80 protein-coding genes, 3 tRNA genes and 3 pseudogenes are annotated in these 81,546 nt (G+C 66.5%); 47 read left to right on the top strand and 39 right to left on the bottom strand.

From position 1 onward, the window contains the following. Positions 1-101 precede the first annotated feature (101 nt). The 6 genes and pseudogenes from ABDZ36_RS12130 (at position 102) to ABDZ36_RS12105 (ending at position 6,588) form a co-directional block, all read left to right on the top strand. A complete protein-coding gene (locus tag ABDZ36_RS12130) occupies positions 102-407 on the top strand; it encodes a hypothetical protein (protein ID WP_211312297.1) in 306 nt (101 codons plus the stop codon). Positions 408-618: 211 nt separating this feature from the next. Continuing rightward, a complete protein-coding gene (locus ABDZ36_RS12125; protein ID WP_211312296.1) occupies positions 619-1,284 on the top strand; it encodes a nucleotide exchange factor GrpE in 666 nt (221 codons plus the stop codon). A gap of 246 nt (positions 1,285-1,530) precedes the next feature. Continuing rightward, positions 1,531-3,396 (top strand): annotated as a pseudogene (gene dnaK, locus ABDZ36_RS12120) (molecular chaperone DnaK); the annotation flags it as partial. A gap of 145 nt (positions 3,397-3,541) precedes the next feature. Next, on the top strand, positions 3,542-4,717 hold the full coding sequence (gene dnaJ / locus ABDZ36_RS12115; protein WP_211312295.1) for a molecular chaperone DnaJ: 1,176 nt from the start codon (positions 3,542-3,544) through the stop codon (positions 4,715-4,717). A gap of 214 nt (positions 4,718-4,931) precedes the next feature. Then, the gene (locus ABDZ36_RS12110) at positions 4,932-6,053 is read left to right on the top strand and encodes a pyridoxal phosphate-dependent aminotransferase (RefSeq protein WP_211312294.1); all 1,122 of its coding nucleotides are present in this window, start codon (positions 4,932-4,934) and stop codon (positions 6,051-6,053) included. 43 nt (positions 6,054-6,096) lie between these two features. Beyond that, positions 6,097-6,588 (top strand): NUDIX hydrolase, encoded by a 492-nt coding sequence (locus tag ABDZ36_RS12105; protein WP_211312293.1) that lies wholly within the window; start codon positions 6,097-6,099, stop codon positions 6,586-6,588. Here ABDZ36_RS12105 and ABDZ36_RS12100 read toward each other — a convergent pair. Next, positions 6,558-7,511 (bottom strand): TIGR03557 family F420-dependent LLM class oxidoreductase, encoded by a 954-nt coding sequence (locus tag ABDZ36_RS12100; protein WP_211312292.1) that lies wholly within the window; start codon positions 7,509-7,511, stop codon positions 6,558-6,560. The two genes, ABDZ36_RS12105 and ABDZ36_RS12100, sit on opposite strands and share 31 nt — an antisense overlap. 92 nt (positions 7,512-7,603) lie before the next feature. Here ABDZ36_RS12100 and ABDZ36_RS12095 point away from each other — a divergent pair, with 92 nt between their 5' ends. Further along, positions 7,604-8,353: a competence/damage-inducible protein A gene (locus tag ABDZ36_RS12095; RefSeq protein ID WP_211312291.1), complete on the top strand. Its 750-nt coding sequence runs from the start codon at positions 7,604-7,606 to the stop codon at positions 8,351-8,353. A 274-nt stretch (positions 8,354-8,627) separates the two neighbouring features. Here ABDZ36_RS12095 and ABDZ36_RS12090 read toward each other — a convergent pair whose 3' ends face one another. From ABDZ36_RS12090 to ABDZ36_RS12080, 3 genes are all read right to left on the bottom strand, one after another. Beyond that, positions 8,628-9,809 carry a redox-regulated ATPase YchF gene (locus tag ABDZ36_RS12090; protein ID WP_211312290.1) on the bottom strand — a complete coding sequence of 394 codons (1,182 nt, stop codon included), beginning with the start codon at positions 9,807-9,809 and terminating at the stop codon, positions 8,628-8,630. A gap of 38 nt (positions 9,810-9,847) precedes the next feature. Beyond that, positions 9,848-10,279, bottom strand: a complete 432-nt coding sequence (locus tag ABDZ36_RS12085; RefSeq protein WP_211312289.1) for a VOC family protein — start codon at positions 10,277-10,279, stop codon at positions 9,848-9,850. A 230-nt stretch (positions 10,280-10,509) separates the two neighbouring features. Then, entirely contained in the window at positions 10,510-11,382 is an 873-nt protein-coding gene (locus ABDZ36_RS12080) for an acyltransferase (RefSeq protein WP_343749328.1), read from the bottom strand. Between the two features lie 63 nt (positions 11,383-11,445). Between ABDZ36_RS12080 and ABDZ36_RS12075 the strand changes: the two genes are divergently transcribed. Then, positions 11,446-11,649: a DUF5800 family protein gene (locus ABDZ36_RS12075; protein ID WP_211312287.1), complete on the top strand. Its 204-nt coding sequence runs from the start codon at positions 11,446-11,448 to the stop codon at positions 11,647-11,649. Between the two features lie 152 nt (positions 11,650-11,801). Here ABDZ36_RS12075 and pan1 read toward each other — a convergent pair whose 3' ends face one another. Beyond that, on the bottom strand, positions 11,802-13,010 hold the full coding sequence (gene pan1, locus ABDZ36_RS12070) for a proteasome-activating nucleotidase Pan1 (RefSeq protein ID WP_211312286.1): 1,209 nt from the start codon (positions 13,008-13,010) through the stop codon (positions 11,802-11,804). A 136-nt stretch (positions 13,011-13,146) separates the two neighbouring features. Here pan1 and ABDZ36_RS12065 point away from each other — a divergent pair, with 136 nt between their 5' ends. From ABDZ36_RS12065 to ABDZ36_RS12050, 4 genes are read left to right on the top strand one after another with little or no spacing between them, the layout of a single operon-like run. Then, positions 13,147-13,401, top strand: a complete 255-nt coding sequence (locus ABDZ36_RS12065) for a MarR family transcriptional regulator (RefSeq protein ID WP_211312285.1) — start codon at positions 13,147-13,149, stop codon at positions 13,399-13,401. A gap of 42 nt (positions 13,402-13,443) precedes the next feature. After that, positions 13,444-14,889: a metallophosphoesterase gene (locus ABDZ36_RS12060; RefSeq protein WP_211312284.1), complete on the top strand. Its 1,446-nt coding sequence runs from the start codon at positions 13,444-13,446 to the stop codon at positions 14,887-14,889. Then, positions 14,886-17,570, top strand: coding sequence for a DNA double-strand break repair ATPase Rad50 (rad50, locus tag ABDZ36_RS12055; RefSeq protein ID WP_211312283.1), 2,685 nt, complete (start codon positions 14,886-14,888; stop codon positions 17,568-17,570). The genes ABDZ36_RS12060 and rad50 overlap by 4 nt, the downstream gene beginning before the upstream one ends. A 54-nt stretch (positions 17,571-17,624) precedes the next feature. Next, entirely contained in the window at positions 17,625-17,963 is a 339-nt protein-coding gene (locus ABDZ36_RS12050; RefSeq protein ID WP_211312282.1) for a hypothetical protein, read from the top strand. On the opposite strand, the gene ABDZ36_RS12045 is transcribed toward ABDZ36_RS12050, so the two are convergent. The 3 genes from ABDZ36_RS12045 to ABDZ36_RS12035 are packed head-to-tail and all read right to left on the bottom strand — an operon-like array spanning position 17,942 to position 19,003. Further along, positions 17,942-18,382: a DUF7346 family protein gene (locus ABDZ36_RS12045; RefSeq protein WP_211312281.1), complete on the bottom strand. Its 441-nt coding sequence runs from the start codon at positions 18,380-18,382 to the stop codon at positions 17,942-17,944. The two genes, ABDZ36_RS12050 and ABDZ36_RS12045, sit on opposite strands and share 22 nt — an antisense overlap. Before the next feature lie 39 nt (positions 18,383-18,421). Then, positions 18,422-18,769, bottom strand: coding sequence for a DUF7322 domain-containing protein (locus ABDZ36_RS12040; protein ID WP_211312280.1), 348 nt, complete (start codon positions 18,767-18,769; stop codon positions 18,422-18,424). A 39-nt stretch (positions 18,770-18,808) separates the two neighbouring features. After that, positions 18,809-19,003: a DUF7331 family protein gene (locus ABDZ36_RS12035; protein ID WP_211312279.1), complete on the bottom strand. Its 195-nt coding sequence runs from the start codon at positions 19,001-19,003 to the stop codon at positions 18,809-18,811. 153 nt (positions 19,004-19,156) lie between these two features. On the opposite strand from ABDZ36_RS12035, the pseudogene ABDZ36_RS12030 reads away from it, so the two are divergent. The 12 genes and pseudogenes from ABDZ36_RS12030 to ABDZ36_RS11980 form a co-directional block, all read left to right on the top strand. After that, a pseudogene (locus tag ABDZ36_RS12030) lies at positions 19,157-23,482 on the top strand (3'-5' exonuclease); the annotation flags it as partial. 384 nt (positions 23,483-23,866) lie between these two features. Beyond that, complete coding sequence (locus ABDZ36_RS14920; protein WP_211312303.1) at positions 23,867-25,606, top strand: DNA polymerase domain-containing protein; 1,740 nt, start codon at positions 23,867-23,869, stop codon at positions 25,604-25,606. Between the two features lie 53 nt (positions 25,607-25,659). Next, a complete protein-coding gene (locus tag ABDZ36_RS12025) occupies positions 25,660-26,229 on the top strand; it encodes a DJ-1/PfpI family protein (RefSeq protein WP_211312302.1) in 570 nt (189 codons plus the stop codon). Between the two features lie 109 nt (positions 26,230-26,338). Continuing rightward, on the top strand, positions 26,339-27,247 hold the full coding sequence (sufC, locus tag ABDZ36_RS12020; RefSeq protein WP_211312278.1) for a Fe-S cluster assembly ATPase SufC: 909 nt from the start codon (positions 26,339-26,341) through the stop codon (positions 27,245-27,247). A 9-nt stretch (positions 27,248-27,256) separates the two neighbouring features. Next, entirely contained in the window at positions 27,257-28,684 is a 1,428-nt protein-coding gene (sufB, locus tag ABDZ36_RS12015; protein ID WP_425545316.1) for a Fe-S cluster assembly protein SufB, read from the top strand. A gap of 1 nt (position 28,685) precedes the next feature. Next, positions 28,686-29,912 (top strand): Fe-S cluster assembly protein SufD, encoded by a 1,227-nt coding sequence (gene sufD / locus ABDZ36_RS12010; protein ID WP_211312277.1) that lies wholly within the window; start codon positions 28,686-28,688, stop codon positions 29,910-29,912. 189 nt (positions 29,913-30,101) lie between these two features. Then, positions 30,102-30,593 carry a ferritin-like domain-containing protein gene (locus ABDZ36_RS12005; protein ID WP_211312276.1) on the top strand — a complete coding sequence of 164 codons (492 nt, stop codon included), beginning with the start codon at positions 30,102-30,104 and terminating at the stop codon, positions 30,591-30,593. A gap of 28 nt (positions 30,594-30,621) precedes the next feature. Next, positions 30,622-31,062, top strand: a complete 441-nt coding sequence (locus ABDZ36_RS12000; protein WP_211312275.1) for a metal-dependent transcriptional regulator — start codon at positions 30,622-30,624, stop codon at positions 31,060-31,062. Positions 31,063-31,111: 49 nt separating this feature from the next. Then, positions 31,112-31,509, top strand: a pseudogene (locus ABDZ36_RS11995) (HNH endonuclease). 34 nt (positions 31,510-31,543) lie between these two features. Beyond that, positions 31,544-31,646: transfer RNA gene (locus tag ABDZ36_RS11990), tRNA-Gln, on the top strand. 125 nt (positions 31,647-31,771) lie between these two features. After that, the gene (locus ABDZ36_RS11985; RefSeq protein ID WP_211312274.1) at positions 31,772-32,098 is read left to right on the top strand and encodes a DUF7964 domain-containing protein; all 327 of its coding nucleotides are present in this window, start codon (positions 31,772-31,774) and stop codon (positions 32,096-32,098) included. A gap of 141 nt (positions 32,099-32,239) precedes the next feature. Then, on the top strand, positions 32,240-32,932 hold the full coding sequence (locus ABDZ36_RS11980; RefSeq protein ID WP_211312273.1) for an HD domain-containing protein: 693 nt from the start codon (positions 32,240-32,242) through the stop codon (positions 32,930-32,932). Here the strand turns inward: ABDZ36_RS11980 and ABDZ36_RS11975 are convergent. The 3 genes from ABDZ36_RS11975 to ABDZ36_RS11965 form a co-directional block, all read right to left on the bottom strand. Beyond that, positions 32,929-33,555 carry a LysE family translocator gene (locus ABDZ36_RS11975; RefSeq protein ID WP_211312272.1) on the bottom strand — a complete coding sequence of 209 codons (627 nt, stop codon included), beginning with the start codon at positions 33,553-33,555 and terminating at the stop codon, positions 32,929-32,931. The two genes, ABDZ36_RS11980 and ABDZ36_RS11975, sit on opposite strands and share 4 nt — an antisense overlap. A gap of 135 nt (positions 33,556-33,690) precedes the next feature. Then, the gene (gene dnaG / locus ABDZ36_RS11970) at positions 33,691-35,064 is read right to left on the bottom strand and encodes a DNA primase DnaG (protein WP_211312271.1); all 1,374 of its coding nucleotides are present in this window, start codon (positions 35,062-35,064) and stop codon (positions 33,691-33,693) included. Positions 35,065-35,131: 67 nt separating this feature from the next. After that, entirely contained in the window at positions 35,132-36,550 is a 1,419-nt protein-coding gene (locus tag ABDZ36_RS11965) for an MFS transporter (RefSeq protein ID WP_211312270.1), read from the bottom strand. A 127-nt stretch (positions 36,551-36,677) separates the two neighbouring features. Between ABDZ36_RS11965 and ABDZ36_RS11960 the strand changes: the two genes are divergently transcribed. Then, on the top strand, positions 36,678-37,571 hold the full coding sequence (locus ABDZ36_RS11960) for an HFX_2341 family transcriptional regulator (RefSeq protein WP_211312269.1): 894 nt from the start codon (positions 36,678-36,680) through the stop codon (positions 37,569-37,571). Between the two features lie 73 nt (positions 37,572-37,644). Here the strand turns inward: ABDZ36_RS11960 and ABDZ36_RS11955 are convergent, their stop codons facing one another. Together ABDZ36_RS11955 and ABDZ36_RS11950 are read right to left on the bottom strand one after the other, a co-directional pair. Next, positions 37,645-38,691, bottom strand: a complete 1,047-nt coding sequence (locus tag ABDZ36_RS11955; RefSeq protein ID WP_211312268.1) for a hypothetical protein — start codon at positions 38,689-38,691, stop codon at positions 37,645-37,647. Positions 38,692-38,726: 35 nt separating this feature from the next. Beyond that, positions 38,727-39,485 carry a DUF1405 domain-containing protein gene (locus ABDZ36_RS11950; protein ID WP_211312267.1) on the bottom strand — a complete coding sequence of 253 codons (759 nt, stop codon included), beginning with the start codon at positions 39,483-39,485 and terminating at the stop codon, positions 38,727-38,729. A gap of 165 nt (positions 39,486-39,650) precedes the next feature. Here ABDZ36_RS11950 and pdxS point away from each other — a divergent pair, with 165 nt between their 5' ends. Beyond that, on the top strand, positions 39,651-40,556 hold the full coding sequence (gene pdxS / locus ABDZ36_RS11945) for a pyridoxal 5'-phosphate synthase lyase subunit PdxS (RefSeq protein ID WP_211312266.1): 906 nt from the start codon (positions 39,651-39,653) through the stop codon (positions 40,554-40,556). Between the two features lie 482 nt (positions 40,557-41,038). Here the strand turns inward: pdxS and ABDZ36_RS11940 are convergent, their stop codons facing one another. The 4 genes from ABDZ36_RS11940 to ABDZ36_RS11925 form a co-directional block, all read right to left on the bottom strand. After that, positions 41,039-41,359, bottom strand: a complete 321-nt coding sequence (locus ABDZ36_RS11940) for a transcription factor S (RefSeq protein ID WP_211312265.1) — start codon at positions 41,357-41,359, stop codon at positions 41,039-41,041. Positions 41,360-41,401: 42 nt separating this feature from the next. Further along, positions 41,402-42,547, bottom strand: coding sequence for a DUF8135 domain-containing protein (locus ABDZ36_RS11935; protein ID WP_211312264.1), 1,146 nt, complete (start codon positions 42,545-42,547; stop codon positions 41,402-41,404). After that, positions 42,544-43,380, bottom strand: coding sequence for an HTR-like protein (locus ABDZ36_RS11930; protein ID WP_211312263.1), 837 nt, complete (start codon positions 43,378-43,380; stop codon positions 42,544-42,546). Before ABDZ36_RS11930 ends, ABDZ36_RS11935 begins: the two co-directional genes overlap by 4 nt. A gap of 87 nt (positions 43,381-43,467) precedes the next feature. Next, a complete protein-coding gene (locus tag ABDZ36_RS11925) occupies positions 43,468-44,406 on the bottom strand; it encodes a glycosyltransferase (protein WP_211312262.1) in 939 nt (312 codons plus the stop codon). A gap of 115 nt (positions 44,407-44,521) precedes the next feature. On the opposite strand from ABDZ36_RS11925, the gene ilvD reads away from it, so the two are divergent. Next, complete coding sequence (gene ilvD, locus ABDZ36_RS11920; RefSeq protein ID WP_343749326.1) at positions 44,522-46,309, top strand: dihydroxy-acid dehydratase; 1,788 nt, start codon at positions 44,522-44,524, stop codon at positions 46,307-46,309. Between the two features lie 1,633 nt (positions 46,310-47,942). Here ilvD and ABDZ36_RS11915 read toward each other — a convergent pair. Continuing rightward, positions 47,943-48,614 carry a metal-dependent transcriptional regulator gene (locus ABDZ36_RS11915; protein WP_211312261.1) on the bottom strand — a complete coding sequence of 224 codons (672 nt, stop codon included), beginning with the start codon at positions 48,612-48,614 and terminating at the stop codon, positions 47,943-47,945. Positions 48,615-48,659: 45 nt separating this feature from the next. Next, complete coding sequence (locus ABDZ36_RS11910) at positions 48,660-49,853, bottom strand: threonine synthase (RefSeq protein ID WP_211312260.1); 1,194 nt, start codon at positions 49,851-49,853, stop codon at positions 48,660-48,662. An 82-nt stretch (positions 49,854-49,935) separates the two neighbouring features. Here ABDZ36_RS11910 and ABDZ36_RS11905 point away from each other — a divergent pair, with 82 nt between their 5' ends. Then, complete coding sequence (locus ABDZ36_RS11905) at positions 49,936-50,718, top strand: DUF7839 domain-containing protein (protein WP_211312259.1); 783 nt, start codon at positions 49,936-49,938, stop codon at positions 50,716-50,718. Between the two features lie 37 nt (positions 50,719-50,755). Here the strand turns inward: ABDZ36_RS11905 and ABDZ36_RS11900 are convergent, their stop codons facing one another. The 5 genes from ABDZ36_RS11900 to ABDZ36_RS11880 are packed head-to-tail and all read right to left on the bottom strand — an operon-like array spanning position 50,756 to position 52,963. Continuing rightward, positions 50,756-51,511 (bottom strand): proteasome assembly chaperone family protein, encoded by a 756-nt coding sequence (locus ABDZ36_RS11900; protein ID WP_211312258.1) that lies wholly within the window; start codon positions 51,509-51,511, stop codon positions 50,756-50,758. A 5-nt stretch (positions 51,512-51,516) separates the two neighbouring features. After that, positions 51,517-51,687: an RNA-protein complex protein Nop10 gene (locus ABDZ36_RS11895; protein WP_211312257.1), complete on the bottom strand. Its 171-nt coding sequence runs from the start codon at positions 51,685-51,687 to the stop codon at positions 51,517-51,519. Positions 51,688-51,696: 9 nt separating this feature from the next. After that, on the bottom strand, positions 51,697-52,506 hold the full coding sequence (locus ABDZ36_RS11890) for a translation initiation factor IF-2 subunit alpha (protein WP_211312256.1): 810 nt from the start codon (positions 52,504-52,506) through the stop codon (positions 51,697-51,699). Further along, entirely contained in the window at positions 52,503-52,676 is a 174-nt protein-coding gene (locus tag ABDZ36_RS11885) for a 30S ribosomal protein S27e (RefSeq protein WP_211312255.1), read from the bottom strand. Before ABDZ36_RS11885 ends, ABDZ36_RS11890 begins: the two co-directional genes overlap by 4 nt. A 2-nt stretch (positions 52,677-52,678) precedes the next feature. Beyond that, complete coding sequence (locus tag ABDZ36_RS11880) at positions 52,679-52,963, bottom strand: 50S ribosomal protein L44e (RefSeq protein WP_211312254.1); 285 nt, start codon at positions 52,961-52,963, stop codon at positions 52,679-52,681. A gap of 110 nt (positions 52,964-53,073) precedes the next feature. Here ABDZ36_RS11880 and ABDZ36_RS11875 point away from each other — a divergent pair, with 110 nt between their 5' ends. Together ABDZ36_RS11875 and ABDZ36_RS11870 are read left to right on the top strand one after the other, a co-directional pair. Then, on the top strand, positions 53,074-54,033 hold the full coding sequence (locus tag ABDZ36_RS11875) for a hypothetical protein (RefSeq protein WP_211312253.1): 960 nt from the start codon (positions 53,074-53,076) through the stop codon (positions 54,031-54,033). Between the two features lie 48 nt (positions 54,034-54,081). Beyond that, entirely contained in the window at positions 54,082-54,354 is a 273-nt protein-coding gene (locus tag ABDZ36_RS11870) for an HAH_0734 family protein (protein WP_211312252.1), read from the top strand. A 221-nt stretch (positions 54,355-54,575) separates the two neighbouring features. Here the strand turns inward: ABDZ36_RS11870 and ABDZ36_RS11865 are convergent. Together ABDZ36_RS11865 and ABDZ36_RS11860 are read right to left on the bottom strand one after the other, a co-directional pair. Further along, positions 54,576-54,650 (bottom strand) — tRNA-Met (locus tag ABDZ36_RS11865). 70 nt (positions 54,651-54,720) lie between these two features. Then, the gene (locus ABDZ36_RS11860; protein ID WP_211312299.1) at positions 54,721-55,401 is read right to left on the bottom strand and encodes a DJ-1/PfpI family protein; all 681 of its coding nucleotides are present in this window, start codon (positions 55,399-55,401) and stop codon (positions 54,721-54,723) included. 189 nt (positions 55,402-55,590) lie between these two features. Here ABDZ36_RS11860 and ABDZ36_RS11855 point away from each other — a divergent pair, with 189 nt between their 5' ends. From ABDZ36_RS11855 to ABDZ36_RS11835, 5 genes are all read left to right on the top strand, one after another. Continuing rightward, a complete protein-coding gene (locus ABDZ36_RS11855) occupies positions 55,591-57,528 on the top strand; it encodes an ABC transporter substrate-binding protein (protein WP_211312251.1) in 1,938 nt (645 codons plus the stop codon). 82 nt (positions 57,529-57,610) lie between these two features. After that, positions 57,611-58,603 (top strand): ABC transporter permease, encoded by a 993-nt coding sequence (locus tag ABDZ36_RS11850; protein ID WP_343749325.1) that lies wholly within the window; start codon positions 57,611-57,613, stop codon positions 58,601-58,603. Continuing rightward, positions 58,600-59,613, top strand: coding sequence for an ABC transporter permease (locus tag ABDZ36_RS11845; RefSeq protein ID WP_211312249.1), 1,014 nt, complete (start codon positions 58,600-58,602; stop codon positions 59,611-59,613). Before ABDZ36_RS11850 ends, ABDZ36_RS11845 begins: the two co-directional genes overlap by 4 nt. Continuing rightward, complete coding sequence (locus tag ABDZ36_RS11840; protein ID WP_211312248.1) at positions 59,613-60,473, top strand: ATP-binding cassette domain-containing protein; 861 nt, start codon at positions 59,613-59,615, stop codon at positions 60,471-60,473. Before ABDZ36_RS11845 ends, ABDZ36_RS11840 begins: the two co-directional genes overlap by 1 nt. Next, positions 60,464-61,762, top strand: a complete 1,299-nt coding sequence (locus tag ABDZ36_RS11835) for an oligopeptide/dipeptide ABC transporter ATP-binding protein (RefSeq protein WP_211312247.1) — start codon at positions 60,464-60,466, stop codon at positions 61,760-61,762. The genes ABDZ36_RS11840 and ABDZ36_RS11835 overlap by 10 nt, the downstream gene beginning before the upstream one ends. Positions 61,763-61,797: 35 nt before the next feature. On the opposite strand, the gene ABDZ36_RS11830 is transcribed toward ABDZ36_RS11835, so the two are convergent. Next, positions 61,798-62,043, bottom strand: a complete 246-nt coding sequence (locus ABDZ36_RS11830; RefSeq protein ID WP_211312246.1) for a hypothetical protein — start codon at positions 62,041-62,043, stop codon at positions 61,798-61,800. A gap of 96 nt (positions 62,044-62,139) precedes the next feature. Further along, the gene (hpt, locus tag ABDZ36_RS11825; protein ID WP_211312245.1) at positions 62,140-62,706 is read right to left on the bottom strand and encodes a hypoxanthine/guanine phosphoribosyltransferase; all 567 of its coding nucleotides are present in this window, start codon (positions 62,704-62,706) and stop codon (positions 62,140-62,142) included. 139 nt (positions 62,707-62,845) lie between these two features. Here hpt and ABDZ36_RS11820 point away from each other — a divergent pair, with 139 nt between their 5' ends. The 3 genes from ABDZ36_RS11820 to ABDZ36_RS11810 all read left to right on the top strand — a co-directional run bounded on the left by ABDZ36_RS11820 (position 62,846) and on the right by ABDZ36_RS11810 (position 64,378). Further along, complete coding sequence (locus ABDZ36_RS11820) at positions 62,846-63,358, top strand: DUF7549 family protein (protein WP_211312244.1); 513 nt, start codon at positions 62,846-62,848, stop codon at positions 63,356-63,358. Between the two features lie 39 nt (positions 63,359-63,397). Then, positions 63,398-63,751: a TRAM domain-containing protein gene (locus ABDZ36_RS11815; RefSeq protein ID WP_211312243.1), complete on the top strand. Its 354-nt coding sequence runs from the start codon at positions 63,398-63,400 to the stop codon at positions 63,749-63,751. Between the two features lie 63 nt (positions 63,752-63,814). Continuing rightward, the gene (locus tag ABDZ36_RS11810) at positions 63,815-64,378 is read left to right on the top strand and encodes a DUF6610 family protein (RefSeq protein ID WP_211312242.1); all 564 of its coding nucleotides are present in this window, start codon (positions 63,815-63,817) and stop codon (positions 64,376-64,378) included. A 431-nt stretch (positions 64,379-64,809) separates the two neighbouring features. Here ABDZ36_RS11810 and ABDZ36_RS11805 read toward each other — a convergent pair whose 3' ends face one another. Then, a complete protein-coding gene (locus ABDZ36_RS11805) occupies positions 64,810-66,069 on the bottom strand; it encodes a DNA cytosine methyltransferase (RefSeq protein ID WP_211312241.1) in 1,260 nt (419 codons plus the stop codon). A 186-nt stretch (positions 66,070-66,255) separates the two neighbouring features. Here ABDZ36_RS11805 and ABDZ36_RS11800 point away from each other — a divergent pair, with 186 nt between their 5' ends. Then, positions 66,256-67,140 carry a helix-turn-helix domain-containing protein gene (locus ABDZ36_RS11800; RefSeq protein ID WP_211312240.1) on the top strand — a complete coding sequence of 295 codons (885 nt, stop codon included), beginning with the start codon at positions 66,256-66,258 and terminating at the stop codon, positions 67,138-67,140. 42 nt (positions 67,141-67,182) lie between these two features. Beyond that, positions 67,183-67,437 carry a DUF8139 family protein gene (locus ABDZ36_RS11795; protein ID WP_211312239.1) on the top strand — a complete coding sequence of 85 codons (255 nt, stop codon included), beginning with the start codon at positions 67,183-67,185 and terminating at the stop codon, positions 67,435-67,437. Positions 67,438-67,713: 276 nt separating this feature from the next. Here ABDZ36_RS11795 and ABDZ36_RS11790 read toward each other — a convergent pair. The 4 genes from ABDZ36_RS11790 to ABDZ36_RS15025 all read right to left on the bottom strand — a co-directional run bounded on the left by ABDZ36_RS11790 (position 67,714) and on the right by ABDZ36_RS15025 (position 69,240). Then, positions 67,714-67,890, bottom strand: a tRNA-Trp gene (locus tag ABDZ36_RS11790). A gap of 46 nt (positions 67,891-67,936) precedes the next feature. Next, positions 67,937-68,164: a DUF5795 family protein gene (locus ABDZ36_RS11785; protein WP_211312238.1), complete on the bottom strand. Its 228-nt coding sequence runs from the start codon at positions 68,162-68,164 to the stop codon at positions 67,937-67,939. A gap of 37 nt (positions 68,165-68,201) precedes the next feature. Next, a complete protein-coding gene (locus tag ABDZ36_RS11780; protein WP_211312237.1) occupies positions 68,202-69,050 on the bottom strand; it encodes a DUF5794 domain-containing protein in 849 nt (282 codons plus the stop codon). Between the two features lies 1 nt (position 69,051). After that, a complete protein-coding gene (locus tag ABDZ36_RS15025) occupies positions 69,052-69,240 on the bottom strand; it encodes a DUF8099 family protein (protein ID WP_486187708.1) in 189 nt (62 codons plus the stop codon). A gap of 284 nt (positions 69,241-69,524) precedes the next feature. Between ABDZ36_RS15025 and guaB the strand changes: the two genes are divergently transcribed. Next, complete coding sequence (gene guaB, locus ABDZ36_RS11775) at positions 69,525-71,021, top strand: IMP dehydrogenase (protein WP_211312236.1); 1,497 nt, start codon at positions 69,525-69,527, stop codon at positions 71,019-71,021. Between the two features lie 104 nt (positions 71,022-71,125). Here guaB and coaBC read toward each other — a convergent pair whose 3' ends face one another. After that, positions 71,126-72,277: a bifunctional phosphopantothenoylcysteine decarboxylase/phosphopantothenate--cysteine ligase CoaBC gene (coaBC, locus tag ABDZ36_RS11770; protein ID WP_211312235.1), complete on the bottom strand. Its 1,152-nt coding sequence runs from the start codon at positions 72,275-72,277 to the stop codon at positions 71,126-71,128. A 345-nt stretch (positions 72,278-72,622) separates the two neighbouring features. Between coaBC and ABDZ36_RS11765 the strand changes: the two genes are divergently transcribed. Continuing rightward, positions 72,623-73,027: a type IV pilin domain-containing protein gene (locus ABDZ36_RS11765; RefSeq protein WP_343749324.1), complete on the top strand. Its 405-nt coding sequence runs from the start codon at positions 72,623-72,625 to the stop codon at positions 73,025-73,027. 50 nt (positions 73,028-73,077) lie between these two features. Next, the gene (locus ABDZ36_RS11760) at positions 73,078-73,890 is read left to right on the top strand and encodes a hypothetical protein (protein WP_211312234.1); all 813 of its coding nucleotides are present in this window, start codon (positions 73,078-73,080) and stop codon (positions 73,888-73,890) included. Positions 73,891-73,927: 37 nt separating this feature from the next. Here the strand turns inward: ABDZ36_RS11760 and ABDZ36_RS11755 are convergent, their stop codons facing one another. Next, the gene (locus tag ABDZ36_RS11755; RefSeq protein WP_211312233.1) at positions 73,928-74,677 is read right to left on the bottom strand and encodes an FAD-binding protein; all 750 of its coding nucleotides are present in this window, start codon (positions 74,675-74,677) and stop codon (positions 73,928-73,930) included. 84 nt (positions 74,678-74,761) lie between these two features. On the opposite strand from ABDZ36_RS11755, the gene ABDZ36_RS11750 reads away from it, so the two are divergent. Beyond that, positions 74,762-75,343, top strand: coding sequence for an SRPBCC family protein (locus ABDZ36_RS11750; protein WP_211312232.1), 582 nt, complete (start codon positions 74,762-74,764; stop codon positions 75,341-75,343). Positions 75,344-75,367: 24 nt separating this feature from the next. Here ABDZ36_RS11750 and ABDZ36_RS11745 read toward each other — a convergent pair whose 3' ends face one another. The 3 genes from ABDZ36_RS11745 to ABDZ36_RS11735 all read right to left on the bottom strand — a co-directional run bounded on the left by ABDZ36_RS11745 (position 75,368) and on the right by ABDZ36_RS11735 (position 78,504). After that, the gene (locus ABDZ36_RS11745) at positions 75,368-76,420 is read right to left on the bottom strand and encodes a M42 family metallopeptidase (protein ID WP_211312231.1); all 1,053 of its coding nucleotides are present in this window, start codon (positions 76,418-76,420) and stop codon (positions 75,368-75,370) included. A gap of 46 nt (positions 76,421-76,466) precedes the next feature. Beyond that, entirely contained in the window at positions 76,467-77,375 is a 909-nt protein-coding gene (locus ABDZ36_RS11740; protein WP_211312230.1) for a sensor histidine kinase, read from the bottom strand. Between the two features lie 64 nt (positions 77,376-77,439). Next, entirely contained in the window at positions 77,440-78,504 is a 1,065-nt protein-coding gene (locus tag ABDZ36_RS11735; RefSeq protein ID WP_211312229.1) for a polyprenyl synthetase family protein, read from the bottom strand. 92 nt (positions 78,505-78,596) lie between these two features. On the opposite strand from ABDZ36_RS11735, the gene ABDZ36_RS11730 reads away from it, so the two are divergent. From ABDZ36_RS11730 to ABDZ36_RS11720, 3 genes are all read left to right on the top strand, one after another. After that, positions 78,597-78,866: an MTH865 family protein gene (locus tag ABDZ36_RS11730; RefSeq protein ID WP_211312228.1), complete on the top strand. Its 270-nt coding sequence runs from the start codon at positions 78,597-78,599 to the stop codon at positions 78,864-78,866. A gap of 74 nt (positions 78,867-78,940) precedes the next feature. After that, positions 78,941-80,242: a M28 family peptidase gene (locus ABDZ36_RS11725; protein WP_211312227.1), complete on the top strand. Its 1,302-nt coding sequence runs from the start codon at positions 78,941-78,943 to the stop codon at positions 80,240-80,242. A gap of 59 nt (positions 80,243-80,301) precedes the next feature. Further along, positions 80,302-81,042, top strand: coding sequence for an NAD(+)/NADH kinase (locus ABDZ36_RS11720; protein ID WP_211312226.1), 741 nt, complete (start codon positions 80,302-80,304; stop codon positions 81,040-81,042). Positions 81,043-81,046: 4 nt separating this feature from the next. On the opposite strand, the gene ABDZ36_RS11715 is transcribed toward ABDZ36_RS11720, so the two are convergent. Continuing rightward, a partial coding sequence (locus ABDZ36_RS11715) for an endonuclease III domain-containing protein (RefSeq protein WP_343749323.1) occupies positions 81,047-81,546 on the bottom strand: 500 nt, incomplete at its 5' end.

Raw genomic sequence — 81,546 nt, 5'->3', positions numbered from 1 at the left:
CGTAGCTATAGGTGGAAAGTTGAGTATCACAATTCCAATACCGACGCTGTCTTGCATTCAACGCTGCAACCTATGGTGATTACAACCGACGGAATGAGGAGATGATCAAGTGGTGCGTGGATGAAGGTGTCTGTGGTACGGCGATGGAGTATAATCGCCTGATATATTCTGATCTCGAAGACGTTCAGATACACGAATGGGATATGACGCCTTCCCAGCTCAACGCGACGACACATCTCGGCTCCGTTCTGAGTATTCCGGTATACGCACCTGGTGATGAGGAGAAAAACCGTCCACTCGGTGTACTGAACATCGACAGCCGAGAGAATCTTGACGAAACCCGGTTCGATGAGATCCGGACCAAAGAGTTAAAGCGATATGCCGGTTATATTGGGACACTAGTATGAGTGGCGCTACAGAAGTTAAACCGGGAATGTACGCCGAAGATCTCCCTGAGGATGAACGCCGGCGGGAATACGCATTCTCAACGCGCGACCTCGCAGAGATTCAGCGGCGGATCGTCGGTACGCTCAGCCGCTGACGTCTTCTCTCAGCCGTTCGTATTCGGCCTAAAGCCGTTTTGAAACCCTTTTCCCGTGTCGGGCGCTTCCTCCGGCTATGACTGACGACGCTGACGGTGTGGAGGTCGACGTGGAGGACGCCGAGGCGACCGACGCTGAGGCGACCGACGCCGAGGCGGACGTGGACGACGCGGCTGACCCCGAGACGGCCGGTGAGCCCCTGGCCGAACGCGTCGCCGAATACGACGAGGAGCTCGCGGCGGCGGTCGCGGACGTCGTGGGCGATCGTAACCGCCTCGCGGAGGACGTCGAGGACTTGGAGGCCGAAGTCGAGGAGTTGGAGGAGCGCCTCCAGCGTGTGCAGGCGGACTTCCAGAACTACAAGAAGCGCGCGAAGCGCAAACAAGAAGAGACGGAGGAGCGCGCGACGGAGGATCTCGTGACGCGCCTGCTCGACGTCCGGGACAACCTGATGCGCGCGCTCACGGAGGAGGCCGGCGACGCCGACTCGCTGCGCGAGGGCGTCGAGATGACCAAGCGCGAACTCGATCGGGTCTTCGAGGACGAGGGCGTCGAGGAGATCGCGCCCGAACCAGGGACAGAAACGGACCCGCATCGCCACGAGGTGATGTTGCAGGTGTCGAGCGACGAACCCGAGGGGACGGTCGCGGAAGTGTACCGGCCGGGGTACGAGATGGGCGGGAAGGTCCTGCGCGCGGCGCAGGTGACCGTGAGCGACGGGTCGGGCGCGGCCGACGAGTGACGCGCGTCGGCAGTGACTGTTAGACGTGCTGCGCACCGGGCGCACCGGATGCACTGGTGGGCGACGGCGAGCGACGGCGAACCGCCGCGACGCCGCACGAATCGCTCGCTTACCGGTTCAACATAAAGCCAGCGCTCTGTGGTGTGTTCGAGCTCCGAGACGCCCGAATTCGCGTTCGCTGGCGGTCGTGTGAGCCGTCCACACTAGCAAGCTTTAAACCGAAACGGCGACTTATCACCTTCCAAGATGGCCAGTCAGAAGATTCTCGGTATCGACCTCGGTACCACGAACAGCGCGTTCGCGGTGATGGAGGGTGGGGAGCCCGAGATCATCGCCAACAGCGAGGGCGACCGGACGACGCCCTCGGTCGTCGCGTACGACGACGGCGAACTGCTCGTCGGGAAGCCCGCGAAGAACCAGGCGGTGCAGAACCCCGATCAGACCGTCGCCTCCATCAAGCGCCACATGGGCGAGGAGGACTACACGGTCGAACTCGGCGATGATGAGTACACGCCCGAGGAGATCAGCGCGCGCATCCTCCAGAAGATCAAGCGCGACGCCGAGGACTACCTCGGTGACGACGTCGAGAAGGCCGTCATCACGGTCCCGGCGTACTTCAACGACAAGCAGCGCCAGGCGACGAAGAACGCCGGCCAGATCGCCGGCTTCGACGTCGAGCGCATCGTCAACGAGCCCACCGCGGCCTCGATGGCGTACGGCCTCGACGAGGAGGGCGAGAACACGGTCCTCGTCTACGACCTCGGCGGCGGGACGTTCGACGTCTCCGTTCTCGAAATCGCGGAGGGTGCCTACGACGTCATCGCGACGAACGGGGACAACGACCTCGGTGGGGACGACTGGGACGAAGCCCTCATCGACTACCTCGCCGACGAGTTCGAGGACGAACACGGGATCGACCTCCGCGAGGACCGCCAGGCCCTCCAGCGTCTGAAGGACGCCGCGGAGGAGGCGAAGATCGAACTGAGTAGTAGAAAGGAGACGACCGTCAACCTCCCGTTCATCACGGCGACGGACGACGGGCCCGTCCACCTCGAACAGGACGTGATACGCGCGACGTTCGAGAAGGTCACGGCCGATCTCATCGAACGCACCGTCGGCCCGACGCAGCAGGCCCTCGACGACGCCGGCTTCGATACGAGCGACATCGACGACGTCGTCCTCGTCGGTGGCTCCACGCGGATGCCACAGGTCCAGGAGAAGGTCGAAGAGGTCGTCGGGCAGGAACCCCGGAAGTCCGTCAACCCTGACGAGGCCGTCGCACTCGGCGCGGCCGTGCAGGGTGGCGTGCTCTCCGGCGACGTCGACGACGTCGTCCTCCTCGACGTCACGCCGCTGAGCCTCGGGATCGAGGTGAAGGGCGGGCTCTTCGAGCGTCTCGTCGAGAAGAACACGACGATCCCGACCGAGGCCTCGAAGGTGTTCACCACGGCGGCGGATAACCAGCAGAGCGTCCAGATCCGCGTCTTCCAGGGCGAACGCGAGATTGCGGAGGAGAACGAACTACTGGGCGCGTTCCAGCTGACCGGTATTCCGCCCGCGCCCGCGGGCACCCCGCAGATCGAGGTTTCCTTCGAGATCGACGCGGACGGCATCGTCCACGTCTCCGCGGAGGACCAGGGGTCGGGCAACTCCGAGGACATCACGATCGAGGGCGGTGCCGGCCTCAGCGACGAAGAAGTCGAGCGGATGCAGGAGGAGGCCGAACAGCACGCCGCCGAGGACGAGGAACGCCGCGAGCGCATCGAGGCCCGTAACGAGGCCGAGACGGCGGTCCAGCGGGCCGAGACGCTTCTCGAGGAGAACGAGGAGATGGTCGACGAGGACACCCGCGAGACCATCGAGGCCGACGTTGACGACATCGAAGCGCTCCTCGAGGACGAGGACGCCGACACCGAGGAGATCCAGGACGCGACCGAGCAGCTCTCCGAGGATCTTCAGGAGATCGGCAAGCAGGCCTACCAGCAGCAGGCCGGGGCCGGCGGTGCCGGCGCGGGCGCTGGGATGGGCGGCATGGGTGACATGGGCGACATGGATCCCGAGGACGTCGATGCCGAGGACTTCGTCGATGCCGACTTCGAGGACGTTGACGAATCGCGTAGCGATTCGTCAGCCAACCAGAACGGTTCGCGTTCTGGTGACGTTGACGACGAATCTGCTGGCGACGAGTCGGACGACACGGACGAGAACTGAAGCGAACGCCTAACCGCCTCCCCACACTACCCCTTCCAACTACCCGATGAGTCAGGACTTCTACGACGCGCTCGGGGTCAGCCGTGACGCCGACGAGAGCGAGATCAAGCAGGCGTACCGCGAGAAGGTCAAGCAGTACCACCCGGACGTGAGCGACGAGCCCGACGCCGAGGAGAAGTTCAAGACGATTCAGAAGGCCAAGGACGTGCTCACGGACGAGGACAAACGCGAGGCCTACGACCGCCTCGGCCACGAGCGCTACGAGGAGGCCGAAAAGCACGGTGCCGACCCCGGCGGCGACGGCGGTATGGGTGGTGCTGGCGGTATGGGCGGCATGGGCGGTATGGGTGGTGCTGGCGGCATGGGCGGCGGTGCCGGCGGGATGAACGACATCTTCGAGCAGTTCTTCGGCGGCGGCCGCTCGCAGGACCCGAACCGCCCCCAGCAGGGCCAGGACCTCCGTACGCGTATGGAGATCGACCTCCAGGAGGCCTACGACGGCGCGACGAAGCAGCTCACCGTCACGCGCCCCGAGACCTGCCCGGAGTGCGACGGCAGCGGCCACCCCGCGGACGCGGATGTCCGCACTTGCCCGGAGTGCGACGGGCAGGGCCAGACGACGCGCGTCCAGCAGACGCCGCTCGGGCGCGTCCAGCAGCGCCAGGAGTGCCGTCGTTGCGGCGGCGAGGGGCAGATTTACAGCGAGAACTGCGGGGAGTGCAGCGGGCAGGGTACCGTTCGGCGTGAGGCGACGCTTACCGTCGAGATTCCGGCGGGGATCGCCGACGGGCAGACGCTCCGCATGGAGCGCGAGGGCGCACCCGGCGAGAACGGCGGGCCGAACGGCGACCTCCTTATCGAGGTGCGCGTCGAGTCGCATCCGGAGTTCGAGCGCGACGGCACCGACCTCGAACACCGCCACCCGATCTCGTTCCCCCAGGCCGTCTTCGGCGCGACGATCCAGGTGCCGACGCTCGACGGCGAAGTCGAGTTCGAGGTCCCAACGGGGACCCAGAGTGGCGAACGCTTCCGCCTCCGCGGGAAGGGAATGCCCCGCCTCCGCGGGCGCGGCCAGGGCGACCTCTACGTCACCGTCCAGGTCGTCACGCCCGACTCGCTCAACGAGGAGCAGCGCGAGGCCTTAGAGGCCTTCGCCGAGGCTGGCGGCGAGGAAGTCGACGTCGAACAGGGCTTCTTCGAGAAGATCAAGAACAGCTTGTAGGGCCTCGGGTCGTTCTCTACGCTTTCCCCCCGCACGTTCATCTACGGAAAGGGGATGAGTGGTCCGTATCACGTAGCCACAGCGGCGCTCGGGACTCACGACGCGACGACGCACCCGGGTACCGAAGGGAGCGCGTCGTCCGTTCGCCACTACATCCCGATCCGCCCCGTCGGAACCCGGACCATTTAATCGGGTCCGCGACGCCCACTCACGCATGAGCGACTTCTCCCGACGCGTGGAGGCCATCGACATCAGCGGCATTCGGAAGGTGTTCGAGGCGGCGAGCGAGGACGCGATCAACCTCGGGCTCGGCCAACCGGACTTCCCGACGCCGGAGCACGCTCGACAGGGCGCGATCGACGCTATCGAGGCCGGGCAGGCGGATGGCTACACCTCGAACAAGGGTACGGCGAGCCTCCGCGCGGCCATCGCGGAGAAACACGCCCGTGACAACGCGTTCACGGCGTCGCCGGAGGACGTCATCGCCACCTCGGGCGGGAGCGAGGCCCTCCACCTCGCCATCGAGGCGCACGTCGACGAGGGCGAGGAAGTGCTCTTCCCCGACCCCGGCTTCGTCTCCTACGACGCGCTGACGAAGCTTGCGGGCGGCACGCCGGTCGGCCTCCCACTGCGCGACGACCTGACGCTCGACCCCGCGACGGTCGAGGAGTACATCACGGACGACACGGCGGCGTTCGTCGTGAACTCACCCGCGAACCCGACGGGCGCGGTGTCGCCGCCCGAGGACATGCGCGAGTTCGCGCGCATCGCCGCGGAACACGACGTGCTCTGCATCAGCGACGAGGTCTACGAGCACATCGTCTTCGAGGGCGAACACCGCTCGCCGATGGCCTACGACGACGCGGGGAACGTCGTCGTCGTGAACGCCTGCTCGAAGACGTACTCGATGACGGGGTGGCGTCTCGGCTGGGTCACCGGCACGTCCGAGCGCGTCGAGCGGATGCTCCGCGTGCACCAGTACGCACAGGCCTGTGCGTCCGCGCCGGCGCAGTACGCCGCGGAGGCGGCGCTCACCGGCCCCCAGGACCCCGTCGACGAGATGGTCGCGGCGTTCGAGGAGCGTCGCGACGTCCTCCTCGACGGGCTCGAAGACATGGGCCTCGACGTGCCGACGCCGAAAGGGGCGTTCTACGCGATGCCCGAAGTCCCCGAGGGGTGGGTCGATGCGGTGCTCGATCGCGGCGTCGTCGTCGTCCCCGGCGGCGCGTTCGGTGAGCGCGGCGCGGGGTCCGCCCGCATCTCCTACGCAACAAGCATGGAGAACATAGAGGCCGCACTCGACGCGATGCGCGAGGCGACCGCCGCGCTTCGGTAGCGCGTCCGCGGGGTTTTAGCCCCACTCGGTTGAACGTTCACGTATGTCGAGTGACCCTCGTCGGATCGAGGAGAAAGCCTACGCGTACGTGACGCGCGACGGGACGGAACTCCTGGTTTTCGAGCCACCGTCCGGCGAGGACCCACAGGTTCCGAAGGGCGGCGTCGAAGCCGGTGAGGATCCGGCTGACGCCGTCCTTCGCGAACTCCGTGAGGAGACCGGCTTGGCGGACGCCACGCTGTACGCACACCTCGGAACGGACGAGTGGCCTCACCCGACGAAACCGAAGGCGTACCGTCGACACTTCTACCACGTTCGCGCCGAGTCCGCGCCGGATCGCTGGACCCACGAAGTCACGGGTGGCGGCGAGGACGACGGGCTCGTCTACACGTGCCGGTGGATCGACGTCGAAACGGCCGCTGACCTGCTCGTCCGCGAGCAGGGCGCGTATCTCGACGCTATCGAGCATGACGCCGGCGAGGCCGACATGAGTGGTTCCGGCGCTCAGAACGCCGACAGGACCTCCTCTTCGTAGAAGTCGAAGAACGCCTCCTGGTTCGACCCGACGTTGTGGACGTAGACGTGGTCGTAGCCCGCATCAACGAACGCCTGTACGGCCTCGATGTGGGCCTTGGGATCCGGGTCGGTGAGCGTGTGTCCCTCGCGGACATCCTCGCGCGTCACGTCCTCGCAGGCGTGTTCGAAGTGCGCCGGTGTCGGCAGCTCCGAACTCACGCCGCCGGGGAGTTCGCCGGTCGGCCACCAGTCGTAGACCGTCTCGACGGCCGCCTCCTCTGTTTCGGCGTAACAGACCGCGAGCTGGCCGTACGTCGGGCCGTCTCCACCGGCATCACGATACGCGTCGACGACGTCCGCCTGTGGGCCGACGCAGACGAGGCCGTCGCCGATTTCCGCGGCTGTCCGCGCGCTGTGATCGCCGTACGCCGAGACGTAGATCGGGGGTATCTCCTCGGGGAGCGTGAACAATTGAGCGTTCTCGACCGTGTAGTGCTTGCCGTCGTGGCTCACCATCTCGCCGCTCCAGAGCTCCCGGATCACCCCGATCGCTTCCTCGAGCATCTCCAGGCGGACGTGGTGGGGCGGCCACTTCTCCCCGGTGACGTGCTCGTTCAGCCGTTCGCCGGTGCCGACGCCGAAGAAGAACCGGCCGTCGAGCATCGACGCCGTCGTCGCCGTCGCCTGCGCGAGGTTCGCCGGGTGCTCGCGGATGATCGGCGCGGTGACGCCGGTCCCGACGTCGAGGTCGTCCGTCGTCTCCGAGACCGCGCCGAGCGTGCTCCACACGTACGGTGCCTCGCCCTGCTGGCGGATCCACGGGTGATAGTGGTCCGAGATCGGCGCGAAGTCGAAGCCCCGGTCTTCCGCTTCGGCGGCCAATGCTGCCAGTTCGCTCCCGCCGTGCTCCTCGCTCGACAGCGCGTAGCCGAACTCGGTCATGGGTGAGGGAACGACCGCCAACGGGTCGTGTCTTTGGGCCGCGATCCGCCGGTGCCACACGGCTTAATCCGCCCGCGGTCGTGTACTCCCGTATGGAAGTCGCGATCCTCACCGTCGGCGACGAACTGCTCGCCGGCGACACGGAGAACACGAACGCGACGTGGCTCGGTCGACAGCTTTCCGCCCGCGGCGCGTCCGTCAGGTGCGTTCTCGTCGTTCCCGACGAGCGCGAGACGATTGCCGACTACGTCTGCGAGTGGCGCGAGGCCTACGACGCCGTCATCGTCACTGGCGGGTTGGGTGGGACGCACGACGACGTGACGATGGACGCCGTCGCGGACGCCGCCGGCGTCAACCTCCACGTCCCCGACGAGGCCCGCGAAGCCGTCGAACGTGCCGCGCGCGCCTATCGGGACGCCAACCCCGAGGAGGCAGAGCGCTTCGAACTCGACCTCGACGTCGAGGCATGGGCGACCGTCCCTGAGGGTGCACGCGTCATCCCGAACGAACCCGGCCTCTCGCCCGGTGCGAAGGTCGGCGACGCTGACGACGGCGGCGCGATCTACGTCTTCCCCGGCGTCCCCGACGAGGTCCACGCGATGTTCGACCTCGTCGCCGAGGACTTCGGCGGGGACGTCGTCTCCGAGATCACGTACACGAGCGCGCCCGAGGGAGCGCTCGGTCCGGACCTCGAGGCGATCCGCGACGGCTACGATGTCGCCGTCGGCAGCTATCCCTCTGGCGAGGGGCCGAACCGCCTGAAAGTCACGGGTGAGGATCCCGACGAGGTCGCCGACGCGCTCGCCGCGCTGGAGGAGCGCGTCGAACAGCCATCGGGCTGACCGGGCGGTACACGCGTCGGTGCGGGTGTTGGTACGGGAAAAGATTGAATATCCTCTACCAGAAAGTATATCACTGGGGATCGCACCATGCCCGTCCCAACGTATCCGAGCGACGAGCCGGATCGTCGCGGTGGTGCCCCCGACCTGGACGACCTCGTCGGGCGCATCATCCGCGGGAACGACGAGCGCGCGGACGCCCCGCCCGACAGCCGGCCCGTAGCGGGACGGGTCGGCCCACACGTTGGAGACAGTCGGGTCGCCCTTTCGTGTGTCGTTATTTCGCGGTGCTGACGATCTTGATGACGTCACCTTCTTCTAGTTCGTAATCCTCCGCGACCTCGCGTGAGGTGCGGGCGTTCACGGCGTGGAGGTAGCCGTCGCCGATGTCCGAGTGGACGGCATACGCGAGGTCCGTCGGCGTCGAGCCCCGCGGGAGCAAGAAGGCGTCGGGGAGGACGTTGCCCGTCCCGTCCGTCCACTTCGCGGCGTCCTGGACGGGGTACGCCGTGAGGTGATCGAGGAGATCGTACACCGCGTCGTTCAGCGCCGTCTGCACGCCCGTACCGCCGTACTCGGCCATCGTGTCGCGCAACTCTGAGAGGAGCGTGGCCTGCTCCTCGGGGAGGTCGCCCGTCACGTCGAAGGACTCGTCACCGGGGTCGTAGTCGATAGCCCCCGCCTCCGCGCCGCGACGGAGCGCAAGTTCGCCCTGCGCGGTCGCGGGAATCACCGGCTTGTCGAGGTCGAGGAGGCGTTCGACGTACTCGTCGGGCGCAACGTCGATCTTGTTCGCGACGACGACGATGGGCTTCGTCCGCTGCCGGATGTCGCGTGCGAGCGCCTCCCGATCGTCGTCCGTCCACTGGATCGGGTCCTCGGGGTAGTCGAGGTCGCGGAGCGCGGCCATCACGTCGTACTCCGTCGCGCCGAACCCCGTCAGCAGGTCCGTGACGGCCTCCTCGATGTCGAAGCCGGGACTGCGTGATTGGCGCTCGACGGACTCCCAGTTGCGGTTCACGATGCTCGCCAGCCAGAGGTCCATCTCTTCCTCCACGAAGTCGATGTCAGTGAGGGGATCGTGCGTCCCGACCTCGACGGGTTCGCCCTCCGCGTTCGTCCCGCCGGAGGCGTCCACGACGTTCAGGATGGCGTCCGCGTTCGTCAGCTCGTCGAGGAACTGGTTGCCGAGCCCGCGTCCCTCGTGCGCGCCCGGGACGAGCCCCGCGACGTCGAGCAGTTCGACGGGGACGTAGCGCGTGCCGTCGCGGCAGTGCTCGTTCCCGCAGCGCTCTTCGAGATCCGTGCAGGGGCACGTCGTTCGGACGTGCGTGACGCCGCGGTTCGCGTCGATCGTCGTGAAGGGGTAGTTCGCCATCTGGACCTCCGCCATCGTCGCCGCCGTGTAGAAGGTGGACTTGCCGGCGTTGGGCTTGCCGGCGAGCGCCAGGGAGAGCATACCCTAGGGTACGCGACGACGCGAAAGGTCGTTTCGCTTCACCCCTCCACGATCTCGATCGGGGTCCCGTCCGGGTCGCGCACGAAGAGAATCGTCGTCCCGCTCTCCGTGGTGCGCGGGCCCGGCGCGATCGTCTCCACGTCGTCCGGGAGCGAGTCGTGGAACGCCTCGATGTCGGGCACGGAGAGCCCGAGGTGCATCGCGCCGGTGTCGTTCACCATTCCGCCACGGACGTCGTCGCCCGCCGGGTCGTACTCGACGAGCTCGACGCGCGCCCCGCCCGCATCGAGATGCGCGAAGTCCGCGCTCGCCCCCTCAACGCCGACGCCCTCCGCGAACGCCTCGCCACCCACCGCGAACTCCGTGAGGACGTCGAGACCGAGGACATCGCGGTAGAAGGCCAGCGAGTCGTCGAGATCCGAGACCGTGATGCCGTAGTGATGCGCCGCGAGGTCGGTGTCGTCGCTCATGTCTCGGGGTCACGCCGCCGCCCGCAAATAGCTACCCCACTCCGCTCGTGCGTCCGTCCGCTCTGGAGGAACGGACTACTTGCGGCTTCGCCGCTCGTTTATCCATCCGCGCCATGGGCGCGGATCACTCACGGGTCGCATCGCTCCCCGCTCGTGTGTCCGTCCGCACCTGCGGTGCGGACTACTCGCGGCTTCGCCGCTCGTTTATCTATCCGCGCCATGGGCGCGGATCACTCCGGATCCCGGCGTGGCTCTCGATCCAGCGTCATCTCGCCGCGCGCCCGGATGCCCCCATCGATGTCCGCGTCCGGGTGGACGATCACGTTCTCCCCGGAGACGTCGCCGAGGATCAGCGCGTCCTCGCGGACGTAGACGTCGCCGCCGCGCGTCGTCACGTCGCCGTGGACCTTCGTCCCGACGCCGACGACGATGTCGCCCTGCGCGCGGAGGCTCCCAAAGAGATTCGAGTCCGCGCCGACCTCGATTTCCGTCGCACGGACGTTGCCGTGGAGGCGGCACTCGGCACCGATCTCGGCGGGTGCCGAGGCGCGCCACGCGTCGTCGCTGACGTGCGCCCCGCGCGGGATCGTGATCGGCGGGGCATCGGCGTCGCTACTGAGTTCGTCGATGAGCTCCTCGGCTTCCGCCTCCTCGCCGAGGCGCAGCAGTTGGGCGAGGTAGGCCATAAAGAAGACGACGGTCGGCATCGGATTGCGGATGACGATCCAGCCGTTGGCCTCGAAGCCCTCCTCGATGTCGACGTCGTCGCCGATGTCGAGGTCGCCCCCGACGACGAGCTGGCCCGCGATATGGACGCGCTCGCCGAGATAGGCGTCGCCGCCCGCGAGGACGTTGCCCTCGACGTCGCTCCACATGTCGAGGCGAACGTCCGCCTCGGCTTCGATGTCGCCGCCGAATCGCGCGCGCTCGCCGGCGATGACGTTCCGCCCTCGGACGCCGAACTCGACGGTGCTCTGCCCGCCGACGAGGACGTCCCCCTCGTTCACGAGATCGTGCTCCTCGACTGTCGTTCCGTCGGGGAGCCGCAACCGGTCGAGTGGGTCCGAACCGAACACGCCCCTACGGAGCCACCCCACTGGCATAAAGGACTCGTCGGACGCCCCGCCGACGCGCCCCTTTTACCCCTCCGGGTCCGAGCGTTCGGTATGACCACGCTCTCCTTCGACGAGGACGGCGTCGACGTCGTCTACGAGGGGACCGAGTTCCGCCTCGAACGCGACCTCGTCGAGCAGGCCACAGAGAAGGATTACTTCGCCGTCACTGACCACGAGATCCTCCGGCTGGTCGAGGACGACCCATCCCTCTCCGGGGAAGCCCGACAGATCGGCGACATCGTCGACGCGCAGTAGGCTCGTCCCTTTTTCGACGCCGCGAGCGGCGAACGCCGCGGAGCGGACGCGCGGTGACTCAACAAAAGACGACGGAAACAACCGAGGAGCGCCGCGAGCGACGTGCGGAGCCGGAAACGGCCGGGAGGAGGCGAAGTCGACGAGAGACGCCTTCAGGCGAACGTCCGCGAGATGTCCGGTTCGTCGTCGTGGTCGAGCTTTTCGAGGGCGTTGCGGAAGTCGCTCATCGTCACCTCGGTGCGGTCGTCGCGGATGGCGTACATGCCGGCCTCGGTGGTGACGGCTTTCACGTCCGCGCCGGAGAGCTCCTCGCTCTCGCGCGCGAGCGTCGCGAAGTCGACGTCGTCGGCGAGATTCATCCCGCGGGTGTGGATCTCGAAGATCTTCGTCCGACCGACCTCGTCGGGTTTGGGCACCTCGATGAGGCGGTCGAAGCGGCCCGGGCGGAGGATGGCGCGATCGAGCATGTCGAAGCGGTTGGTGGCGGCGATGATGCGGATGTCACCGCGCTCGTCGAAGCCGTCCATCTCGGAGAGGAGTTGCATCATCGTCCGCTGGACCTCCGCGTCACCCGACGTCTTCGAGTCCGTGCGCTTCGAGGCGATCGCGTCGATCTCGTCGATGAAGACGACGGCGGGCTCGTGGTCCCGTGCGACCTGGAAGAGGTCACGCACGAGCTTCGCGCCCTCGCCGATGAACTTGTGGACGAGCTCGCTACCGGCCATCTTGATGAAGGTGGCGTCGGTCTGGGCGGCGACGGCCTTCGCCATCATCGTCTTCCCGGTGCCCGGCGGGCCGTAGAGGAGGACGCCGCTTGGCGGCTGGATGCCGACGTTGTCGAAGAGGTCGGGGTTCTCCATCGGGAGCTCGACCGTCTCACGAACCTCGCGGAGCTGGTCTTCGAGGCCGCCGATGTCCTCGTAGCCGACCGAGGGCGACTCCTCGACCTGCATGACCTGCGCGCGGACGTCGGCCTCGTCGTTCAGCCGTTTGACGATCGAGAGGCTGTTGTTGACGGCGACGCGCGCGCCGGGTTCGAGGTCCTCGCGGAGCTCCTCGGTGACCTCGGTAAGCGCCTCCTGGTTGTTCCCGTGCTGTTTGATGATCGCGCCGCGGTCGTTCATCTCCTGGACCGTGGCGACGAACAGCGGGGACTGTTTGAGCTTCTTGTTCTCGTGGGTGAGGCGTTCGAGCTTCTGCTGGTACTTGTTGTTCTCGGCGTTCGCGTCGAGGAGCTCGTCGCGCATCTCCTCGTTTTGCTCCTCGAGGACGTCGAGTCGCTCCCGGAGGGCCTCGATCTTCTCCTGTTGAGGCTCCCCCTCCTCGTACGGGAGTTCGACGTCGTCGACGGTGTCACTCATGGCTCATCGCTAGGGCGTTAGTTCATAAGAGGCTTCGGGTGGGGCCCCCATACCGCCACGTTTGGCCACCGCCTAATGCGTAATAGTAATTAGAAGGAAGAAAAAGTATTATCTCTGTGTATCCCATAGCCCAAGTATGAACGCGATTCGGACGGCCGACGAGGCCGCGATCGAGCAGTTGCAGGACCTCCCGCCGAGCGCGAAACTCGTCGCGAAGGTGCTGGAGTACGAGGAGACCCTCACCCAGAGTGAGCTCGCCGAAGAGACGCTGCTCCCGCCACGAACCGTCCGATACGCGCTGACACGCCTCGAGGAGGCCGACGTCGTCGACTCCCGATTCTCCTTTACGGACGCGCGTAAGCGTCTCTACACGCTCGCTGTCTCGACGTAGGGCGACGCTGCATACTTACGACCGAGCGCGCAACGGTGGGGTATGACGAAGGTCATCCACACGGGGGACACCCATCTCGGGTACCGCCAGTATCACTCCCCCGAACGCCGGCAGGACTTCCTCGATGCCTTCCGGCAGGTCATCGAGGACGCGATCGCGGCCGACGTCGACGCCGTCGTCCACGCCGGTGACCTCTACCACGACCGGACGCCCGGTCTCGAGGACCTCATGGGCACCATCGAAGTCCTCCGCCCGCTCGCCGACGCCGACATCCCCTTCCTCGCCGTCGTCGGCAACCACGAGGGGACCCGCCACGCCCAGTGGCTCGATCTCTTCGAGACGCTCGGGCTCGCCGAACGCCTCGACAGCGAGGGACGACGCGTCGGCGACACCGTCTTCTACGGCCTCGATTACGTCCCCCAATCGAAGCGCGACGCCCTCGACTACGACTTCGCCGAGCGCGACGCCGCGTCTGCCGCGCTCGTCTCGCACGGCCTCTTCCAGCCGTTCCCGCACGGCGACTGGGACTTGGAAACGGTGCTCGACCAATCACCCGTCGCCTTCGACGCCGTCCTCCTCGGTGACGACCACACGGCCGACACCGTCCGCCTCGACGGCACATGGGCGACCTACTGCGGTTCGACGGAACGCGCGAGCGCGAGCGAACGCGACCCGCGCGGGTACAACGTCGTTACCTTCGATGTCGGCGACGGCGAACAGGGCGAACCAGGCGACGACGAACGGAGTGAGACGTCGCCGAACGACGGAGCGGCGACCGACGGGAGCCGCGAACCAGGCGACGACGAACGGAGTGAGACGTCGCCGAACGACGGAGCGGCGACCAACGGGAGCCGCGAACCAGGCGACGACGAACGGAGTGAGACGTCGCCGAACGACGGAGCGGCGACCAACGGGAGCCGCGAACCGGGCGACAGCGTGACGATCAGCCGGCGCGGGCTCGACACTCGTGACTTCGTCTTCGTCGACCTCGAACTCGGCGAGTCTGAGGGCGAGGAGCGCGTCCGCCAGCGCCTTCGGGAGGAAGCGATCGAGGACGCCGTCGTCGTCGTCACCATCGAGGGCGAGGGCGGCGAGGTCACGCCCGCCGACATCGAGCGCTTCGGCGACGACCGCGGTGCACTCATCACGCGCGTCAACGACCGCCGCGAGGTCGACGTCGAGGCCGACTACGAGGTCTCCTTCGCCGACCCCGACGAGGCCGTCCGCGAGCGCGTCCGCGACCTCGGCCTGAGCGAGGCCGCCCACGGTATCGACGAGACCGTCCGCGAGGGCGAGATCGCCGACTCGAACGTTCGCGACGAGGTGAAATCGCGCGTCGACGAGATCGTTTCTGAGGGAGGTCTCGAAGCCTTCGAGGCCGCGGCGCGTGACGCCGATGACGGAACGGACGTCGCTGTGCCGACAACCGACGAGGACGCGGAAACGGCCGACGCGGACGACGCGACGACCATGGAGGACTACCTGTGAGGGTCGATCGCCTCCGCCTCCGCAACTTCAAGTGTTACGAGGACGCGGACGTCTCGCTCGGCGCGGGCGTCACGGTCATCCACGGCCTCAACGGGAGCGGGAAGTCCTCGCTCTTGGAGGCGTGTTTCTTCGCGCTCTACGGCGCGACGCCGCTCGATCGCACGCTCGACGAGGTCGTCACGATTGGCGCGGAGGAGGCCGAAGTCGACCTCTGGTTCACGCACGCGGGGGCGTCGTTCCACGTCCATCGACGCGTTCGGTACACGGGCGAGCGCGCGAGCACGGCGGAGTGCACGATGGAGACGCCCGACGACACGATCGAGGGCGCACGCGACGTCCGCGACTACGTCGTCGACCTCCTACGGATGGACGCCGACGCGTTCGTCAACTGTGCGTACGTCCGGCAGGGCGAGGTGAACAAGCTCATCAACGCCTCGCCGGGCGAGCGACAGGACATGATCGACGACCTGCTGCAACTCGGGAAGTTGGAGTCGTATCGCCAGCGCGCCGAGCAAGCTCGACGGGGCGTGCAGGCGGTCCGTGACGCCCGCGCGGAGCGCCGCGACTCCCTCGCCGAGCAGGTCGCCGAATACGAGGCGCGCGACCTCCACGCCGAACTGAACGCCCTCCAGACCGAACTCTCGGAGGTCGAGGAGTCGCTGGCGACCTACGAGGAGAACCGCGAGCAGGCGGCGGAGACGAAAGCCGAGGCGGAGCGCGTCATCGACGAGTACGCCGACCGGCGCGCCGAACTCGACGGCCTCGAATCGACCATCGACGACCTCAAAGCACAGATCACCGAGACGGAGCGCGAGCGCGAGGAGCTCGCCGACACCGTCGCCGACGCCCGCGAGCGCGTCGAATCGCTCGACCAGCGCGTCGCGAGCCTCCTCGCGGAGACCGACGTTGAGGCGACCCCGGACGAGGTGTCGGTCGAGACGGTGCGCGAGCGCCGCGCCGCGGTCGCCGACGAGCGCGACGACGTGCAGGACGAACACGGTGACTGTCGGACGACGATCCAGACGCACGCGAACGAGGCCGAGGCGAAGCGCGAACGCGCCGCCGAACTCGCCGAGCGCGCCGCAACCGCCCGCGAGGCAGCCGACGCACTCGACGCGGAGGCCCGCGAAGCGGCCGAGAAGGTCGCGGAGGCCGACGAGCGGATCGAGAGGATCGAGGCGAAACGTGCGGAACACCGTGAGACGTTCGCCGACGCGCCCGTCGACGTCGGCGAGGCGGCGACGTACCGCGAGTCGGTCCGCGCGGACCTCGACGATGTCCGCGAGCGCGAGTCGGACCTGAAGGGCGATCTGCAAGCCGCGCGCTCGGCCGTCGAGGAGGCCGAAACGCTCCGCGACGCCGGGAAGTGCCCGGAGTGTGGGCAGCCGGTCGAGGGGTCACCGCACGTCGACGCGCTCGACGAGCGCCGCGCGGCGGTCGAGGCGCTCGAGGCCGACCTGGACGCGGTTCGCGAGGAGAAGGAGGCCCTCGAAACCAACCTCGAACGGGCGAACGCGCTCGTCGACGCCGAAAGCGAGATCGAGACGCTCCGGGAGCGCCGCGCGAACGTCGCCGAACTGCGCGACGGCCACGCCGACGCCGTCGAGGTGAAGCGCGCCGAGGCCGAATCGAAACGCGAGGACGCCGCCGACTACGAGGAGCGCGCCGAGGCCGCCCGCGACGCGGCCGCGGAGGCCGAGGCGGCGGCCGACGACGCCCGCGAGCGCCTCGGCGAGCTCAACGGCCGGATCGCCGATCTGAAGGACGCGATCGGGACGCTCGACGATCTCGCGGACGCGCTCGCCGATCGCGAGAGCGCCGCGAACGACCTCGAAAGCGCCCGTGAGCGACGCGCCGACCGTGAGGCGCTGAACGACGAGCGTCGCGATCGCCTCGCCGACGCGCGCGAACGCAAACGCGACCTCGAAACCGAGTTCGACGAGGAGCGACTCGAACACGCCCGCGAGGAACGCGAGCGCGCGGCGGATTACCTCGAAGAGGTCCGCGACGCGATCGCCGAGCGCGAGGAGCATCGCTCCGAGTTACAAGAGCGTATCGGCGCGCTGAAGGGCGACATCGAGACGCTCGAGGACCTCCGCGGGAAGCGTGACGCCGTCCAGGAACGCGTCGACGCCCTCGATGACCTCGTCGGCGAGACCGAAGAGCTAGAGGCGATGTACGGCGACCTCCGCGGCGAGTTGCGCCAGCGCAACGTCGAGAAGCTCGAACGGCTCCTGAACGAGACGTTCGATCTCGTCTACGGCAACGACTCCTACGCCCGCCTCGAACTCGACGGCAGCTACGAGCTCACCGTCTACCAGAAAGACGGGGAGGCGCTTGAGCCCGACCAGCTCTCCGGGGGCGAGCGCGCGCTGTTCAACCTCTCGCTGCGCTGTGCGGTCTACCGGCTGCTCGCGGAGGGCATCGAGGGAGCCGCGCCGCTCCCGCCGCTCATCCTCGACGAACCGACGGTGTTCCTCGATTCGGGACACGTCTCGCGGCTCGTCGACCTCGTCGAGTCGATGCGCGACCTCGGCGTCGAGCAGATCCTCGTGGTGAGCCACGACGACGAACTCGTCGGCGCGGCGGACGACCTCCTCCACGTCGAGAAGGACGCGACGTCGAATCGCTCGCACGTCACCACGGGCGTCGAAGCCGACGCGGCCGCGACGCTGGACTAGAACGGGAGCGGAGCGGGACAACGCTTTCTTCGTGCTGGCTCGTCACGGCGACGTATGGCCGATCCGTCCTCCCGCGCGTTCACCGCCATCGCCCTCCTCGGGTTCGCCTGCATCGTCGCGGACGCCGCCCTCGACGTTCCGTTCCCGCTCGGCGTCGCCGGCGGCCTCGTGATCCCCGCGGGCATGTTCGCCCTCGCGTGGCGGACGGGAGCGACCGGCGATCGCGGCTACGCGCTCATTGTGATGGGGTCCGCGCTCTGTCTGCTCGGTTCGTACGCGTCCGACCTCCTCGATGGGTGGGCCGAACCGTTCGTCGCCGCCACGCTCGCGCTCCTCGGACTCGGCTGTATCGGTGTCGGTGCTCGCACCAACTACGCGGAGTCAGGCGACTGATCGAGGAGCGCGTCGACGCCTGCTTCGCCGTCGTCGGTGAGTGCGTAGCCGCGTTCGCCGTGGACCGTGGTCTCCGCGACGAGGCCGGCGGCGCGGAACTCGGTGAAGAGCCCGTGGACGTCGCTCTCGCAGAGGTCGTACTCGCCGAGGACGGTCCGCACGGGGAGCGCGCCGCGTTCGCGTAACTCGATGAGGAGGCCGAGCGCGCGCTCGGAGCGGGCGACAGTGAGAACGCGCCGGGTGGGATCGGGGACGGCCGCTGCCGCGGCCTCCAAGGGGTCGACCCCGCCCGCCGGATCCAAATCCTCGTTCGGGACGTGGGTCTCCTCGCCGGTTTCCGGGTCGCGGACGCGACTGCTCTCCGCCGACTCCTTCACGAGCAGATAGGTGTGGCCGTCGGCGTCACGGACGGTGCGCATACGTGTCCCATGGGTCCTCGCCGAGGTAGGCGTGTCGCCTCACTCCGCCGCGTCGTCATCGACATTCTCCGCCGCGTTCGCGTCGCCCTCGTCCGTTGGCGTGTCGTGCTCGCCGGCGTCGATGGCGCGCTGGACGCGCCGATACGTGGCGAAGCCATACGCGAGGCCGGCGATGCCGACGATCGCGAGGCCGCCGCCGAGAACGAGGCGGCCGCGGAAGTAGAGGAACATGAGACCGAGCGCCGCCGCGAGCACGGCGAGGTTGAAGACGACGACGAGATAGACGAACTGGCGCTGAAGCGGGTCGCTAAGGTCGACGTCGGACTCCTCTTCGTCCGCCGTGTCGTCGTCCGCGGTGGGGCTCGCGGGCTTCAGCGAGTCGAACACGAACAGGAAAGCGGCACCGAGGATAAAGAGCGTTGCTAGTTAACGCTGGTCGCCAAGCGGGACCGCGTGCGTCGCCTTCAGCCACGCGAGGGGGTTCTCCGAGTCGTAGAGCACGACCCCGTCGGTAGTGTCGTAGGTCTCGATACCGTCTCGGGGGTCGTTGCCTTCGGGGAGCTGGGGGACGTTGTTCCCGCGCTCGTCGTCCTGCGTGGCGTTGTCGGACACGTCGTTCACCTCTGGCCTATGGTAGGCAGTACCACGGTATATACCTTTCCCCCGTTTGGTGGTCGTTCGATGCGGCCCCGTCCGTCGGTTCTCGCGAGCGACGCGGCGGCGCGGAGCGGCGAAGGCGCGGGCTTTTAGGAACGTAGGCGCAAGCAGAGTGTAATGAGTAACGCGAGTCTCTCCGACTTCTCCTCGGGGACGAACGACGGCGATCGCGACGCCGAGTCGGCGTCCGCCCCGCGCCCCGACGAGGAAGCGCGATACGTCGCCGGCGACGACGATCCCGTCGTCAGCGAGGTGTTTGACGCCGAATCCGGCGCGCTCCCCGACGTTGACGCCACGATCGACCTCATGGTGACACAGGTCGACTACACCGTCGAGGGCTCCGGCGAGCGCGAGCGACCCGTCATCCACGTCTTCGGGCGTACCGACGACAACGCGGTCGAACACGTCCGCGTTCACGGCTTCCGACCGTACTTCTACGCACCGACCGACTCCCTCGACGAGGGCGACCTCGCGAAGGGTGTCATCACCGGCCACGAAGAGGGGTACGAGTCCATCCGCGGCGACGACCTCACGAAGATCTTCGGGCGGACCCCGCGCGACGTCGGGAACATCCGCGACGAGTACGACCACTACGAGGCGGACATCCTCTTCCCGAATCGCTTCCTCATCGACAAGGACGTCAACAGCGGGATTCGCGTGCCGGCGCGCCGCGCGGAGAGCGACGGCGCACTCGTCGTCCGCCACGACGAGGTCGCACCTGTCGAGGCCGAAGCCGACCTCCGCGTCAACACCTTCGACATCGAGGTCGACGACCGCAACGGCTTCCCCGAGGAGGGCGAGGAACCCATCGTCTGTCTCACCAGTCACGACAGTTATCGCGACGAGTACATCTCGTGGCTCCAGACCGACAACGAGGGCGATGCGCCCGCCCCCGACGACCTCGCCGACTACAACCTGCTCGACGACGCCGCCGACGCGACCCTCGACGTCCGCGTCTTCGAGACCGAGGAGGCGATGCTCGAGGCCTTCGTCGACTACGTTCGAGAAACCGACGCGGACATCCTCACCGGCTGGAACTTCGAGGACTTCGACGCGCCATACTTCATCGACCGGATGGACGTCCTCGGCCTCGACTACCGACGGCTCTCGCGCGTGGACGAGGTCTGGACATCCGGGTGGGGCGGCCCGAACGTCAAGGGGCGGGTCGTCTTCGACCTCCTCTACGCCTACCAGCGCACCCAGTTCTCCGAACTCGATTCGTACCGCCTCGACGCCGTCGGCGAGACGGAGCTCGGCGTCGGCAAGGAGCGCTACGCGGGCGACATCGGCGACCTCTGGGAGGACGATCCCGAGCGCCTCTTAGAGTACAACGTCAGGGACGTCGAGCTCTGCGTCGAGATCGACCGCAAGCAGGACGTTATCTCCTTTTGGGAGGAGGTCTCGACGTTCGTCGGCTGCAAGCTCGAGGACGCGACGACGCCCGGCGACGCGGTCGACGTCTACGTCCTCCACAAGGCCCACGGGCGCTTCGTGCTCCCCTCGAAGGGCCAACAGGAATCGGAGGACTACGAGGGCGGCGCGGTCTTCGACCCGATCACGGGCGTCAAGGAGAACGTGACGGTGCTCGACCTGAAGTGCTTCAGCGGTGACACTGACCTGCTCACCCCCGACGGTGTCCGGAATATTACGGACGTCGAGGTGGGGGATCCGGTCTACACGCTCAACCCGGAGACGTTCGAGTGCGAGGTGAAACCGGTCGAGCAAACCCATCACTATCCGAACGAGTACGGTGAGCTCCACCATCTGAGCGGGAACACGCACGACCTCAAAGTCACCGAGAACCATCGCTTCCTCGCGTCGAGTACGCGGGGATGGGACGAGCAGACCCCCCATGATTTCGCGTTCATGGAGTATCGGGACTTAGCCGACGCACAGCGATACGCATTCCCCTCCCACGAACCCATGCGTGGGGAGACGGCCGAGACATTCGATCTCTACGCCGACGTCGACGACGGATACGCCGTCGTCTACTCCGACGACGACCTCCGCGTGTTCCGGGCCGCGATGCCGGACGCCGTCACCATGTCCCTCACGCTCGTTCATGGCTCATCACAGGCCTTACAACTCGAGAAGACGGGGAAGTATCTCGTCCCCATAGACGTGTTCCGCGAGCACGAAACCCGTATTCGGGAGTTCTCCGACCACGTCTTCCTCAAATACGACCGCCAACATCGCGAGACGCCGCTCTCCTTCGAGATGACGGACTGGCTCGAACTCGTCGGCTGGTACGTGACGGAGGGGAGTACGGACCGCGAGAACGGTCGGCTCACGCTCCATCAGAACGACGAGTCCGGGCGGAGAGCGATCCGGGACCTCCTCGATCGGATGGGGATCAACTACAACCTCGACAACCGGGGAATCAACGTCTCGAATCGCTATCTCCTCGAGTGGCTTTCCGAGAACTGCGGGGAGGGGTATGCGAGCAAACGGCTTCCGGACGGAGTGTTCGAATTGGATTCGACACTGCTCGATCGTCTCCTTCGGACGATGATCGCTGGCGACGGAAGCGCTGGCGACGAGGGGACAGTGAGCAAGTTCTGGACGAAGAGCGACTCGCTCAAGGAAGGATTCGTGCAGGTAGCCGTCCGCTGTGGTCACAAGCCCACCGTCACGAAACAGTCCGACGGGACCTGGTATGTCTCGGTCGGGAAACGCGGCTCGTTCAACAAGAGCGTCAACGCGACCGTCGAGGAGCATGACGGTGACGTGCACTGTGTCACTGCCGCCGATAACCACGTCGTTCTCGCCGGACGGAACGGTCACTTCCAGTGGGTCGGCCAGTCGCTCTACCCCATGGCGATGCGGACCATCAACGCCTCCCCGGAGACGAAGGTCGACCCCGAGAGCTACGACGGCGACACCTTCCACGCACCCAATGGGACGCACTTCCGCGAGGAGCCGGACGGCATCATCCGCGAGATCATCGAGGAGACGCTGAACGAGCGCGAGGAGAAGAAGGGTCTGCGCAACGACCACGACCCCGGGTCGAACGAATACGAGCGCTACGACCGCCAGCAATCGGCTGTAAAGGTCATCATGAACTGCTTCACGCCGGACACGGACGTTCTCACGCCCGACGGCGTGCGGAACATCCGCGACCTCGACGTCGGCGACACGGTCTACTCGCTCGACCCGGAGACGCTGGAGATGGAGGAGAAACCGGTCGTCGAGACGCACGACTACCCCGACTACCGGGGCGACCTCGTCGACGTCGAGACGAGCAAGACCGACTTCAGCATCACGCCGAACCACCGGATGCTCGTCCGGAAGGACGACAAGAACGGTGCGTCGTGGGACGATTACCGGTTCGTCGAGGCGGGCGACCTGAACAACTCCTCGCACTACGAGCTGCCCCACGACTGGTCGATGGAGCACGGTGATCCCGTCAACGAGGTCGACCTCACGGAGTACGTCGAGGGCGACTACGAAGTGTGGGTTCGGCCGTCCGTCCACGGTCGAACGTTCACGGCCGAGCTCGGCTGGACGCCGCGCCGCGTCCCGAAGGCCGACATCGGGAAGACCGGTTATGTCTTCAGCGCCGACGAGTTCGAGGAACATCGCGAGTATATCGAGTCCGTCTGCGAGACGAGCTTCGTCCATCGCGAGTCCGGGCGGAAGTGGATCCCTCGCACGTACGCCGGCGACGACTTCCTGGAACTGCTCGCGTGGTACGTTACGGAGGGGAACGTCTACACGCCCGAGTCGAAGCAGTTCGGTGAGAACTTCCGCGGGTCCGCGACGACAGTCAAAATCGCGCAGAACGCGATCACGGACGGCGGTGACGCGGACGACCACGCGCGGATTGGCGCGCTCCTCGACCGGATGGGGTTCGACTACTCCGTTGACGACCGCGCGTATCAGTTCACCTCGAAACTCCTCGGTGACTTCCTCGAAGCGCTCTGTGGCGAGGACAGCTTCGAGAAACAGATTCCCGAGATCGTGTTCGAGGCCGACGAAGCACAAAAACGCCAGTTCCTCGGCACGCTCGTCGCGGGTGACGGGGATCGACAGGTGAACTCGTGGCGCTACACGACGTCGAGCGACCGGCTCCGCGACGACGTCCTCCGGCTCTGTGCGCACCTCGGTGAGACGGCGAGTTACAACCGCAACAGCGGCTCGTGGCGGGTCTACTGTACTGAGGGTACGAAGAACTCGTTCCGGATGCATCGGAGCGGCGGGACGAGTACTGCGACGGACGGCGTCTACTGCGTCACCGTCGAGGACAACCACACGCTCCTCGCCGGGCGGAACGGGAAGTTCCAGTTCGTCGGGCAATCATTATACGGCGTGCTCGGGTGGGAGCGATTCCGTCTCTACGACAAGGAGATGGGCGCAGCCGTCACCGCGACGGGCCGCGACGTCATCGAGTTCACCGCTGACACCGCGAGCGAACTCGACTACGAGATCGCCTACGGGGACAGCGTCACCGGCGGCCGTCCGGTGGTCGTGCGCGACACCGAGGGTCGCGTCCGAATCACGCCTATCGAGGACCTGTTCGAGCGGGCGACACCGTCGGAGAACGTCCTCGTCACCGCCGACGGCGGGCCGGTGGCGAGCGCGTCCGTCGGCAAGGACCGCCGGACGCTCGATGGGTGGGAGGCGCTCTCGCTGAACGATGCCGGCGAGACGGAGTGGAAGCCGATCACGCAGGCGATCCGTCACGAGACGGACGAACCCGTCGTGAAACTCCAGCACAAGCTTGGCGAGTCCACGACGACCCGTGACCACTCGTACGTGGTCGACGGATCGGACGGACTCGAAGAAGCCACTCCCAACGACGTCGACGCACCGCTCCGCGTCCCCGATATGCCTGACGTCGAATCCGTTACCGAGATCGACGTCTACGAGGTGCTTCGCGGGTACGAACGCGAGTACGAGGACGGTCGCGGGACCGGCGGGACGACGGTGAAGACGAAGCGCGTCCACGCTGACGACGAGTTCGTCTGGTTCGGCCACGAGCATTACGGTGACCTCGACTCGACAGTCAAGGTACAGCGCCACGTCGACCTCACCAGCGAGGACGGCGCGGCACTCGTTCGTCTCCTCGGTGCGTACGTCCCGGAGGGGAGCGCCTCGACCGTCGAGACGACGGGCTCCCGGTTCGGTGCGAGCATCGCGGAGTCCCGTCGCGAATGGCTCGAAGGACTCCAGGACGACTACCACCGACTCTTCGAGAACACGACGGCCAGCATCATCGCGGGCGACTCGCGCGACGAGCGAACTATCGAATACGAGACGGACTCCGGTGAGGGCTCCGTAACGTATGACGACCGGACGCTCAAACTCCAAATGATGAACGAGCTCTCGGCCGTGTTCTTCCGTGAGCTCGCGGGGCAAACCTCACGCGGGAAACGTATTCCCTCGTTCGTCTACCACCTCGACGACGACTTGCAGGGACTCTTCCTCGACGTGCTCGTCGAAGGTGACGGGTCGCGTGAGTTCCCCCGCTACACTGACGAGTACGCGGCACGGAACTTCGACTTCGAGACGACGAGCCGCGAGCTCGCCGCGGGGATCTCGATGCTTCTCACCCAGCGCGGGAAGAAGCACTCGCTGAAGTACCGCGACAGCAAGGACTCCTACACTATTCGAACCTGCGATTCGTATCGCGGTGGCCGTGAGCCGGTGCTCACCGAAGTCGAGCACGACGGCTACGTCTACGACCTCAGCGTCGCGGACAACGAGAACTTCGTAGACGCGCTCGGCGGGGTCGTCCTCCACAACACCGACTCCGTCATGCTCGAGCTCGGTGGCGATATCGACAAAGACGACGCTATCGAGCAGTCCTTCGAGATCGAGGAATACATCAACGGGCGCTACGACGCCTTCGCGCTCGAAGAACTCGACGCCGCCGTCCACCACTTCCAGATCGAGTTCGAGAAGCTCTATCGGCGCTTCTTCCAGGCGGGCAAGAAGAAACGCTACGCCGGCCACATCGTCTGGAAGGAAGGTAAGGACGTCGACGACATCGACATCACCGGCTTCGAGTACAAACGCAGCGACATCGCGCCTATCACGAAGGACGTGCAGAAGCAGGTCATCGACATGATCGTCCACGGCGAGGAGACGGACGCCGTGAAGGAGTACGTCCACGACGTCGTGGAGGACTTCCGCGACGGAAACGTCGACCTCGACGACGTCGGCATTCCGGGAGGTATCGGGAAGCGCCTCGACAACTACGACACCGACACCGCCCAGGTGCGGGGCGCGAAGTACGCGAACCTCCTCCTCGGGACGAACTTCCAGCGCGGCTCGAAGCCAAAGCGCCTCTACTTGAAGAAGGTTCATCCGGAGTTCTTCCGCGAGATGGAAGCGGAGAACCCCAAGCTCGTCGAGGATCCGCTCTACATCGAGTTCAAGCGCGACCCGGACGTCATCTGCTACGAGTACGCCGATCAGATCCCCGACGCCTTCGAAGTGGATTGGGAGACGATGCTGGAGAAGACGCTGAAGGGGCCGATTGAGCGGATCACGGAGGCCCTCGGCGTCTCGTGGGACGAAGTCGAGAGCGGACAGACCCAGACTGGCCTCGGCTCGTATATGTAAGGTAGATAAAGGCCTATGGTGTCCCGCGTCGTCCCTGTATGTGGGTGAAGACCATGGGAAAGCAGCTCTTGATGATCGTCGGTGACTTCGGCGAGGACTACGAGATCATGGTGCCGTTCCAGGCGCTCCAGGCCGTCGGCCACGAGGTCGACGCGGTCTGTCCGGAAAAAGACGCGGGCGACGTCGTGAAGACCGCGATCCACGACTTCCGTGGCGACCAGACGTATCTTGAGGAGCGCGGGCACGACTTCCAGCTTACGGCGACGATGAGCGACGTCGACCCGAGCGACTATGACGGCCTCGTCGTGCCGGGCGGGCGCGCCCCCGAATACCTCCGGACGTACGACGCGGTGCTGGACGCTGTGCGGCACTTCTTCGAGGCGGACAAGCCGGTCGCGACGCTCTGTCACGGTCCGCAGATCCTCGCGGCCGCGGGCGTCTTGGAGGGGTACGAGATGACGAGCTACCCCGCTGTCCGTCCCGAGTGCGAGGCCGCCGGGTGTACGTGGGTGGACGAAGTGACGACGGACGGAAACCTCGTGACCGGGCAGGCGTGGCCGGACCATCCCGAGTGGATCGCCCAGTTCCTCGACCTCCTCGACGGCGAGGAGACTCGCGACTGAGGCTAGGTGTTCACAGAACCGAAAAACGTTTTTCTGGTACGCGAACGAGAGGGGGTCGGTTCCGTAACCTTAATCCCGCGCGCGTGCGTTTGTACGAATGACCCAACCAATGGCCACGATCGAGCTCAAGAACGTACACGCGGAAGTCGCCGACGGGGACGAACAGATCCTCCACGGCGTCGATCTGGAGGTCCAATCCGGCGAGATCCACGCCCTGATGGGGCCCAACGGAAGCGGGAAGTCCACCACGTCGAAGGTCATCGCCGGCCACCCGGCCTACGAGGTGACCGAGGGCGAGATACTCCTCACCCTCGAAGCCGACGACTTCGACGGCATCGAGGAGATTCCGGAGGACGCCCGTTCCTGGAACCTCCTCGAACTGGAGCCGAACGAGCGCGCCGCGCTCGGCGTCTTCCTCGCCTTCCAGTATCCGGCGGAGATCGAGGGCGTCACGATGACGAACTTCCTCCGCACGGCACTGAACGCGAAAATCGAGGAGCGCGACGAGCTCCTCTTCGGCGAGGGCGAGGAGGAAGAAGAAGAGGAGGAAGCCGGCTACGAGACCTCCCCCATGGAGGGCCCCGCGGACGAGGGCGAAGTCGGCGTCGCCGAGTTCCAGCAGCTCCTGCAGGAGAAGATGGAGCTGCTCGACATGGACGAGAAGTTCGCACAGCGGTACCTCAACGCCGGCTTCTCCGGCGGTGAGAAGAAACAGAACGAGGTCCTGCAGGCGGCCATCCTCGAACCCACCATCGCGGTGCTCGACGAGATCGACAGCGGTCTCGACATCGACCGCCTCCAGGACGTCGCGGACGGCATCAACGCCCTCCGCGACGAGCAGGGCACCGGCGTCCTGCAGATCACGCACTACCAGCGCATCCTCGACTACGTCGAACCCGACACCGTCCACGTCATGCTCGACGGCGAGATCGTCATGGAGGGCGGCCCCGAGGTCGCCGAGCAGCTTGAGGACAAGGGGTACGACTGGGTGCGCGAGCAGGCCTACAACGCGGCTTAAGATACAATCATGAGTTCAGAAGAGAACCTACAAGAGACAGACACCGAGGCGCGCTTCGAGTTCAAAAAGGAGGAGCACTCGGCCTTCCAGTCCGAGAAGGGACTGACCGAGGAGACGATCCGTCTCATCTCGGAGGACAAGGACGAGCCCGACTGGATGCTCGAGCGCCGTCTGCGCGCGCTGGAGCAGTACAAGAAGATGCCGATGCCGACGGATTGGCCGGGACAGCCCGACCTCTCCGAGCTCGATGTCGAGGAGATCATTCCGTACATCCGCCCGGACGTCGATAAGCGCAGCGGCGCGGACTCCTGGGAGGACCTCCCGGACGAGATCCAGGACACCTTCGAACAGCTGGGTATCCCCGAGGCCGAGCGCGAGGCGCTCTCCGGCGTCGGTGCCCAGTATGAGTCCGAGGTCGTCTACCAGAACATGCAGGAGCGCTGGGAGGAGAAGGGCGTCGTCTTCTGTAACATGGACGAGGCCGTCCAGGAGCACGAGGAGCTCGTCAAGGAGCACTTCATGACGAACTGCGTGCCCGCCTCCGACAACAAGTTCGCGGCGCTCCACGGCGCGGTCTGGAGCGGCGGCTCGTTCGTCTACATCCCCGAGGACGTGACGGTCGAGATGCCGGTACAGGCCTATTTCCGGATGAACTCGGAGGGGATGGGCCAGTTCGAGCACACGCTCATCATCGCCGAGCCCGGTAGCGAGGTTCACTACATCGAGGGCTGTTCGGCCCCGAAGTACGGGACGCACAACCTCCACAGCGGCGGCGTCGAAGTCTTCGTGAAGGAGAACGCCCATGTGCAGTATTCGACCGTCCAGAACTGGTCGAAGAACACGTTCAACCTCAACACGAAGCGCGCTATCGTCGAGGAGAACGGCACGATGGAGTGGATCTCGGGCTCGATGGGCTCGAAGGCCACGATGCTCTACCCCTGCACGATCCTCAAGGGGCGGGGCGCGACGGACAACCACATCACCATCGCCTTCGCGGGCGAGGGACAGGACATCGACACCGGCGCGAAGGTCTACCACAACGCGCCCGACACGAAGTCCACGATCGAGTCCAAATCCATCAGCAAGGACGGCGGCCGCACGAACTACCGCGGCCTCGTCCACATCGCTGACGGCGCGGAGGACTCCAGCACGTCCGTCGAGTGTGACGCGCTGATGTTCGACAACGAGTCCACCAGCGACACGATGCCGTACATGGAGATCAACGAGTCCAAAGTCGACGTCGCCCACGAGGCGACCGTCGGCAAGATCGGCGACGAGGACGTCTTCTACCTCCAGTCGCGCGGCCTCGACGACGACGACGCGAAGCAGATGATCGTCGCCGGCTTCATCGAACCGATCACGGAGGAGCTGCCGATCGAGTACGCAGTCGAGCTCAACCGCCTCATCGAGCTCGAGATGGAGGGGTCGCTCGGGTAACATGAGCGAAGCGACACACTTCAGCGCGGGCGTCGACGCCGAGACGGTCGAGCGCATCGCGGAGGAGCGCGGCGAGCCCGAGTGGCTCCGCGAGGCCCGCCTCGAGGCGATTGAGGCACTCGACGACCTCGACTACCCGGACGTTATCCAGACCCCCGGCCGTACGTGGACGAACCTCGACGACCTCGACTTCGAGGCGCTCGTCGCGCCGTTCGACCAGACGGAGGAGAAGGACCTGGTCGCGGCCGAGCAGGCGACCGTCGTTCCTTTCCACGAGGCGCTGAACGACGCCGACCTCGAAGCACTCGTCAAGGAGCATTTCGGATCGGTCGTCGATCCGCAGGAGAACCGCCTCACGGCGCTCTCCACGGCGCTGTTCACGACCGGGACCGTGATCTACGTCCCCTCCGGCGTCGACGCCGAGGACGTGAAGATCCGGACGTCGATGAACGGGCAGTCCCTGTTCAACTACACGCTCGTCGTCACCGAGGAGAGCTCCTCGGTCACGATCCTGGAGCGTCAGGATACGGGCGCGGACGCCGCCGCGAGCGAGCGCTACTACTCGGGGATCGTCGAGGTCGATGCGGGCGAGAACTCGTACGTCCAGTACGGCTCGCTCCAGGACTTCGATCAGTCCACCTACAACTACACGCTCAAGCGCGGCGTCACCGACACCTACGCCACGGTCAACTGGGTCGAGGGGAACCTCGGGAGTCGACTGACGAAGACCGAGGTCTCCACCCTGCTGGCGGGTGACTCCTCGGAGACAAAGATCGTCGGTGCGTTCTTCGGCCACGACGACCAGCACTTCGACCTCGACTCGAAGGTCTGGCATCGCGCCGAGCACACGACCGCCGACCTCGTGACGCGCGGCGTTATCGACGACGTGTCGCGCTCGGTCTACGAGGGCGTGCAGGACGTCGGCGAGGGCGCGTGGGACACGAACTCCTACCAGCGCGAGAACACGCTGATGCTCAGTGATGAGTCCGAGGCGGACGCCTCGCCGAAGCTCATCATCAACAACCACGACACCGAGGCCTCCCACTCCGCGACGGTCGGCCAGGTCGACCAGGAGGACCTCTTCTACATGGAGGGTCGTGCGATCCCGCCGCAGGTGGCGAAGAACATGCTCGTCGAGGGCTTCTTCGTCCCCGTCCTCGAGGAAGTCGAGGTCGACGAGCTCCGCGAGGACCTCGAAGAGCGGATCGCCGAGCGCCTCCACGCCTGACAGTCTGTCGCGTCTCTCTTGCGACGTCTTTCTCCGTCGCTCTTCTCGTCCGTCCAGCGACGCGCTTCACTCGTCGATAGGTGCTGTCACTCGCGGTCGCCGGACGACGGAAGCCCGAAGCTCAAACCTTACGTACTCGCTCCACATAGGACATCGTATGCGACCGAGAGCACGACGCGAGGGAGGACCGTGAGCGTCGCTTCACGGGTCGAATCTGACGGCCAACTCGCCCGTCTCCTCCAAATCGGCATCGTGCTGGAGGAGGTCGTGGAGGCGCGTGCCTACGAGCACTACCAGCGCCTCCCGGACGAGGAGCGCGACGAACGCATCGAGGACCTTCTCCAGGAGGCCCGCGAGGAGTCCGCGGAGCATCGCGAACGCCTTCAAGACATCGTCGATCGACTCGACGAGGACGAGGACGCGGCTATCGACATCACGCCGCTCGTTCACGAGCAGTACGCTCGAACCGGGCCCGACGATTTCGACGGGGTCCTCTACGACCAACTGAACGGTGAAGAGACCGCGTACAAGTTCTACGACGACCTCATCACGGCCATCACGGAGAGCGAGACGTCGTTCAGTATCGACCGGGAATCGCTGCTCTCGACGCTCCGCGATATCCGCGAAGCGGAGGCCGAGGGCGTCGAGGCAGTCGCCACACTCATGGAGTCACGCACATGACACGCTATCCGACGACGGAGGACGCATCGTGAACACCGCCGATCAGTATCTAAAGGCCGTCTTCCTCGTCCAGCAGATCGAGGACGGGCCGGCTTCGACCGGTGCGCTTGCCGACCGCCTCGGTGTCAGTCCCGCGTCGGCCAACGAGATGGTGGGAAAGCTCGCCGATAAGGATCTGCTCATCCACGAGAAGTACAAGGGCGCGACGCTCACCGAAGCCGGCGAGGAACGTGCTCGCGACGCGCTCGCGACCTACTGCGTCCTCGAGCGGTTTCTCGCGAACGTCCTCGACGTTGAGGAGTATCGCGCGGAGGCCGGCCAACTCGAGGCCGTCATCGACGAGACCGTCGCCGACCGCCTCGATCTGATCATCGAGCGCAAACCCGACTGCCCGGACTGCTTCGACGCCGAGGCGGACGCCTGTTCGCACCTCGTCGAGGAACTTGGCGAGGTCAGTGCCGGGGACTGAGGACTGCAGAGACGACAGCTATACGACACGTCTCCGCGTCGTTATCAGTATGGACTGCCCGACGTGCGGCAGGGCGCTTACGACCGAGCGCAGCGTCCGCCAACACCACACGAAAGTTCACGACGATCCGCTCCCGAACCGAACCTGTTCGGGGTGCGGCGTCGAGTTCTACGACCCGAAAGCGCGCCGTGCCTACTGCGACGACTGCAACCCCAACGCGGGCGCACACAACGGGAACTATCGGAACGCGACGGATACGAGTGCCAGCTCTGCGGTGACGATGCCGAGACGCTCGGCCGCGAACCCGACGTTCACCATCTCGATCGCGTCCGTGACTTCGACGATCCATCGGACGCGCATACGCTCGATAACGTCGTCACTCTCTGTCGATCGTGTCACCGGCAGGTCGAGGACGGCGATCTCGTGGCACCTCGGTCCGAAGAGTAACCCCTTAGTAGCGCACGGACCACTATCGACGTGAAGTCCCGTGGTGTAGTGGCCAATCATAGCGGCCTTTGGTCGTATTCGGTTCCGGCCGATACGGAAGAAAGCCGTTGACGGCGGTTCGAATCCGCCCGGGACTACTGTCAATATTCTTATGTTTTTCGCGACGCGACCGCTCCACCTGTGACGCGAACCGCCCGAGTTTTCGCTCGACTAGGGGCGGGCGAGCGTAACGGTTTAGCGCGCGCTTCGCCTTGCTGGGTCCATGTCCGCACTCTCTTCGATCCCGGATCGTCCGCTTACGACCGCTGAGATCGCCGCGCTGAACGACGCCGACGCCTTCGACCTCGTTGTCCCGGTCGAGCGCGAGGAGGCAGTGCGCGCCGACGACAACGAACCCGTGGTCGTCACCGAGTCGCTCGTGCTCGCCGCCGCGGACTGGGTGAAAGGTGTCGTACACGAGGACGACGGGTGGCGCGTCGTCGAGAGCGTCGCCGTCGAGGGTGATGATCGAACAGAGGCAATGCTGGCCTGTGAAGCCGCGGTCGAGGATGCGCTCAAGCCCGGCGTGCGTGCCGACGCGGACGGCTGAGACGCTCGCGTGCGCGTTGAGACGGACGGATGAGACCATCCCTCGGGGAACGTTGGCTTCTGCAAAAGGCTAAAGAGCGAAACCGGCGTCTGTTGACGTAACAATGACAACGCGACACGAACCCCCGCCGGAGGTGCGGCCATGGGTGTCGAAATAAAGGAGTCCGCGCTCACCGCCGACGAGCTCGCGTCGATGGAGGCCTTCGTCTACGACTACCTCAGCGCGAGCGTCGAGAACGAGGACGACGGTGGCCGGATGCGCTGGTACCCGTGGCACTCCGCGGAGTACCGCTTCAACCACATCTGCAACGTCCGCGAACTCGCGAGTTCGATCGCCGAACGCGAGGGGGCGGACGTCGATGTCGTGCGCGTCGCCGCGCTCTTCCACGATATCGCGAAGCTCGACGCCGAACAGGAGGTCCACGCGGAGGAGGGCGCGCGCGTCGCCCGCCAGTATCTCGACACGCACGGCGACTATCCGCCGTCGTTCGTTGATCGTGTCTGTCGCGCCGTCGCATCGCACTCCGAAACGGGGGACCTCGAATCGCTCGATCTGGAGAGCCGCTGTCTCGTCGAGGCCGACATGCTGGATAAGGTCGGCGCGAACGGCATCGTGTTGATGCTCCTGCGGATGGGGTACGAGGCGCGCACGCACATGGACGCCGCGAAGATGGTGACGCGCGTCCTCGAACGCGGCGAGGAGGCCGAAAAACGCGTCCACAGTGATGCTGCCGAGTCGATCGCCCATCAGCGCCTGAAACGCGTCCGGTGGTTCCGCGAGTGGCTGCAGGCCGAAGTGCCGGGCATGGATGTCGAGACGGACCGCGACGCCTAGCTCGGGACGGCATCGACGAGGAACCACGCACCGAAGATGCAGAGCACGGCGGCGCTGCCGTAGCCGACGACGCGCTCGAAAGCGTCGACCCTGTCGCCCGCGACGCGCAACAGCGCCGGGAACCCGGTGATCCAGACGAGGATTCCGCAGAAGAACCCGAGTACCGTGAGCACACCGTTCGTCACGGCGATCGTGTAGCCGAACGCCGAGACGGTTCCCGGGTCGAGGAGCGCGATCCCGGCAGTCAGCCACCAGACGACCTGTATCGGGTTCGTGAGCGCCGCGAGGAACGTCTTGCGGAACCCCGCACCAGCTTCGGTGTCCGCGACGCCCTCATGCGCGCTCTTCGCCGCCCCGTACGCGAAGTAGCAGAGGAGGAGCCCGCCGACCGCCTTCATCGCGGTTTGGAGCGTCGGCGCGTGTCTGATGAAAGTGACGACGCCGGCGTACGCGAGGACGAAGAAGCAACCGTCGGCGGTCATCGCACCGAGACCAGCGCGGAACCCTGCGCGCCATCCCCGGTGGACCGACTCCTGCGCGATGAGGGCGTTCATCGGGCCGGGCGGCGCAGCGAGCGAGAGGCCGAGCGCCACCCCGGCAACGAGTGAGACGAGGCCGGACATACATCGCAAAAAACCTGAATACGGTAAAAAACACTTCGCTGTCCCGCTCGTTACGACCATCAACTCTAGGGTGCGGTGTGAGCTCCAGGGGTTAGGTGCCCCGTGAGAAGCGCGTTCGCCTCCGGTCACGAAGGCCTACGTCAGGTCGGTGAACGTGTGGAGCGCGACGCTCGCGGGTTCTTTCACGACGTCCTCGCGGCCGGTGCCGACGAGCGTCTCGACGCCGCGCTGGGCGGCGACGTCGAGGAGTCGCTGCGTGATTGGCCCGTCCCGAACGGCGAGCATCGGCGCGGGATCGGTCTCGCGGAGCGTCTCGAAGGCCGCGTCCGCGCCGACGTCCGCGACGCGCTCGAAGCCCGCCGCGTAACAGTGACAGCGGCCGGTGTCGTGCGCCGCCTCGGCCGCCTCGGCCGTGGATGTCGGGCCGGATGTCGGGGTGACACCGGCGTCCGGTCTCGCGGCCGGGCCGCCCGCCGTGTCGACACTCGCGGAGGGCCTCTCGCCCTGTTCGGAGTCATCGACCGGCGTCGGTGAGGGGACGGCGCTCCCGTCCGTCGCGGCGACGGCGGTCGCCGTGTCGTCAGTCGCCGCCACATCGGTCGGGATGTCCGAGTCCGCGTCAGTCGTCTCTGGGTCTGTCGTCTCCGGGTCGGATACGTCGTCCGTATCCACGTCCGTTGCCGAGTCGCCAGCGTTGGCGTCAGTGTCGTCAGCCACACCTGCGGGGCGTTTCCCGCGGAGGGAGGCGTGAACGGCGGCGCGGGAGAGGTCCTCGACGGACTCACCGTCGGGGGGCGAGGCGACGTAGTCGACGTCACCGACCTGCCGGAGCTCCTCGAGGATGAGGTCGCCACCCCGGTCACCGTCGAGGAAGGCAGTCGTCCGGCGCTCGTGTGTGAGGTCAGCAATAGCATCGGGGACGTCCGTCCCCTCAACGGCGACGGCGTTCTTCACGCCGTACTTGAGAAGGGTGACGACGTCCGCGCGGCCCTCGACGACGACGACGGCGTCGCTGGATATGACGTTCGGGCCCGCGGGGAGCCCCTCGAACTCGGTGACGTCACCGACGCGGACCGACTCGCGGACCTCGGTGAGGATGTCGTCGCTGTCGATGGCCCCCTCGTCGAAGGACGTGGCGAGGAGTTCCTTGGCGCGTTCGGTGATCTCGCGGCGCTTGGCGGCCCGACAGTCCTCGATGCGGACGACCTCGACGGTGGCGTGACAGGGGCCGACGCGCTCGATGGCCTCGAGCGCCGCGCCGAGCACGGACGTCTCGACGCGATCGAGGTTCGAGGCGAGCGTGATGTGACCGAAGGACTGCCCGCCCTCCGTCTCGACATCGACGTCGAGACGACCGAGTTTCGAGGCGTCCTGCAGGGCGTGGATGTCGAGTTCGTCGCCGAGCAAGCCTTCGGTCTGCCCGAACACCGCCCCGACGACGTCGCTGCGTTCGACGATGCCGTCCGCGACGAGGTCGGCGTGAACGCGGTATTTGGCGGTGTCTTCCATAGGGGAATATCGGAGTCCCTCCCTGATACACTATTCGGACTCAAATACCTGCTGGCAGTGCGCCCGCTCAGTCGAGCGGCGTCCCCTTCGTCTCGACGCCGAAGGCGAGGACGACTGCGCCACCGACGGCGAACGCGATCGCGAGGGGGAGGAGCGCGACGACGTAGCCGAAGGGAACGAGCGCGCCGGCGAGTACGGGTCCGATGACCGCGGCGATCTTACCGACGCCGCCCGCGAAGCCGTTGCCCGTTGCGCGCAGGGGCGTCGGGAAGAGTTCGGGCGTGTAGGCGTAGATCGCACCCCACGCGCCGAGCGTGAAGAACGACGACGCGAGGAGCGCGACGAAGAAGGGCCAGAAGCCCGAGATGCCGAGACCGAAGCCCGCGCCGGGCATCGCGGCCGCGAAGACGAACGTGAAGATGCCGGAGGCGATGAGGTAGCTGCCGAGCGTGGGTTTGCGCCCGACCGTCTCGACGAGGTAGGCGGCGCTGGCGTAGCCGGGGAACTGGACGAGCGCGATGAGGAGGAAGTAGCCGTAGACGCCGCCGAAGGTGACGCCACCGACAGAAATAGCCGGGACGGTCCCGCTCGCACCAAACGTCTGGGGGAGCCAGATGAAGACGCCGTAGTAGCCGAAGTTGATGGCGAACCACGCGAGCGCGATGACGACGGTACGGGCGCGCAGGCCCTCGGCGAAGAGGTCGCGGACGCTCGACGTCGAGTCGGTGTCGACGGCCGCGGGGTCGATCGGGTCGTAGTCGCCGCCGGACTCGGCAGCGATGGCGCGCAGGCGATCGTTCGCGGCCTCGACCTTCCCCGCCCGCGCGAGGTAGTAGGGCGTCTCAGAGAGCCCGTAGCGGATGGCGAAGACGAGGAGGCCGGGGAGCGCGGAGGCGACGAAGAGGAGCCGCCAGCCCTCGACGGCACCGAAGACGGGGAGCGCGACCGTCCCGCCGCTCGGGAGGTAGGAGAGGAAGAGCCACGCGAGCGCGACGGCGAAGCCGTAGCCGAGCGGCCAGAAGGCATCAAGATAGACGAGATACCGGCCGCGCCGGTCGGTCGGCAGGTGTTCGGAGAGGTAGGACGTATCGACGGCGAGCGCGCCGCCGAGGCCGACGCCGGTGAGGAAGCGTAGCGCGAAGCCGGTGTAGAAACCGACGGCGAGCGCGGTGAGACCGGCGAAGACGGCGTAGGTGAGAACCGTCCACTGAAAGGCGGGCTTGCGGCCGTAGCGGTCGGCGACGTACCCCCACCCCCAGTTGCCGGCGATCATCCCCATGAGGCTCGCGGAGCCGAGGAAGCCGGCGGCGAGCCCGGAGAGCCCCCACGCCTCCAGGAGGACGGGGAGGGTGAAGCTGATCAGGATGACCTCCATGCCGTCGAAGGCCCACGCGGTACCACAGATCGCTAGCAGTCGCCGGTGGAACGACCCGATCGGGATTCGATCGAGTGCCCCGGCGACGGATGTCGTCTCTTGATCCGGCATGAGATACCGTTTGAATACAGAGTATTATAATACCAGGTGGTAGGCGAACAAATTGCCAGTGTGAAGAATAAATCTCTTCGACCGGCGTCGGTAACGCTTATCCATCGTTCGGGCACTCTACGTGACCATGGCAACGCACGTCGTCCCGGTCGGCTTCGACTACGACCGGCTCATCGCGCCGCTGGTGCGCGAACGCCTCTCCGTCGAACGCGTCGTCCTCTTGGAGGGTGCGGTCGGGAGCGAGGCGAACGTCGAGTATTCGCGGAACCTCGCGGAGAAGCTCGCGCGCGACTTCGAGAACCTCCTCGGGGCCGAGACCGAACGCCTCGACGTCGCGGACGTCTACGACTACGACGCCGCCTTCGAGCAGGCCTTCGACCTCATCAACGACGAACTCGACCGGAGCGAGGGCGACGTCTGGGTGAACATCTCCTCGATGCCCCGAACGGTGAGCTTCGCCTTCGCCACCGCCGCCGACTCCGTCGTCATCGAGCGCGCGGACGACCGCGATCGGGTCCACACGTACTACACGGCCCCCGAGAAGTACCTCGAGACCGAGCTCGCCGAGGAGCTGCGCGAGGCCGTCAGTCTCCTCGAAGACGTCACCGAGGGCGACGTGGACGCTGAACGCGCCGCCGCGCGTGCCGACGCGGCGCGCGACCTCCTTGATGAGTTCGACGAGCGAGGCACGACCATCGGCGCGAAGGAGTTGGAGGGGGGGCACATCATCGAGTTCCCCGTCGCCTCCTTCTCGAACGTCAAACCCTTCGAGGAACTCATCCTCTACACCCTCGGCGACCACGGCGAGTTCGAGAGCGTCAGCGAGCTCGCGGAGACGCTCGCGGGCGAGCTCGGTGAGGAGTACACCGACAGCTTCCGCTCGAAGGTCATCTACAACGTCGATCGACTCGGCCCCGAAGGGAAGGGGTACGTCGAACAGGAGTCGCGCGGGAACGCCCATCGGACCTCCCTCTCGCGGATCGGCGAACTGTGGGTGCGCGCCCACGAGAACGAGGGATGATCTGGGGGAGCGTGATCAGCGCACGCAGTCGGCCGCGGGTATCGGCAGATCGCCGGTCAAGCGAGTTATCTCGCTACTCCCACTCTAATCCGCGCGCGTTCGTCGGCGCGTCGAGGGGGCTCCCCGGCGGGTCCGCGGGGACGTCCGGGTCGTTGTAGACGCGGGGGGCGACGTCGTTCGGCGCGTTCGGGTAGAGTAGCGACGCGAGCAGTTGGACGTGGGTCCGACCGACGTCGAGTTCGAACTGGCCGCCGCCGTAACACTCGACGCCGTTGTCCGCCGCCCACTCGATCGTGTCGAACAGCGACTCGACGCTCCCGAAGCGCGAGGGTTTGACGTTCAGCCACGCGGGCTCGATGGGGAGCGATTCGGCGCTCTCGACACCCGTGACCGGTGCATCGAACGCGATCCGGTCGGCGTTCGCCTCGACGATCGGCCGGGTCTCCGGGGTGAGCGCTGGATCCTCGACGATCGCCCCCGGGACGTCGAAGACGCGTTCGTAGAGGTCGGGGTCGGGAGCCTGATCGACCTCGGTCCCCTCGTAGTACCCCTTTAGGTCGAGGATACGGACCGCGCCCGTCTCGCGGAGGTCGGCGAACGTCTCAGCGGGCCAGTCGGCTTCGGGGTCGAGTTTGAACCGCAGCTCGGGGTGGCGCTCGCGGAGGCGGTGCACCCGCGAGGTGTCGCCCTTCGGGAGGCGCGCGGACGCAACGAACGTGAGCGGGGCGGGGTCGATCCCGAAGACCTCCGAGAGCGACGTGACGGACTGTTTGAGCGCCAGATCGAGCGCGGCGGACTCGATCCCCCAGCGCCGGTAGTGCCGCGAGTCCTCGCGCTCGGGCGGCTTCGAGGGGAAGAGATCAACGTCGTCGAGGTGCGCGGCGAACTCGGCGAGCGTCCAACGGCCGGTGAGGTCGTCGAAGTCGATGTCGAGGGCGTCGTGGTCGACCGCGTCGTACGTGACGTCCTCGCCGCGGCCCGCAGTGCGCCCGCCCGGCCCGGTGAAGACGAACGTCGTGGTGACGCGCTCGAAGCCGCTCGACGTCTCGCGGGCGTTGCGCTCGCACTCAATGGTGGTGACGGAGAAGGGGAGGTCGGCGACGCGCTCGTAGAGGGACATGGGGGAGAGAGGACGCCGAGGCCCAAAAACCTCGGTCAGTCAGCGGTCCGCGCTCGGACCCGGAGTTTCGCGACGCGCGTCGCGAGCGCGAGAAACGTCGCAAGGAGGGTGACCGTCACGGCACCCGCGGCGGCGAGCGCGTGCGCGCCGGACGGGTGGACGACCGGTCCGGAGAGGAGCGGTTGGCCGAGGAACGAGCCGACGGTGTAGCCGACAGACTCCGCGGGGACGAACGTGTGGTGTGGCGTGCCGAGCACGGGGACGAAATAGTCGAGGAGGAGGTTCACGAGGTACCACGCGAACGCGACGGCGACAGCGCGCACGGGGAAGTCGGCGTAGCGCTGGACCACGAACGCCTCGATGGCCATCGCAAGGTGCGAACAGCAGAGGAAGGCGTACATCGGGAGCGGGAGGTACGAAAAGCCCTCGTGAAAGACGAGGAGGGCGAACGGCGTCCAGAGGCCGAGGATCAGACAGCCGTAGAAGGCAAGGGCGTGCACCCACTCGCCGCCCCGGCCCGACGCCCAGAGGGCGAGCGAGCACGCGATGAACAGCGTCGCCATCGGGCTGTCCGGGACGAAGAGCCAGAGCGCGGTCGGTTCGACGGAGAACTGGGGAACGTAGTACCAGAAGCCGAAGAGCGTCCCGAGGACGTTCGCGGCGACGACCGGCCAGACGAGGCGGAGGCCGAGGTCCTCGAGGCGCGTCGGGAGCGGCGCGACGTACCACGGGAGGTCGTCGGTCGCTGGGAGCGTCTCACGCGGGCGGAAGAGCCACGCCGGGAGTGCCGACATACGACCGACGAGGCACCCGGGGCGCATATAGCGTGGTGGTCGCCGAGTGAGGTCGTTGCAGCGTCGCCGAGTGAGGTCGCCGTAGCATCGCCGAGCGGGACGGTCGTGGCCGACTCCGGCACCGCAACCGGCATTCCTTTGGCGGTCCCGCCGCTAGCAGAGCGTATGACCGAGACGGACATCGAGGACCTCAAGCGCGGGACGGACCTCGTGAAGCGGGGCTTCGCACGCATGCAGAAAGGCGGCGTCATCATGGACGTCGTGAACGCCGAGCAGGCCCGCATCGCCGAGGATGCGGGTGCAGTCGCCGTCATGCATCTCGAGGCCGTCCCCGCCGACATCCGCAAGCGCGGCGGCGTCGCGCGGATGGCCGACCCCGGCACGATCGACGAGATCATCGAGGAGGTCTCGATTCCCGTCATGGGGAAGGTCCGCATCGGCCACCGGAAGGAGGCCGAGATCATGGAGGTCGCGGGCGCGGACATGATCGACGAGTCCGAAGTGCTCACCCCCGCCGACGACAAGTACCACATCGATAAGCGCGACTTCACCGCGCCGTTCGTCTGCGGCGCGCGCAATCTCGGCGAGGCCCTCCGTCGCATCGACGAGGGCGCGGCGATGATCCGCACGAAGGGCGAGGCCGGCACCGGCGACGTCAACCAGGCCGTCCACCACCAGCGCACTATCAAAAGCGAGATCCGTAAGCTCGAGGGCATGAACCACGAGGAGCGCGTGATGTGGGCCCGCGAGAACGAAGCGCCGCGCGAGCTCGTCCACGAAACCGCGGAGATGGGCCGGCTCCCCGTGGTCAACTTCGCCGCGGGCGGCATCGCCACGCCCGCCGACGCCGCGCTCATGATGTACCACGAGTGCGACGGCATCTTCGTCGGCTCCGGCATCTTCGGCGCGGAGGACCCCGAGAAGATGGGCCGCGCGGTCGTCGACGCCGTCAACAACCACGACGACCCCGAGCGCTTAGAGGAGATTGCCTCGAACATCGGCGCGGGCATGAAGGGCGAGGCGAACGTCGACCTCCCCGAAGAGGAGAAGATGCAGGGCCGCGGGAACTAGACCATCTTTTTCCACGGAGGGGTCGCCGGGCAAAAACATGGGTGAAAAAGGCCGGTCGCCGTAGGCGACCGGTGAATCGCCTCGCTCGGGTCTTCCAGACCGCTCGCTCAGCGAACGCTAGCCTCGTGGTTTGGTTCGTCGACCCTCTCCGGAAAAACCTTGACCAAAAGCTGTCACCACCCCTTCAGCGTGGCTTCGTCACGATTGGGGGGATTCCTCGGCCCGCTCTCTCCACGATGCTCTCCCGGAGTTCGTGTCGCTCGTATCCTGAGCAGACGTCCATGTGGCTAGCGTTCGCGCGAACGAGCGGTCTAACGCGAGAACGTCGTTCTCACTGAGTCACGTTCGCTGCGCTCATGTGACCGTCAGGACCCGGTAGTTCGCGCGATTCACCGCGAACGCGCTGTGCGCATTCGCGGCTTTTTCACCCATGTTTTTGCGGGGACGGGTGCGCTCCGCGCACCCGACCCGGAAAAAGATGGTTAGTTGTAACTCCGCCACCGGTGGCCGCACTCAGTACACTTGAAGAATCGCGTCGGGGGCTCGTCGGCCGCGCCGGTCTGTTTGATCGTGTACCACGCCTCGTCGTTCCCGCAGTCGTCACAAAGCACCTCGGCGGTCGGTTTGCCCTCGTCGTCGGCGTCCTCCGAGGTCTCGATGACGTCGCTGTCGTCCTGCGCGTCCGTCGTGACGTAGTCGGCTTCGCTCGCGGCGTCGCGGCCCTGCTCGTGGCCGCAGCTCGAGCAGACCATCATGTCGTCATCGGCGTGCATCATCGACCCGCACTCGTCGCAGAACTGCATACGCGAGAAGACGCGACGAGCGCCGAAAAGCCCCCGCTTTCGCTACTCGTCGTCGTTCGCCCAGCCGATCGAGAGGTCGTCGTCCTCGTCGGCGTCGCCGTCCGGGTCGTCGTCGTCGGCGTCATCGTCGCCCCACGAGATCTCGTCGGGGGCCACCGACTCGCCGGCAGAATCGCTGGCCGTATCGGCCGGATCGGTGGCGTCATCCCGGTCGCGCTCGACCTCGACGCGCTCTTCACCCGGTTCGTCCACATCCTCTCCATCGGCCACATCGCGTAGGTCGTCCATATCCGCCGGGTCGTCCGCGCCGTCCACAGTGTCCGATTCGCGCTCTGCATCCGATTCGTCCACGTCGTTCCGAGTCGAATCGGCCGGGTCCGCGAAACCGTCGTCCCCGTCCTCGCTGCCCGAGGTCGTGCCGTCGGACGCGGTGGACGTTTCGTCACCGGTGAGCGAACCGCCGTCGCTCGGTTCGTCGACCGCGTGAATGTCCTCGTCGGATTCATCGGGCAAGTCGTCGGCGGCGTCGCCCTCGGACTCGTCGGGAGCCGCGGGCTCACCGCCAGATTTCCCGCTATCGACCGACTCCGGCGCGTCCGCCGCCGTCGCGTCGCCGGCGGTGTCGTCGGCCGTCGTGTCGCGGATGTCGATCAGTCCGTTAGTGTCGTCAACGGGATCGGCGCTCTCGTCGGTCGAACCCTGATCGATCGCCCCGACTTCGGCGTCGTCGACGTCGCCGGTCTCGGGAGAGTCAAGACGTCCGTCGGCAGTTTCGTCGGTCGCGACGTCGATGGCCGTGACGACCATCGGGCAGTCAACGACTTCGAAGTGGTCGGTGTCGACGACGCGGTTGATCTCGGTTCCCGAGTGCGTGCAGGCAGTTTCGGGCGGGTCGGCGAAGAAGCGACAGCCGTGGCAGGTTCGATCCGAGATTGTGCGGACCTCGCCATCGATGTCTTCGGGGCTCTCGGTGGCTACTTCACCCTCGGTGAGCGCCTCCCACGCGCCCGCGTCCCCGGGAGAGCCCTCGACGTCCATCTCCTCGAAGAGGTCGTCGTCGATGTCCGTCTCGTCGACTTCGTCCTCCTCGTCGAACGACGGCAGACCGCGCTCCTCGGGTGGTGAAAGATCCGTCGCTCCCGACCCGCCGGGACGTGTCTCGTCGTCCGCGGACTCGTCATCACTCATCGGATCTTCCGGACGTTCGAGACGTCGAAGCCGGCCTCGTGAATCTCGGTCTCGAAGCGGACGATATCCTCCTCTTCGAGCTGGCTGAGGACGCCGCGGAACTCCTGGACGAACATCGTCCGGACGCGTTCGTTCCCGCCGGTCTCCCAGCTGAACTGGACAGTGCCATCGACGCAGGCCATTAGCTCGCCGAACTCGGTCTCGGTGATCGCGTCGCGCGAGAGGTGGAGGAGCACGAGCCCGTCCCACTCGCGGGTGGCCTTGCGCAATCCCTTGAGGAGGTAGACGACGTCGGCCCACGGGCGTTCGCGTTGCTGATCGCCGACGAGGTCGGTCAGCGAGTCGACGATAACGAGGCTATCCGAAGCGTGTTCGTCGAGGTAGTCCGCGAAGGCCTGAATGACACTCCGGCGGTCCGTCGTCTCGCCGAGTTCGGCGAGCGAGCGCGGGTCGTCGGCGTACCACTCGCGCGGGACGGGGCTCAACTGGAAGTATTCGGCGGAGAGATCGGCGAACGTCACGCCGGAGAGCCCGGCGGCGACAATCTCGTTGTCCATCGAGAAAGTGATCTCGCGACTGACGTCCCCGCGACTCGCCGAGAAGGAGACGTAGTGGATCTCCTCGGGCGGTTCGACGTCGGGGCCGAGGTCGCCGTAGTGAAGATCGAAGAGTTCGGGGTCGTCCTTGAGCATCCCGTTGAAGACGGTGCTCGTGTAGATGAACTCGCGTGCGCCGGCCCCCGCGCTCCCCGCGAGCAACACGACGCTCCCGGATGGGGCACCACCCCCGATCTGCCCGTCGAAGCGCGAGACGCCGAACGGTAACCTCGCCATACGCCCCTATGAGCGCGCCCGGCGCTTACCAGTTGTGGAGGCGACGATGTCGCAAACAGCGACGCTTTGGTGACCGTGAGCGCAGCGTCAGCCGTCGAGGACGCCGGCAGCGACGCGTCCAGCGCCGTTCTCGTAGACCGGCGGGTCCGGTGGATCGCGAGCGGCACGTTCGACCTCGTCGGGCGAGGTGACGGTGCGAAAGCCGGTCGCTCGTGAGGCGAGGCGGGCGACGCCGCGCTGCTCGCTCGTGAACGGGTAGATCAGACAGGGCGTCCCGGCGACCGCGGCTTCCATCACCGTCGAGTAGCCCGGACAGAGGACGAGGTCGGCGGCGCGGAGCGTCGGCAGCATCGAGGCGACGGGTTCCCAGTCGTCGCCGCCGACGAGCGTCACGTCGCGGCCGTCATCGCGGAGGCGCGCGACGCTCTCGTCGAGCGCGGTGGAGTATGTGCTGGGGACGACGACGACATCCGGGTCGCCGACGACTGTCGCGTCGACATCGAGGGCGAGCGGCGGCACGCGCGTCACGCCATCGGGGTCGTCGCTCGATCGCGGCCAGACAGTCGGGTAGTAGAAGTCGCGGGCGACGCCGCGCTGGTAGCTAGTGAGGGCGGCCGCGCCCGCGCGCTCGACGGCGTCGTCGTAGAACCCGGGTGCGTTGTGCGTCGTGACGTAACAGGGGACGCCGGCGAGCGGCGCGGCCATCGCCGCGAACATATCGTCGGTGACGAGCCGGTCGGGTGACTCGCGCTGCAGCCACCGGTAGAGGTCGTGGACGCGCCGGGCGCTCGCCGGCACGCTCCCTGTGAGCGTCTCGACCAGTCCGCCGGAGCCTTGATAGTCGCCGACGTAGTCGACGGGCGTCGGGACGTACTCGTCGTAGCCGAGCAGATCGACGAAGCGCTTTCCGGGGCCGCCGCCGGCGAGTGACACCGTCGCGCCGCGCGCTTCGAGTTCGCGCGCGACGGCGAGCATCCGCGTGGCGTGTCCCGCGCCCTCCGGGTAGTGTGCGACCGCGATATGCATACCACCGCACGCGGCACGGAGCGCCAAGAAAGCCGCGACGTCGTCCCGTCGAGTGTGCCACGACAACACGCACCGTCACGCTGGGTTTATGGCTTCCCGTGGGCAAGAGTCGGCAATGAGCGGCAAACCGGAGTCGAACCCAGACGAGACGGAGCCGTCGGTGCCCGACGGCGCGAGCGACGGGGCCGACGAGAAGCCCGCGAAGGACCCCGAGTTGCGCAGCACCGAAGTCACCGAGGGACCCGATCGTGCCCCCCACCGCGCGATGTTCCGCGCGATGGGGTACGACGACACGGACCTCTCCTCGCCGATGGTCGGCGTCGCGAACCCCGCGGCAGACATCACGCCGTGTAACGTTCACCTCGACGACGTGGCCAACGCCGCCACCGTCGGCATCGACGAGGCGGGCGGCATGCCGATCGAGTTCGGCACCGTCACCGTCAGCGACGCGATCTCGATGGGTACCGAGGGAATGAAGGCCTCCCTTATCTCCCGTGAAGTGATCGCGGACTCCGTCGAGCTCGTCTCCTTCGCCGAGCGCATGGACGCGCTCGTCACCGTCGGGGGCTGTGATAAGAACCTCCCCGGCATGATGATGGCCGCGATCCGCACCGACCTCCCGAGCGTCTTCCTCTACGGGGGCTCGATCATGCCTGGCCACCACGACGGCCGCGAGATCACGGTGCAAAACGTCTTCGAGGGCGTCGGCAGTGTCGCCTCCGGCGACATGAGCGAGGAGGAGCTCGTCGAGATGGAGCACGAGGCCTGCCCTGGCGCGGGCTCCTGTGGTGGGATGTTCACCGCGAACACGATGGCCTCGATCAGCGAGACGCTCGGGCTCGCGCCCCTTGGCTCCGCCTCACCGCTCGCTGAGAGCGAGGAGCGCCTCGAAGTCGCCCGCGAGGCCGGGAAGGTCGTCCTCGACGCCGTGGAGAACGATCGGCGACCAAGCGACATCCTCACGAAAGAATCCTTCGAGAACGCCATCGCCGTGCAGGTCGCACTCGGCGGCTCCACGAACGGCGTCCTCCACGTCCTCGCCCTCGCCGCCGAGGCCGGCGTTGAGCTCTCCATCGAGGAATTCGACGAGATCAGCAAGCGCACGCCGAAGATCGCGAACCTCCAGCCCGGCGGCTCGCGCGTCATGAAGGACCTCCACGACGTTGGTGGCGTCCCGGTCGTCATCCGTCGGCTCCTCGAAGGTGGGTATCTCCACGGCGACGCGATGACCGTTACCGGCAACACCATCAAAGAGGAGCTGGAGACGCTCGACCTCCCCGCGGACGAGGACATCGACGCGGACTTCCTCGCCACCACCGAGGACCCGTTCCACGAGGAGGGCGCGATCAAGATCCTCACCGGGAACCTCGCGCCGGACGGCGGCGTCCTCAAGGTGACGGGCGAGGAGGGCTTCCATCACGAGGGGCCCGCGCGCGTCTTCGACACCGAGGAGGACGCGATGGCGTACGTCCAAGGCGGCGAGATCGAATCCGGCGACGTCATCGTCATCCGCAACGAGGGCCCGCGCGGGGGACCCGGAATGCGCGAGATGCTCGGCGTCACCGCCGCCGTCGTCGGCCAAGGCCATGAGGACGACGTCGCGCTCCTCACCGACGGCCGATTCAGCGGCGCGACCCGTGGCCCGATGATCGGCCACGTCGCCCCTGAATCCGTCGTCGGCGGACCGATCGCCGTCATAGAGGACGGCGACACGGTGACGGTCGACGTCCGCGAACGCGAGCTCTCCGTCGACCTCGACGATGAGGAGTTGGAGGCGCGCCTCGCCGACTACGAACGCCCCGAGATCCAGTACGCGGGCGGCTTCCTCCGCAAGTACGGCGACATGTTCGACTCCGCCGCGAACGGCGCGGTGACGAACCCTGCGGTCAAACGCGACGATTAGGGACGCGGAGAAAAAGCGAGGCATACTCGCCGGAGGCGAGTTTTCACCGGTCGAGCGGAGCGAGACCGGGACGTTTTCTCCCGTGTTTTGCGAGGAGGGTCAGCGGTGCTGACCCGACGAAGTAAAAGACGGGTGGTCGACGAACCCTGCGGTCAAACGCGACGATTAGGGACGCGGAGAACGAGCGAAGCATACTCACCGGACGCGAGTTTTCACCGGTCGAGCGCATCGCTGGCTACGAGAACGAATCTGTTCTATAGCCGAGCGGCACCCCAGCTACCGGCGACACGGAGGCACCCAGTCCGAACGCCGCGGAGACGACCCCGGACGACACGGAATCAGCCTCCATGTCGGCTAGTGACGTGCCGGCGACGGCGGACGCGTCCGAGACGACCGTGTCGGCGACGAGGGGGCGAGTGGCCAGAGCCGATCGACACTGTGGACGAAATCTCGACGGACGCCATGTCCGGGAGCGCCGGCGATATCCCAACGGACGACGAAATGACCACGACGACGGCGACCGAAACCGAGGCGGACAGCAACGCCACTTCGCCCGACATCGATACGGGGGCCGGTGGTGACGGACCACGCCGTCGGATGTGTTCCCAGACGGCGACGCGGACGAGCGCCTCGCAGCGGCGAAGCGCCTTCACGATGTCGCGGCGACTACCCCCGAGGACGCCGAAACCGAGCGTGTCGTCGAGGCTATCTTGATTCAAGGAGAGAATCCCGCCCTTCAGGGCGGGCGTGAATCTGACATGGTACTCGACACCCGCCATCGGTTGCCCGCTGAAACCCCAACGTTCAGTACACGCCGTCTCGTACACGATAGCAAGGGTTACGTCGGCTCTCGGCACTTGCGCGGGAGTACGAGACGCGCTGAAACCAGCGTCCGGGGTTTTCTCGGGCGTTGGTTCCCACGGGTCGGTTCTGCAACCGACTGCGGGGTTCGCGTCGTTCGCCAGCACGGGAACCCGGCCCACGGGTCGGGGAAGTGTGACCGGACCGACCGTGCCGTGAGGCATGACCGCTTGGGAGAGAGCCGCGTTGAGAAACCGCGCGGCGATGATTCGCTTGCGGATGGGAGCGCCCGTGACAGCGTCCCCAGAACGCTTTGCGTTCTGGTGTGCGAACGAGACGCTTCGCGTCTCGTTAACGCCACAGGACGCTCCCGAGCGAGGAACGAAACCCGTTCCACCGACCTCGGGAGAGATAGTCCTGAAACCTGCTCGGCAACAGGCCGGGTTTCCCCCTGTGTAGGGAAGCCCCGTCGTTTACGACGGGGAGGATGTCACTGAGGCAGAGCCGGACGAGAATGTTCGGCTTCAACTTGTCGACATACCCGATGACTCGACGGCGAGCGCGCTCGTGACGCGCTCCTCGATCTGGTCCTCGTTCAGAACATCGAACTGCTTGCATCGGTCGAAATCGACGACGGCGTCGAGTTCGGCCGTGACGAAGTCGCCGTCAATCCACCGGAAACGCCGCCCTGGTCGTAGAAGCTCGCAGCGAGGAAGAGTCGCGCGAGTCGGAGTGTCGTATAAACGTGGCTACGCTCGACTGAACTCCCATTGTGGTCGCCTGAGAGAAGGCGCTTCGAGGTGAACATCGGCTGTTTGGCGGGGTATATATTCTACTCCGTCACCTCGGCGGCCGGTTCGACGCGAATACTGGCCGCGATCGACGTCGGGAGGTGGACGTCTTGACCGTCGACGCGCACCGTCACCATGTCGATCGGCGCGATGGTGACCACGTCGAGTTCGGCACCGGGTTCGATGCCGCGCTCAGCGAGATACGCGAGGTGGTCGTCGTCCCGGTCGCTGACGCGTGCGACGGTGACCGTGTCGCCCTCCTCGGCGTCGGCGAGCGCGGCGGTGTCGTCGTCCGCGAGCGGTGTGAGCTCCGCGGTGGGGATCGGATCGCCATGCGGGTCGACGGCCGGTTCACCGAGCGCGCTGGCGACGCGGCGCTCGAAGGCCTCGCTAATGTGGTGTTCGAGCGCGTCGGCCTCCTCGTGGACCTCGCTCCAGTCGTAGTCGAGGTGTTCGGCGAGATACGATTCGAGGAGTCGGTGGTGGCGTAACACCTCTAAGGCGACCGTTTCGCCCTCCTCGCTGAGCTCGACGCCTTTGTACTTCTCGCGGACGATGAGGTCGCGCTCGTCGAGTTTCTCCACCATGCTCGTCACCGTCGGCGGCGTCACGCCGAGATACTCCGCGAGATCGGACGTCCGTATCGGCGGCTCACCCTCGCGCTGGAGGACGTAGATCGCTTTCAGGTAGTCTTCCATCACGTCGCTCAGCATCACTACACCGTGATAGACGCGTCCGAGACTTAGGGCTGCCGTCCGTCAGATCCCTTTGCTCATCAGGTGCGAGCGCAGGATGTCGCCGTCCTTGCTCCCCGTTCCCGCGTTGACGAGGACGAGCGTGTCGTCGGCGTCGAGTTCGCCACGCTCAGCGAGCGCGTAGGCGGTCGCAACCGCCGTGCCGCTCGACGCGGAGAGTTCGAGTCCGGCCGTTTCGGCCACCGACGTCGCCCCTTCCAGCGTCTCGGGATCGGGGACCGAGACGGCCCCGCCGTCCGTCGCGCGGATCGCGTCGAGCGCGAGATTGCCCCCGGCGGGATCGGGGATCTCGATGCGCCCGCAGATGGTGTCCGGGCGCTCCCACGGTTCGTGGCTCTCCCGGCCCTCCTCGAACGCGCGGACGATCGGGGCACACCCCTCGGCTTGCGCGGCGTAGAGCTTCGGGATCGCGTCCGTGAGGCCGGTTGCGTCGAGTTCGCGGGCCGCCTTATAGAATGCGTGGAGGCCGGTCCCGCGACCGGTCGGATGGATCACGACGTCCGGCGTCTCCCAGTCGAGCGCCGCCGCGATTTCGATGTACGCCGTCTTCAGCCCCTCGTGGGCGTACGGCGTCGCGAGCGCCTGCACCGGGTGCCAGTCGTCGCGCTCGGCGACTGCGTCCGCAAACGCCGCCTCGGCGTCATCGATTCGGCCCTCGACGACCGACATGTCGCCCCCGTGGACGTTCACCATCGCCTTGTTGGTGAACCCCGCGCGCGAGGGGACGAACGTGTGGCTGTCGAGGCCGGCACGGGCTGCGTACGCCGCCGCGGACTGCCCATCGTCGCCCGTCGAGGCGAGCGCCACGTCGCTCGCGCCGGCGCGTTTCGCCGCCGTCACCGCCACCGACTGCCCCCGATCGTCGATCGTCCCCGTCGGATTGCGCCCCTCGTCCTTCACGTAGACGGCAGCGACACCGAACTCCGCGGCCAGCGACGGCACCGGAACGAGCGGCGTCTCGCCCTCCATCGTCGTCACCGCCGCATCGGGGGCGAAGGGGAGCAACTCCCGGTAGCGCCACTGCGAGCGGGGCGAGCGCTCGGCGAACGTCTCGGGTGCCAGATCAAGCGCATCGAGGTCGTACGTCGCGTCGAGCACCCCCTCACAGGACGGGCAGCGTCCCGACACCTCGTCGGCGTCGAACATCGTGTCACAGGCCGTACACCGCACGCCCGCGAACGCCGGGTTCGTCTCCATGGTGGAACGTGGACGACGCGTGCGTTAAGCCCTGTCCTTCGGGATCGGTGGCTCTTTGGCGCTCAGTATCGACGTGGCGCGTATGACCGACGTCCTCGCGGACAAACGGACCGCGACGCGCTTTCGCGTGCTCGTCGAGATCGCGGACCGCCAGCCGGCCGTCAGTCAGGGGGAGATCGCCGACGCGGTCGGCGTCACCACGCAGGCCGTCAGCGAGTACATCCGGGAGCTCGTCGACGACGGCCTCGTCGAGAAGGAAGGGCGCTCGCGCTATCGCGTCACGAAGGAGGGCGTCGACTGGCTGTTGCGTACTGCGGACGACGTCCGGCGCTACGCTGATCGCGTCACGGAGGACGTCCTCGGGAGCGTCCACGAAGACGCCGCCATCGCGCTCAACGACGTCGAGGCCGGCGACGCCGTCACGCTCACGATGTGCGACGGCCTGCTTCACGCCGACCCGGCCGGCGAGGGCTCCGCCTCCGGCGTCGCCACCACCGACGCTGCGGCCGGCGAGGACGTCGGCGTCACCGGGTTCGAGGGGATTATCGACCTCGAACCCGGCCGCGTCACCGTCTATCAGCTCCCGCCCGTTCGATCCGGTGGGAGTGACACCGTCGATCTCGACGCGCTCCGCGACGCCGTCGCGGACGCCGAACTCGTCCTTGCGGCCGGCGTCGAGGCCGTCGTCGCCCTCAGAAAGATCGAGCGCCCCCCCGCAGTCACGTTCGCTGTCGGCGAGGTCGCGGCCGCGGCCGCCGGTCGCGGACTCGACACCGTCGTCGTCACCACCGCGGACACTGTTGGTCGCGTCACCGACCCACTGCGCGACGCCGATGCTCGTTACGAAGTCGCGGACCTGGGATAGCGAAGAGAAGAGCCGTCAGCCGATGTCGGGAGGGTCGTCAGCCGATGTAGCGCAGGTCCTCCTCGCCGCCCGCGCTCGGGCCCTGCTCCATCTGCTGCATCTGCTCGACGACGTCCTCCATCTCGTCGGCGCGCTCGTCGAGCGCCTCGTAGTCGACGTCGAACTCGAGGAGGTCCGCCAGGGTTTCGAGGACGGCGCGCGCGCTCTTCGGATCGACGAGGTAGCCCGACGTCTCACCCATCAGACACGCTGCGTCGAAGCCCCGCCGGCCGCCGAGGCCGACGAGTAGCCCCGACGTGCCGACGATGCCGCCCGCGGGCTCCTCCGAGCGGAACTCGACGCCGACGTCTTCGAGGGTCGCCTTCCGCTCATCGTCCGCGACCGCACCGACGACCGCGTGGTCCTCGACGAGTTCTCCCGTCGGGACGCCGCCGAGCGCGTACACCTCGCTGACGCCGAACTCGTCGGCGGCGTCGAGGAACGCGTTCGCGATCCGGTAGTGCCCGCGGCTGTCGGCGGCCTGGTGGTCGCCGGTGAGTACGAGGAGGTCGCGGCCCTCGGTCGTGATCGCGTGGAACGTCGCGTCGGCCAACGAGGCGACACCGTCCTCATCAACCGTCACCTGCGGGGGGAAGGCCTCGGAGAACACCCGCCGGACGAGCGTCCCCTCCCCCTCCTCGATGAGGTGTTCGGCGACGAGTTTTCCGACGTGGCCGACGCCCGGTAACCCCTCGATGAGGACCGGGTCGTCCAACTCGACGTCCGCGACGACCTCGATGTCGACTTCGTCCATGCGACTTACTCGCGTTCGCGGCGCTTAAGTTTGCGTCGGTACTCCCCGTACGGGTCGTCGGGATCGAACGGGGCGGGTGCCGAGTTCGCCGTCGGCTCGTCACACTTCGGACAGACGTCAGAAAGGGTGTACACGGGCCGATCGTGCGCGCGGCAGATGCGGATGTCCGCGTGCACGGTTACGGATTACGCTTCCTCTTCGAGCTGGCGCTCGCGGTGGAACTCGCCCATCCCACCGTGGCTCTCGACGTCCGCCGTCGCGCGCTCGGCGGCGGCTTCGAGTTCGGTCTCCGCCGTCTTGTAGTTCGGTGCCTCGACGCGCACGCGGTACTCGGGCGCACCGACGTACGTCACGTCGAGTTCCGCCTCGTCGGGGACGACGTCGTCGCCGTCTCCCTCGGCAGCCCGCAGCGCGGACTTGATGTCGTCGACGCCGGCCGGCGACGGCGATTCGAGGTGGACGTATCCGGTCACCGTGACGTACGGGACGGAGACGTTCTCGCGCGCCGTGCTGACGATGGCTTCGACGTCGTCGTCGTCGAGGTCACACGGTTCGAGAGCCTCCTGTCCGTGGATGGCGGCCTGCTCGAACCCATCGTAAAGCGAACCGAACTCGGCGACGAGCTCGTTCGCGATCGCGCGGAAGCGCTCGTCCTCGATCTCCTCGCCGAAGGCCAGCTCCATCCACTTATCGGCCTTCTGCTCGTTCTTCCACTCCTGGATCGCGTCGGAGCGCTGGTGGTCGTTGACGTCCTTGATCGAGAGATCGATCTGTTGGGCGGACGTATCGACGTCGAGGACCTTCGCGACGACCGTCTGGTCGACGCGGACGTGATCCCGGACGTTCTTGATCCAGCCGGATGCGACCTCGCTGATGTGGACCAGCCCGCGCTTATCGCGGTATTCCTCCAAGTCGACGAAGACGCCGAAGTCCTCGATCTCGTCGACCTTCCCGACGACGAGTTCGCCGGGTTCGGGCCAGCCCTCGTACTTCATCTGGCCTCGACGGTCTCGACGACCTCGCCTTCGAGGTCGGCCTTCCCACCGGTCGGGCGGGCGAGGGTCGTACCGCAGACCGCACACGCGACCGTCGCGGAGGCCTTCTCGAAGACGACCTGTTCGTTCTCACAGTCCGGGCATTGGACGCGGTAGAAGTTCCCAGCCATCGTTACTCCTGGAACTCCAGTTTGCCGGCGCGCCATCCCTCGCGGAGGTGGGCGTTGCCACACTCGCTGCAGCGGTACTTGAGGTCGGTTTTCTTTGTCGGCTTGTCGCCACCGGGCACCTTCGAGAACTTCCCGGAGTTCCCGATACGGGAGGTCTGGCGTTTCCGCTGACGGCCCTGGACCTTCGTCATGCCGGACGTGCGGCCCGAGCGGACCTTCTCGACCTCGTGCTCGTGGTGTTCGTGACAATGCGGACAGTAGGTGTTGAATCGTCGTGGCATCTCCATAGCGAATCAGCTCTGTTGTCTCTCGGTTCGACTCCGACGCTTAAAATGCACACGGTTCGACGTCGCCAGTCGGCGCAACCGTCTTGTGACATGCCCACACGATTACGCACATGCGACGCGTCATCCCCGTCCTCTGTGTCCTCCTGCTCCTCGGCGCGTTTGTCGCGCCCGCTACCGCCCGGCCGCCGCCGCGCGACGTCTCCGGTTTCGCCGGCGGCTTTGATGGCGGCCAGTATCAGCCGTACGACTACCCCGCGTCGAACGTCTCGAACGTCACGCTGACCGTCGCTGTCTCCGCGAACGGGACGAGCGCATGGACGGAGCGCGCGACGCTCACGAACCCCGAGGCCGCGGATGCCCTCCGCGCGAACGAGACACTCAGACGCGCCGTCGTCGCGTCCCGCTTCGATCACCGTTTCGCGCGCGACACTGGCGCGTTACACTCCCGCGTACGTGGTGACACGCTCGTCGTCACCTATCGCCTCGCTGGCGTCGTTCATCGTGCGTCCGGTAGTGGCCTCCTCCTCGCGCCGTTCGCGGACTACCGCAACGTCTACGAACCCGGTCGCGCCGACGTGACGATCCACGCTCCGGCCGGCTACCGCGTCGTCTCCCACCCGGCCGCGATGGCTTCGGCGGGTGACGTCCTCCGGTGGAACGCCACGATCGGCGCGGGCGACGCCGGTGTTTCGCCCGGCCTCGTGACGTTCGCGCCCGCCAGCGCAGTCCTCCCATATCTCCGAGCCGAGCTCGCCGTCCTCGCCACGTACGGCCTCTCGACGCTCGGTATCGGCGCGGCGTACGCGTTGCTGTTCGGCCTCCCGCTCGCGCTCGTCGGGAGCGGGTCCGTCGCGCTCACGGGCCGCCGTTCCCGGGACGTCTGGGGAACCCTGCTGGGCGTCGTTGCCGCGACTGGTGTTGGGGCGGCCATCGTGCACTACCCCGCGACGGGGAGCGTCGTCGCGCACGCGTTCCACCCCTTCTTGCTCACCTTCGTCGCGCTCCCGCTCGCGCTCCTCGCCACCGTCGCCGGGCTCGGACTCCACGCCGTCGCGCGCCGTCGCATGTAGCGTCGCCAGTGCGATGGGTTTAATCGGCGGCCCGCTGAACCGTCGCGCATGAAGCGGCTCATCATCCACGGGGACCCCGGCGTCCGCAACGGCGCGGTCATCGAGCGCGACGGCGCGGAGAAGGTCCTCTTCGGTGTGACCCGAAACGGCGACTGGCACGGCCCCGAGCGCGTCCAGCTCTGGTGCGTCATGGGTGATCGCGACGAGCACGAAGCGTACGAGAAACGCAACTACGTCCCCCACTGGCTCGACGTCGAAACCGTCGACGCCGAGGACGTCACGGTCGTCACCGAGTCGCAGACGTCGATGACGGTCGAGTAGACGGTTCTTTTTCGGTCTGCGTCGCGCGATGTCCGTCGATGTTGCTGACGGTCGGGCGTCGCTCGCCGTATGCGCCGCTCCTCGTGTGCGTCGCTTCCCGTGTAAGAGAGTGGTGGTGAAGGAGCGGCGGAGCACGAGTGATCGCGTACCGAGTGTCGCGGTAGATCGAAGCGACTGCTTCAGGGCGTGAGTGACGGAAGAGAACGGACGGAACGCGGAGATAGCGGGTGGTAGATTTGAACTACCGATCTCCGGGTTATGAGCCCGGCGGAATCTCCTGGCTATCCCAACCCGCTGATTCTTCGTAACGCCCTCCTGCGGATAAGGCTTGCGAAGGTCGGTGCCGTGTGGGGGTTCTTCTCTCCCTCAGAGCCCGAGCTCGTCGGCGAACGCCTCGGCGGCCGCGGCGGACGACTCCGGCCCGCGAGCGGTCACGAGATCGCCGTCGACCGTGACTGAGGTGTCCGTGTCGAGTTCGGCGTCCCAGTTCCCGCCGGCCGCAACGACCTCGTCCTCGACCCAGTAGGGGAGCTTTCGCCCGTCCGGCATTCGGTCGTGCTCGTCGACGATCCCCTCTTCCCACGCGTTCGGGAAGCCGGTGACGTCGCGACCGTCGACGAGGAACCCACCGTCGGCGTCGCGGGTGAATCCGAGGATGCCGACGGCGTGGCAGACGACGAGCGCCTTCCCTTCGTCGCCCGCAACCTGCTCGCGGAGGAGGCGACGCGCGTCGCGGTCCTGATTCACGTCCCATTCGGTGCCGTGGCCGCCGGGGAAGACGACCGCATCGTACGCATCGCTCTCCACCGCGGCGAGCGGCTCGGGATCGTTCAGTCGCTCGTCGGTCTCGTCGACCTCGCGGACGCGTTCGGCGGTCTCCTCGCCGACGTTCTCCGGATCGACGGAGCGCTCGTCGACGACCGGCGGGTTCCCGGTTGGCGTCGCTACGGTGACGTCCGCACCGTGCGCGTCGAGCGTCGTGAGCGGCTCGATACACTCTTCTCCCCAATACCCTTCCTCGCTGACGACGAACAGCACTGACGACATGACGACCCGTGGTTCGAGCGCCGCGACGTTAACCGTGACCGCATACGCGACGCTCGCCGCTTCGACGCTGTCGGTGACGTCGCACTCGACCACACCCACTGGTGGCCATCCGTGGCCGCCCGTACCCGCGCGCCCGTGACCACCGGCGACGCGACGTTTATACGCCGACGGCGATGACGTCGTATCAACATGGTCGAGCGCGGCGATCTCACGCGACGCCGCTTCCTCGCGGCCGGCGCGGGAGCGGCGTCATTCTCCCTCGCTGGCTGTTTCGGCGACGCGGGGCCGGCACCGGCGGCGACGTTCACGCTCGGGACGAGCGGGTCGTTCGCGGGCCTGAACCCGTTGACGACCGCCTCCGCCCAGTCGTGGATCCTCCTCGATCTGGTGTACGAGAGCGGGACCGTCGTCGACCCCGTAACGTTCGACGTCCGCCCGAACGTCTTCACGGACTGGCGACTCGCGGGCGCGGACGACGACGCGGCCGGCCTCGCGATCGACGTCGCGGTTCGGGACGGCCTGACGTTCACCGACGGGACGCCGCTCACGGCCGACGACGTGCGCTTTACGTACCGCTACCTCCGCGAGCAGCGCCCGGCGCGCTACCTCCCGGTCGTCTCCACGATCACCGCCGTCACGGACGCGCCCGGCGGCTGGGACGTTCGTCTCCATCTCTCCGAACCCGTCGGGACGTACGCGAGCAGCACGCTCGCGCTCCCAATCCTCCCGGAACACGTCTGGCGCGACGTCGCGGACTATCGGCGCTATCGTCCCTCCGAACACGGTGGGCCGGTCGGTCTCGGCCCGGCGAGCGTCACCTCGTACGACCCTGATACGTCCGCGTCGCTCGCCTTCCGCGACCCCGACGCGTACGCCCTCTCCTCCCTCGACTGGCTCCGCGATCACGACGTCCTCGACGCCGGCGGGCCGTTCCTCGACGAGCTCCGCGTGCAGGTGTACGGCTCCGACGCCGCGCTCCAGCGCGCGTTCCTCGACGGCGAGGTCGACTCCGTCTTCCGGACGGCCGCCGCCTCAGCCATCCCGGACGTCGAGGCCGCGGCCGGCAAGACGCTCGTCGAGGGGTCGGCAACCGGTTTCGGCTTCTACGGCTTCAACCTCCGGCGCGCGCCGCTCGACGACCTCGTCTTCCGACAGACGCTGGCGTTCGCCTTCGACGACTACCACTACGTCACCGAACTCCACGACGGCTACGTCCGCGCGGGGGATTTCGTCGTCCCGCCGGAGTACACGGCCGTCCGCCCGGAGACGGCCGCGGGGGCCGACGCCGACGTCCTCACCGACCCCGCGACGGAGGCCTACGCGTATCGCGCCCGCGACGATGGTGCCGCCCTCGACGTCGCGGCCGTCCGGGACTTCCTCACCGGCGGCGAGCCGATCACGGGTCCGGCCGGGACGTACGCCGGGCGCGAGTATCCCGGAAGCCTCACAGGCGCTCACGCGAGCCAGCGCGGCGCGCGCCACGACTACACCTTCGGACCGGTCCGCTCGGACGCGCTCGCCGACGCCGACACGGATCGCGAACTACGCGTCGACGGCCGGACGATCCCCGATATCATGGGTGGCCCCCTCGACATTCTCATCACGCCCGCATCAAGCTCGCCCGAGCGCTCGGCGATGACGACCGACTGGATCGAGACGCTCGGCCGCCTCGGCATCCCGGCGACGCGCACCGTATTAAGCCTCGGTGCGATGGTAGACACCGTCTACGCCCGCGAGGAGTTCGACGTCTATCCGGTGAGCATCGGCGGGGTCTCCCCCTTCGCGGTCACGACGCTCTACTCGCTCTTCCACGGCGACAGCGCCGACGCCGCGGGCGACGACACCGTCCGGGCGAACAACGCGATGGGGTACGGGCTGTTCGAGCACGCGAGCGCGGACGGCCTCATCGAGCGCGCGCTCCGCGAGACCGACACCGCGCGACGCAACGCTCTCGCCCGGCGTGCCGTCGAGCGCATCTATCTCGACGCCCCGGTGATGGTGACCGACTATCCGCGGCCCAGGTGGCCCCTCGACACTGACGCGTGGACGAACTACGTGTCGAACATCCCCGCGCCCGGCTCGACGAACCTCGCCACCGAACTCACGCAACTCAGACCGCGGAGGTGAGTCGCGTGGGCGAAACCGGGATCGTGGCCGCACCCCGTCGACGCGTTCGCGGCCGGACGCGCCGTCGCTCGGGGTGGTCCGCGTGACGCGATTCAGCGCGGCCTACCTCGTCCGCCGTCTCGCCGTCGCGTACGCCACCCTCCTCGTCGTCATGACGGTCCTCTTTGTCCTCCTGCGCGCGATGCCGGGAACGTTCGTCAGCGCGATGACGACGCCGGGGATGACCGGCGCGCAGGTCGCTCGCTTGGAGGCCGCGTGGGGCGTCCACGATCCCCTCTGGGTGCAGTACCTCCGCTTCCTGCTCAACTATCAGACCGGCCGGTTCGGCTGGTCGCCGACGATGCACGCGCCCGTCGCCGACGTCCTCGCGCGCCGCCTCCCGCGGACGCTGATTCTCTTCGGCGCGGCCTTCCTCGCCTGCTACGTCGTCGGCCCGCTCATCGGCATGGTGCTCGGCTGGTACCGCGACGCGCGTGGCGGGACGCTCGCACTCGCCGTCTCGCTGTTCGTCTACGCTACACCGGTCTTCTGGGTCGCGTGGCTGCTCGTCTGGCTCTTCGATCACCACCTCGGCTGGCTCCCCAGTGCGCACATGGTGGCGCAGTTCCCACCGTTCGCCCTCGCGCCCGTCCCCGTGACGGTCGACTTCCTCCGCCACCTCGCGCTCCCGTTGCTCTCCGTCGTCGCGATCGGCTGGGTCGGCGCGACGTTACTCGTCCGCCCCGCGATGCGTGACGCCGCGCGCTCCGACTTCGTTCACCTCGCGCGGGCGAAGGGGCTGCGCGAACGCACCGTCCTGTTCAAACACGCCGGGCGCAACGCGCTCGTCCCCGTGACGACGAGCGCCGCGATCGCCCTCGCCTTCCTCGTTGATGGAGCCGTCGTCACCGAGACCGTCTTCTCGTGGCCGGGGATGGGGCAGCTGATCGTCACCGCCGTCCTCGATCGCGACTACCCGCTCGCGCAGGCCGCGTTCTTCCTCATCGCTGTCGTCGTCGTCGCCGTCCGCCTCTGCCTCGACATCGCGTACACGTACCTCGACCCGCGCGTCTCGTTTGGGGGGCGCGAGCCATGACGGATCGAGACACCGGACGCGAGACGAACCGAGACACCGAGCGCAATCCGGGCCCTGACGCCACCACCCCCTCGCGTTCCCCGGCGAAGCCGTCGGCCACCACGCCGCAGGCCTCCCCGCGCGCCCCACACGCACGTCACACGCTCCGGCGGTTCCTGACGAACCCGCTCGCCGTCGTCGGAACGACCGTTCTCTGCGTCGTCGCGTGCTGCGCGCTCGTCCCAAGCGTCGTCGCCCCCCACGGTCCCGAGTGGGTCGCGTACGTCGGGGCAGGCGACGGCCGCTTGACGCTCTCCCAATCGCGCTCCCTCCCGCATCCGCCGGCGTTCGGCGACCCCTTCTTCGCGCCGCTCGGCACGACCGCGTCCGGCCACGGCGTTCTCACCGAACTCGTCTACGGTGCGCGTACCGCGCTCCTCGTCGGCCTCGCCGCGGCGCTCGCCTCGTCGCTCGTCGGCGTTCCGCTCGGGCTTCTCAGCGGCTACTATGGCGGGACGTGGCTCGACGAGGCGATCCAGCGGCTCGTGGACGTCCTCTACGGTGTCCCGTTCCTCCCGTTCGTCGTCGTGCTCGTCGCTATGCGCGGGGCGTCCACGACCAATATCGTTCTCGCGATCGCCGCGACGGCGTGGCTGAACAACTGTGTCGTCGTCCGGGGCACGACGCTGTCGCTGACCCGACGAACCTACGTGGACGCCGCACGCGCCGCTGGCCTCCCCGCCCGGCGGATCGTCACCAGACACGTCCTCCCGGACGTCCTCCCCATCGCTGCGGTCCTGCTCGTCCAGGACGCTGCGACCGCGATCCTCGCCCACGCCACCCTCGCGTATCTCGGCCTCGCGGACGTCACGACGGCCTCGTGGGGCGTGATGCTTCAGCAGGTGCAAGCGACCGGCTACGTCTTCACCGCGCCGTGGTGGCTCCTCCCGCCCGGCCTCGCCATCGCGTGCCTCGTCGCCGCCTTCTACTACGTCGGGCACGCAGTCGAGGAGGTGACGCGCACAGACTGATGCTCCTCGACATCGACTCCCTCACGGTCCGCTATCGCGCGCTCGACGGTGACGTCCACGCGCTGACGGACGCGTCGCTCGCAATCGAACGTGGCAGGACGGTCGGCCTGCTCGGCGAGTCGGGATCGGGCAAGACCACGCTCGCCCGCGCGCTCGTCGGCCTGCTCTCCGAGGCGGGTGAGGTCGTCGACGGCCACGCGTGGTTCGACGCTGTGCCGCCGGCGTGGGCCGGTGCTAATGGGACGCCGCGTCCGAATGTCCTCGCCGACGAGGCGTACCCGGTGCGCGACGACGGCGCGACTGACCTGCTCGCGCTCCCCGAGGCGCACCTCCGCGACCTCCGGTGGGCCGAGATCGCGCTCGTCCCGCAGCGCGCGATGGGTGCACTCGACCCCGCGTACACGGTCGGCGAGCAGATCGCTGAAGCCGTCCGCCGACACGAACCCGGAGTCGACGCCGACCGGCGCGCCCGTGACACCCTCGCACGCGTCGGCATCGGTGCGGCCCGTGCGGACGACCACCCGCACGAACTCTCGGGCGGCGAGCGTCAGCGCACCGTCCTCGCGATGGCGCTCGCGTGCGACCCCGCACTGATCGTCGCCGACGAACCAACGACCGGCCTCGACGCCGTGGTCCGCGATCGGGTGCTCGACGACCTCGCGGCGCTCGACGCCGCCGTCCTCCTCGTCAGCCACGACCTCGCTGTCCTCGCTGAAACCTGTGAGCGACTCGCCGTCCTTCACGACGGGCGCGTGGTGGAAACCGGATCCACGGAGACGGTGCTCGGCGATCCCACGAGTGCGCACACGGCCGCCCTCTGCGACGCGTGGCGCGCCGGGACGGAGGGCACATGGGACTGATCGAACTTGAGGGCGTGACGAAGACGTACGGCGGCGAGCGCGGCCTCCTCGACATGCTTCGACGCCGCGAACCCACGTCGATCCGCGCGCTCGACGACGTCTCCCTCTCCATCGAACGCGGCGAGACGTACGGCCTGCTCGGCGAGTCGGGGTCGGGTAAGACCACGCTCTGTCGCCTCCTCGTCGCCCTCAACGAGCCGAGCGCCGGGACGGTGCGCTTCGACGGCCGCGACGTTCACGCACACTCGGGGCGCACAGAGCGTGACTTCCGCGCGCGCGTCCAACCGGTGTTTCAGGACCCCTACGAGAGCCTGAACCCGACCGTGTCAGTCGGCCGCTCGGTCGCCGAACCGCTCCCCGAATCGCTCGACGGGACGGCGCGTCGCGAACGCGTCCGCCGCGTCCTCGCCGATGTCGGCCTCACACCCGTCGACGCGTACGTCAATGCCTACCCGTCCGCCCTTTCCGGCGGCGAACGCCAGCGCGTCGCGCTCGCCCGCGCGCTTGCTCCCGAGCCGGACGTCGTCGTCCTCGACGAGCCGGTCTCGATGCTCGATGCACGCACCCGCGCTGACGTCCTCGGGCTCCTCGCCGACCTCCAGCACGAATACGGGCTCACGTACGTCCTCGTCAGTCACGACTACCGCCTCCTTCGGGGAGTCTGCGATCGCGTCGCCGTCCTCTATCGCGGTCGCGTCGTCGAGCGCGGCCCCGCAGAGACCGTTCTCGACGACCCACACCACCCCTACACGGCCGCGCTGCGCGACGCGACACCGACGATCGACCCGACGACTGAGCGCCGCCACGCGGACGTCACGCCCGCCGTCACGGACGCCGACGATCCGCCGTCGGGCTGTCACTTCCACCCGCGCTGTCCGCGCGTCGTTCCACCAGACGGCTGGACCGGGAGCCGCGACGCCTTCCGGCGCGCCCTCCGCTTCCGCCGCCGCATCGCCGCACGCGACCCGATTCTCGACGGCTACGACAGCGCCGCTACCGTCCTCGCCCACGGCCTCGTCCTCGACCTGCCGCGCGCCCACCGGACGAGCGCCGAACGCGACTCCGACGGCACGCGCGTCGATCCCGACACGCTCGCCCTCGGCCGCGACGAACGCGCCGCCCTCGACGCCGCCGCGGCCGCGGTCGTTCGCGGCGACTACGACTCGGCATACGCAGCGCTGTGCGGCGTCGTCGAAACGGTCTGCGCGCGCGAGTCGCCCGCCGAGCGGAGCGTCGACGGACGAACCGTCGCCTGTCACGATCCGATGTCGGCCGCTCGTGACGTGTAACGTGTCGCGCCGCCGCTATTCGAGTAGTGACGCCGCTATTCGAGCAGCGTCGTGAACGCCCGCCAACAACCGTAGGCGAGCGCGAGAAGCACGCAGCCGAACGCGATGATCGGGCCGCTCACTCGCAGTGGAACCGCTCCATAGGCGGTGAGGCCGGCCGCGAGCGCCGCCCCGAACCCAGCGATCGCGTAGCCGAACACGAGCGCGCCGACGCCGCAGAGCGCCGCGAGCGCGCACAGCGGGCCGCGGACGGACGCCGGAACGCGCGGGAGCGAGCGCATTGCTCGGCCGTACGCGGTGCCCGCACGTCAAACGTCGTCATTCGCCGTCGCGGCTCGCCCACGGCGCAGTGACGACCCGCGTCCTGTGTCCGTTCGCTACCCGTCGCCGTGCTCGTCCGTGATGACGACCTCGCCGTCCACGACGTCGACGTTGATCAGCGTCTTCACCTCAACGTCCGTCTCGTCGAGCTCGGTCGGCCCCGCCTTCTTGATGACCGCAAGCACGTCCGCGACGTCCGCGCCGACGTGTTCGAGCGCGTCCGTGATCGCGCGCAGCGTGCCGCCCGTCGAAAGCACGTCGTCGAGGACGACGACGCGGTCGCCCGCCTGTACGTCGTTGATGTACATCTCGGACTCCGAGTAGCCCGTCTGCTGGGTGAGCGACACCTCGTCCTCGAGGCCGTACTCGCGTTTGCGGATGACGACGAGCGGGATGTCGGTCATCAGCGAGAGCGCCGTCGAGATGTGGATACCCATCGCCGCCGGCGTCACGATTTTGTCCACGTCGTCGAGGTCCGCCTTCCGGATGAGGCGGATCGTGATCTCGCGAAGAAGCTCGGGCTCCAGCATCGGCACGCCGTCGCTGATCGGGTGGACGAAGTAGTGATAGCCGTCCTTCTCGATGATCGGCGCGTCGAGCAACGAGCGCTTCAGTCGATCCATGTTGCCTCTTCGAGCGCGCGCAATAAAGCCTGACGGACCGATCGCCCATCCGATCGATCGCCGCCCACCACCATCCACCTCGACCGCCGTCGGTCGCCGGCGGACACGCTTAAGCCCTCGACCCGGATAGGCGCGTACGATGCCACGCTGGACCGCCGCCGAGTACGAGAACCCACTGGCCGTCCTCTTCGTCTGGGTGAGTGCGCTGCTCCCTTGGGAGGTCGCGTACGCCACGCTTTCCGGCCCCAACGTCTCCCTCCTCTTCGTCCGCTGGCCGTTCTTCCAGCTCCGACGGCTCGCCGACCTGACGAGTGCCGCCAGCGAACTCTCCGTCGCCCTCTCGCTCAACGCCTACCAGTATCAAGCCGGGACGACCATTCGCACCGGCTATCTCGTCTGGACCGTCGTCTCCCTCGCCTCCCTCGGCCTTCTCGCCTTCAGCGTCTACTTCTACTCCCGCGAGGACGCCGTGCTCGCGCGCCTCTCTCGGCCCGCGCCCCTCATCGGCGCGGCGCTCTGCGTCACCGGTTTGGGCTATCTCGGTGCCGGCTACGCCATCTACGCCACCGGCTTCGGCGGCATCCACGTCCCCGTCGGCGCGCTCTTCCAACTCCTCTTCGGCGCGCTCCTCCTCACCAACGACCCCGCCTGAGCCGCGGATCATAAGTACGGGCCGCGCGAGGTGGCCGATATGGCTCCGGTCCCACCCGTGTTGCTCGCCGCCGCCGCAATCGTCGTCCTCCTCGTCCTCACCGTCCTCTGGTGGCGCTCGCGCGACGACGCCAGCGCATCCAAACGCGCCCACGAAGCCGCCCAGGAACGCGACCCGCCGGTCGACATCGGCGAGACGTACGAGTTCGGCGTCACCGAGTTCAGCGACCACCATTCCGGCGAGCGCGTCGCTGTCGGCAAAGTCGAAGGATTCGTCGTCTTCACCGAGGACGTCCCCAACACCGTCGAGGCGGGCGACGTCATCCGTGCAAAAGTCATGTCGTTCAACCGCGACAACACGTCCGCCGACGCGACGTACGAAGGCCGGGCGTGATGGGCGGGCCGGTTGAGACCGACGGGGTAGAGCCTGAATACGCGTCCCCCGGAGAAGTACCGCGTGGACTTCGTGGATTGGCCCTTCTCAAAACTCGACGACTATTCGGACGTAGGGGAGATGTTTGACGCCCACTACAAGATCGTTCGAGCGGAGAAGCCGAAGTATGCGGTCGCCCCAGACGTAGACGAGTTCACGACTTATACGGACGTGAAGGCGTGGGCTGACGAACTGGGGGAGTATGCGGAAACCGTTATCGTTGTCCCGAAGACGATCCATCCCAAGGAGGTTGCTCGACGCTTCCGGGTGGGTATGCCGTGCCAGCCTCGGTATGGGCCGACACCGTGGCAATGGACTGAATACTCGACGTGCGCGGAAGTCCACTTACTCGGTGGGAGTCCGGTGAAGCACGCCGAGATCATGAAGTACCATATCCCGGTTGAGTCGGTGGATACGACGAGCCCGGTGAAGGCGGCCCGATTCGGTGATTACTGGAACGGGAGCCAATGGTACAACTCGACTGGTGGCTTCTACTGGTGCCTGAAACAGTCCTACAGGAATATGCGGCGGTCGATGAACCCACGCCGAGAGGTATGGGACCCCGGAACCGGCACGAGGATTACGTAGAGGACTTTATCGAGAACGGCCTGGACGCGGACTGCTGGGACGACGAGGAACCAGCGCCGAGCCGGTTCTACGAGATGTACGCTTGAATATGAGCGACGAAATCCCTGGCCCAGAAGTGTACGTAACGATTGCCTATTCCGGCCTCCCTCCGTATGCAAACCGACACGGCCGGAATTAGCGGATGGATTTCCAGACGCGATCTCCCTCGCTGCGATAGATGTTCCTATTCGATTGTAGAGTTAACGCACCGTCACGGGGAATGGGAAGTGACGGGTTCTGAAACAGCAGGTCCAGAGTATCATCGACCCGGTTTCACTGAACTCATTAGTAGTGGCTGCACCTACTCTACCGAAGATTTTGACGACGCAGTTGAGAAGGTTCACGAGTTCATCAGTACTCTCTCTTATAGATAGAGAGACTACCCAGACCGATCAAATTTGGACAGCACTTTCTTGTCGCTTGTTAACCAGACAAGACTCATAATCTGTTTCGAAGGTAGGGTCATACATCCCGAGCAGATGCTCACCAAGGACGCTACCGAGTAGGGGCGGAACCGCATTACCGATTTGATCAGCGATATCACTCTTACTGCCAACAAACTCGAAATCATCCGGGAAGCTCTGTATTCTTGCTCCCTCTCGTGGAGTCAGTGCCCGATTCTGATACGGGTGAATACACTTATTCGAGGCAGGGTGAACGAAGTTCACAGTTAGAGTCACAGATGGTAAATCTGGGTCGATTCGAGAATAACTTGAGCTGTAGCCACTGGAGATGTAGTTCTCAGCGTCATCCACATCGTCATCCTCTTTCAGATTTTCAATTGTCTTCTGTTTGTTTGGCCCACTGTTTCGGATAATCGTCATCATCTTCTCGCCGTGGTTTGTGGCTTTATGAAAAGTTAGATTCTCCGAGTCCCGTCGCATCACGGATTGATACTCGTTCTGTGGGTCGTTAGTATACTCCGTGGCCTCCTCCCCTGCCTCAATTTCGGGGAGGTCATCGATGGCATCCATCACTGTTCTCGCTGGTGAGAGTGAACCAGTGTTGTGGAAGTCATCTAAGGTCGGTTGAGTCGTGATCACCTTCGACTTATCCCGGTAACCAATCGTTCGCCCACTCGTTCTGTGGGTGGGTTCAGGGAACTCAATTTCACGTTCGTCAGCCACACCGATCATAATTAGACGCTCTCGGCGCTGGGGCAGCCCAAAATTGGCCCCGTTTAGAATACGCCAATCTGCGCTGTAATTGATCTGGTTAACATCTTGGAGAATCTTTGAAATAGTTTCTCCGTCCTGATGAGTCGCCAACCCAACTACGTTCTCCATGACGAAGAAGTCTGGTTCGTAGTATTCTACGAACTCAACGAAGTCAGTATATAGCCCGTTTCTCTCGTCTTTGGTCTCTTCCCCTCTATCGGGCCTGATAGATGAGAAACCTTGACATGGCGGCCCACCGACGATAACCTGCACGTCTTCAGGAGCCACACCAGTTTCCTTAGAGACTTTCTCAGGGGGCCATTCTCGAATGTCCCCCTCAACAACTTCCGCGTGTGGGTGATTTTTCTTGAATGTGCCTATCGCAGCCTCCTTTTTGTCCAGTCCTAATAGAACCTCAAATTCACCGGAGGGGTGTGTTTCGAATCCATATGAGAATCCCCCTGTTCCGCAGAAGAGGTCTATGATGCCAACCATCTCTATATGAGACAATCGTCTCGGGTGGGTTTAAATATTGCCAATCGGTGAAGACGAGTCATAGTCTCTGGTTAGGGGTGATAGTGTAATAGCTTTCCCGAAATAGACACTGAGATAACATGATTGGATATTTACGAGACAATTGTCTCAATTATATTTAACGATACCCAGTCCTCTCGTGGTAATATGGATGATGAGTTTAAGCAGAAACTGGGAAATAGAATCAAAGAGCTTCGAGAGTTACAAAATAGCTCACTGGAAGAAGTAGCAGAGAAGGCGGATATTCACAGAACGACTCTCGGAAAAATCGAGCGTGGGAACCGAGAGCCGAGCATTTCGATTGCTCTTCGAATTGCTGAGGCGTTAGATGTTACTGTTACCGAACTTGTTAATCCAGACTCATTCAGGACACCAAAGGAGGAACATGTAGTTTCAAACGCGGACATATATGACAAAGTCCCCTTTGGTGAAGCAGCAGTTTTGAGAGGAATCGAGGAAACATATGAAAATCTCGACACTATCGACTTTGCATTCCAGCGCCGAGGAGCCGAGCCGCTCGCAGAACAATTTGATGAATACTCTGCCCTTTCAACCGTCATCGGTGAGTTCTTCGCTACTGGAGTTGCATCAGCGTCTGATGGACTATACGAAGTGAACGCGGGTGATTTCCCTGATCTAATTAGCACTGGGAAGAAGGAGGGGATTCCCGGAATTGAGGTTAAGGTAGCTATGGAGAAGAATATGCCCGAAGGCCATCTCCCGAAGCCCGGAATGTATATTGTTATCAGATATATTTTAGCTGACCGAGACAAGAACTATGTGAAAGGTGAGCGAGGAGACACTGCATGGGTTTGGGAAGTTCGAATGGGAGAGATCGAGGAAGATCAATTCAACAAGAGCGACACTAAAGGGGACTCCGGGAAAACTGCGACGTTTTCAGCAGATGCACTCTGGGACTTCGATTGTGTATATCTTGACCCAGAACTAATCCCCTACTCACGGTATAAGGACAAAGGGGCTCTGGCAGAGGTACAGGGACAACAGCAACTCTCTGAAGGGTCGACCCACTAAAGACCATTAATTGGTTATAACGAGGCTATTAGATAACACTCGATGCAGGACATTCCACAACCAGCAGATGAACCGTATGTGGTGGGCGACACGGTCAAGATATATCTCGGAGAGACCGACTTGGACTCTCGATTCCACAACCGCGTCTGTACTATCATCGAGGTTCGACGAGACGAGCTGAGTGATTTGACTGAACGGAAATTAGATCAATACGAGTACCGGCTCGCAGACGACGGCGAAGAGATCGACTTGTGGTTCCGCCATTTTGACCTCGTCCCGGTGCAGGAATCCGACTGAACTCCGCGCGGTATTCACTTCCTGCCGCGCGCAGTTCCCGCCGCACGCTGAACCTCTCTGTTTTCTGAGTCCTTCTTGGGCGAGATGCCGGCTCGTTAACGGCTATTCCACTACCGGTCCGTATTGCCGATAGGTGAGTACCAGATTTTCGACACACGGCGGGGTTCGGGAGTCGATTTGGGGATGATTACCTACGCTGATTACCCCGAAAGGCTTTTTAAGTTACCCGCTGAAATACCTGTGTTCGCCACTCTAAGAGTTTGAAGAACGGGAGAGTGGGGCCGGAGGGATTTGAACCCCCGATCGACTGATATCTCCGGTGCGCCTCGGAACTCCAGAGGGTCGTCGTCGCGGCGAGGTGATCAGCCCGCCGCTCGGTATACCAGTCTGGAATTTCGTCCCGGGCGCGTGGCCTCTGGAGTCAGTCGCCATCCCTGGCTTGGCCACAGCCCCACGCACTCCGTCGTAGGACGATTCCGCCTAAATGGGTTTCGATCCGCTAGTCCCGGTCGGTCTCGTACCAGTCGCACTCTTGGCACTTGTAGCCGGTGACGTACTCGGTGACGCTCGGCATGTACCCGACGGAGACGACGTCGCCGCCGCACTCCGGGCAGTCGCGGTCAGTATCCTCGATCTCCTCGGCTTCCATGACGTCGTCGTCCTCGATAAGCTCGGCGAGGCTGCGTGGCGTCACCATTCGCCCTTGGACGACGCGATTCGCTGGCATACCTCCACCGAGTGGTGGGGTCGCCGTAAACGCACCGTTACAGCCAGGGGGCGCGTTCCTCGCCGTTCTCGCCGGGGTATCCGTATGGGGCGTCGGTGTCGGCGTGATCGTCGGCCCCGTTGGTTCCCGCGTCCGCCTGTCCGGGGTCGATTGCGAGCAGTCCGGCGAGCGCGAAGACGGGGAGCGCCGCGCCCTCGGGAACGATCCCGAAGAGCGAGAGCGCGAGCGTCCCGAGCGCGACGGCGCTCCCGAAGCGGAAGCGGTCGATGTCGAGCAAGTGGCGCAGGTGGGGTTCGAGCAGCGCGACGCCGAGCGCGAAGCCGACGGCGACGACGGCAGCAGCCGCGGCAGCGACAATCACGCCGGGCTCGACGTGAACGGCGAGCGTCGCGGACGTCGGCCGGACGCTGGCGAGGAGGCCGAGACCGACGACGATGCCGGGGCTTGGAAGGTAGTCGCCGATGCGCGAACTCGCCGTCTTCGCGGCGATCGCGAGAACGACGAAGGCGGCGAAGCGCTCGAAGATCGCGGTGTCGAGGACGCTCTCGATCGTGGGCGCGAGTGCGGCGACGGCGACCGCGCCGACGACGAGCGGGACGCCGACGGTGAGGACGGCGCGCGCCTTCTCGCGACGGTCGCCTCCCATTTCGACGAGGACGACGGCGACGGTGGCGCTCCCGCCGAAGACGAGGAGGCCGACCTGTAACGCGCCCGTCGGGATCACCAGCGGGCCGACAGCCGTAGTCTCGGTAAGCGCACCGCTGAGGACGAGCGCGGCGAAGATACCATCAACGAGCGGGAGGAGCATGACGGTCGCGAGGAGCCGCGTCGCGCCGCCGACACGTTGCTCTAAGCGGAGGGCGATCGGGTGTCCGGAGATACTCATCTCAGGGGCGATGGCCGTAACCACCGGCCGAACGGCGATAGGCGGGATGGTACGACGACGGCCGAAGGGCCATCTGTCGCCGCCAGAATGTGGTGGCTCCCGTAAACAGCCCCATGGGTTTTGTAAAGTCGCCGGAGCACTGTGGCTGGTCACCGGCGATACGGACTGCGAAGGGGCTGCGGGAGTCCATACTCGACTAGTCCCGGTTGAGAGACATAAGCGTTGTGTGGGACGTGGCGACACGCGGCGTTCGATCCGACGCGAAACGCCGCCGAACTCGATGAACGTCCAGTTTCCGGGCCGATACACCACGGCTTCTCCCCTCATACACGGTCGCCCGTGATCGTGTCCACTCAGGTCGGTCGATCGAGCGCGCGCCGTCACACCCGAACGGTATGCACGACCATGACGATGTTGGGCACACTACCCGGCCGGTTACAGAACGTTTTTGCGTATCGGGCGACCACAGTTTACATGGCGAACGACGAGCGATCACGAGGCACTTTCTCCGAGAAGCTCGACGTCCCCGAAGCGCTCACGTTCGACGACGTGCTGTTGCGTCCCGCCGAGAGCCGCGTCGAACCCGATGAGGCAGACGTCTCCACGCGCGTCTCGAAGAACGTCTCGATCAACGTCCCGATCCTCTCCGCAGCGATGGACACCGTCACGGAGGGCGAACTCGCGATCGCGATGGCCCGAGAGGGCGGCCTCGGCGTGCTCCACCAGAACCTCGACGACGACCAGCTCGTCGCCGAGATCAAGCGCGTGAAGCGCGCGGACGAGCACGTCATCCGCCGCGAGGACGTCGTGACGGCCGCGCCCGAGCAGACCATCGACGAGGTCGACACGATGATGGAACGCGAGGGCGTCTCCGGCGCGCCGGTCGTCGACGAGGACGATACCGTTCTCGGCATCATCTCCGGGACCGACATCCGTCCCTATCTCGAAGTCGGCGAGAAGGACACCGTCCGGGAGGCCATGACCGACGAGGTCATCACCGCCGCTGAGGATGTCGACGCGCGCGACGCTCTCGAACTCATGTACGAGCACAAGATCGAGCGCGTGCCGATCGTCGCCGCTGACGACGAGCTCATCGGGCTCGTGACGATGCAGGGCATCCTCGCCCGCCGCGAACACGAGGACGCCGCGCGCGACGACAACGGCCGTCTGCTCGTCGGCGTCGCCGTCGGGCCCTTCGACACCGAGCGCGCGAAAGCCGCCGACGAGGCCGGCGCGGACGTCGTCTTCATCGACTGTGCGCACGCGCACAACCTGAACGTCATCGACGCCGCCCGCGAGATCGAAGCCGAGATCGACGCCGACGTCGTCGTCGGCAACGTCGGGACCGCCGAGGCCGCCGAGGACATCGTCGACTTCGCGGACGGCATCAAGGTCGGCATCGGTCCCGGCTCCATCTGTACGACCCGCGTCGTCTCCGGTGCTGGGATGCCCCAGATCACCGCCGTCTCGCAGGTCGCCGACGTCGCCGCCGAGTACGACGTGCCCGTCATCGCCGACGGTGGCATCCGGTACTCTGGCGACGCCGCGAAGGCCTTCGCCGCGGGTGCGGACGCAGTGATGCTCGGCTCCTACTTCGCCGGCACCGACGAGGCCCCGGGCCGCGTCATCACGATGAACGGCAAGAAGTACAAGCAGTATCGCGGCATGGGCTCCGTCGGCGCGATGCAGTCCGGCGGCGGCGAGCGCTACCTCAAGGAGGACGACGCGGACGAGGAGTACGTCCCCGAGGGCGTCGAGGCCGCAACGCCGTACAAGGGTCCGCTCGCGAGCGAACTCCACCAGCTCGTCGGCGGGATCCAGTCCGGGATGGGGTACGTCGGCGCGGCGACCATCCCCGAGTTCAAGGCGGACTCGGAGTTCGTCCGCGTCTCCGCGGCCGGCCAGACCGAAGGCCACGCACACGACGTGATGATCACGGACGAAGCGCCGAACTACAGTCCGGGCGAGTAGCGCGAGCCGGAACTGGGACGGCTCGCGGGACCACCGAGCGGCGTCACCCGCGCGAAATCGGCTGCGTAACGCGCGACCGACCGGGGAGGAACGAGGAGGACGACTCAGAGCTCGTCTACGAGTTCGTCGGCGACCCGCATTCCGAGCCCCGCTTTCGTGCCCGCGTACTCGGTGTAGTCGTCGGGGCGCACGAGGAGCGCGCGCGTCTCGGCGCGGCCCATCACGCTCGCGTCGTTCGCGACGACGAACGCGAGGCCGGCGCGCTCCATGATCCGCCGTGCCTCCCGGACCATCGCGTCGTCGTCACCGCTCGTCTCCGCTTTGAAACCGACGAGCGTGAGCGCCGGATACTCCTCGCGCACGGTATCGAGGAGCTTCGGCGTCGCCTCCAGGTCGAGCGTGAGGTCGCCGCCGCTGCGGATCTTCTCGTCGGCGGGCTCAACAGTGTAATCGGATATCGCCGCGACGGAGAGCAGGGCGTCCGCGTCCGCGCACGCATCGAGTGTCGCCGCGAGCATCTCCGCGGCCGACTCGACGTGCTCGACGGTGGCGTAGGAAACGTCGTCGCCGTCGTGGATGAGCGTCACGTCCGCCCCGCGAACGTAGCACGCGCGGGCGATTGCCTGGCCGGTCTGCCCGGACGAGCGGTTCGTCAGCACGCGCACAGGATCGATGCGCTCGCTCGTCGCACCGGACGTGACCACGACGCGCTCGTCCGCGAGGGGCCGTTCGCCCGCGGCGCGCGCGACGTCGAGGCAGATCGCGTCGAGACTGGCGAGCTTCGCTTTCCCCTCCTCGACGCGCGGCTCGACGACGTCGACACCCCACGATTCGACGCGCTCCAGGCTCTCCAAGACGCCCGGGTGGTCGTACATCGGCTCGTGCATCGCGGGCGCGAGGACGACCGGCACGTCCGCGCCGAGCGCCGTCGTCGCCGTCGTCGTGACCGGTGTATCGTCGATCGCCGCGGCGATCTTCCCGACGGTGTTCGCCGTCGCGGGCGCGATCAGGTAGACGTCCGCCCACCCCTCGCGGCCGCAGAGTTCGACGTGCTCGACCGCACCGGTGAGTTCCGTCGTCACGTCGTGCTCGGTGGCGAACTCCACCGCCCACGGGTGGACGATCCCACGCGCCCCGTCGGTCATCACGGCGCGCACGGACGCCCCGCGCCGGCGGAGCTCGTGGGCGAGCTCGACGACCTTCACCGCCGCGATGCTCCCGGAGACGCCGAGCGCGACGTTCACACCCTCCAACATGGCTCACCCTCCACGCCCCCGCCAGTAAAAGCGTCCGCCTTCGCGGCGGCCTCAGTGGCAGACCCGCGTTCGACGCCATATCCAGCTCCGCCGTCGTTGATCGAGTGGCTGTGTCCCGCCCGCCCTCGAAGGGTTTTGCCGGACGAGAACCGACACTATCGGTTGTATCGGCTGCTGAGTCTGGCCACCCGATTTAAGTGGGGTGACGGGCTAGAGCGTATTAGACGCCGAATGGTGTTCGCAGAAGGGATCGTGTCGGGTCGGAGGGGGCTCGCCTCCCGCCCACATCGTAGTAGTCGCTAGACTACTATTTCACTTCTGCGGACAGTTCGGCGCGTCATACCTTTGAAACAAAAACTCAAGATGCTCGCGACGGACGATCGCGCTGTCTCGCCGGTTATCGGGGTCATCCTGATGGTCGCGATAACTGTGATCCTCGCGGCCGTCATCGGGACGTTCGTCCTCGGACTCGGCGGGAACCTCCAACAGAACGCGCAAGCCGGCGTTTCCATCGAACAGACCGCTAATCCTAATAATTCCACTAGTAACGTGACGATAACCATTAACTCGATGCCGCGGGCGAACGCTGTCGAGTACCAGGGCCCAAATGATGCCAACTTCTCGAAGGTCGGCACGACGGTGGGGGCCTCGAAGACCATATCTAATCTGTCGAGCGGTGACCGGGTTGTGGTTCGCGCGACGAGCGACCAATACTCGAACGCGACGATTCGGACGTACACGGTCGAGTAATCGGCCGCGAACCATCTTTTCTTAGTTGCTGCCCGCTCGTACCACCTGGTATGCTCACGGAGTCCGCGCTCGCCCGCACGTTCTCCCCACCCGCCTACACCGATCCGTACGAGTGCGTCGAGGAGTATCGGCGCGTCATGGAGTGGGCGAGCCACCATCCGGAGAGTGGATCGAGCGCCGCCGCGAGCGCGCTCGATCTGCCACGCGGCCGGATTCGGCCGTGGCTGAATGGCGGGAAGCCCGATGCGGTCCACGCGATCGAGACGGCGCGCGAACTCGGCTGGTTCGACGCGACGCTGACGAACGAACGCGGGCATGCGTTTGCCCTCCTCTCGGCGGGCGTTCTCTCCGGGGGGAGTATCAGCGCGGAGAGCTACGAGGTGCGATTCGCCGTCGACGACGATTCCGTCACCGACACTCTCGAGTGCGCCCTCGACATGCTCGACTGCGGGAGTACGTTCGTGAACGTGGACGCAGCGCATCGTGCAACGGAACTCACGCCCCACGAGCACACGGTCCTCCTCGGACGAGCCCTCGTCGCGCTCGGTCTTCCACACGGGTCGAAGCCGAACTCCGACCTGTCGCTTCCCGAGTGGCTCACTGACGCGCCGCTCTCGGTACGCGCTGCGTGGGCCGAACTCTATCTGTTGAACCGGGCGACAGGCCGATCGGATCAGGATCTCGTTCAGGTGCAGGAGACCGGCCGTTCAGCGGCGTATCGCCGAGAATTAGCGTCATTCTTCGAGTCGTTGGGTGGGGGATCGGTGACGCTTGCAGGCGAGAATGCGGTGACGCTATCCGCGGAGACAGCGCGGGTGCTTGGCTTCAGTCGCGATGGACCGTATCGACGCGACGACGACTAACTGCGGACGGTCCCAATCGCCCGCGTCCGTCGCCGCGCTACTCGCCTTCGTCGTCGGCCGCGACGCTCGGGTGCATCGTCGGCTCGTCCGGGTGGCGCTCCGCGAACGCCTCGCGCATCCGATCCATCGAGTCGCGTTCGCGCGCTGCGCGCTCGGCCTCGTCGATTTCCTCGACGCCCGGCGGCACCTCGCGACCCCGACCCGTGAAGTAGCCCTCGGGGGCGACCCAGTCGTGGTAGTACGGCACTTCGGAGTCCTCAACGACCGTCAGGCCGACCTTTGCGCCGTGGCCGGCGACGATCGTCGTCTGGTGGGGTTCGGCCGCGAGTCGCCCGGCTACGTAGAGGCCATCGACGTTCGTCCGCCCGCGGTCGCCGACGTCGACGTACGTCTTCGACCCCTGCTGATCGAGGGCGAGGTCGAAGGCGTCGAGATAGTCGGGGTTCGACTTCGTCGCGGCGATCGCGTACTCGCCCTCGTAGACCTCGTCGTCCGTCTCGGCGACGAACTGCCCGTCGAGTTCCTCAAGGATCGTTACTTCGCCGGTCACGCGCGCCGCGCCGGCGTCCGCGACCTGTTCCTCGAGGAGATCGAGGAACGTTCGGGGGTTCACGCCGCCGGGGAACCCCGGGACGTTCTCCAGGTGGCCGTTGCGCCGGAGGATGGACTCCCCGGCGTTCACGACGGTCGTCTCGAAGCCCGCGCGTGCGGTGTAGAGCGCGGCGTTCAGGCCGGCGACGCCGCCGCCGACGACGACGACGCTCGGTGCGTTCTCCGAATAGCTCATGACCATGGGTCGGGCCGCCGTGCTCACAACCGTTCCGGAACGCCGACGCCACCACTTATGGCGTCCGCGCGTCCACGTCGTCGTGTGAAGACCGTCGAGGTCGCGACGACCGTCCACGCGCCGCCCGCGGAGGTCTACGACTTCCTCCTCGACTTCCCGGGGTACGCGGCGTACTCGAAACACCTCGAATCAGTCCGCGCGGACGGCGATGGTGGGCCCGGCACCGACTATCACCTCACCTTCGCGTGGTGGAAGCTCGACTACACCGCCCACACGCGCGTCACCGACGCCGAGCGCCCGTCACGGATCGACTGGACGGTGACGCGCGACCTGGATGCCTCGGGGCAGTGGGTCGTCGACCCGCTCGACGACGCGGAGGGCGACGCTGACGACACGACGACAGACGACGGTGACGCCGACGACGTGGACGACGAAACAGCAGAGGCAGAAGGGGAGGCCGACGCCTGCCGCGTCCGGCTCGTCGTCACCTACGAACCCGACTCCGCGAAGGGCGTCCTCGACCTCCCGTTTTTCGCGTCGCTCGACTGGGTGATCGAGAAGGCCTCCGAGCTCGTCGTCGAGGAGGGGCGTCGCGTCGTCGAGCGCGTCGTCGCCGACCTCGAAGGCCAACACCGCGACGTCGAGTTGGACGTGACGGTTCGCTAGTCCATCCTTTCCCGGCGAGGGTCGCTAGAGGCGATAGTCGTGCTCGCCGGTCTCCGAATCGAGGAACGCCGCGAGCAACTCGATCGTCGCGTCCACGTCGTCGACGTGCGCGGCCTCCGTCACCGTGTGCATGTAGCGCAGCGGGACGCTGATCGCCGCGACGGGCTTCGCGCCGTGCGTGTTCTGGAACCCCGCCGTATCGGTCCCGCCCGCCGGGAGCACCTCCGGTTGGTGGGCGACCCCTGCCGTCTCCGCGACGGACTGGAGGCGTTTTCTGACCTTCGGGTTCGTGATGACGCTTCCGTCCTTGAGCTTGATCGCCGCGCCCGCGCCGAGTTCGGTGACGTGTTTCGACGCATCGGAGAACTGCGGGATGTCGTTCGCCACCGTCACGTCGAGCGCCACCGCGAGGTCCGGGTCGAGATCGACGCCGAGCGCCGTCGCGCCGCGGAGGCCAACCTCCTCTTGGACTGTCGCCGCGACGTGGACTGTCACGTCCGGGTCGATCCGCTTTGCGGCTTCGAGCACCGCGAAGAGACAGACGCGATCGTCCATCGATTTTCCCGTTATCGTCTCGCCCAGCCGTCGAGTGTCTTGCTCCATCGTCACGACGTCGCCCACGGAGACGCGCTCCGCCACGTCGTCGCCGTCGCGCCCGAGGTCCACGTACAGGTCCTCGATCTCGTCCGTCGATTCGCGCTCCTCCTCGCTCATCGTGTGCGGCGGCGGCGAGCCGATGACGCCGTCCAGATCGCCCTCCGCGGCGTGGACGGTGACGCGCTGAGCGCGCAGCACGCGCGGATCCCATCCGCCGAGCGCGTCGAGTCGGAGGAACCCCTCGTCGGTGACGTGTTTCACCATGAAGCCGATCTCGTCCATGTGCGCGGCGACCGCGACCTCGTAGTCGGGGTTCGCCGATCCCTCGATCGTAGCGACGACGTTCCCCATCGCGTCCGTCCGGATCGCGTCCGCGACGTCGTTGAGTTCGCGGCGCACGATCTCGCGGATGCGGTCCTCGTGGCCCGGCGCGCCGTGGGCCTCCGTGAGCTCCGTCAGTAGGTCGAAGTCGGCGTCCATACGCGCCGGGTCGTCCGCGACGAAGTTAAATACCGGTACGGTGGCCTCATCCAGCGCTCGCCGCGGGAAGGCGAAGCGAGACGACGGTGCCGCCCGGCTGCTCGTCCGCGAACACCACGCGCCCGCCGTAGACCTTACAGAGCCACTCGAGCAACCAGATACGGACGCCGGACGCGTGGACCAGGTCCGTCTCCTCGCCACACCGGACCGGTTCGAGATCGTTCTCGGGGATCCCCGGCCCATCGTCCGTGATCGCGACCACGACCTCGTCGTCGGCGTCCGCCTGCTCGACCGTAATCGAGACGTGCCGGCCCGTGGCCGTCGATCCCTGTTCGAGCAGACATTCGACGGCCGCTCGGATCGCCCGTCGGATCACGTCGTCGCCGCGAACGACGGCGTGATCGGGAAGCGACGTGTCGACCGTGACCGTCGGATTCGTCTCCCGGAGCCGCTCGCGCTCCTGGCGGACGAGCGACGCCACGTCGACCGTCGTGTCCGTACTGATGTCGAGGTCGTTCACGACGCAGAGCCGCTCGCTCGTCTCGATCAGATCGTCCGCCGTAGCCGCGACGGTCCGCAGGCGATCCTCGTCAGCCGTGTCCGTCACATGCTCGCGGACCAGTTCGGTGTACCCCTTGATGACCGTCATGTCGTTACGGACGTTGTGTCGGAAGACGCGCCCGAGCACCTGGAGCTGCTGGGCCGTCTCACGGAGCCGCGCGTTTGAGCGTTCGAGCCGGCGCTCGCGCCGGCGGCCGAGCGTGTAGATGACCGCCGCCGAGCCGCCCACGAACAGCCACCCCTTCATCGCCTGTAACGCAGTTACCACCACCTGCGTCGGCGCGACGGCGTACACGATCGCGTCCGACGCGAGCAACCACACGCCGCCGATGAGGAGATACGCCGCGGTGGCGAGGCGTGGAGAGGGGTCTGTGAGCGATCGGAGGCGCACCATACACGAGGAAGAACGGGGTGCGAGCTATATGTGAGTTGTTTGTCTCGTGTTGCCGCGACACGCGTCAGACGTCGCGCTCGACAACGTACTCCGCGAACGCCGCGAGTTCGGCGGCGACCTCGTCCGTGAGCGGGACGTCGTCGAGATGGTCGCGGGCCTCATCGACGAGCGCGATGGCGCGTTCGCGGGCGTATTCGACGCTCCCCGTCTCCTCCATGATCTCGATGGCCGCGAGCGCTTCGGCGTCCGTCGTGTCGTCCGCAGCGAGGATCTCCTGCAAGCGCGCTGCGTCCTCGGGTGCGGCGTTGCGCACGGCGTGGACGGCGATGAGCGTCTTCTTCCCCTCCTTGACGTCGTTGCCGACGGCCTTCCCGAAGTCGCCGGCGCGATCGAGGCTGTGTTCGACGTCGAGGATGTCGTCCGCGATCTGGAAGGCGATACAGACCGTCTCCAAGAACGCCGCGAGCTCGGCCTCGACGGCGTCTTCTTGATCCGTCACGATCGCCGCGAGGCGGCCGACGATACGCCCGAGACAGCCGGTCTTGCAGGCGCACATCTCCATGTATTCCGCCTCGGTGATCGCCACCTCGTCGCTGTTGTGCCAGCGGATATCCATCCCCTGCCCGAGGTGCGTGCGATTCAGTTCGTACGTGAGCATCTCGTAGACGGCGAGGCGGGTTTCGGGATCGAGGTCCGCGGGGTTGCGCTCGACGATCTTCAGCGGGATGAAGTAGAGGGCGTTCCCGGCGTTCAGCGCGATGTCCTGGCCGTAGCGGTGGTGAACGGCCTCCTCGCCGCGGCGGATCTCCGCGCCGTCCTCGACGTCGTCGACGATGATCGTGCCGTTGTGGAGGATCTCCGGGATGACCGCGTAGGGGAGGAGATCATCGGGGTCGTCCCCGAACCCCTCAACGAGCATGAGGAAGACGACGGCGCGCCAGCGCTTCCCGCCGCGATCGAGGAGGTCCCAGACGGGCGTCGCGAGGGCGTCCTCGATGGCGTCGGGGTCGTACTCGTAGCGTCCCTCCCCGAAGAACGACCGGAGGTAGTCGTCGGTCAGTTCACGCGGGAGGACGCGCTCGATCTCCCGATCCACCGCGGGCCGCCATTCCGAGAGCGATTCGGACATGTCGAGTGAGTTCGCAGTCACGAGCCAAAAAGCTGCCACCTTCGCGCCCCGGCAGACGCAACCCTTTTCCGCTATCTCGGCGACGAACGCCCATGAGCGACGCAGACACGGACGCCGAGGCCGAGCTCCGCGAGGAGCTCACCGACGCGCTCGCCGACGCCGACTACCCCGTTACGAGCATGACCAGCCTCGTTCCCGAACTCCCCAAGGGACCGATGACGACGTTCCACGCGGGCGAGCGCAGCTTCTCCGCGATGGAGCTCGCCAAGCTCCTCTCCGGCCACGAGGAGTTCCCCTACGACGACGTCGAGAGCCTCGTTGACGACGTACTCGCGGGTCTGAAGGCCGAAGGCGAACTGTAGGCGGTCGTCGACTCCGTCTCTTCGCCGACCACGCTTCACTCACGCTTTTTGTCGTCGGCGACGCCACTCACCCTATGACCGATTGGATCGGCCGGACGTTCACGAGCAAAACGGGCTGGCACCACCTTGAAACGCTCGTCGACATCGGGAATCGGATGGCCGGCAGCGCGGGCGAACGCGAGGCCGCCGTCGCGACGCGGGACGCCCTCGCCGAGCACGCCCGGAACGCCCATCTCGCGGAGTTCGACATCCAGGGATGGGAACGCGGCAGCTCCCACCTCGTCGTGGACGACACCGACCAGGCGTGTATCGCGCTTCCGCGCAGTCCCTCGGCCTCGGCCACGGGCGACCTCGTCGACCTTGGTCACGGCCTCCCGGCGGATTTCGCGGGGCGCGACCTCTCCGGGGCCGTGGCACTCGTCGACTCGACGGTCCCCGATCACGCCGAGCGCGTCGTCCACCGGCGCGAGAAGTACTATCGGGCCGTTGAGGCCGGCGCAGCCGCGTTCGTCTTCGCCAACCACTATCCCGGCGGGCTCGCCCCCACGGGGAGCGTCGGCACGCCCGACGCGCCGATCGGCGAGATACCCGCCGTCGGCGTCTCGAAGGAGGTCGGCGCGCGCCTCGCACGGCGCTTTACGGGCGAGCGCGTCACCGTCGACGTCGCGGCGTCACTCGATGAGGCCACCTCGCAGAACGTCCACGCCGAACTCGGCCCCGACACCGACGAGGAGCTTCTGGTCACCGCGCACGTCGACGCCCACGACATCAGCGAGGGTGCGATGGACAATGGGGCCGGCATCGCGATGGTCGTCGAACTCGCGCGGACACTCGCCGCGCGCGAGGACGAACTTGACACCCGGGTACGCTTCGTCGTCTTCGGCGCGGAGGAGGTCGGCCTCGTCGGCTCCGCCCATGACGCCGCGACCCGCGATCTGGACGACGTGCGCGCCGTGGTCAACCTCGATGGCGTCGCTGCGGCCCGCACGCTCGAATGTACGACGCACGGCTTCGACGCACTCGCGAGCGCCGCACGCGAGGTCGCCGAGCGCTTCGACCATCCGATCACGGTCGATCCCGACCTCGGGCCGCACTCGGACCACTGGAACTACGTCCAGCGCGGCGTCCCCGGCTACATGGTCGCGAGCGACACGGGTGACAGCGGACGCGGCTGGGGGCACACCGCCGCGGACACGCTCGACAAACTCGACGCGCGCACCTTCCGCGAACAGGCGATCCTCCTCACCACACTCGCCGTCACGCTCGCCGACGAGGGGTTCACGGTTGCCCACGCCGCGCCGGCGGACATCGCGGCCGCCTGTGAGGCCCAGGACCTCGCCGCCGGAATGCGGGTCACTGGCGACTGGCCGTTCTGACCACCGACGGACCGACCGCTGACAGCAGCTTTTTGCCCGCGGGGGGCGACCCTCCGACGATGACCGAGGTACACGTCGGGCTCGTCGGCCCGGAGGCCGAAAGCGCCGCCGCCGTCGTCGAGAACGCCGGCGGGACCGCGACCGTCGGGGACACTGACGCCACAGTAGTCCTCGACGACGGCGTCGAGGCCGTCGCCGCGTTCACCGAGAGTGCGCTCTACGACCTCGTCCACGCCGGCGTCGCCGCTGACACGCCCGTGCTCCCCCTGAACGTCGGCACAGCGATCGACGCCGTCACGCCGGCCGACCGCGACCGTGCGCTCCGCCGGCTCGTCCGCGGGGAGTACGACGAGCGCGAACGCCCGACGATCGCCGTTGAGGCGCGCCGCGAGACCTACCGGGCACTCTCCGACGTCATGCTCGCCACCGCCGAGGCCGCGCGCATCTCCGAATACGCGATCGAGGCCCGCGGTGAGAACGGCGTGGGACCCGTCGATACGGTCCGCGCCGACGGCGTCGCCGTCGCCACACCGCTCGGGAGCGGGGGGTACACCGCGACCGCGGACGGGCCCGTCCTCTCGCCGACCGTGGAGGCCGTCGCCGTCGTCCCCATCGCCCCGTTCCGCGTCGAGTGTCCGAACTGGGTCGTCTCGCTCCCCGGCACGCTCACCGTCGAGCGCGACGAGACGGACGTTGCGCTCCTGATCGACGACACCGACGTCGGCCACGTCCAACCCGGTGCGCCCGTCGATATCTCCTACGGCGAGCCTGTGACGCTCGCCGCGATGACCGAGAGCTGAGTCCCTACCACTCGCTGCCGTCCGCGAGATCGACGTCGTGATCGAGTTTCGAGGACGGACAGATGTCCTCTAGGACGCACTCGTCGCAGTCCGGGTTACGCGCCGTGCAGGTGTCCCGCCCGTGCGCGATCAGCCAGTGCGTGTAGTTCTTCCAGTGTTCCTTGGGGACGACGCCGTCCATCAGGTCCGCCTCGATCTTCTCCGGGTGCTTTTCGTCCGTGATACCGAGCCGTCGGGAGAGGCGCTGGACGTGCGTGTCCACGACGATCCCCTCCGTCAGGTCGTGGCCGTGCTGGAGGACGACGTTCGCCGTCTTGCGCCCGACGCCCGGGAGGTCCGTGAGCGCGCTCATCGTGTCGGGTACCTCGCCGTCGTGCTCCGCGATGATCTGCTCCGCGCTGTCGTGGAGGTAGCCCGCTTTGCTGTTGTAGTAGGTGTACGTGTTTACCCCGAGGACGCAACAGCGGGCACAGCCTGAGCTCGTGAAATCATCTCGTTGTCTCG

Origin of the sequence: Halarchaeum salinum (assembly GCF_039520965.1) — an archaeon.
Classification (GTDB): domain Archaea; phylum Halobacteriota; class Halobacteria; order Halobacteriales; family Halobacteriaceae; genus Halarchaeum; species Halarchaeum salinum.
The sequence above is the reverse complement of the archived record's forward strand: the minus strand, read 5'-3'. Positions and strand labels throughout refer to the sequence as shown.

Excerpts from the sequence above, each read along its gene's own strand:
- ABDZ36_RS12130 (WP_211312297.1), top strand. The coding sequence starts at position 102 with ATGATCAAGTGGTGCGTGGATGAAGGTGTCTGTGGTACGGCGATGGAG.
- ABDZ36_RS12125 (WP_211312296.1), top strand. The coding sequence starts at position 619 with ATGACTGACGACGCTGACGGTGTGGAGGTCGACGTGGAGGACGCCGAG.
- dnaJ (WP_211312295.1), top strand. The coding sequence starts at position 3,542 with ATGAGTCAGGACTTCTACGACGCGCTCGGGGTCAGCCGTGACGCCGAC.
- ABDZ36_RS12110 (WP_211312294.1), top strand. The coding sequence starts at position 4,932 with ATGAGCGACTTCTCCCGACGCGTGGAGGCCATCGACATCAGCGGCATT.
- ABDZ36_RS12105 (WP_211312293.1), top strand. The coding sequence starts at position 6,097 with ATGTCGAGTGACCCTCGTCGGATCGAGGAGAAAGCCTACGCGTACGTG.
- ABDZ36_RS12100 (WP_211312292.1), bottom strand. The coding sequence starts at position 7,511 with ATGACCGAGTTCGGCTACGCGCTGTCGAGCGAGGAGCACGGCGGGAGC.
- ABDZ36_RS12095 (WP_211312291.1), top strand. The coding sequence starts at position 7,604 with ATGGAAGTCGCGATCCTCACCGTCGGCGACGAACTGCTCGCCGGCGAC.
- ABDZ36_RS12090 (WP_211312290.1), bottom strand. The coding sequence starts at position 9,809 with ATGCTCTCCCTGGCGCTCGCCGGCAAGCCCAACGCCGGCAAGTCCACC.
- ABDZ36_RS12085 (WP_211312289.1), bottom strand. The coding sequence starts at position 10,279 with ATGAGCGACGACACCGACCTCGCGGCGCATCACTACGGCATCACGGTC.
- ABDZ36_RS12080 (WP_343749328.1), bottom strand. The coding sequence starts at position 11,382 with ATGCCAGTGGGGTGGCTCCGTAGGGGCGTGTTCGGTTCGGACCCACTC.
- ABDZ36_RS12075 (WP_211312287.1), top strand. The coding sequence starts at position 11,446 with ATGACCACGCTCTCCTTCGACGAGGACGGCGTCGACGTCGTCTACGAG.
- pan1 (WP_211312286.1), bottom strand. The coding sequence starts at position 13,010 with ATGAGTGACACCGTCGACGACGTCGAACTCCCGTACGAGGAGGGGGAG.
- ABDZ36_RS12065 (WP_211312285.1), top strand. The coding sequence starts at position 13,147 with ATGAACGCGATTCGGACGGCCGACGAGGCCGCGATCGAGCAGTTGCAG.
- ABDZ36_RS12060 (WP_211312284.1), top strand. The coding sequence starts at position 13,444 with ATGACGAAGGTCATCCACACGGGGGACACCCATCTCGGGTACCGCCAG.
- ABDZ36_RS12050 (WP_211312282.1), top strand. The coding sequence starts at position 17,625 with ATGGCCGATCCGTCCTCCCGCGCGTTCACCGCCATCGCCCTCCTCGGG.
- ABDZ36_RS12045 (WP_211312281.1), bottom strand. The coding sequence starts at position 18,382 with ATGCGCACCGTCCGTGACGCCGACGGCCACACCTATCTGCTCGTGAAG.
- ABDZ36_RS14920 (WP_211312303.1), top strand. The coding sequence starts at position 23,867 with ATGCCTGACGTCGAATCCGTTACCGAGATCGACGTCTACGAGGTGCTT.
- ABDZ36_RS12025 (WP_211312302.1), top strand. The coding sequence starts at position 25,660 with ATGGGAAAGCAGCTCTTGATGATCGTCGGTGACTTCGGCGAGGACTAC.
- sufC (WP_211312278.1), top strand. The coding sequence starts at position 26,339 with ATGGCCACGATCGAGCTCAAGAACGTACACGCGGAAGTCGCCGACGGG.
- sufB (WP_425545316.1), top strand. The coding sequence starts at position 27,257 with ATGAGTTCAGAAGAGAACCTACAAGAGACAGACACCGAGGCGCGCTTC.
- sufD (WP_211312277.1), top strand. The coding sequence starts at position 28,686 with ATGAGCGAAGCGACACACTTCAGCGCGGGCGTCGACGCCGAGACGGTC.
- ABDZ36_RS11985 (WP_211312274.1), top strand. The coding sequence starts at position 31,772 with ATGTCCGCACTCTCTTCGATCCCGGATCGTCCGCTTACGACCGCTGAG.
- ABDZ36_RS11980 (WP_211312273.1), top strand. The coding sequence starts at position 32,240 with ATGGGTGTCGAAATAAAGGAGTCCGCGCTCACCGCCGACGAGCTCGCG.
- ABDZ36_RS11975 (WP_211312272.1), bottom strand. The coding sequence starts at position 33,555 with ATGTCCGGCCTCGTCTCACTCGTTGCCGGGGTGGCGCTCGGCCTCTCG.
- dnaG (WP_211312271.1), bottom strand. The coding sequence starts at position 35,064 with ATGGAAGACACCGCCAAATACCGCGTTCACGCCGACCTCGTCGCGGAC.
- ABDZ36_RS11965 (WP_211312270.1), bottom strand. The coding sequence starts at position 36,550 with ATGCCGGATCAAGAGACGACATCCGTCGCCGGGGCACTCGATCGAATC.
- ABDZ36_RS11960 (WP_211312269.1), top strand. The coding sequence starts at position 36,678 with ATGGCAACGCACGTCGTCCCGGTCGGCTTCGACTACGACCGGCTCATC.
- ABDZ36_RS11955 (WP_211312268.1), bottom strand. The coding sequence starts at position 38,691 with ATGTCCCTCTACGAGCGCGTCGCCGACCTCCCCTTCTCCGTCACCACC.
- ABDZ36_RS11950 (WP_211312267.1), bottom strand. The coding sequence starts at position 39,485 with ATGTCGGCACTCCCGGCGTGGCTCTTCCGCCCGCGTGAGACGCTCCCA.
- pdxS (WP_211312266.1), top strand. The coding sequence starts at position 39,651 with ATGACCGAGACGGACATCGAGGACCTCAAGCGCGGGACGGACCTCGTG.
- ABDZ36_RS11940 (WP_211312265.1), bottom strand. The coding sequence starts at position 41,359 with ATGCAGTTCTGCGACGAGTGCGGGTCGATGATGCACGCCGATGACGAC.
- ABDZ36_RS11935 (WP_211312264.1), bottom strand. The coding sequence starts at position 42,547 with ATGAGTGATGACGAGTCCGCGGACGACGAGACACGTCCCGGCGGGTCG.
- ABDZ36_RS11930 (WP_211312263.1), bottom strand. The coding sequence starts at position 43,380 with ATGGCGAGGTTACCGTTCGGCGTCTCGCGCTTCGACGGGCAGATCGGG.
- ABDZ36_RS11925 (WP_211312262.1), bottom strand. The coding sequence starts at position 44,406 with ATGCATATCGCGGTCGCACACTACCCGGAGGGCGCGGGACACGCCACG.
- ilvD (WP_343749326.1), top strand. The coding sequence starts at position 44,522 with ATGAGCGGCAAACCGGAGTCGAACCCAGACGAGACGGAGCCGTCGGTG.
- ABDZ36_RS11915 (WP_211312261.1), bottom strand. The coding sequence starts at position 48,614 with ATGCTGAGCGACGTGATGGAAGACTACCTGAAAGCGATCTACGTCCTC.
- ABDZ36_RS11910 (WP_211312260.1), bottom strand. The coding sequence starts at position 49,853 with ATGGAGACGAACCCGGCGTTCGCGGGCGTGCGGTGTACGGCCTGTGAC.
- ABDZ36_RS11905 (WP_211312259.1), top strand. The coding sequence starts at position 49,936 with ATGACCGACGTCCTCGCGGACAAACGGACCGCGACGCGCTTTCGCGTG.
- ABDZ36_RS11900 (WP_211312258.1), bottom strand. The coding sequence starts at position 51,511 with ATGGACGAAGTCGACATCGAGGTCGTCGCGGACGTCGAGTTGGACGAC.
- ABDZ36_RS11890 (WP_211312256.1), bottom strand. The coding sequence starts at position 52,506 with ATGAAGTACGAGGGCTGGCCCGAACCCGGCGAACTCGTCGTCGGGAAG.
- ABDZ36_RS11885 (WP_211312255.1), bottom strand. The coding sequence starts at position 52,676 with ATGGCTGGGAACTTCTACCGCGTCCAATGCCCGGACTGTGAGAACGAA.
- ABDZ36_RS11880 (WP_211312254.1), bottom strand. The coding sequence starts at position 52,963 with ATGGAGATGCCACGACGATTCAACACCTACTGTCCGCATTGTCACGAA.
- ABDZ36_RS11875 (WP_211312253.1), top strand. The coding sequence starts at position 53,074 with ATGCGACGCGTCATCCCCGTCCTCTGTGTCCTCCTGCTCCTCGGCGCG.
- ABDZ36_RS11870 (WP_211312252.1), top strand. The coding sequence starts at position 54,082 with ATGAAGCGGCTCATCATCCACGGGGACCCCGGCGTCCGCAACGGCGCG.
- ABDZ36_RS11860 (WP_211312299.1), bottom strand. The coding sequence starts at position 55,401 with ATGTCGTCAGTGCTGTTCGTCGTCAGCGAGGAAGGGTATTGGGGAGAA.
- ABDZ36_RS11855 (WP_211312251.1), top strand. The coding sequence starts at position 55,591 with ATGGTCGAGCGCGGCGATCTCACGCGACGCCGCTTCCTCGCGGCCGGC.
- ABDZ36_RS11845 (WP_211312249.1), top strand. The coding sequence starts at position 58,600 with ATGACGGATCGAGACACCGGACGCGAGACGAACCGAGACACCGAGCGC.
- ABDZ36_RS11840 (WP_211312248.1), top strand. The coding sequence starts at position 59,613 with ATGCTCCTCGACATCGACTCCCTCACGGTCCGCTATCGCGCGCTCGAC.
- ABDZ36_RS11835 (WP_211312247.1), top strand. The coding sequence starts at position 60,464 with ATGGGACTGATCGAACTTGAGGGCGTGACGAAGACGTACGGCGGCGAG.
- ABDZ36_RS11830 (WP_211312246.1), bottom strand. The coding sequence starts at position 62,043 with ATGCGCTCGCTCCCGCGCGTTCCGGCGTCCGTCCGCGGCCCGCTGTGC.
- hpt (WP_211312245.1), bottom strand. The coding sequence starts at position 62,706 with ATGGATCGACTGAAGCGCTCGTTGCTCGACGCGCCGATCATCGAGAAG.
- ABDZ36_RS11820 (WP_211312244.1), top strand. The coding sequence starts at position 62,846 with ATGCCACGCTGGACCGCCGCCGAGTACGAGAACCCACTGGCCGTCCTC.
- ABDZ36_RS11815 (WP_211312243.1), top strand. The coding sequence starts at position 63,398 with ATGGCTCCGGTCCCACCCGTGTTGCTCGCCGCCGCCGCAATCGTCGTC.
- ABDZ36_RS11805 (WP_211312241.1), bottom strand. The coding sequence starts at position 66,069 with ATGGTTGGCATCATAGACCTCTTCTGCGGAACAGGGGGATTCTCATAT.
- ABDZ36_RS11800 (WP_211312240.1), top strand. The coding sequence starts at position 66,256 with ATGGATGATGAGTTTAAGCAGAAACTGGGAAATAGAATCAAAGAGCTT.
- ABDZ36_RS11795 (WP_211312239.1), top strand. The coding sequence starts at position 67,183 with ATGCAGGACATTCCACAACCAGCAGATGAACCGTATGTGGTGGGCGAC.
- ABDZ36_RS11785 (WP_211312238.1), bottom strand. The coding sequence starts at position 68,164 with ATGCCAGCGAATCGCGTCGTCCAAGGGCGAATGGTGACGCCACGCAGC.
- ABDZ36_RS11780 (WP_211312237.1), bottom strand. The coding sequence starts at position 69,050 with ATGAGTATCTCCGGACACCCGATCGCCCTCCGCTTAGAGCAACGTGTC.
- ABDZ36_RS15025 (WP_486187708.1), bottom strand. The coding sequence starts at position 69,240 with ATGGACTCCCGCAGCCCCTTCGCAGTCCGTATCGCCGGTGACCAGCCA.
- guaB (WP_211312236.1), top strand. The coding sequence starts at position 69,525 with ATGGCGAACGACGAGCGATCACGAGGCACTTTCTCCGAGAAGCTCGAC.
- coaBC (WP_211312235.1), bottom strand. The coding sequence starts at position 72,277 with ATGTTGGAGGGTGTGAACGTCGCGCTCGGCGTCTCCGGGAGCATCGCG.
- ABDZ36_RS11760 (WP_211312234.1), top strand. The coding sequence starts at position 73,078 with ATGCTCACGGAGTCCGCGCTCGCCCGCACGTTCTCCCCACCCGCCTAC.
- ABDZ36_RS11755 (WP_211312233.1), bottom strand. The coding sequence starts at position 74,677 with ATGAGCTATTCGGAGAACGCACCGAGCGTCGTCGTCGTCGGCGGCGGC.
- ABDZ36_RS11745 (WP_211312231.1), bottom strand. The coding sequence starts at position 76,420 with ATGGACGCCGACTTCGACCTACTGACGGAGCTCACGGAGGCCCACGGC.
- ABDZ36_RS11740 (WP_211312230.1), bottom strand. The coding sequence starts at position 77,375 with ATGGTGCGCCTCCGATCGCTCACAGACCCCTCTCCACGCCTCGCCACC.
- ABDZ36_RS11735 (WP_211312229.1), bottom strand. The coding sequence starts at position 78,504 with ATGTCCGAATCGCTCTCGGAATGGCGGCCCGCGGTGGATCGGGAGATC.
- ABDZ36_RS11730 (WP_211312228.1), top strand. The coding sequence starts at position 78,597 with ATGAGCGACGCAGACACGGACGCCGAGGCCGAGCTCCGCGAGGAGCTC.
- ABDZ36_RS11725 (WP_211312227.1), top strand. The coding sequence starts at position 78,941 with ATGACCGATTGGATCGGCCGGACGTTCACGAGCAAAACGGGCTGGCAC.
- ABDZ36_RS11720 (WP_211312226.1), top strand. The coding sequence starts at position 80,302 with ATGACCGAGGTACACGTCGGGCTCGTCGGCCCGGAGGCCGAAAGCGCC.